Here is a 115,343-nt window from a genome sequence, read left to right as displayed (position 1 = left end):
GTGCCTTGTCGGCCATCAGGTCCACCCAGTTGCGATACATGTCGCCGTTGAGATGCATGCGGCCCAGGCGACCGGCGTCGCCCGTGGAGGCCATCAACATGTCGTCGAGCTTGGCGTCCTCGCCATCGCCCACGCCGATCACGATGGCCTGACCGTTCATCGCAGCCCAGCCGGGCATGCCCAGCATGCCGGTGATGTTCTGCGGAAGCGCTGTCGGCTTGCCGTCGCCGGTGAGCTTGAAGTCGCCACCGAGCATGGCCTGACCCATCGCGACGAGGCCCGCCGGATTGCGCGTGCCGAGCAGTACGCGGCCGGTGAACTTCGGCATCTGCTGACCTGCGGCGGCCGGCGTAAACGAGTCGAGCACTACGCGCAGACCGCGGATGTCGCCGATCGGCGGGATGGCTGCCTGCTGCATCGTCGAGCCGAGCTTGGCGAAGCTGTCGTTCATGCTGGCGAAGGCTGGGCATTCGAACGGCTTGGCGGCGACGGCTTCGGCCTGCGCCGTGAAGAACGTGCGGATCTGTTCCATCGGCAGTGCGAGAGAGACGTCGAACGGACCGTCCGCTTCCTTGCCCAGCCCCGGGACCTCCACCTTGAGACCCGAGAAGGCCTTGGTGATGTCGTCGGCCAGTGCCACGTCGACGCGCTGTTCCTGATGGTGCATGTCCAGTCGCGTGTAGCCGAAGCTGATCGACGGCACACGCGTGGCGATGCGGCTGGCCTCGGTGGTGCAGCTCGGCGGCAGTGCCGGTACCGGCTCGCCAGTCTGCTGCGCCTGGTGCTTCAGGAAGGTCGAGAACAGCGGGTCCTTGCCGGCGGCCACGAGCGGCAGCAGGCGAACGAGATCGAGCTGGCCGGCGTAATCCTTATAGCCCTTGTCCTTGGCGAGGTCGGCAAGGCGACCGTCGTCCTGCAGGTTCTTCTCCGGACGATCCGCACCGAGCGCCTGGCGGATCATCGGCTGCGCGGCGTCGGCCGGCAGCAACGAGACCACGGCCTGCTTGCCCACGGTGGCAATCACCAGCTGCAGACCGGAATCGGACAGGGCCACGTGACGGTAGGCCTGGCCACCGGCGTCTGCGCTGTCGAGCTTCTTGCCGTAGGCAGTTTCGAGGCGGCCGACGAAGGCGTCCCATGCAGCGGGATCGGCCAGCGCCACGCGAGCGACCGGGCTGAGGCCCAGACCGTAAATGGCCGAGCCCGTCTTGATGTCGAGGCCCATGTTCTTCAGCGCGGCCTCGGCCGTCTTGCCGTCGAACTCCGCGGCGAAGGCCTTGAGCAGGCGCGCACCGTCCACGTTGCCCTTGGCTTCGAGATCCTGGGCGAGGGACTTCATCTGCGCGACCTGACCGGGAAGTTCGGTATTGGCCTGCGAGACGATGGCCTCATAGGCGTCGTCGTCGAGTTTGTCGAGGTTCGCCACGACGTAGGGCGTGTCCGCTGGCACGAAAGCCAGAGGGGCGTCCTTGTCCTTGTGGCCGCAGGCCGCCAGCAGCACGCTGGCGAGGCCGAGCGCGATGAGTCGCTTCGTCGGTCGCATTCTGTATCCCATATAGTTGGTCCCTTGGTCCGGCCATTATGCCGGAAGCGTCGGACGGGAAGACGTCCGACGCGCCCCCTCGGCGCAAATTCTTACGCGGGCTATCGGCCCATGACCTCGGCCAGGACCGCCATGCGCACGAAGACGCCGTTGCCGACCTGTTCGAGGATGCGCGACTGGGCGCCGTCGGCGACCTCGGGGGCGATCTCGATGCCGCGATTGATCGGGCCCGGATGCATCACGAGACAGCCCTTGGCGGCGCGGGCGAGGCGGCGGGTGTCGAGACCGAAGCGCTCGAAGTACGCCGCTTCGTCCGGCAGGTCCGTGGCGGCCATGCGCTCCTTCTGCAAGCGAAGCATGATGACGGCGTTCGCGCCCTCGATGGCTTCGTCGAAGTCGTCGTGGTAGCTCACGTTGCTCAGCTCGCCCTCGGACGGGAGCAGCGCTGCCGGGCCGACGATGCGGATGTCGCGTGCGCCCAGCGCGGTAAAGGCATGCACGTCGGAGCGCGCCACGCGCGAGTGGCGCACGTCACCGCAGATGACGATGCGCAGCTTGCGGAAATCCGGATGGTGGTTGCGGATGGTCAACGCATCGAGCAGGCCCTGGGTGGGATGCGCGCGATTGCCGTCGCCGGCATTGACCACCGCGACGCCGCTCATCGCGTGGCGGACCAGCGACTCCGGCGTGCCCGATTCCTTGTGCCGCACCACGATGGTGTCGAGATGCATCGCCTCGAGCGTATGCAGCGTGTCGAACAGTTCCTCGCCTTTGGCGGTGGAGGAAAACCCGATGTCGAAATTGACGACGTCGGCACCGAGGCGGCGCGCGGCGAGTTCGAACGACGTGCGCGTGCGCGTGGACGGCTCGAAGAACAGGTTGAGTACCGTCCGGCCGGCGAGCAGTTCGAGCTTGCGGGTACCGTGCGCGGTCGCTTCGCGCATGCTGTTGGCGCGGTCTAGCAGGCGTTCGATCGTCTCGCGCGGGACATTGTCGAGGGTGGTCAAATGGCGCAGGCGTTGTGACATGACGTCCTCAAGGTGATGGATACGGAAGATCTGCGGCGGCGCGTTTCATGCCTGGACCAGGTACGACTCCAGGATCACCGCGGCGGCCTCGGCGTCGATCGACTTCGCGTCCGAACGCTTGCGCGTGCCCGCGGCGCGCGCGGCGGCGAAGCGCCGTGCGGCTTCCTGCGAGCTCATGCGTTCGTCGGTCAGGGCAACGGGAAGGCCGTAGCGCTCGCCGATGCGCTCGGCGAAGCGGCGCGCGGTGCGCGACATGGGTTGTTCCTTGCCGTCGTTGTCGAGCGGCAGACCCACCACCAGTTCGGCTGGCAGCCATTCGCGCCGCAAGGTGTCGAGCGTTTGCCAATCGGGCTCCCCGTCACGCACGGGTATGGCCGCGAGCGCGCGCGCGGTGCCGGTGAGACGATTGCCGACGGCGACGCCGACGATCTTCGTCCCGACGTCGAAGCCGAACAGGCAGCTCATCGTGCTGGGGTGATCAGGCGTGACCGGCGTAGCCGGCCAATTGGGATGGGTCATGTACGCCGAGCTTGCGCGCGGCGGCGATCCAGCGCTCGTCGAGGGGCGTGTCGAAGACGATACGTTCGTCGGCCGGGATGGTGAGCCAGGCGTTGTCCATCACTTCCTGCTCGAGCTGGCCGGCTTCCCAGCCCGCATAGCCAAGGGTGACGACGGCGCGGCGAGGGCCTTCGCCAGCCGCCATGGCGACGAGGATGTCGCGCGAGGTGGTGACGGACCAGTCCTCGTTGACGCGGTAGCTGGAATCCCAGTTGCCGGGCTCGCGATGCAACACGAAGCCACGCTCCTGCTGCACCGGTCCGCCGATGAGGACCGGATGATCCGCGATCTCGGGATCGTCGCAGGACAGTTTCATCTGGGCCAGCACGTCCCCCAAACGGTATTCGGAAATCTGGTTGATCAGCAGCCCGACCGCGCCGTCTTCGCCATGCTGGCAAAGGAAGGCTACCCCGCGCGCGAAAGGCGGCTCGGCAAGCGAGGGCATCGCTATGAGGAATTGCCCGGCGAAGGTATTGGCGATCGTCATGGCCGCATTGTAGCCGCTACGACCATGAGCCGTGTGCGAAGGTTAAGCTCGAAGCGCTTACCGTGTGGCTCCATTGCAAGGAGCTATTCCCATGAGGAAGCCTATGTTTACAAAGGGTTTTGCCGTTGTTGCGTTGCTGGTTTCAGGAGCCGCGGCCGCCTCGGCGCCCGACGCCTGGAAGGACTACAACCAACGACTGGTGAAGGCCTGCGTCGCGGCCAGCGGCCTCAAGGGAGCGACGCCGGTGGGCGGTCCCATTCAGTACGACGACCGGGTACCGGTCACGGCCCTGGTACTGGCGGGCCGTTATCCACAGACGCACATGAAGAATCGCCCCGGTCGCGAGCTGTGCGTATGGGATCGCAAGGCGGAAAAGGCATACGTCAGCGAGGCGGATCAGTTGTTGCCGAAGTAGCGCGGCGCTCAGTAATTGCGCAGCACGTTACCGGGCAGGAACTGCCATGTCCGGGTGATGTAGAGCTCGTCCACCCGCGTCTTGTCGGCGGGCAGGGCGGGGAACGGGGCCGCCAGCCGCACGATGCGCTGCGCGGCCTCGTCCAGCAGCGGATGTCCCGAACTCTTGATGACGTCGATGCTCTTGATCGAGCCGTCGCGGTTCAGGCCCACCGTGAGGACCAGTTCGCCGTAGAGGCCCTGGCGGCGCGCCTCGTCCGGGTAATTCAGGTTGCCGACGCGTTCGACCCGGCCCACCCAGCCCTTCATGTACGCCGCATACGCGTACTCGCGGGTGTTCGATGAGATGTATTTCTTTTTCGGGCGCTTTGCATACGCCTGCGACTGGTCCCGCACTTCCGCCGCCAGCTTGGCCATTTCGGTCTGGCGCTGGGTGTCCTCGTCGGCTTCGGGCAGGGGCTGCGACTTTCGCTCGACCTGCTGCTTGTCGGTGTTCACGGTGAAGGCGGTCTGTCCCGACGTCGTCAGCAGCGTGTCGGGCTGGGCTTCTCGCGGTGCGGGCGCACGGGCTTCCTTCGGTTCCACGGCGTCGCTGCGCTGCGGCGTCGGCAGCGGGCCGGAGACGCGCTCCGACGGGCGCGCTGCCTTGTCCTGATCGCCACCGCCCGAGTTGTTCGCCTGGGCGAGGAAGTCGGCCTTGTCCGGCGGCTCCTGGTTCGCCACGTCCACCAGGGTCACGTCGAGGGTCGGGACGCTCGGGCGCGGTGGTTCCGCCCGGAAGGTGATGCCGAGGATGACGATGCCATGCAGCAGGAGCGAGAACAGCAGGGTGGCGCCGATCAGGTCGGCGCCGGTGGGACGGGTCGTCATCGGGCCTCGATCGCGTCGAACATCAGCCCCGCGATGTTAATGCCGAACTGGGCGTCGAGTTCACGCACGCCGGTCGGAGATGTGACGTTGATCTCGGTCAGATAGTCGCCGATGACGTCGAGGCCGACGAAACGCAGGCCTCGGCGGACCAGCTCCGGGGCGACCTGGGCGGCGATCCAGCGATCGCGCTCGGAAAGGGCGATGCCTTCTCCGCGTCCGCCTGCCGCCAGATTGCCGCGGAACTCGTCGCCCTGCGGAATGCGGGCGAGCGCATAGGGCACCGGTTCGCCATCGATCAGCAGGATGCGCTTGTCGCCCGCCGTGATTTCGGGGATGTACTTCTGGACCACCGTGAAGTTGCGACCGCCGTTGAGCATCGTCTCCAGCATGGAGTTCAGGTTGGTATCGCCTTTCTTCACCCGGAAGATGCCGCGGCCGCCCATGCCGTCCAACGGCTTGAGGACCACCTCGCCGTGCTCCGCCACGAAGGCTTTCAGCTCGGCTGCGTCGCGCGACACCAGCGTCGGCACGATGCACTGCGGGAAGTCCAGGGAGAACACCTTCTCGTTGCAGTCGCGGAGCGAGCGGGGATCGTTCACCACCTTGCAGCCTGCCCGCTGGGCACGTTCGAGCACCATCGTGTCGTAGATGAACTGCGCATCCACCGGCGGATCCTTGCGGGCCAGCACGATGTCCACCTCGGCCAGCGGTCGCCACTGGGGCTCGCCCAGGGTGAACCAGCCGGCGGGGTCTTCCTTGACGGTCAGGGGCCGCAACCTGGCCCAGGCCTCGCCATTGCGAAGCGCGAGGTCGCCCTGTTCCATGTAGAGCAGGGCGTGCCCACGCCGTGAAGCCTCGAGCAACATGGCGAAGGTGGTGTCCTTGGCGATCTTGATGGCGCGGATCGGATCCATCAGGACGGCGACGGAAAGCGGCATGGGAATATCCCGGGAGCAGGAAAACGCCAAGTCTAGTGAAGAGCGGCGTCCGTTGGCACGGGCCGGCGTCAGGGGACGTCAGGCGCCGTGGGCAACTGCCGATGGTGGGCTTTAAGAAGAATTCATCTTGACGGGACCCCAGCCAACCATTAAACAGCGATCGGGAGGAACGCCGAAAGAGCGGGCCGTCGGGACCGTGGGGTTCCGGACATCGACCTGGCGCACGGAATAGTCGGCAAGAACCGGCTATCCTGCGACAGTATTTGCGGTTTTTTGCGTGGCACCGGGGGCGCAGTGAACGAAAACGGACGTGGTAACGACCTGGCCGGATTGCGGGTCATGGTCATCGACGATTCGAAAACCATCCGACGCACGGCCGAGACCCTGCTGAAGAAGGAAGGCTGCGACGTACTGACCGCCGTCGACGGGTTCGAGGCACTGGCGAAGATCTCCGACCAGAAGCCGAACATCATCTTCGTCGACATCATGATGCCGCGCCTCGACGGCTACCAGACCTGCGCGCTGATCAAGAACAACGCCCAGTTCCGCGGTACGCCGGTGATCATGCTGTCCTCCAAGGACGGTCTGTTCGACAAGGCCCGCGGACGCATCGTCGGGGCCGAGCAATACCTCACCAAACCGTTCACACGCGACGAGCTTCTCGGCGCGATCCATCGCTACGCGACGGCCAGTTGACCGCATTCCACCGTATGACGACGTCCAGGGGGACGTGTGGCAAACATTCTCATCATCGACGACTCGCCCACCGACGTTCGCGTGTTCACCACGCTGCTCGAAAAGGCGGGCTTCTCCGTTTCCAGCGTCGATAACGCCGAAGCGGGACTCGACCGTATTCGCGCGAACAAGCCCGACCTCGTGATCATGGACGTGATCATGCCCGGTATGAACGGCTTCCAGGCCACGCGCACGCTGAGCCGCGATCCTAAGACGGCCGACGTGCCGGTGGTGATGATCACCACCAAGTCGATGGAGACCGATCGCGTCTGGGGCCTGCGACAGGGTGCCAAGGCCTTCATCACCAAGCCGGTGAACGAGAAGGAGCTGCTTTCGACTATCGCCAGCCTCCTGCCGAACACGACGCATTGAGGACGCCATGAGCGAGAACGCGGCACTCACGCCTTTCGAACTGCTCGCCCACTATGAGCGGGCATGCCTTGCGCACTCCGCCGACGCACCCGAGAGCGTGGAGTCGCTGGGTCTGTGGCGCGGCATCGGCTTTCGCGTGGGGCGCCGCGCCTTCGTCAGCGGCATCGAGGAAATCAACGAACTGCTGGCCGTCCCACCGTTGACCCACGTGCCGGGCGCGCAGCCCTGGCTGATGGGCGTGGCGAACGTGCGCGGCAATCTCGTGCCGGCGATCGACCTCGGGCGCTTTCTGTTCGACGAGCGCACGCCCGCATCGGAACGGGCGCGGCTTCTGCTGGTTCGCCAGCACGGCGGTACGGTCGGGCTGCTGGTGGACGAAGTGTTCGGCCAGCGCACGATGGACGAGGGTCAGCGCGACACGGGTAAGCAAGAGAACGACCCGCGCCTGACGCGGTTCGTCAGCGAGAACGTCCAGCTCGGCGAGCAGACGTATGGGCTTTTCAGCATGAGCCGTCTGGTTCGTGCGCCGGACTTCCGGCAGGCGGCGTTGTAACAACGCCTCCATGGGGGAGGGGACGGCCGGAAGGCCGACCCTTTACAGGATGGGCGGTAACGGCTTCGGCCGATGCTGCGATGGGAACGGAGGGGCGGTCCGCGGACCGCTTCGTCATGCCGGTGGCCAGTGAGGCGTCGGCGGCTAGCTTTGCCAGGTTTGGGTGAGGTGGATATGAGCACGACAGCAGGCGGCGCAGGCCGGGAACGTGGCTACACGATCGTCATCGTGTTCCTGCTCCTGGCGATCGGATTGGCGTCGGTCGACTTCTGGTGGCTGAACAACAAGAACGGCGAGGACCGCGAAGCCATCGCGCTCACGACGCAGGTGCAGGTGCTTTCGCAGCAGACCGCGAAGTACGCGCTGGAGGCGTCCGACGGCAACCGCGACTCGTTCCGTGAATTGTCCGCCACACGCAACACGATCGATTCGGCGGTGCAGCGCCTCGTGAACGGCGATGCCAAGACCGGCATGCCTGCCTACGCGGGCGACGGCAACCAGGCCGGACGCTCCATCGGCGCCCTGGCGAACGCCTGGCATCAGCTCGACGCGGACATCGGCAAGATCCTTTCGAACAAGGACCTGGTGCTGTCCTCGGGCGAGCGGGCCGACCTGTTCGCCAAGCAGATGCCGCTGCTGAACGCACGCACGGACGAAGTGATGAACATCGTCCAGCAGAAGAATGCCTCGGTGGAGCAGACCTTCACGCTCGCCCGCTGGATGTTGATGGCTGACCGCATGATCCGTCGCGTGCAGGAAATCCTGCAGGGCGGCGATGGTGCGCAATCCGCCGCCGACGGTCTCTCCCGCGATGCGCAGCTCTACGGCGCCGTGCTCAAGGGCCTGGTCGACGGCAACGCCGAAGGCGGCGTTCGTGCGATCAGCGACGCGAATGCGCGGAAGATTCTCGAAGGCATGCAGAGTTCCTGGGGTGACCTCGTGGACCCTGTGAACCAGTTGGTCGCCGCGTCGCCGAATCTCCAGGACGTGAAGCGCGCAGGCAACCAGGCCTCGCTGGATTCGCAGACCGTGCTGCTGCGCGCGAATGAGTCCGCCGACCAGATCGCCAAGTTGCCGCTGACCCGTCTCTTCCCGAACGTCTGGTGGGGCCTGCTCGGTGCGATCGGCGCCGTGCTGTTCGCGCTGCTGCTGGTCTACAACCTCGTGCGTGACCAGCGCCGCCGTTTCGAGACCACCTCTGAACTCAATCAGCGTAACCAGACCGCGATCATGCGGCTGCTGGACGAGATGGGTACGCTCGCCGAAGGCGATCTCACCATCAAGGCCACGGTGACCGAGGACATCACGGGCGCCATCGCGGACGCCATGAACTCCGCGGTGGACGAGATGCGCAACCTCGTCACCACGATCAACGAGACCGCGGTGCGCGTCTCCGCCGCGGCACAGGAAACCCAGGCCACCGCCATGCACCTCGCCGACGCGGCGGAGCAACAGGCGCAGCAGATCACGTCCGCGACCTCGGCCATCAATCAGATCGCGACCTCGATGGATACGGTGTCGAAGGACTCCGCCGAATCGGCCGACGTGGCCCAGCGCTCGGTGCAGATCGCTTCGCGTGGCGCCGAAGTGGTGCGCGAGACGATTCAGGGCATGGACTCGATCCGCGACCAGATCCAGGAAACCTCCAAGCGCATCAAACGGCTGGGCGAGTCGTCGCAGGAAATCGGCTCGATCGTGGAACTCATCAACGACATTGCCGAGCAGACCAATATCCTCGCCTTGAACGCCGCCATTCAGGCGGCCTCGGCAGGTGAGGCCGGTCGCGGTTTCGCGGTGGTGGCGGACGAAGTGCAGCGCCTCGCGGAACGCTCCGCGAGCGCGACCAAGCGCATTGAAACATTGGTGCAGACGATTCAGTCCGATACCAACGAAGCGGTGAGTTCGATGGAACAGACCACCGCGGAAGTGGTGGCCGGTGCGCGTCTGGCCGAGGACGCCGGCACGGCACTGGGCGACATCGAGCGCGTGTCGAACGACCTGTCGGCACTCATTCAGAACATCTCGGCCGCTGCTCGCCAGCAGTCGGCCGCGGCGACGGACACCTCGGCGACCATGAACGTCATCCAGGAGATCACCTCGCAGACGTCGCTCGGCGCAAGCCAGACGGCCGAGTCGATCGGTAACCTGGCCCAGCTCGCGAACGACTTGCGCCTGTCCGTCGCGAACTTCAAGCTGCCGGGCTAATGCAGTGAGACTTCAAGACCATACCGATTTCACCACGCTGCATTGGGTCAAGGCCGAGCTCGACGACGCCTTGTCCAAGGCACGCCAGGCCCTCGAGTCGTACGTCGAGGACTCGCGCGACGCCTACGTCATGCACACCTGCGCCGCGGACCTGCACCAGGTCCACGGCACGTTGCGTATGGTCGAGCTCTACGGCGCCGCGATGGTCGTCGGCGAAATGGAGCAATTGGTCGCCGCACTGATCGACAACCGCGTCGCCCACCGCGACGATGCCTATGCGGCGCTGATGCGCGGCATGATGCAGATGCCCGACTATCTGGAGCGCCTGCAGAGCGGCCATCGCGACGTGCCGATCGTGCTGCTGCCGTTGCTGAACGACCTGCGTGCCAGCCGCGGCGAGCAGTCGCTGCACGAGTCCGCGCTGTTCACGCCGAATCTCGACGCGATGCTGCCGCCAGGCGCACCGGGTGCCAGCGATCCCGCTACCGCAGAAGCAGGGCGCGGCGAGCTGGCCGAATTGCGCGCGCGTTTCCAGCAGCAGTTGCTGGCGTGGTTTCGCGGGCAGGGCAACGAGCGTCAACTCCTCGGCATGCGTGCCACCCTCGATGGCATCGCTGCGCGTTGCTACACGATCGCCGGCCGTCGCCTGTGGTGGATCGCAGCCGGCGTGCTGGAAGGTCTCGAGCGCGGCGTCCTGCGCGCGCACGAAAAAGACGTGCGCCAGCTCATCGGCCGCGTCGACCGCTCGATCCGCGAACTGCTCGACGGGGGCGAGGAAGCACTGCTGGGCGGAGACGCCGACGAACTGGCGCGCAAGCTCCTGTACTACGTGGCGCAGGCCAAGCCGGGCAGTGACCGGATCGAAGAACTGCGACAGACCTATCGGCTCGACGGCCTCCTGCCGCGCGAAGCCGAGGTGGAACATGCGCGCGGCTCGATGTCGGGCCACAACCGCGCGCTGCTGGACACCGTGTCCGCGGCGATCAAGGACGACCTGCTCCGGGTGAAGGAATCGCTCGATCTTTTCCTGCGCCGTCCTGACGGCGATCCGGCGCAGCTCGGTCAGCAGACCGACGTGCTCGATCGCGTAGGTGACACGCTTGGTATGCTGGCGCTTGGTGTGCCGCGCCGCGTCGTGGGCGAACAGCGCCGGATTCTCGGCGAGATCGCCACGGGTGCGCGCGAGGCCGACGAGGAATCCCTGCTCGACGTGGCCGGTGCGCTGCTTTATGTCGAAGCGTCCCTCGACGATCACATCGAGCGGCTGGGCGCCGAGGGCGACCAGCATCCATCGTCGGGCGACGTCGGCCCGTCGATGCTGCCGCGCAGCGAGGCACGGCACATTCTCTCCACGCTGATGCGTGAGGCCACGACCAACACATCGAGGGTGAAGGACGCGATCGTCGGCTTCGTCGAATCGTCGTGGGATCACGAACAGCTTGCCGGTACCCCCGAGTTGATGGGCGAGATCGGTGGCGCGATGCGCATGCTTGGCGCCGCACGTCCGGCGGAACTTGCCGATGGCATCGGCTTGTTCATCCATCGCGAGTTGCTGGGTGACCGTCGCGTGCCGAACGGTGCGCAGATGGATCGCCTCGCCGACGCGCTGGCCGCGTTGGAGTACTACCTCGAAGCCGCACGCGAACACCGCGGCGGCCTGGAACATATCCTGGACGTCACCCAGCAGAGCCTCGCTCAGCTTGGCTATTGGCCGGTGCCGCAGGATGTCGCCGAGCCCGAGGCGCTCGGCGAGGAAGCCATCGAGACGATCGAGGCCGAGGCGATCGAACACATCGCCGTGCCCGAGAGCAGCGAAGACACAGGCGAGACCGTGTCCAGCTTTGCCGATACGTTCGACTTGCTCGACGAACCGCCCGCGGACGAAGACACGTCGGCCGTCGCGCCCGCCGCGACCACGCCGGACGTGCATGCCGAGCCGCCCGTCGCCGCTGCTGTCGGCGAAGAAGACTGGGTGGAGATCGAGGAAGAAGTCGAACAGGAAGTCGGTGGTCCCGGCATGGCCGAGTTCGCCGGTTTCCAGATCACGGTCGATGGTATCGACGACGAAATTCGCGAAATTTTCCTCGAAGAAACCGAGGAAGAGATCGGCAACCTGCGCGCTGCGTTGGGTCACTGGCTGGCCGAACCCGAACGCGCCGACGCTCTGGTGCCGATCCGCCGTTCGTTCCACACCTTGAAGGGCTCCGGCCGCCTGGTCGGCGCACGCCTGCTGGGCGAGTTCGCCTGGAAGGTGGAAAACATGCTCAACCGCGTGCTCGACGGCACCATCGGTCCGCACGAAGGCGTGCAGGCGCTGGTCCGTCATGCCGTCGATGCGCTTCCGCAGCTCAAGGCGGCCCTCGAAGGCGATGCCACGCCGGCCGCACCGATCGCCGCGATCATGGAAACTGCCGATCGCCTCGCCATGGGCGATGTCGCCTTCGTGGAAGACGTGGCGCGGAACGCCGTGCAGCGCGTGCGCAGCAAGGTCAAGCGTCGCGTCCCGCGCGATACCATCGCCGCCGTGCCGACCGCGGCGTTTGCGTCGTACGGTCAGCCACAAACCGGCACGACGGCATCGACCGATGCCGTCAGCGCGGATCCGTTCGCGACGTTGCCCGACATGGCCGAGATGGCCGAGATGGAGGATATCCCGGCCGAGCCGATCTACAGCGCGCCTTCGCTGCCGCCGGTGGACGCGGTACTGCTGGATATCCTGCGCACCGAAGTCGCGCAGTACCTGCATGTGATCCGTGGTCACCTGGCACGCGCCGAAGAGGGCGAGCTGCCGGTGGACGACGCGCTGCTGCGCGCGGTGCATACGCTGCACGGCGCCATCGGCATGGTGGACATCCCGGTGTTGATCCAGGTGCTTGCGCCCTTGGAAGGCCTGATCAAGCGCGTGCGTGCGACCGGCCTGCCGCTGCGTCCGGAAGGCATCGCGGTGCTGACGGAAGCCGCCGACCTGGTCGATCACGTGATGGACCTGTTCGATGCGCACGAACCGAGCGTGCCGGATGTGGCGACCCTCGCCGCCCGCATCGGTGCGCTGCGCGACGAGCAGCCGGAAGCCACCATTGCGCACGTTCTCTACGAGCCCGATCCGCTCTCGCTGGACGACGAAACACTTGAGGAGCTGGCGGACGAATCGTTCGTCGCTGCCGAGTTGCCGCAGGACGACGAGCCGCTCGAGGCCGTGGCCGAGGAGTCGTCGCTCGTTGTCGAGCCCTCCCGCGACGAAGCGGAAGCCTATCTGCCCGAGCAGACTACGGAAGGCCTCGTGCCGACCCTGGATGAAGGCTTGCTCGCCGACGAGCTGGCCGAGGCGTCCGCCGAGGACGACATTGGCGAGCAGAGCTCAGAAGAGGGCGAGACCGAGGACGACCTGCCGGGTATCGAACTGGCACCGTTGGAACCGGTGAGCGAAAGCGACGCGTTGACCAGCGAAGTGCTGGCGTCGTTCGACACCTTCGAGATCGAGAAGCCGGAAGGCGAGATCAAGCCGATCCAGGCCTACGATGCCGAGGAAGATGCGGCGTGGCGCTCGTTGATGAACGAGCTCGAAGGTGTGACGTCGCGTCCGTCCGACGAGCCGTCGCTGCCGCAGCCCATGTCGCACGACGGCGAGGTGCTGCACGCCGACGACGGCCAGGTCGAGCCGCTGGCCGACACGGCGGCACCGACCTTCGAAATGCCCCGCCTGGCCGACGACTTCCGCCTCGATCTGCCGCAGGACCTTACGCTGGACGCACCGTCCGACGAAACCCGGGACGACGTCGCTCCGGTCTCCGAACCTCATGCTTTCGAGGCGTTGCACGACGAAGCATCGCCCCATGTGCCGTCGGACGATGTAGAGATCGCCGCCGAACCGTCGCACGAAGCGGTGTCGCTCGATGAGCCGACCGCCGAGGAGCCAGTCCTCGACGACGCCGAGGAATCCACACCGGTGTTTGCCGATGCGGAAGCGCCGGTGGTCATCGAGGATCAGTCGCACGAGCCCGTTGCGCCGCCGGTGCACACGCCCGACGACGAGCCGGCCCCCGCGCTGGTCCCGGAGCTGTCGCCGTATGCGGACATCGATCCGGACCTTCTCGAAGTATTCGTGGAGGAAGGGCGCGAGATTCTCGATCACGCCGATGCGGCGCTCGCTTCGTGGCGTGCCGAGCCGGAGCAGGCGGAGCACGTCGCTGCCCTGCAACGCGACCTGCACACGCTCAAGGGCAGTGCACGCATGGCCGGCGTGGCCGCCGTGGGCGATCTCTCGCACGCGATGGAAGCCTTGCTCGACGCCGTGGCCGGTGGTCAGCGTGCGAGCGACCGTCCGGCCATCGAAGCGACGGAGAAGGGTTTCGACCGTCTGCACGGCATGATTCAGAGCGTGGCCCACGCGAAGCCGATCGCGCTTACCGACGCCGACATCGAACCGTTCGCGCGCCTCGCCGGTGCGCCTATCGCGCCCGACACCGTGACTGCCGAGGCCTATCGCGAAGAGCGCGAGGCCGCCGTGGTCGAATTGGCCATGCCTTTCGCGCCGTTGCCGGAAGTGGCGCCGCCACCCGTCCTCGATCGCGATCTGCCGGATCTTTTGCCGGAGTTCGAGGAAGAGGAAATCCAGCGCGCTTCGCAGGAGCAGATCCGCGTTCGCGCCGACATGCTCGACACGCTGGTGAATCACGCGGGCGAGGTGTCGATCTACCGCTCGCGCCTGGAACAGCAGACGGCGAGCTTCCGCTCGGCGCTCACCGAGCACGAACAGACGGTCAGCCGTCTGCGCAGCCAGTTGCGCATGCTGGAAATCGAGACCGAAGCGCAGATCATTGCGCGCTATCACCAGGAACATCGCGACAACGGGGTATCGAACTTCGATCCGTTGGAACTCGATCGCTTCTCGCAGCTGCAGCAGTACTCGCGAGCGCTGGCCGAGTCGGTATCCGATCTCGTGTCGCTGCAGACAATCCTCGACGAGCTGACCCGCCAGTCCGAAGCCCTCCTGCTCCAGCAGCAGAAGGTAAACGCGGAACTGCAGGAAGGCCTGATGCAGACGCGCATGCTGCCGTTCGACGCCATGGTGCCGAACCTGCGTCGCACGCTGCGCCAGGCGGCGTCCGACGTCGGCAAGCGCGCGCAGTTGGTGGTGGAAGGTGCCAACGGCGAAATGGACCGCAACATGCTCGACCGCATCAAGGCGCCGTTCGAGCACATGCTGCGCAACGCGGTGGCGCATGGCATCGAACCGCCCGAGCAGCGCGAAGCCGTGGGCAAGAACCCCGAAGGCACCGTACGCATCCAGGTGGCCCGCGAGGCTACCGAGGTCGTCGTGCGGCTATCCGATGACGGCGGCGGCATGGATCGCGACGCCATTCGCGCCAAGGCCATCGAGCGCGGCCTGCTGCGTCCGGACGCGCGCGTGTCGGACGAGCAGATCTTCCAGCTCACCCAGGTTCCGGGTTTCTCCACGGCCGAGAAGGTCACTCAGGTGGCGGGTCGCGGCGTCGGCATGGACGTCGTGGCGAACGAGATCAAGCAGCTCGGCGGTACGCTGGCGATCGAATCGCAGAAGGGCAGCGGCACGACCTTTGTGATGCGTCTGCCGTTCACCCTCGCGGTGACCCAGGCCCTGATCGTGCGCATCGGCGAGACCAACTTCGCGATTCCGATGACGTCGGTGCACGGCGTGGCTCGCGTCGCGCCGAACGAGCTGGCCCATCGCATGGCGGACGCTTCGCCGAGTTTCGACTACATGGGCGAGGAATACGGCATCCACGACCTGCCGCAGTTGCTCGGCGTGCATGTCGTGTCGTCTCTCGAAGAAGGCGATATCCCGCTGCTGCTCGCCCGTTCGGGCGATCTACGTGCGGCGATCCGCGTCGACGCCGTGCTCGGTTCGCGCGAAATCGTGGTCAAGCCGGTCGGCCCGCAGGTGAGTTCGGTGCCGGGCATCCTCGGCGCCACGATCATGGGCGACGGTTCGGTGCTGATGATTCTCGACCTCGCGCCGCTGGTTCGCCACGGCGTGGCCCGTCGCGCGTTCGAGGCGGACGCCAGCGTGCCGCACGCTCCGCGCGCGCAGGACGAAGTGCGCGTCAAGCCCCTGGTGATGGTGGTGGACGATTCGATCACCATGCGCAAGGTCACCGGCCGCGTGCTGGAACGTCACGAGTTCGAGGTGATGACGGCGAAGGACGGCATCGACGCATTGGAGAAACTCAACGAGCGCGTGCCCGACCTGATGCTGCTGGACATCGAGATGCCGCGCATGGACGGCTACGAGTTGGCCACGCAGATGAAGGCCGACGAGCGTCTGGCAGGCGTGCCGATCATCATGATCACCTCGCGTACCGGCGACAAGCACAGGCAACGTGCCTTCGATATCGGCGTGGATCGCTACATCGGCAAGCCGTACCAGGAGAACGATCTCATCGTGCAGATCAACGACGTGCTCGGAGTCCACCATGGTTGATCGCGAGGCGACGGTCGCGCTGCTGTTCGACGACGCCAGCCTCTCCGCCCACCTGCGCGACGCTCTCGTGACGCAGGGTGCGCGCATCGTCTACGAATCGGACCTGCGCTCGTTCGCGCCCGCCGAACTCGTCGGTTCGTCGGCTGACGTGGTGGTGGTCGATCTCGACGATCCGAGCGACGACGATCTCGATCGTCTTTACGACACCGTCGAGGGCGGCCATCCGCGCCTCGTGTTCAACGATGCCGACGCCAGTCGCAAGCTCGAAGGCTGGGATCGTGCACGCTGGGCGCGTCATCTCGCCGCCAAGCTGGTCGGCGAGATCGCGCTCGATCCGCCGCGTCCCGAAGACGCTCGCGCCATCGAGCCACGCATCGCATCGCTAGCGGGTGTGGCGGCACCCGTGGAGGTTCCGCTCGACGAGCCGCTGAGCGAGGATCTTTCCCTTATCGGCAGCCATGACTACGCCGAAACGCCGTCGTCTGCGAACGACCTCGACGGCGAACTCCACGACGATGCAGGCACGGAGACGGAGACGTTCGAGGCGTTCGCGTTTTCCGCCGACGAGCCCTCATCCACGGACGAAACGGCGTTTGTACTTGACGACGTCCCCGATAGGGCGGGCGAAGCGCTCGATGAACTTGCGTTCTCCACGCCCCAGCTTGATGGCGCGGGCGATGAAGACGACGTGCCGCCCGCCGATCTGGCCGCGGAACTCGAAGCCTTGCTCGCAGAGACGCCCGAAGGCCCGCTCGATACCGATGGCATCGACATGGTGCCGTCGTCGCCGGTGGAGCTGACGGAACTCGCGTCGCTCGATCTGTCCGGTTTCGAATTGGTCGAAGAAGCACCTGCACCGGCACCCGAGCCGGAACCCGGTTTCAATGCCGCCGACTTCAGCCTCGCTTCGCTCGATGATGACGCCGCCACCAACGTCGCGACGCCTTCCATCGAAATCGAGGGACGTGCGACGGAATACGTGCCTCCGCCCGTACCCGAATGGGATCTTGTCGACCATGACACGGTGGTCGTCGAACCGGTGAACAAGCCGGACCCGGGGGCGTTCGGCATCGAGACGATCAGCGCCGCGGAATACCTTGCGCAGGATGTCGTCGACGACGGTACTCACGGGCTCGAAGCGGGTCTCACCTTGGAACTGGTGTCCATGGAAGAGGCCGTCGCACCTCGCACCGATGGCGACTTCGCTCACGAGATGTTCCTGGAAGCGAACGCCCGCGCGGTGCGTCGCGTGATCGCCCTTGGCGGCGCGCGCGCGAGCGAGACGGCGATCGCGAATTTTCTCGCCGCGCTGCCGGAACGTGTTCCTGGCGTGCTGCTGGTGGCGGCACACCATGCCGACGATCCGACGGCCTTCGCGCAGCGCCTCGGGCCGCGTGCGCGCGTCGCTGCCGACCGTACGCATACGGCGCACGGCGAGTGCCTGGTCGTACCGCGCGGTTCGCACGTGCAGATTCGCCGCGACGGCAGCGTGACCGTGCGTGAGGACGGCAGTGCGATGGCCTCGACCGGTCCCTCCATCGACGGCATCCTGAGCACGCTTGCCGGTGGCTTCGGTGCCGATGCCCTGGCGATTGTCTTCGCCGGCCACGGCAGCGACGGCATTGCCGGTGCGCAGGCCGTGTACGACGCTGGCGGTCGCGTGTGGGTTGAAACGGTCGCCGTGGAGCACGAAGCGGGGCACATCGTCACGGGCATCCGCGAAGAGCGCGTGGCCGATTTCGCTGGCGACGCGCACGCCCTGGCGCAGAAACTTGTCGAGGAATTCCCATGAGCGAGCCGTTACCGCGCGAAATCCGCTGCGTCCTGATTCCCAGTGCCGGCGTGCGCCTGCTGCTCCCCAATGCCGCGGTGGCCGAAGTCATCACCTTGGCCGGCGTCGAGCCCGTGGCGGACGCACCGTCGTGGTTGCTCGGTCGCATCGCATGGCGCGGCTGGAGCATTCCACTGGTGAGTTTCGATCACGTGGCCAGCCCCGCCGACGATGCGCCGGTGCAGGCCACGCGCGTGGCCGTGCTCAAGGCCGTGGGCCGGCATCCGGACATGCCTTACCTCGCCGTGCTCATCCACGGCTTCCCGCGCCTCGCGACGCTCAACGCCGAACTCCTGCTGCCCACCCACGACGGCCACGACCTGCCGTTCGGCGTGCGCGCCCGCGTACTGGTCCGCGACGACACGGCGGTCATTCCGGATCTGGAAGCGCTGGAAAACACGTTGGTCGAGATGCTGGCGGTGGCCTGATCGCGTTAGTGAATGCCTCGGTGCCGTTGTAGGAGCCGCCATGGCGGCGAGGGAAAACTTGCCGGTGTAAGCCACTTGCCGGTGTGAGCCACGCCGGTGTGAGCCACTTGCCGGTGGGAGCCAGCCTGCTGGCGATGGGTGCTTGCCTCACCGCTAAACCGCTTCATTGGCTTTTTGCCACCAGGTGGCTCCTACCCTCGCTTCGTAGCCGGTCCCATCTTCTCGTCGCGACTCCTTCGCCATGCGGGCTTGACTCGTAATTGAGAATCATTATCATCAACTCCGCACCCTAACGCGGAGTCACGATCATGTACCTTCGAACGCTCCCTCTGACCGACAACGGCGGCCGCGACAAGGTCGTGGCCTTGCGCCCGGCGCCGACCGTCGCCCGCCGCATCGAAAGCAAGAGCCTGCTCGACGGCTCGCGCGAACTGGTGATCGAGCACCAGGGCAGTGAGTACCACCTGCGCCTGACCCGCAACGACAAGCTCATTCTCACCAAGTAACCGGCTCCCCGACGCCAAGCCACGCGGCTCTCCCCGGACCGCCCAGCCAGGCTTCCCGCCCGTCCACGTCACACGGGAGACGCTTGTGTTCGGCTGGCTTACATGTTTCGGCGTGCCTTCGCGCGCCCGTTCCACCGCCATAACGACGCGCTGGCTGGCACTGGCGCCGTCCGGCCTGTTCGAAGGCCTCGGCCAGCTTGGCGGAGTCCTCTATCTCGCGGCGTCCCATCCGATGGATGGCGATCCCGATGCACCACGTGGCTGCATCGTCGAGGCGGCGGAACTGGCGCCGTTGCTGGCGACGCGTCATGTGGGTCTCACGTGCGCGGTCACGGCGGAAGGTCCGCGCGAATGGATCGATTGCGTGAGCGGAGAGGGCAGGATTGTCGCGCGCATCTATCTTCTTCCCGACACCGATTACCTCGCTTGGGACCGGCTTTTTGCCGACGCCCTGCCAAGCGCTCCGCCGGACCACCGCCGGCCCGAGCGCATGTGGCTTCGCGCGTGCCGTGCCCGCGTCGTCTCCTTCACGCGACGTCAGTGGGCGGGATTGACCGTACTCGGTATAGGCGACGCTCCTATCTCGTCCCTGGGCCTGGGCGTGGCGCGCGACATCGCGGTTTCGGAATCGATCGGCATCGCTGCCTGAGCCTTCGCCCGTGTACTGTCCGCATCGCGGACAGTAGTCGAGTGTCCGGGCAGGCTGTCCGCGGACACACCACCTGTCTGGCGCTCTCCGTTCCATCTCCTTGATCGCAAGCGATTTCCCGGCTTGGCACGGGGCTTGCTGACTGTCCCTGCAAACCGCTCAGGGACTCTCACATGATCCGCGACACTTCCGCTCAGGACCGCCTCGTCGAGGTCCGCCCCAACCGCTATCGCAAGCTGCTGCTCATCGGCGGCGGCGTGGCGGCGGTTGCTCTCCTTGCCCTGGCGGCACCGCGTGTGGCGACGATGCTTTCGTCGGATGGTTCGGTGAGCGCATCGCGGCTGACCTTCGCCACCGTGACGCGCGGGCCGTTCGTTCGCGACATTGCGGCCGAGGGCAAGGTCGTGGCGGCGGTGAGTCCCACCTTGTATGCCGCGTCCGCCGGTGCGGTGGTGCTCAAAGTGCACGCGGGCGACGTGGTACGGAAGGATCAGGTGCTCGCGACCATCACCAGCCCCGAGCTGACGAGCAAGTTGGCGCAGGAGAAATCCGCGGCCGATGCGATGCAGGTGGAATACCTGCGTGCGCAGATCGACGCGAGGAAGAAGCGTTCCGAACTGCAGAAGGCGTACGACAACGCGTCCATCGACCAGACTGCCGCCGAGCGCGATCTGAAGCGCTACCAGACCGCGTTCGACAAGGGCGCCGTGCCGGTGGCGGACGTGGACAAGGCGAAGTCGACGCTCGACAAGGCGCAGGTCACCGCCAAGCACGCGGAGACCGATCTTTCCATGGACAACGACAGCCTCACGTTCGACGTGCAGGCGAAGAAGCTGGCGCACGAACGCCAGGTGCTGCTGGTGCAGGATCTCGAACGCCAGGTCGAGGACCTGAACGTGAAATCGCCGGTCGATGGTCAGGTGGGTCAGCTCTTCATCGCCGAGCGCGCCACAGTGGCGAAGGACGCACAGCTGCTCAGCGTCATCGACCTCTCGGCGCTCGAAGTCGAAATGAAAGTGCCCGAGAGCTTCGCGCGCGACCTCGCCATCGGCATGCCGGGTGAAATCAGCGGCAACGGCAAGCAATGGAACGGCAAGGTCAGCGCCGTGTCGCCCGAAGTGGTGAACGGCGAAGTCGCCGCCCGACTGCGCTTCGATGGCGAGACGCCGAAGCAACTTCGCCAGAGCCAGCGCCTGTCCGTGCGTGTCCTGCTCGACCGGCGCGACAACGTACTTACGGTGCAGCGTGGCTCGTTCGTGGACGAAAGCGCGGGCCGCTACGCCTACGTCGTCAACGACGGCATGGCCGATCGCCGTGACATCCGTGTCGGTGCCAGCAGCATCGACAAGGTCGAAATCCTGGACGGCCTGAAGGAGGGCGACAAGATCGTCGTCTCCGGTGCCGACACCTTCGGCGATGCGAAACACGTTTCCATCAGCCGCTGATCCTACCCGCCGTACTCATCACCGAGGGATATCCCATGCTCAAGATGACCCACCTCGCCAAGGTCTATCGCACCGCCGTCGTCGAGACCTATGCCTTGCGCGACTTCAACATCGACGTAAAGGAAGGCGAGTTCGTCGCGGTGACCGGTCCGTCGGGTTCCGGCAAGACGACGTTCCTGACTATCGCGGGCCTGCTGGAGACCTTCACGGGTGGGCACTACCACCTGGATGGCGTGGAGGTGAGCCAGCTCAACGACAACGAGCGCTCGCGCATCCGCAACGAGAAGATCGGTTTCATCTTCCAGGCGTTCAACCTGATCCCCGACCTCAACGTGTTCGACAACGTGGAAGTGCCGCTGCGCTATCGCGGCATGAAGGCGGCCGAGCGCAAGCAGCGGATCATGGACGCGCTGGAACGCGTGGGCCTGGCCTCGCGCGCCAAGCACTATCCGGCAGAGCTGTCCGGCGGTCAGCAGCAGCGCGTCGCCATCGCCCGCGCGCTCGCCGGCTCACCGCGTCTTCTGCTCGCCGACGAGCCGACCGGCAACCTCGATACGCAGATGGCGCGCGGCGTGATGGAACTGCTCGAGGAGATCCATCGCGAAGGCGCCACCATCGTCATGGTGACCCACGATCCCGAACTGGCCGCGCGAGCGCAACGCAACGTCCACGTGATCGACGGTCAGGTGGTCGATCTCGCCGAAGAGCCGCGCTTCCACGCGCAGACTCAAGCAGCCCATTCCTGATCCCACCGATCCCCAGGGGCCGACCATGTTCAGCTATTACCTTCAACTGGGCCTGCGCAGTCTGCGCCGGAATCCGATGCTCACCGCACTCATGGTGATGGCCATCGGGTTCGGTGTGGCGGCGTCGATGACGACCTACTCGGTGTTTCGCGCCACGTCGCGCGACCCGATCCCGCAGAAGTCCGATGTGCTCTACAACATACAGATCGACAACTGGGGGCCGGAGAACACCAAGGAAGGTGAGCCGCCGCCCGCGCTCAGCTACAAGGACGCGACGGCGTTGCTGCGTGCCAACAAGGCGAAGCGGCAGACCGTGACCTATCCCGTGGGCGTCTCGGTCATTCCGGAGGATCCGTCGCGCATGCCGATGCGGCAGGGCGCCTACGCCACCGGTGCGGATTTCTTCCCGATGTTCGACGTGCCGTTCCTGCAGGGGCAGGGCTGGACCCGCGACGACGACGAGAAGCATGCAGACGTCATCGTGATCAGCAAGTCGCTCAACGACAAGCTGTTCAACGGCGGCCCCAGCGTCGGCAAGCAGGTGAACCTCGATGGCCACCTGTTCCGCATCACGGGCGTGATGCAGGATTGGTCGCCGCAGCCAGTGTTCTTCGATGTACCCAACACGTCGGGATTCAACGAAGGCGCTACGGTGTATGTGCCCCTCACTCGCGCACTGGATTTACGCCTTCCGAACAACGGCAACAACAATTGCGTCAAGGATCCTGGCGAAGGTTGGGACAATTACCTGCGCTCCGAGTGCATATGGTTGTCGTTGTGGGCGGAACTGCCTAGCAAGGCGGACGCCCAGGCCTATCGTGACTTCCTCACGGGCTACGCAGCGGAAATGCAGCGCTCCGGCCGCTTCAGCTGGGCGCCGAATGTACGCGTGCGCGACGTGATGGACTGGCTGTCGGTGCAGAAGGTCGTACCGCGCGAATCGCAGGTGTCGTTGCTGGTATCGCTCGGCTTTCTGGTCATCTGCCTGGTCAATACGATTGGTCTCTTGCTTGCGAAGTTCATGCGTCGCGCCCCGGAGATCGGCGTGCGTCGCGCGCTCGGTGCGTCGCGCCGCGACATCTATGCGCAGTTCCTGATCGAGGCAGGCACCATCGGCATCGCAGGCGGATTGCTCGGGTTGTTGCTCACGGGTCTTGGCGTGCTCAGCGTCGGCCTCGTGTTCCCCGATGAGGTTGCACGCCTCGCGACGTTGGATCCCACCCTGATGCTGCTTACGCTGACGGTGGCGATCGTCGCCTCCGTCGTGGCCGCTTTCTATCCCACGTGGCGTGCCGCTCAGGTGCAGCCCGCGTGGCAGCTCAAGTCGAACTGAGGTAACCGCCATGCAGATCAAACCTATCCTGGCCGCGTTGCGCAGGCACAAGGCCGGTACCATCCTCATCGCCTTGCAGATCGCCTTGACGCTCGCCATCGTCTGCAATGCGCTGTTCATCGTGCACGAGCGCGTCGAACGCGTCAGTCGCCCCACCGGCATGAACGAAGCCAACGTGGTCGCCGTCCAAAACCTCTACGTGGGTGCACCGTCGACGTATCTTCCGCTCATCAAGACCGACCTGCAGGCGATTCGATCGATGCCGGGCGTGGAAGACGCCTACGCCACCAATTCGTTCCCTCTTCGTCGTGGTGGATGGTCCACGAGTGCGCAGAGGACCGCCGACGCTACCAAGGACGGCGTGCAGAGCGCGCTCTACTTCGCCGACGAGCATGCGCTGGCGACGCTGGGCGTGAAGCTGATTGCCGGGCGCAATTTCACGTCAAGTGAAATCTCGTCGATCAATCGCGAACAGCAGCCGGCACCGCCGCAGGTGATCATTACCAAGGCCATGGCCGACGAGCTGTTCCCCGAGGGCAACGCGCTGGGCAAGACCATTTATTACATCAAGGGGCGGCCGTCCACGATCATCGGTATCGTCGAGAAGTTGACTGTGCCCTGGATCAGTACGGATTTCATGGACAACGTCACGATCATGCCGCTGACGTTCGACGGCGGTTATCAGACCTTCGTCATCCGCACCAAGCCGGGTCAGCAGGACGCGGTGTTCAAGTCGGTGGCGGATAAGCTCTACGGTGTGAGCCGCATGCGCGTGCTTCCGGAAAAGAGCGGCGTACGCACCTTTGAAATGGTGCGGCAGAAAGCCTACGAGGCCGACCGGGGCATGGCGGTGCTGATGAGCGTCGTGTGCGGTGTGCTGCTGGCGATCACCGCGGCAGGCATCGTGGGCCTGTCGAGCTTCTGGGTGGGGCAGCGGCGCAGACAGATTGGTGTACGTCGTGCGCTGGGTGCGAGCAAGCGCGACATTCTCAGCTACTTCATGACCGAGAACCTGCTGATTGCCCTGGCGGGCGTGGCGGTGGGCGTGATCCTGGCGCTGGGCATGAACCAGTGGATGCTTACCCAGTTCGAGATGGAGCGTCTTTCCATGACGTACCTCATCGTGGGCGTGGTGATCCTCCTTGGCCTGGGGCAGGCAGCCGTCTTTGCACCTGCGCTACGTGCCTCCCGGGTGCCACCCGTCGAGGCGACACGCAGCGTGTGAGTCGACAGCGGTCACCCCGCCCGGGGTGGCCGCTGTGTTTAGAATGAGGGGAATGCCGGCGGAGGATGCAACCTTTTTGCCGGGGGAGGCATCCATGCCTGCATGCGAAGGGACCAGATGCGCTGCGTATTGATCATTGACGACAACCCCGCGGTTGGCGAGGCGCTGTCGCTTGCCTTGAGCCTGCACGACATCCGACCGCTGGTCGCCCTGACGCCGGACGAGGGGCTTGCCACGCTCGCCCGCGAGCGCGTGGACGTCGTCATCCAGGACATGAATTTCACGGCCGACACCACGTCGGGCGAGGAGGGCGCCGCGCTGTTCAAGCAGATCCGCGCTCGCTATACCGACCTGCCGGTGATCCTGCTTACCGCCTGGACCCATCTCGAGGCGGCCGTGGAACTGGTGAAGGCCGGCGCCGCCGATTACCTTGCCAAGCCCTGGGACGATGCCAAGCTGCTCGCCACGGTGGAAAACCTGCTCGAGCTGTCCGAGTCCACGCGCGAGGTCACGCGCGCCCGGGTGGAGCGCAAGCGTCGTCGGGAAGCGCTGGAAAGTCGGTATGACCTCGACGGCCTGGTCTTCGCCTCCGAGGCGATGGGCCGCACGATCGAGTTGGCCTGCCAAGTGGCGCGGTCCGACGTGCCGGTCCTGATCACTGGCCCCAACGGCGCCGGCAAGGAACGTATCGCCGCCATCGTCCACGCCAATTCCGCCGTACGTCGCGGCCCGTTTGTGGCGGTGAACTGCGGTGCGCTGCCGGGCGAATTGATCGAGGCCGAACTGTTCGGCGCCGAGGCGGGCGCGTATACCGGCGCCAACAAGGCACGCGAGGGCCGTTTCGAAATGGCCGACGGCGGCACGCTGTTTCTGGACGAGATCGGTAATCTGCCGCTGCCGGGTCAGATGAAGCTGCTGCGCGTGCTCGAGACCGGCCAGTTCGAACGCCTGGGTTCGGGCCGCACGCGGCACGCGAAGGTGCGCGTGGTCAGTGCGACCAATGCGGATCTGAAGGCGATGATCGCGGGAGGGACGTTCCGCGAGGATCTCTACTACCGCCTCAACGTCATCGACGTGAATCTGCCGCCGCTGGCGGAGCGCACCGACGACATCCTGCCGCTGGCCGAATTCTTCCTCGACGGTAAGGCCACCTTGAGTGAAGACGCGCGGGAAGCGCTGCTGGCGCATCACTGGCCGGGCAACGTGCGCGAACTGAAGAACGCGATCGCACGCGCCGCGTTGCTGGCCGCGGACGGGCGCATCGAGCCGATGCACCTCAACCTGCCCACGCCGGCACCCAGCGCCACCCGCAATCTCGACGAGCCCAGCCGCGAGTCGGTCGAGGCGGCCCTGGCCTCCGCAGGCGGCGTGATCAGCCGCGCGGCCACCACGCTGGGGCTGTCACGACAGGCGCTGTACCGGCGCATGGAGCGCTACGGGCTGGCGGTCTGATACGTTCGCGCTCATGAAGACGTTCTCGCTCGAAGGGCGGATGACGCTGGTGGTGGCCTCGTCGGCCATCGTGGGTGCGCTGGTGTTCGCGGGCGTGTCGATCTGGCCGTTCCCGCAGATGCTGGCCTGGATGCGCGCGGTGCCCGACAAGGCGGGCCGGCTCCCCGTGGGTGGCGTGGTCGAACCGTTCGACGTCAGCACGGCCCTGCTGATCTGTTTGTTGGTGCTGGTGCCGCTGGCCGCCGCCGTGGCGCATGCCTTGGTCGAGCCGCTGCGGCGGCTGATGCGCGCCCTGGAGAGCGCCGTGGCGAGCTATCGTGACGGCGATTTCAGCATGTCGATCGGCACCGACCGGCGCGACGAGCTGGGCGACCTGATCCGCATGCACAACGCGCTCGGCCAGACCTTGCGCGATCAGCGCCAGCACCTCGCGCAGCGTGAGCTGTTGCTCGATACCGTGGTGCAGAACACGCCGGTGGCGCTCGTGCTGACCGAACCCACGGGCAAGGTCACCTACGCCAACATCGCGGCGCGACACCTGTTCAACGAAGGACGCTCGCTGGCGGGTCTCGATTTCGAGACCGTGCTGAGCCGCATGCCGCAGAGCCTCCGCGATGCGTCGGCCGGCGGCGAGGACGCATTGTTCTCCGTGGAAATGGATGGCAGCGAGGAAACCTTCCATCTTTCGCAGCGCGGGTTCCGGCTGCAGGGCAGGCCGCATCGCCTGCAGTTGTATCGGCGGATGACGCGCGAGCTGTCCCGCCAGGAAGTCCATACGTGGAAGCGTGTGATCCGGGTCATCAGCCACGAACTCAACAATTCGCTGGCGCCGATCTCCTCGCTGTCGCACTCGGGTGCCGAGCTGGCGCGCCGCGGCGACCTCGCGCGGTTGCCCGGCGTGTTCGCCTCGATCGGCGACCGCGCAAAGCATCTGCACAGTTTCATCGCCGGCTATGCGAGCTTCGCCAAGCTGCCTGCACCGCAAGCCCGCGAGGTGCCCTGGGCCGCGTTCCTGGATGCGCTGGCGCTCCATGCGCGCTTTCGCATGGCGGCGCCGCCGCCGGAAAAGCCGGGTTGGTTCGATCCGACCCAGGTGGAGCAGGTGCTCATCAACCTCATCAAGAATGCGCACGAGGCAGGCGGCGAGCCGGACGAGGTGACCCTGGCCGTGCATCAGCTCGGTCGCGACACGCTGATCGAGGTGGCCGACCGGGGGCCCGGGATGAGCGAGACGGTGCTATCGCAGGCCTTGCTGCCGTTCTATTCCACCAAACGTTCCGGTACCGGGCTCGGGCTGGCGCTCGCGCGCGAAATTTCTGAGGCGCACGGCGGTCGTATCGCTTTGGCGAACCGCGACGGCGGCGGCCTGCGCGTGACCTTGATCCTGCCCGCCGGTCCGCCCTGAGCGCTTCGCCTATACTCCCGAGACACATTGGAAAAGGGAGTGAGCATGGCCATGGGAAGTCTCGTCGCGCTGGTCATCGTGGTGGTGGTCGTCATCGTGCTGGCAAAGCTGATCCGCATCGTGCCGCAGGGCTACGAGTGGACCGTTGAAATGTTCGGCAGGTACACCGGCACCCTCACCCCTGGCCTGCATTTCCTGATTCCGTTCGTCTACGCCATCGGCCGCAAGATGAACATGATGGAGCAGGTGCTGGACGTCCCCTCGCAGGACGTCATCACCAAGGACAATGCCGTGGTGCGCGTCGACGGCGTGGTCTTCTACCAGGTGCTGGATGCCGCCAAGGCCGCCTACGAGGTCGCCAACCTCGAAGCCGCGGCGCTCGCCCTGATCATGACCAACATCCGTACCGTGCTGGGCTCGATGGATCTCGACGAAAGCCTCAGTCAGCGCGACGCGATCAACGCGAAGCTGCTCGGCGTGGTCGACGAGGCCACGCACCCCTGGGGCGTCAAGGTCACCCGCATCGAGATCAAGGACATCTCGCCGCCGCGCGATCTCGTGGATGCCATGGCGCGACAGATGAAGGCCGAGCGCGAGAAGCGCGCCAACATCCTCGACGCGGAAGGCTTCCGGCAGGCGGCGATCCTCAAGGCGGACGGCGAGAAGCAGTCCGCGATCCTCGAGGCCGAGGGCAAGAAAGAGGCCGCCTTCCGCGAAGCCGAGGCACGCGAACGCCTGGCCGAAGCCGAGGCCAAGGCGACCACCATGGTCTCCCAGGCCATCGCGGGCGGCGACGTCAACGCGCTGAACTACTTCGTCGCCAACAACTACGTCGAGGCGCTGAAGGAAATGGCGAAATCGCCCAACCAGAAGACCTTGCTGCTGCCGATGGAAACCACCGGCATCCTTGGTTCCCTGGCCGGCATCGCCGAGCTGGCGAAGGACTCTCTGTCGTCGCAGCAGCGTACGACCAGCGATTCCGCTTCACCGCGCACGCCACCCATGCCGCGGTGACGCCATGGAACACGTTGCCGTGCATTACCTCTGGTGGATCGTCGCGCTGGTGCTGATTGGCGGCGAGGTGATCCTCCCCGGTTACTTCATGCTTTGGATCGGCATCGGCGCTGCGGCGACGGGGCTGGTCCTGCTGCTGATGCCCGACCTCGGGCCGCTCGCGCAGGCGATCGTCTTCGGCGTGCTCGCGTTTGTCTCGTGCTTCGTCTACTGGAAATTCGTGCGTCCGCGGCTGGAACGTGTGCCGCCCGGCAATGCACGCCTCAATCGGCGCGGCGAGCAACTGCTCGGTGAGCGCTACGTGCTCTGCGAGGCCATTCGCAACGGGCGCGGCAAGGCGCGCGTCGGCGACGGCATGTGGCTGGTCACCGGGCCCGACCTGCCCGAAGGCGCCAATGTGGAAGTGATCGGCATCGAAGGCACCACCCTGCGCGTGAAGGCGGTGGACGTTGGCTGACGCTGTGCCGCTGACGGTACCGGTGAGCTTCGCCACCACGGCGATCAACACCCGCATCGCCTTTCTGACAGAGCTGGCCCGCCGGCTGCATCAGTACGGCACTACGGCGCCGCGTCTGGAGACGGCCATCGGCCGCTCAGCGCAGCGCCTGGGCCTAGCGGCAGAAGTATGGTCGAGCCCGACCGCGATCATCGTGTCCTTCGCGGACCTGGGGCAGGGCGAGGAGAGCGTGGCCCAGGTCACGCAGGTCATGCGGCTCCCCCCGGGCGACGTCAACCTCGGTCGCCTCTGCGAAGCCGACCGCATTGCCGATGCGGTGATCGACGGGCAGATGGAAATGCGCGAGGGGTTTCACCTCCTGCGCAAGCTCGGCGCTCCGGAAACGCTCCGCGACAAGGTGGGTCTGGTTGCGAGCTACGGGCTCTGCGCCGCTGCCGTCGTGGCCTTGCTGCTGCACAGTGCGTGGCCCGACCTCGTCACCGCCGGCATCATCGGCACGATCATCGGTCTTATCACCGTCGCATCGGGCAGTCGGCCGCGACTGTCGGCGGCGAGCGAAGCCATCAGCGCCATGGTCGCGACGGCCATTGCCATCATTGTCAGCGCTTACATCGTGCCACTGGCGGTGAAGTCGGTGATTCTCGGCAGCCTCATCGTGCTGATGCCCGGCATGGCGCTGACCACCGCGGTGCGCGAGATTTCCAGCCAGCACCTCGTCGCGGGAGTGGCCCGCATGGGCGGCGCGATAGCGACATTGCTGAAGCTGACCTTCGGCACCGTGGCGGCGAGCCAGTTGTGCGAGGCCTTCGGCATCATGCCGCGCGACTACGCGCTCCCGCCGCTGCCGGCATGGACGGACTGGCCGACGCTGCTGCTCGGCGCGTTCTCGTTCGCGATCCTGTTCCGCGCCGCTCGTCGCGACTGGCTGGTGGTGATGGGCGCGGTGATCCTGGGTTACCTCGCCACGACCTGGGGCGGTCGGATTTCCGGCAGCTTGCCGGGCGCGCCGTTCGGTGTATTCGTCGGTGGCCTGCTGCTTGGTTCGCTCAGCAACATCTACGCGCGTTACGCGCAGAAGCCGGGTGCGGTGGTTCGTGAGCCGGGTATCATCCTGCTCGTGCCTGGCTCGGTCAGTTTCCGCAGCGTGTCCTACCTGCTGGATCGCGATGCCTCGCTGGGCATGGATACCGGGCTGCTCGGCATCACGCTCCTCGTGTCGCTGGTTGCCGGGTTGCTGTTCGGCGACCTGCTGGTGGCACCTCGCCGTTCGCTTTGAATCGTGGCAATGATGCGGCGCACCACTGCCAAGCCCGTCACAGAACCGTTTTCCGCCCTCTAGCGGGCCGCATCGCGCGGTGAGATGTTGGATCGATCCAAGGCGACCCACCCCACCGAAAGGACGATGCCAGCATGAACCTCTCCACGTACGGATTTCGTTCGTCCCTGCTCGCCGCGGCGCTCGCGGCTGCGGGTACCGCGTCGCCGGCCTTCGCCGATTCCGCCATCTATGGCGGCGGACCCTTCTACAGCGGCGGCACCGCCGTGATGAACGATCTTCGCGCCTCGGGATTCACCACGGTCATGCTGTGGAGCATCCACGTGGACGCGAACGGCGACCTCAACCTCAACGATCAGAAGTTGATTTCCAACGGTACCTATATCGGTTCCAACACGAACTGGTCGGCGCAGTTGCAGATGCTCAAGCAGGCCCCGACCTCGATCGACCGCATCGAGGTTTCCATCGGTTCGGGCGGCGTCGCGGATTTCGAACACATTCGCGATCTCGTCAACAGCACCGCACCGGGCGGCGGCACCGGCACGGACAGCATCCTCTTTCGGAATTTCGCGGTGTTGAAGCAATTGACTGGCGCCGATGCCGCCAACTTCGACGACGAGAGCGCCTATGACCTGGCTTCCGCCACGGCGTTCGGCCAGATGCTCGCGGGGCAGGGCTATCGCATCACGTTCGTGCCGTACACGAACCAGGCGTTCTGGTCGTCGCTCAAAAGCAACCTCGCGGGCAGCGTCGACCGGATCTATCTGCAGGTCTACGACGGAGGCGCGAGCAACGATCCGAAGCAATGGTCCACCGCGATGGGCATGACCGTGCGCCCCGGATTGTGGTCGTTGCACGGGACGGGGTGCCGGTCGGGCGACAGTCCGTCGTCGGTGAAGACGAAAATGAGCGCGTGGAAGAAGAGCAGCGGTATTCCCGGCGGTTTCATGTGGCTGTATGACGATATCCAGGCGTGTTCGACTCAGGACCGCGAGACGTCGGACTATGCCGCCGCGATCAACAGTGCCGTCGCGACCCTCTCGCCGCGCGCCGACTTTGGCGCAAGCAGCCAGGGGCTCACCAGTCGGTTCACGGGGCAGTCCAAGGCCGGCGATTCGCGCATCGCTTCGCAGCGCTGGACCTTCGGCGACGGCACCCAGGCAACGGGGGAGGCGCCAACGCATACCTATGCGGCGCCCGGCACGTACCCGGTCACACTGACCGTCACGGATGCGCAAGGCGCGACCGATATCCGGACGCGTACGGTGACCGTCGTCCGTTGAACGGACGTTCCATTTTTTGCTGACAATAAAAAACCCCGGTACGGATACCGGGGTTTTCGATGAAACGCTCAGTGATTCAGATGAGCAGGTCTTTTTCTTTCTTTCCGGCTTTCAGTGCATCGTTGAACCAACGCGGACGCTTGCCGCGACCGGACCAGGTATTTTCCGGATTGGCGGGATCGCGAAATTTCGCGGCCACCGTCACGCCAGTGCGCTTGGACTTGGCGCCGCGGGAGGGGAAAACGTCATCGATCGTCATCCGCTCGGCCTTGAGGATGGCCTGAATCTTCTCGCGAACCTTGCCGACGCGCTCCTTGGAAAGTTCGTTCTGACGGGCCTGTGCCTTGGCGATCAGATCGGCAAGCTGGTTTTGGTTGAGGTTCTTGATATCGACGGCCATTGGCGACTCCGGTTGTGGTTCTTTTCAATGCCTATGTATCAGTCAGGCAATCATTGCTTACGGGCGAGGCCGGATTGTGCCTAATCGATTCGGTAATGTCAGCCACCTAATTCGCGTATTTGTCGATTTGTCATCCATTACCGTCGTTCGTAAGGATTAATACTACACGATGCGGCGTAATGGCCTTATGTCGCGCGCAGTGCTCGCTCAAGAAAGTAAGGAAACGTCATATTCAAGGGAATGCACCGATGAAATACCCCAGGGCCATGCTGACTCTAGCTGTCGCATTTTGCGCGACAACGAGTCATGCAACGACATTTCAGGCGAATTTTCCGTCGGGCAGTATCGGCGAGGTGACTCGCCTCGATGCCGACGGGCTTCAATGGCAGCTTGCCTTGCGCGACGACAACGATAACGCCGCGTTGCCCCATAAATTTCGCGCCTGGTGGTATGTGCGTGCGAACGACGTCAGCGTGACGAAGCCAATGACCCTGGCTTTCACGCGCATCGGCTGGAATTACGAGTTCAGGCCGGTCTATTCCTACGACAACAAACGATGGCATTACTTCGAGGATGGCGAGGCCCGCTTCGAACCCGGATGCCGCATTGCGGAGCCGGACACGTGCCGCATGACGATCACGAAGGCATTCGAGCGCCCCGTCGTCTGGATCGCTCGTACCTTTCCGTACACCTATGCCGATCTGCGGGCGTACTTGAGGAAATTCACATTCTCGCCGTATGTGAAACGGGTCGGCATAGGAAAATCGCCCATCCTTGGCAAGACCGTACCCGTCGTCAGAATCGCTTCGCCTCGGCAGGGACAACGCCAGCGCATCGTTATCCATGCGCGTACCCACGCGGCGGAGACAGGGCCCAGCTACGTGGTCGAAGGGCTCATGAACGCATTGACCCGGAACGATGCGCTCGGGCAGCGACTACGGGATCGCTATGTCTTCGACATTGTCCCCATGCACAACATCGACGGTGTGCAACTTGGCAACTACCGCACCAACGGCAGCAGCCTCAATCTGGAAAACCGTTGGTTCATGGATAAGGCGGTGGCGTTTCCCATCAGCCTGCTGCCCGAGGCGCCAGAAGAAAACCAACAGCTCAACCGTGCGGTCTTCGCCCCTGCGGTGAGCGACCAGGAAACGCCGACCGTGCTCGCGCTCAACCTGCATGCATCGAACTCCGCACCGAACACGCAGGCGTTCTTCTTCCCGCACTTTGGCAGCGATCCGGCACGATACTCATCCGAGCAGAGCGCGTTGTGGCGAAAGCAGCTGTCGTTCATCCGGGCCGTCGCTTCCCATTACGACGGCCGCATCGAGCAGCCTCCTGCCGATGGAGGAGCTGGCTTCCTCAACTCAGCTTTCGTCGAATCGTGGTGGTGGCATCACCAGCAGGAACAGGTCAACGCGATCACCCTGGAGACGACCTACGGCCGGGCCGGCTTCGATCACTGGATTACCCAGGACGATCTACGGCGATTGGGAGAGGCCTTGGCCCTGGCCATCGATGGCATGGATCGGCCCCATTCCCGTTCGGTGCGCTCACTCGACGATCCGGCACGGGTGAACGACGTTTTCCGCGAGCCGTTCAAGCCCGAAATCTACGAGAACGAGGCTGAGCACTGACCGACGTGCCTTCGATGATCGAAGGCACCCATGCCAAAGCATCCCCTGGGACTTGGTTGACCGTTCGGGTCAGCCAAGCAGCCCGAGCAGCTCTTCGCGTGTGACGTTGCGTGCTTCGGTTTCGTTGCGCGCGCGGTACTCGAATGTGCCACTTTCCAGGCCACGGGCGCTGACCACGACGCGATGCGGAATGCCGATGAGTTCCATGTCCGCGAACATCGGGCCGGGGCGGAGGCCGCGGTCGTCGAGCACCGTGTCGATGCCTTCCTGTGCCAGCGACTGGTAGAGCGATTCCGCCGCTTCGGTCACGACGGGATCGTTCTTCGGGTTAATGACGCATACCGCCACGCGCCAGGGCGCCATGGCTTCGGGCCAGACGATGCCGGCGTCGTCGTGGCGCTGTTCGATGGCGGCAGCGACGATGCGGCTGACGCCGATGCCGTAGCAGCCCATGTACATCGTGCGCATCTTGCCCTGGTCGTCGAGCACGCCCGCGCCCATGGCCTCGGCGTACTTCTGGCCGAGCTGAAAGATGTGACCGACCTCGATGCCGCGCGCGAAGCGGATCGTGCCGCGCCCGTCGGGCGACGGGTCGCCCTCGACCACCTTGCGGATGTCCGCCACGCGGCTGACCTGCGCGTCGCGACCCCAGTTGGCGCCGGTGTAGTGGGTGCCGTCCTGGTTGCCGCCGCAGACGAAGTCGGCGAGCACGGCCGCGCTGCGGTCGACGATGACGGGGATGTTTGCGGGCAGGCCCACGGGGCCGATGAAGCCCGGGCGCGTTCCCGTAGCGGCGAGGATCTCGTCCTCGCTGGCGAGTTCCGACTCGTCGGGCAGCTCGGGCAGGTGCGAAGCCTTGACCTCGTTCACCTCGTGATCGCCGCGCACGCACAGCGCCACCAGGCCTTCACGGCCGCGGACAAGTATCGTCTTCACGGTGTGTGCGGCGGGGACGCCGAGGAGAGCGGTGACTTCCTCGATGGTCCGCTGCGTGGGCGTTGCCACGCGTGCCAGCTCGGCCGAGGGCGACGGACGCTCGATCGACGGGGCGAGGGCTTCGGCCTTCTCGATGTTCGCCGCGTACGGCGACGCATCGGAATAAGCGATGGCGTCTTCGCCGGAATCGGCGATGACCTGGAACTCATGGCTGGCGCTGCCACCGATGGCGCCGGTATCGGCGTCCACGGCGCGGAATTCCAGGCCCAGGCGAGTGAAGATGCGCGAGTAGGCGTCGTACATCACCTTGTAGGTTTCGCCCAGGGACTCCGGCGTCACGTGGAAGGAGTAGGCGTCCTTCATCAGGAACTCGCGCGCACGCATCACGCCGAAGCGCGGGCGGATCTCGTCGCGGAACTTGGTCTGGATCTGGAAGAAGTTGAGCGGAAGCTGCTTGTAGCTCTTCAGCTCGTTGCGCGCGAAATCGGTAATGACTTCCTCGTGCGTGGGGCCGTAGCAGAACTCCTGCTCCTTACGGTCCTTGATCTTCAGCAACTGGCCGCCGAACTTCTCCCAGCGGCCGGTTTCTTCCCACAGCTCGCGCGGCTGCACGGACGGCATCAGCATTTCGATGGCACCGGCGCGGAGCATCTCCTCGCGGACCGCAGCCTCCACCTTGCGCAAAACACGCAGGCCCAGCGGGGCCCAGGTGTACAGGCCGGAGGCGAGCTTGCGGATCATGCCCGCGCGCAGCATCAGCTTGTGGCTGATGACTTCGGCGTCGGCAGGGACTTCCTTGACGGTGGCGAGGTGGAACTGGCTGAGGCGCATCGGCGAGCGGTCCGGACGGTAAAGGCGCGATTATAGGCCGTTTCGTCCGTACCGCCGCCGTGCGTCGGCGCTCAACTTCCGCAGTACAGGGTCATCTGCGCCTGCGTGGTCTTGATCTGGCTCTGCCGTTCTGCGTCGTCCACCTGCTTCATGCCGCCCTTGCCGTCGTCCATGGTCACGACCTTCTCGTTATTGAGGATCGTGAGATTCTTACGCAGTTGCTCGCACAGCTTCTTCCGGTTCTCGGGCGTGTCGGTGTTCGCCGACGCGCCGTTCGACGGTGCCTTGGCGGCTGCGGCAGTGGATGCCGGAGCCGGTGCCTCGACCGTGCCGGTGGTCTTGATCTTCTCGTAGCGAACGTTGCCCGGCGGCGGGGCGTCGGCGTAATGGGTCACGCCCTGGGCGTCCTTCCACTTGTAGGCCTGGGCGAAGGCGAGCGGACAGGCCGTCACGAGGAGTGCGAGGACGAGGCAACGACGCATGGGCATTCCGCCGGTTGGGTTGGGTGGCGGCAACAAGTACCACCCGGCCGAGGGGCGCGCAAGCGACAGGGGTCGCGGTTCTTCGCCGAGGTGCGGGCGCGGGCCCGACTGACCGCCCGACGGCCACTGGGCTACACTGTCCGCCCATGTCACGGAATGGCCCATGAGCGATCCGATTCAAGTCCGGGGGCCGCGCCATCGCGGTATCTACCTGCTACCGAACCTGTTCACCACGGGCGCCATGTTCGCGGGTTTCTACGCGATCGTCTCCGCGATAGGCGGCCATTACGCTGTCGCGGCCCTGGCGGTATTCGTGGCGGGCATCCTCGACGGCATGGACGGGCGCGTCGCGCGCATGACCAACACCCAGAGCGAGTTCGGCGTGCAGTACGACTCGCTGTCGGACCTGGTGAGCTTCGGCCTCGCTCCTGCGCTGGTCATGTACACCTGGGCGCTTTCCTCGCTGGCCTTGTACGGACCGGTCTGGGGCAAGATCGGCTGGGCCGCCGCCTTCATCTACGCCGTGTGCGCTGCGCTTCGCCTGGCCCGTTTCAACACCCAGGTCGGCGTGGCCGACAAACGTTACTTCCAGGGGCTGGCGAGCCCTGCGGCGGCCGGCCTCTGCATGTCGTTCGTCTGGACCATGGAAAAGTTCGATATCCCGGGCCCGTCGGTAGCGTTCTTCGCGCTTCCGCTGGCCGTGATCGCTGGCCTGCTGATGGTCAGCAACGTGCGCTACTACAGCTTCAAGGCATGGCCGAAGGGCGACCGGGTCCCCTTCATCTGGCTGATCGCGGCGGTGTTGATCGTCGTGCTGCTGCTGGTCGATACCGCCCGCGTGCTGTTCGCGGTGGCGGTGATCTACACGGTTTCCGGCCCCGTCATGACGCTGTGGGGTCGCGCCACCCGGCGCCGCCGCGCACGTCGCCACGCCAAGGCGGCGGACTGACTCGCATGGCTGCCGCCCCCGACCGCCGCCAGCGCCTGCTGGGTGCCATGGGCATCACGCCGTGGCGGCTGCGCGTGGGGGGCGTGGCGCCGGAGCCCGAGGTCGCGCCAGCCAATGACACCGCTCGTGGCGGTTCGGCGGTCTGCGTGGTCGTGCTTCCCGCAGGATGCAGCGAGCGCGAGTTGGATCTCGTGGGTCGTGCGCTGCGTGCCTACGGCGCGGTGACGGGGCGCGCTGCGCGCCTGGAAGTCGGCGAACGCGGCTTGGGTGATGTCCCCGCGGCGCGGGCGTATCTCGTCTTCGGCGAAGCCCAGGCCCGCGCACTCGGCAGGGATTTGCCCGCCGCGGTCATGAGTGCCGCGCAGATCGTGCTGGTGGATACACCTTCCGCGATCCTCGTCGACCCGGCCGCGAAGCGGCGCCTCTGGAATGGCCTCCGCGCGCTGGGGCCCACGCTTCGCGGCGCCTGACACCATGGTTGCCGTCGCCCATCCTTCCACCGAAGTGCGCGCGATGCGTCGCGAAGACCTGGACGCGGTCGTGGCGATCGAGCATGCCTCGTACGAATTCCCCTGGAGTGCGGGCATCTTTCGCGACTGCCTGCAGGCCGGTCACAACTGCTGGGTGATCGTGCACGACGGCGTAGTCGCCGGCTACGGCATCCTTTCCGTGGCGGCAGGCGAGGCCCATGTGCTCAACCTGTGCGTCGGCGATGCCCATCGTGGCCTGGGTTTCGGGCGACGCATGTTGCGCCGCCTGCTCGATCTCGCGCGCTGGTATGGGGCGGAGCGCGTGTTCCTCGAGGTGCGGCCGTCCAATCCGGTCGCCAAAGCCTTGTACGACTCGCTCGGTTTCGCCGAGATCGGCCGCCGGCCGGCGTATTACCCGGCCCGCGGCGGTCGCGAGGACGCCATCGTGATGGCGCTGGACATGCATCCTCGCGACTGAGTCGCCGACGGCTCGCTAGCCCTCGCGCAGCAGCGCCATCGGCGACGTACGCAGCACGCGCCGCGTGCCGTACAGGCCGATGATCATCACCACGAACGCCGCGAGCGCTGCCGCGCCGACGAGCGGCCAGAGCGGTGGTACGAAGCCCTCGATCCGGAACACCGCGTTACCGAGCCAGATGCCCGCGCCGGTCGCGCCGAGTGCGGCGGTGAGTCCGGCGACGAGACCGAGCAAGGCGAACTCGCAGGCCGCCGCCGCGCGAAGCTGGTTGCGCGTGGCGCCCAGCGTGCGCAGAAGAGCGGCCTCCTTGCGTCGCTCCTGCGCGCTGGCGGCGAGCGCGGCGGCGAGCACCAGCGCACCGGCAAGCAGGCTGAAGCCGAGCACCCAGCGCACCGCACCGCCGACACGGTCCACGATGTCGCGAACGCGATCGAGCAGGGCGTCCACGTCGATGAGGCTCAGGTTGCCGAAGTCGCGCGATACCTTCGCCAGCGCGTCGCCGCGACCGCGCGGCAGATAGAAGCTGGTCAGCCAGGTATGCGGCAGTTCGCGGGCATGAGCCGGGTCGAGCATCAGAAAGAAGTTCACCCGGAACGAACTCCAGTCCACCTGACGCACACTGCTCACGCGCGCGTCCAGCGTGCCTTCGCCCACCTCGAAACTCAGGGTGTCGCCCAGCTTCAACTGGTAGCGATCGCGCCACGATGTGTCCACCGACACTTCGGCCTGCGCAGGCTTGGCGCCCGGCCACTGGCCAGCTACCACACGGTTGGACGGAGGCAGGTCCGTGCTCCAGGACAGGCGCAATTGACGGTCCGCATTGTCGCGCGCGTCGTCGTTGGCAAAGGCGATGCTGTCGATGGGCTTGCCGTTGATCGCGGTGAGCTTGCCCACCGCCAGCGGCATCATGTTCGCCTTCGTGGCGCCCAGCGAATCCAACGCATGCGTGAACGCCTCGCGCTGGTCGTCCTGCAGGTTCAGGGCGAACCAGTTCGGCGTGTCCGTGGGCAGTTCGCGACGCCAGCCATCGAGCAACGACGGTGCAATGACCGCGAGCAGGAGTAGCGCACAAAGTCCCAGCGACAAGGCCGTGGCCTGGACCAGCGACAATCCGCGTCGGCGGGCGAGCGCCGCAAGGCCAAGACGCAGGGCCGGATGCGCGCCGGGCGCCACGCGCCGTGCAATGACCAACAGCAGGGCCGAGAGCAGCGCGGCGACCACTGCCACACCGGCCAGGCTCACGGCCAGGATACCGGCGAGCTTCGCCGAGTCGGCCTGCACCCAGACCAGCGCGATGGCGGTGACGAGCGGGACGAGATAGAGCACGTCGAAGCGACGTACGCGCCGTTGCATCGATTCGCGGAACACCGCCACGGGCGGCACCTCCGCCAACCGTACGAGCGGCGGCAGGGCGAAGCCGGCGAGCACGGCCAACCCCATGGCTGCCGCGGCGAACGCGGGGCCCAGCGGCAAGGTGGTCGGAATGTTGTCGAACAACTGCCGCGCGAAGTACCACGCACCCTGCGCGAGCGCGAGAGCGATCGCCATGCCGAGTGCGGCCGCCGGCAAGGCCAGGGCAGCCAGCGTCGTCACCAGCAGCGCAGCGACGCGGCGACGCGGTGTGCCCAGCGCGCGCAAGAGGGCGACCTCGCCAGCCTTGCGCCGCGCGTAGCGCGCCGCGGCGAGAGCGATCGCCACGCCTGCGAGCAGCGCCGAGAGCAGGGCGGTGAGGCGCAGGAATGAACTGGCGCGATCGAACGCCGTACGCATGCGCTCCTGCACCTTCTCCGGCGTGATCCATTCGCCGCCCTGAGGCAGCTTGATCTGTTCCGCTTCGGTGCGCCACGTTGCGACGGCGCCCTGCGGGCCGGAGACGAGCAGGCGATGCCGCGCGCGGCTGCCGACGGAGAGCAGCCCCGCCTCGGTGGCGTCGTCGAGATTCATCACGGCGCGCGGTGCCAGGGCGAACAGCTCACCGCCGTCGGGCTGGCGCAGCAGTTCGCCGGAAACCACGAGATCGCGGCCGCCGATCTGGAGGGTTTGCCCCGTGCGGATGCCCAGCCCCGTCAGGGCGCGGTGATCGAGGTACACCTGTCCACGCGCGGGGCCATGCGCCACGCGCTGGCCGCCCTGTGCGTCGCGTATTTCCAGCGTGCCCCGCAGGGGGTACGCGCCGTCGGTGGCGAGCACGTCGAGCAACTGGCTGCGATCGCCTACGAAGGACACACTGCGGAACGTGGCGCCGCGGGTCGCGGCCAGATGGTCCGCCCTGGCGGACGCGAGCAGGGAATCCGGCAGCGGTGCGGGCGCCGACACGCCGAGGTCGCCGCCGATCAATTCGGCCGCGCTGGCGAGGATGCCGCGCTCGATGCGGGTGGAGAGCGTGGCGACCACGCCCAAGGCGATGACCGCGAGTACCAGCGACGCCGCCAGCGTGCGCAGTTCCACGAGGTGCCATTCGCGGCGCAGCGTGCGCCAGGCCAGCCGCGCGACGTTCACGCCGACACCCCGAGGCGACCTTCATGCAGTTCGGCGGAGCGTGCGCAGCGCGCCGCGAGGCGGGGATCGTGGGTCACCAGGATCAATGTGGTGGCGTGCTGGCGATTCATCTCGAACAGCAGATCGCCGATGTGCTCACCCGTGTGCTGGTCGAGGTTGCCGGTCGGTTCGTCGGCAAAGAGGATGCGCGGTCGGTGTACGAAGGCGCGCGCGAGTGCCACGCGCTGTTGTTCGCCACCGGATAGTTGCGCGGGGTAGTGGCGTCGGCGTGCCCCCAGGCCCACCGCTTCCAGCGCGGCCTGCGCGCGCTCGCGTGCCGTGTCGTCGCCCTCCAACTCCAGCGGGAGCATCACGTTTTCCTCGGCGGTGAGCGCGGCGAGCAGGTGAAAGGACTGAAACACGAAGCCGACCAGGCGTCGGCGGATGGCCGCACGGGCCTCTTCGTCCATGCGTTCGAGCGCCTGCCCGTCGATGCGGATGCTGCCCGCCGTGGGCACGTCGAGGCCGGCGAGCAGGCCGAGCAGTGTGGTCTTGCCGGACCCCGAGGCGCCGACGATGGCGAAGCTTTCTCCCTCGGTCACCGCCAGGTTCACGCCGGAAAGGATATCCAGGCGTCCCTCCGGACCGAAAACCGACTTGCTAACATCCGCCACTTCGAGAAGAACACGGGAAGAATCGCTCATGCGTCGTTGCCTGGTCCTGTTGCTGTTCGTCTGGTGCGCCATCGCCTCCGCGGCGGATACGCCGCGCAAGGTTCTGGTGCTCGGGGACTCGTTGTCGGCGGCGCACAACATTCCGGTGGAGGCCGGGTGGGTGCGTTTGCTGGACGCTCGCACAAGCAAGATGGCGACGCCATGGACGATGGTCAATGCCAGCATCAGCGGCGAGACGTCCTTGAGTGGCCGCAACCGCTTGCCGGCACTCCTGGCCAAGCAGCGGCCGCAGGTCGTGGTGATCGAGCTGGGTGCCAACGACGGCCTGCAAGGCCTGCCGCTGGGCAAGCTCGCGGAGAATCTCGACGCGATGATCGGGGCGGCCACCTCGGCGGGCGCCAAGGTGCTGCTGCTGGGTATCGAGCTGCCGGTGAACTACGGCCCGCAATATCGCGATGGCTTGCGCAAGGTCTACCAGGACGCCGCGAAGAAGCACGGCGTGGCCCTCGTGCCTTTCCTGCTCGATGGCGTGGCGCTCGATCCGGCGCTGATGCAGGATGACGGGCTTCATCCCACGTCGGCCGGCGAGCCGCGGGTCGCGGAGAACGTGTGGAAAGCGCTTAGCCCGATGCTCGATTAGAAGACGCCACGTGCACGTACTCGTACTCAAAATGAACCTTCGTTTTCGGTCTTCACGCTGTTCTCACCGGTCCGACCGTTAACTCTTCACATTTGTGAATCACAGAGGAGTGGAGCGATGAGCACACGCGACGAACAGGCTGGGTTGATCCTTCTCGTCGAAGACAACCGCCAGATCGCCGAGATGGTCGGCGAGTTTCTGGAACGCCGGGGCTACTCGGTGGATTACGCTGCCGATGGCGTCAGCGGCCTGCATCTCGCCGTCTCCAACAGCTACGACGTCATCGTCCTGGACCTCATGCTCCCTGGCATGGATGGCCTCGATGTCTGCCGCAAGCTGCGCAAGGATGGCAAGAAGTCCACGCCGGTCCTGATGCTGACGGCGCGCGACACGCTGGAAGACAAGCTGGTCGGCCTGGAAGCCGGCGCCGACGATTACCTGGTGAAGCCCTTCGAAGTACGAGAACTCGAAGCCCGGTTGCGCGCTTTGATCCGCCGCGACCGCCGTCAGGTTTCCTCCGAGGTTCTCAATGTCGGCGACATGACGCTCGACACGGCCACGCTGCGCCTTACCCGCGGCGGCCAGGAACTCACCGTATCGCCGATCGGGCTGAAGCTCCTCGCGATCCTCATGCGCGAGTCGCCGCGGGTGGTCAGCCGCCGGGACATCGAGCGCGAGATCTGGGGCGACACGCTTCCCGATTCGGACACCCTTCGCTCGCACCTCTACAACCTGCGCCGCGTGATCGACAAGCCGTTCGATCGGCCTCTCCTGCACACGATTCATTCCGCAGGATATCGCCTGGCCGACCTCGATTCCGAAGTCGCCGCGTCGCAGACGGCATGAGGCGGGAGCAGCACCGGATCTAATCGATGGAAGGCAGGGCACCGCAGGGGACTCGCCGACGGCGCGGATCATTCCGTGTACGCGTGGCGATGGTCTTCGCATTGCAGACAGTCGTGATGATCATCGCGTCGCTGATGGCCGCCAACAACGTGGCGCCATTGGGCGCCGCGATCGCCATCATGTTGTGTTCGGGCGGACTCGCCTGGATCGCCGTGTCGCGGGAATGGATTCCCGTGGCAGCGCTCGCGCGTCTGCTGGAGGCGTGGGATCCGGAGCGCCCCGACATCGAAGGCCTGAGCCGTGAAGGCGGCAAGCAGTCGGACAACGACGTATCCACGCTGATCCGCGGACTGAGCGGGCTGGTGACACGTATCGAGGGCTACAGCGAGCGCGAACGCAATTTCACCCGTGACGCCAGCCACGAACTACGCAGTCCGCTTACGGTCATCAAGATGTCTTCGGACATGCTTGCCGACGAGACGGAGATGTCGGAGTTCGGTCACCGCTCGCTGGAACGCATCCGCCGCTCCACGCGCGAACTGGAAGCCTTGGTGGAAGCCTTCCTGATCCTCTCGCGCGAATCGGACCAGGGTCTGGCCGAAGAAGATTTCGTCGTCAATGCGGTACTGCGACAGGAAGTGGAGTATGCGCGTGAATTGATTGCCGGCCGTCCCGTGGAGCTGGTATTCGACGAGCCGGCGAGCTTCGCGCTGCATGCATCGCCGCGTGTGTTCGCCGTGCTCTGCGGCCAGCTGATCCGCCATGCCCTGCAGCAGACCGACCAGGGCAGGATCGTGGTCACGGTGATGCCGGGCAGCGTGAGCGTGATCAATCCGGCGCTGGACACGCCCGAGGCAGGCAGCCGTCGACATGCGTCCGTGGACCGGCATGGCTTCGACCTCGCCATCGCACGTCGTCTGTCGGATCGCTTCCAATGGCCGCTGGAATTGCGGGCACTCCCCGGCGCCAGCCGTATCGCCAGCGTACGTTTCCCGCATCCGCAGCCTATCGAGGCTTGAATCCCTGACTGCGCAGTCCTTGGTGTGATGCGATCACGCCAAGGCGCGGCATCACTCCAGAAGCTTCGCCACACGCGCGGCGTCCAGCGCGCCGCTGACGGCCTTGCGCGAGCCGTCGGCCTTGATGGCGAGGGTGCGCGGGGTTTCGCCGCCCCAGTTGGGATCGATCAAATAGTTGATCCGATCCGGTGTGGCATCCGCATAGGCACGCGACGGCACGGCGTCGAGCTTCGCCGCTTTCAGGCGGGCGGTCAGCGCGGTCGCCTGGTCGATGGTATCCGTCGCGACAAAAACGAGGTCCGTGTCGGGATGCGTGCGTTGGTAGGCGAGCAGGGCGGCAAGGTTCTGTTCGCAGTAAGCACAGTCCAGCGACCACAGCGCGATCACGCGCGTGCCCTGCGTCGGTGGCGCAACCAGTGTCGCTACGTCGGTCGGCCGCAATGGCTGCGGTGTCGCAGCCCAGGCGGGTGATGCGAGCACCGCGAACAGCAGCGCGCAGACGGTGCGACGTGTATTCCCGTCGGCGCCGTATCGCATCACAACGCTTCCGTGGCAACGAGCCGGAAGGTGCCGCCCGGGTTCCACGCCACGAACGCACGGTGTTGCCAGAGGACGAGCTTCGGCCAGCCGGATGCGCCTTCGGTGTGCGCGATGGCGCGAGGCTCGGAGAACGTGACACCGCCATCGGTCGATACGCGCAACATCAGATCGAGACCCTTGACGGACATCTGGTGATAGGCGATCCACACCTGCTTGCCATCGACTGCCAGGTCCGCATGCGACGCACCCGCGCCAGCGATCGTGGTGAGGTGTGCCGGCGCGTGCCCCGGTTGCAGTTGGCCGTACCAGATCACGGCTTTGCCGTCCGCTGCACTGAACCACACCGCATGTCGCACGCCTGTGCCGTCGATCGCGAGAGAGGGCCCATGATGCGGGCATCCCTCGATGTGCCATTGGGTGAAGGTGGCGCGTTGCACCGACGGTGCGCTGCCATCCGTCGGCAGCGAGGCAAATGCATGATCGCGGATGTTGTCGCCGTAGATCGCGCGGAAGAACGCGTCGATGCTGCCATCGGGAGCGCGCGCCAGCGCGACCCGACAGCACTCGCAGCTCTGGTCCACGATCTTGCGCTCGGGTACGAAATGGTCGCCGCGGTCCGAGGACCAGCTGTAGTAGGTGGCAGCGCCGAGATACGGTTTGCCCGAGGCCTTCGCGGCTTCGACGTCGCGCTTGTCGATCCAGGCCACGATCACGTGGCCATTGCCGTCGACCGCAAGCGCGTCGAAGCGATGGGTGATCTCGGTACGGTCCGTATGCACAGTCTTCGGAGCATCGAAATGTTCGCCGCCGTCGAGCGATCGGGAGAAGCGCACAAAGCCGGTCCACGGCAGCTTGCGTGGCTGCGACCAGGTGACATAGAGCTCGCCTTTCGGCCCGAGCGCGATCTTGGGGCGATTCTCGCCTTCCGCGTAGAGCGGCTCGCCCGTGGGATTGACGATGGTGGACAGCGGAAAGCTGCGCCCCATGTCGTCGGACCGGCGCACGCGTACGTGCTCGCCCATCGTGTCCACGACCCAGAGATGTCCTTGTGCATCGAGCGCCGCATCGAAGCCGAGCGGCGCCTCGTGGCCCATCGCCATGCCGGCCATGTCATGGGCGCCCGCAGCGGCGCAAACAAAGAGCAAAACGAGGGCGATGAGTCGGCGCATGATCACTGGTCGGCAGGGCGTTCGCGGACGGGGTGCTTGCTGAGCTTGCGCTGCAGCGTACGGCGGTGCATGCCAAGGCGACGTGCCGTTTCCGAGATATTGCCTTCGCATTCGGTGAGCACACGCTGGATGTGCTCCCATTCGAGCCGGCGCAGGGGCAGTGGCGCGTCCGGAGCGTCGACGAGATCGTCGGGCTCGGCGGGGCCGTCGCCATCGAGCAGCGCACGCACCACCGCATCCGCATCCACCGGCTTGGCGAGGTAGTCGTGTGCACCACGCTTGATCGCTTCCACGGCGGTCGCGATGGAGGCGTAACCCGTAAGCAACAGCACGCGCATGTCCGGCACCAGCGCCTGCAGATCGGGGATGAGCCGTAGGCCGTTTTCGTCGCCCAGCTTCAGATCGAGCACGCAATAGCGCGGTTGATGGCGGCGTGCCAGGGCGCGGGCATCGTCTGCGTTGTCGCTGCTGATGACCTCGAAGCCACGCGAGGTGAGCGCGCGGGCCAGTACACGGGCGAAGGTGGCATCGTCGTCGACGATCAGCAGCGGGCGGCCTGAGGGCGGGGCGAGCTCGTTCATGCGTGGTCTCCAATGACCGTAAGAGGTAGACGCAGGCGCATCTGCGCGCCGTGGCCGGTGTTGCTGGCGGCGAGTTCGCCGTCGAGTCGTTCTGCGGTGGCTTCGGCGAGCGCAAGACCGATGCCCAGGCCCGTCGCCTTCTGCGACAGGCCGAGCGTGCCGAGTTCGTCGAACTCGTCGAAGCCGGGACCTTCGTCGGTGACGACGAGTTCCAGCCACGGTCCCACGATGCCCACGTGCAGGGACACCGCCGCACTGTCATTCAGCGCCGAGGCGTCGGCGGCGTTGTTGAGCAGGTTGATCAACGCGTGGCGCAGGCCCGGTGGCGAGCGCAAGGCGATCCGCCCCGCCCCGGGTTCGATCGCGAGGGTGACGTCGGCCTCGGGACGCAGCAGCTGGAACCGCTCCATGCAGCTGTGAATGAACTGGTCCAGCGTGATCCGTTCGGGCACCTGCGACAGCTGCGCCTGGCCGAACGCCACCATTTCGCGAAGAATTGTACGGCAGCGCTCGACTTGACCGTCGAGCAGGTCGAGATCCTCACCGAGCGCGTTGTCGCCAGCGTGCTCGCGCCGGATCTCCGGCAGCAATGTACGCATCGTCGACAGCGGGGTATTCAGTTCGTGTGCCGCGCCGGCCGCCTGGGTGGCGATGGCGAGGATGCCTTCGTCACGAAGCGCACGCTCGCGCACCCGCTGCACCTCGCTCTGCTGTACGCGAATCGCCTTGGCGAGATTGCTGATGAACACGCCGAGGAGGATCGCCATGATGACGAAGTTGACGCCCATGCCGGCCACGTAGAGATCGAAGTCGCGGCTCTTGTCGCCGAGCGTCGGCAGGGGCAGGTGATAGGGCACCAGCAGGACGTAGGCCACGCCGGTGAGGATCGCGACCAGCGACACGCCCGGGATGGAAAGCGCTGCCGCCGACAGTGCGATAGGCACCAGCAGCAGCGTCACGAACGGATTGGCTGCGCCGCCCGTGAAATAGAGCAGATAGCCGAGGACGAGGGTGTCGGCGGCGATGTGCACGATCGCCTCGCCCTCGCTGACTTTCCACGGCATGCCGAGACGGAAGGACGCCGCTGCAGCGAACACCGCCAACACGCAGACGCCGATCATCAGCGGAAGCAGCGGTACGTCGAGCTTGAGCAGCGTGACGCAGGACAGGATGGCCACGCTCTGGCCGGCGATGGCGCAGAGCCTCAACCAGGCGAGCGTGCGGGCCAGTGCGAAGGGGCCGGAGCGTGCGGAGGGGTTATGCAGGGAATCGCTCACAGCAGGTTTCTCATGACGAAAGGGCCGCTCCGTCGGGAGCGGCCCTCGCCGCATTACAGGTCTTCGTTATGTACCGGGGGAACCGGCGGCACGTTGGCCAGCGCGTGGTTCAACGAGAGCTTCTTCATCAGCGGCAGCATTGCGATCGCGATGGCCGTGCAACCGATGCCGACGAAGCCCAGCTTGTTGAACAGGCTGGTGTAGATCGCCAGCGATTGCAGCGGATCGGTGATGTCCTTGGGAATGGCGGCGTAGTTCGCCACCACGCTGCCCATGTACTGCGACACGCCCGAAGCGACGTAGTAGGCACCCATCATGAAGCCGCCCATGCGCGCCGGCACGTAGCGGGCGATCATGGCGAGGCCGAGGCCGCTGACCAGCACCTCACCCAGTGAGTAGAAGCCGTAGCCCCAGACCATGTACCAAGATGAGATCGCACCGTTCACCGCGGTGGTGGCGCCGAGTCCGTACATGAAGAAGCCGACGGCGACCGCGGCAAAGCCAAGCGCGAACTTGGCGGCGACCGGGAAATCCTTGCCGTGCTTGCCCAGCGAGTTGTAGATGCCCACCAGGATCGGCGAGAGGATCACGATCCAGATCGCGTTGAGCGATTGGAACTGCTCGGGAATCCAGCGGAAGATCTCGTAGCCGAAGATGCCGAACGACAGATCCACGTTGCGCTGCGCGAACAGGTTCAGCGACGTCGACATCTGCTGATAGAAGATGAAGAAGAAGATCGTCTGAATCGTGAGCACCAGCGCCGCGACCAGGCCGGCGCGCTCGCCCGGTTCGCTGGAGCGGATGAGGTGCACGAAGATGCCGAGGATCACCACGCCCGCGGCGTAGACGCAGAGTTCGGCCACGCTCTGGTTTTGCAGGATGTAAGCGGAGACGGCGATGATGGCGAGACTGCCGACGACCACGCCGAGGATATTCTTCGCCTTCGGCGGATGGTTGTCGGGTTCCGAACCGATGTGCGCCAGGGTGCGGCGCATGAAGTAGTAATTGATGAGGCCGAGGATGAGGCCGATCGAGCAAACGCCGAAGGCCGTATGCCAGCCCAGCGCGTCGCCGTAGTGCTCGCCGACGTAGTCGCGAATCCAGGGCGTCAGCAGCATCGAGATCGTCGAGCCGACGTTCACCGCCATGTAGTAGATGGTGAAGGCGCTGTCGATCTTGACGTCGTCGCCTTCGTAGATCTTGCGGACCAGGTTGCCGGCATTGGGCTTGAACAGGCCGTTACCCAGAATGATCACGCCGAGGGCGAGGTACAGCGCATACGTGCTGTTGGTCGGGATCCAGAGCAGGGCGTAGCCGATCATCAGGATCACGGCACCGCTGAGCATGGTGCGACGGGAGCCGAGGAACTTGTCGCCGATCCAGCCGCCGATGGCGGGGGTGGCGTAGATCAGCGCGGAAGCCGCGCCCCAGACGAGGTTGGCGTCGACGTCGGCAAAGCCGAGCTTCTTCACCATGTAGGTGACCATCAGCACCTGCATGCCGTAGAAGCCGAAGCGCTCCCACATTTCGATGAGGAAGACGGTGCTGAAGGACTTGGTCTGTGAAACGGGCGGGTTCTGGATTGCCATGTATTTTCCGGACGGATTGGAACAGTGAGCTAGGGTCGTAAAAAACCGCGCTCCCGTCGCCGTGACGCTGAACGGAGTCACAACCGTTCAAGCGTAATACAAATGCTCGGTTCGATTATGCTGCGGCGCCATAGGGGCGCGGCGATTCGCCACGGTCACCGGTGGCCTAAGCCGGATGCAAGGCCGGCTGTGGCATGATACCGGGCCGTTTCCAGCCCACAGCCGCCTCATGTCGCAGCCCTCGTTCTTTTCCTCCGCCGTAGCCCCCGGCTCGGCCCCGGCCCTGGCGGCCTGACCGCCCATGGCATCGAAGGTACGGCGCGGGCCCCGGCAGATCTACGCGGCCTTCCAATGGTCCATGAAGGGTCTGAGCGCCTGTTTTCGGCACGAGGCATCGTTCCGACTTGAGGTCTTTCTCGCCCTTGTCGTCGTGCCCCTCGGGCTTTGGGTGGGCCACGGACCGATCGAGAAGATCGTCCTCATCACTTTCCCGATGCTGGTGCTCTCCGCCGAGTTGCTCAATTCGGCCATCGAGGCCGTGGTGGACAAGGTCAGTCCCGAATTCCATGAATTGGCGGGCCGCGCCAAGGACATGGGCTCGGCGGCGGTATTCCTGCTGCTGGTGATGGTCGTGGCGAGTTGGGCACTCATTCTTATCCCGCGCTATCTGAGCTGAGGGGCGCCCGGTGGCGAGCCGCCGGTTTTAGGGTAAGTTGTTGCGGCATACCTCAAGGAATTGCCGCCATGAAGACACTCCTCCGCACGTTCGCTCTCGTCCTTCTTGCCGGGTTCCTGTCCGGCTGCGGCTACAACGCCATCCAGCGCGAGGACGAAGCGGTCAAGGCCGCCTGGTCCGAAGTACTCAACCAGTACCAGCGCCGTGCCGACCTGGTGCCCAATCTGGTCAACACCGTGAAGGGCTACGCGCAGCACGAAGAGCGCGTATTGACCGAGGTGACCAACGCGCGTGCCAAGGTCGGCCAGACCCAGATCACGCCCGAACTGCTCAACGATCCCGACGCGCTGGCGAAGTTCCAGGCCGCGCAAGGCCAGCTCAGCAGCGCGCTGTCTCGTCTGATGGTGGTCAGCGAGAACTACCCGCAGCTCAAGGCCGACGGCTCCTTCCGCGACCTGCAGGCGCAGCTCGAAGGCACGGAAAACCGCATCACCGTGGCGCGTAATCGCTACGTGGCCGCCGTGCAGAGCTACAACACCCTGATCCGCTCGTTCCCTAACAACCTGACCGCGAAGGTCATGGGATACAAGGTGAAGCCGAACTTCAGCGTGGAAAACGAGAAGGCGATTTCCACCGCCCCGACCGTCGACTTCGGCTCCACGCCAGCCCCGGCTTCCACGGCCGGCCGCTGATGGGTCGTCTTGCGGCAGCGCTGCTGTTCGCCGTCGTTCTCCTGGTCTCGCCCTTGGCGAGCCGGGCGGACGAGGCGGCGGTGCCCAAGCTCACCCGGCACGTCACCGACCTGACCGGTACGTTGACGACCGAGCAGGTTGCCCAGCTCGATGCGCGCCTCGTCGCGCTCGAAAAAGCGAAGGGCTCTCAGGTCGTGGTGCTGATGGTGCCAACCACCCAGCCCGACGACCTGGAAAGCTATTCGCTGAAGGTGGCCGAAGCGAACAAGGTGGGCAGGGAGGGGCCGGACGACGGCGTCCTCGTGCTGCTGGCAAAGAACGATCGCCGTGTGCGTATTGAGGTCGGTTATGGCCTTGAGGGCGCGCTGCCCGACGCCATCGCGTCGCGGATCATTCGTGAATACATGGCGCCCAAGCTGCGTGCCAATGATTACTACGGCGGTATCGACGAGGCGTTGAATGCCATCACGCAGATCGTGCAGGGCGAAGCCTTGCCTGCGCCGGTCACGCCGGACGAGAGTCACGAGCGTCGCCGTGGCGGTGGCGGCAGCCTGCTGCTGCCGTTGATCTTCGGTTTCATCTTCTTGCGCGGCATCCTCGGCCGCGCGCCGCTGGGATTGCGCATGCCGCTCGGTGGCGCCGTTGCCGGAGGCCTGGGCTGGCTGCTCATGGGCTCGCTCTTCGGCGGCGTGATCGGTCTGATTGCCGGTGCGCTCGTCATGGCCATTCCTCTCGGTGCCGGCCGCTCGATCGGCGGTGGTGGCTGGGGCGGTTTCGGTGGCTGGGGTGGCGGCGGCTTCGGTGGCGGCGGTGGTTTCGGCGGAGGCGGCGGTGGCGGCTTCAGCGGAGGCGGCGGCAGCTTCGGTGGCGGCGGCGCGTCGGGGAACTGGTGATGGACATGCAACGGATCATGGCAAACCTGTTCGGCGCGTGGTTCCAGATGGGACGGCAGTTTCCACCCGCTACGCTCGACGCCATCGCCAGGACGGTCGCGGAAGGCGAGGATGCCCATCGCGGCGAGTTGCGTGTGGCGATCGAGTCGCGCCTGCCCCTGTCTGCCGTGATGGCCGGCATGACGGCCCGCGATCGCGCGGCACTGCTGTTCTCGCATCTGCGCGTGTGGGACACCGAAGAGAACTGCGGCGTACTGCTTTACGTGCTGCTGGCGGAACACCGCATCGAGATCGTCGTGGACCGAGGTATCGGAAGAGCGGTCGCGACGGCCGAGTGGGAAGCCATTACCGCGCACATGCGCGACGCGTTTGCACAGGGACGTTTCCGCGAAGCGGTAGAAACGGGCGTGGCCGAAGCCGGCGCGCTGCTGGCGCGGCATTTCCCCGGCAACGGACAGCCGCGCGAGAACGAACTGCCGGATCGGCCGCTGATTCTCTAGCACCGCGTCGCTCTTGTGTGAGCCGCCATGGCGGCGAGAAGCCAACGAAGCGGTGTAGCCGCGAGGCAAGTTCCCCTCGCCGCCATGGCGGCTCCCACAAGAAGAACAAAAAAAGGGCCGCCCGATGGGCGGCCCTTTCGCGTTGGCGACGCCGAGGCGACGCCGCAGCGTCTTACAGGCTGAAGTCGTACTGGACCATCAGACGCACGTAGCGCGGCGTCTGGTAGTAGGTCGGCACGCGGTAGGTCGTGCCGTAGTACGTCTGATCCGCGCCGTTCTCGCCGATTTCGTTGATCGCGATCGGCTTGTCGTTGTTGAAAGCGTTGATCAGGTCCAGCTGCATCGTCAGGCCCTTGGCGTAGGCCGGGGTGTAGACGACGTTCGGGCTGAGCGTCCAGGTCCACGGCAGGCGCTTGGCCCGGCCACGGCCCGAGATCTTGCCTTCGCAGTAGAAGAACTCGGAGTTGTAGCCCGGGATGCCGCCGACGGTCTCGTCGCCGCCACCGAAGCAGCTGGTCGGACGACCCGATTCGAGCAGGCCGTTCACACCCACCGACCATTCCGGTGTGATCTTGTAACCGCCGTAGATCTTGAAGCTGTGGCGACGGTCGTTCGGCAGGTAGCCGGTGGCGCCGGTCATCAGTTCCGGGTAATCGAACGCACTGGTCGTGCCGGTGTCGTCCTGACCGTTATCGGACTTGACCAGGCCTTCCGTGTTGCCGCGGTTCTTCGACCAGGTGTACGACGCATTGACGTACCACTTGTCCGTGGCCTTCTCGGCCGACAGCGTGACGGATTCGTACGTGCGCTTGGCCTTTTCGCCGAACGCCTTGCCCGGGATGGTGACGTTGCGCAGCACGCCGCTGCCGTCGAGATCGACGTCCACGGAGACCTTGCTGCCCGGGTTGTAGATGAAGCAACCCGGCATGGTGGCCGGCGGCGTGAACTGGTCGCCGTTCGCGTCCATGTCGAGGCCGATCGACTTGCCGTACGCGTAGAACGGACGCCAGTCGCAGGTGTCGTCGATCGCGTTGTTGAGCTTGCGGTAGGTCGCCTTCGCACCGACCACCCAGTCGTTGAGGAAGTCGTTGTCGCTGGTGATGCGGTGCTGGAAGCCGAGGATGTATTCATCCTGCGAGTAAGGCTTGAGATCCTTCGTGGCGACCGAGCGCGGGTCCGGCGTGCTGCCGTTCTCGCCGTTGAGGATCGCCTGGCTGTTCAGCGGTGCGCCGAGGGTCGGCACGCCCGTCACCGGATCGATGCCCGTGTACGAGAAGTTCTGGAACGTGTAGTACGAGGCGGTGGCGGCGCGCAGGGCGACGTTGGCCGCGATCGGCAGCGAGTAGCGGCCGGCCGTACCGAAGATCTTGGTGGTGGAGTCGCCGAACAGATCCCACGAGAAGCCCAGGCGCGGCTGCCAGATGTTGCCCTGGCGGACGAAGTTCTCGGCAGCGCCGTTCTTGTTGTTGAACGAGTCGTTGCGCACGCCGATGTAGGCGAGGAACTTGTCGCTGACCTGCCAGTTGTCCTGCAGGTACCAGGACTTCTGGTCGACTGCCACCGAACCACCGGTACGGTAGTTGTACAGCGAGACATAATCCTGGCCAGCGGCGTTCGTGCGGTAGTAGTACAGCGCGCCACCGGCATAGCTCTGGCCGGCGTCGGACGACCACTTCTCGCGCGAGAAGCCGCCCGCCAGGTCGTGGTCGCCGATCTTCCAGTCGAGGTCGATGCGGTAGGCCGTGCGCTGGTCTTCACCGTTGAAGCGGTCGATGGTGCTGTCGAGGTAGCACGAGCGGACCGGCGCGGTGGCGCCGCTCAGGGTGCTGGAGCGACGGTCGATTACGTACGGGCAACCGGAGTTGGCGCCGTTGATGTCGCCGTTGTACTTGGTCACCGTGCCGTCGGCGCTGACGTAGTCCGAAGAGTTCTTGCTCTTCATCTTGCCCCACTGGGCGGACAGGGTCAGGTCATCGGTCAGGTAGCTGGTGTACTTGAAGACGTTGATGTCGCCACCGGTCTTCACGTGACGGCGGCCCAGGTAATCGTCGGTAAACGGCTTGCCGTCAGCGTCGATCTGGGAGTCGTAGTAACGATTCGTGGTGTGCTTGGTGTTGTTCATCCCCGTCCACTCGAGGATGTTCGAATCGTTGATGTTCCAGTCCATCTTGATCAGATAGAACGGATCGCTGTACGTATTGCGCTGCGCGGCGGCCGACGACGTGGCGCCCGGGTAGTTGGTTTCCGTTTCGCGATGTGACTGGAAAATGCCGTAGAAGAACAGCTTGTCCTTCACCAGCGCGCCACCGAGCCACGCCGAGTAGACGTTGTCGTTGTCGTTGTTCTTCTGGTACGTGCGGTAGAGGTTGCCGTCCTTCGTGTACGTGGTCGGCTGCTGCTCGCGACCCCATGCCGGCGTGTAGACCCAGCTGGCGCCGCCCTTCCACTCGTTGGTGCCGCGCTTGGTGATGACCGAGGTCACGCCGCCGGTCGAGAAGCCGTACTGGGCGCCGTAGCCGCCGGTCTGCACGTCGAGCTGCTGGATGGCCTGGAACGGCACTTCCGAGAACGACAGGTTGTTGTACAGGTTGGTGACGTTGAAGCCGTTGACGTAGTAGCTGTTCTCCGCGACCGACGCGCCGCCGAACGAGGGCAGGTTGCCGAACCGGGAATCACCCTTGGTCGTGCCCGGCGTCAGGGCAGCCACGTCGACGACGTTGCGCGGCACAGGCAGGCTGTTGAGCTGGTCGGCGGTGAAGCTGGTGCGCGATTCGACCGAAGCGACGTCGATCGCGGCGAGGGCGTTGGCGGACACGGTGACCGTGTCGAGTGCCTGCGCGCTGGCGTCCGATGCGGCGGGCGCGGCGAAGTTGACCTGCGCCGACTGACCGGCGACGACGTTGATGTCGCGGCTGGAAACGGTCTGGCCGTTCTGCTGGACGTTGATGCGATAGCTGCCGATCGGCAGCGACGAGGCGCGGTAGCGGCCGTCTTCGCCCACGGTGACGGTGCGCGTGGCGCCCGAACCGAGATTCTGGATCTGGATCGTCTGGGTGGCGGCGGCGCTGCCATAAATGTCGCCGACGGTGCTCTGCGCATACGCGGTGCCCGCGATGAGGCAGGCGCCCAGCGCCGACACGAGGGCGGTGCGCTTCAGCACGCGCGAACGCGTGAGCAGGGTGGTGCTTGTCATGAGGTCAAAGTCTCCCTGGCCCTGCACTGCGGCAAGGCTGAACAGCTTGTAGTAGCGCCGCGAAGGGCGCCCGTTGTGGGGGTAACTGGGTTTGGATGTGGGGACATCCACGTCGCGCCAACCCGAAAGCGTGAAACGACGTAACGGGAACATAACGCGGCAGTCACGTCACTGCAAGAACTTGAGAGTGTCCCCCATCGGTTCTTACGAGCGGTTTTGCTCGTGATAAACCGGGAATTCCATAACTACGGTACGAGGGCGCAGGCGCTGCGGCTCCGTAGGAGCGTGCCTTGTGGCGGTGTCAGAACCGCTGCTGGTAGCCGACGTAGTAGTAGCGATCGACATCGAACGCAGGATCGTACGGGGGGCTTCCGCCGCCTGCACTGGAGACGTTGTAGTAGAGCGGACCACGGCGTCCGAAAACGTTGTTGACGCCAACGCGGAAGTTGCCGTTCCACGGCGCCTGCCAGCGCAACTGGAGATCGTGGAAGGCCACGCCGCCCTTGCGGCTGACGCCCGTGGCACCCGTGAGCGCATTGATTTCGGTGGGCCGGTTGCACTCGACGTCCGCCGACCAGCAGGCGTCTTTCAGGCCCGAAAAATAGCGCGTGGTCCAGGTGGCGCCAAAACGGCGCCACGACCAGTCGAGCGAGAGGTTGGAACGCACGCGGTAAAGCCCCTGCACCCCGTTCATGTAACCCGCGAGGTGGCGGGGCGCTGCGCCCGGGCTGCTCACCTGCGTGTAGTCACTGAGGTAGGTGCTGTCCGAGAGCAGAGTGAATTCGCCGAAGCGCGTCTCGGGAAAGCGGTAGTGCACGCCGAGATCGTAGCCCTCGGTGCGCAGCGAGCCTAGATTGGCGAGGCTCTCGTCGAGCTGAACGATCTCGCCGCTCGCAGCACGCGTGAAGCGGCCGCACCAGGTGGGATCGTTGCGCACATAGCAGAAATTCAGGATATCGCCCGCGACGATCGGCGTGATGACGTCTCGGATGTCCACCTTGTAGTAGTCGAGCGTCACGTCCAGGCCCTCGACATAGCTGGGGCTGTAGACGAGGCCGGCGGTGCGGGTGATCGAGGTCTCGGGTTTCAGCTGAGGGTTCGCGCCGGTGCGGAAGGCGACCGGATTCTGCCCGCCGGTCGCCGACGCGATCTGCGCGCCGGACTGGTCGACCTGGCGATAATTCGCCGGTACCCCGCTGGTGGCGCAGCGTGCGCGGACCGCGGCATCGGTGGCGGCGGCGCCGTAGGCGCTGTCGCACGGATCGACGAAGCTCTCGAAGGTCTCGCTCGATCCGGCGTAGAGATCCGCCACCGTCGGTGCGCGGAAGCCTTCGGCATAGGTCGCCCGCAGCAGCAGATCGTCGAACGGCTTCCAGCGAAGGCTGTACTTGTTGTTGGTGCGTCCGCCGAACGCGGAGTAGTGGGAGTAACGCGTGGATGCATTCACTGCCAGCTCGCGCGCCAGCGGCAGGTCCGCGAGCAGGGGCACGTCGAATTCGAGATAGGCCTCGTTGGCGATGTAGCCACCATCGGTGGGATCGCTGGCGAGTTGGGTCGTGAGCCCGGCGGAGTCCGCGGTGTCGGGTTCATAACGGCCATGCTCGCCACGATGCTCGATGCCGCCAGCCACGCGCAAGGTGCCGGCCGGCAGGTCCAGCAGGCCACCGGTGAGATTCGCGACGACGTCGTTGGTCCGCGTCGTCTGCCGTGCGGTGCTGGTCGAGGCGACGTAGTTCCACACCGCGTCGGGTGTGCCGCCAGGGCCGGCGAGGATGTTCCAGGGCACGCAGCCCGCGGCGCGATCGGCGGCATCGGCACACGCTACGCGGCCGTCGATGACGGTGGTCGGACCGAGTGCCTTGCGCGCGTTCACGAGATCGATGTTGCCGGAGGTGACCCGGCTGGCTCGCGTCTCGGAATACGCGTAGGTGACGTCCCAGTTCCACGCATGATCCAGCCACTGGAAGCTTCCCTCGGCGCCGCCGTCCGCGTGGAAGGTCTTGCTCTTGGCCCAGCTCACGCGCGGCAGTTCGGTGGTGCGCCGGAAGAACGAGGTGGCGTAACCGGGAAAGGGGTTGTACGCGTTGTCGGGATCGATGCTCAGACCATCGCTGCGTCCCGAACTGCTCTGCAACGGATAACCCGCGCTCTGGCTGCGCGTGTCGCGCACGCCATAGCTGGCCATGCCGCGCAGTGTCACGTCGTCGGTGAGGTTGTAGCGTCCGGTGCCGAACAGGTTGCGCAGCTTGCTGCCCGAGCGGAACGTCATGTCCTGGGTGGTGGCGTACTTGTCTGCGTTGTCGTTGACGTCGTACGGATGATAGTTGGCGAGGTCGGCGGTATCGCCCACCATGCCGCCGGGATGATTCACCACGTAGCGATTGGCGTCCCAGGTGCCGCCCGGCGCGTAGCTACCGGCACCGGGCGTGCCGGAGGGTCGCGGGTCCACCACGCCGCCATACGGCCCCATGCCGAAGCCGGCATCGGGATGACGCGGGCCGTACGGACTGCGGGTCAGGGCGCGCTTGTCGTCTCGCAGGGTATCGGCGTCTTCGTAGGTGGCACCGAGGATGAGCGACGCGCGCTCCGTGCTCTTGCCCCACGTGAAACTGCCGTTTTTCTGTGTACCGTCGCCGTGGCCATTCACGCCGTAGAGAACGTCGGCGGAAGCACCTTCGAAGCGATCGGTGGTCAGGATGTTGATCACGCCGCCGATGGCGTCGGAACCGTAGATGGAGGACGCGCCGTCCTTCAGCACCTCGATGCGTTCGACGATGGCGACGGGAATGGTCGAGAGGTCGGTCAGCCCGCCCAGGCTCGTCGTCCAGCGACGGCCGTTGACCAGCACGAGTGTGCGTACCGCGCCGAGCTGGCGCAGGTTGGCATAGCGGCCGCCCGCGTCGGTGCCGGAAGAGAGCGTGTCCTGGGGTGTGATTTCCGCGGTACCGGCGGAAGGCATGCGGGCGACGATGTCGCCGAGGTTGGTCAAGCCGGTGGCGCGGATCGCCTGGCGATCCATCGTGAATACAGGCTGGGCAGTTTCGACGTCGGTGCCGCGAATGCGCGACCCGGTCACGGTCACGTTGACCGGCGCGAGCATCTGCGCCGGGGAGGCGGTCTCTTGTGCATGAACCACACCGGACATGGCGGCCATGAGCGCGGCGGCCAGCGCGATCCGTCGTCGCGCGACGTCGCGGCTGTGCCCGGTACTGACGTGCATCCTCAAGCCTCCCAATCCCCCGCCATGCCCCATCCGGGCCTGACGATCACGCGACCATAACGCCTGCACCCGAGCCGCGCAACCGCCGGAACGCATGGGCTCCGGCGGTTGTGCGAGACGGCGGCGTGGCCTCGTTACGGGGCTGCCGCCGTCGCTGCCTGGCCGCTCCCGATGTTCTTGTCCAGGAAGGCCTGCAGCCGGTTATAGAACTCTTCGATGTTCTCCGGCTTGACGAAGCCGTGCCGTTCGTCCGGCTTGGTCAGTGTCTCGTACGGCTTGTGTGCGGCATCGAGCGCGGCACGCATCGCCTTGAACTGCGCGAACGGGGCGCGCTGGTCATCCTCGCCATGGACGAGGAACACCGGCACGTCGATCTTGTCCGCCAGATGCGTGGGCGAATTGGCGGCGAGGTCGCCCTGATCCTTTCCGATCACCGTGGTGAGGTAGCTGCGGCCGGTCTTGCTGTCCTTGATGTCGCCCTTGTTGTACATCATGTCCAGGTCGTAGATGCCGTCGTAACCCACGGCGCACTTGAACATGCCGGGCGCACGCACCGTGGTCATCATCGCCGCGTAGCCGCCGAAGCTCGCGCCGTAGACGCAGACCCGCTTGGCATCGGCGTAGTTCTGGGCAATGGCCCACTTGACGCCATCGATCAGGTCTTCCTGCACGCGCGTGCCCCACTTGAGGTAGCCCGCCTGCTCGAACGCGCTGCCGCGGCCGCCCGAGCCGCGGTAGTTCACCTGCAGCACGAGGTAGCCGCGGTTGGCGAGGAACTGCGCATCTTCTTCGTAGAACCAGTCGTCCGAGATGCCATGCGGGCCACCATGCGGAATGAGCACCATCGGCAGGTTCGTTTCGCTGCGGCCCTTCGGGAAGGTCAGGATGGCTTCCAGTTCGAGGCCGTCGCTGGCCTTGAAGCGCATCGGCCGACGTTCGGACATCTTGGCCGGATCGATCCAGGGCACCGCGTCGAAGAGCTTGGTGACCTTGTAGGTCTTGGTATCGATAAGCATGTAGCGACCGGGCTCGCGATCGCCCGAGACCTTGAACATGAGCTCCCCGCCGTCTTCGCTGAAGTCCACGAAGCTGACGAAGTTGCCGGGGAATTTCTGCGACAGCGCCATGTGCAGCTTGGAGATCGGCGCCTGCGGATCGATATAGGTGACCTGCGGAATGCCGGTGGTGGAGATCGTGCCGAAGGGGCGCAGGGGCGCGGGCGTCCACAGGCCGGAGGTCGTGACTTCGCTGAAGTCGTCCTTGCGGATCACCCTCAGGTTGCCGCCGTTCTCGTCCTGCTCGACGAACTCGCCGCCCTTGCCGTTCGGGCTGAACTTGGCGTAGATGCGGTCACTGCCGGCCACCGAGGCCACGGGCTCGAAGTTCTGGCGCTCCTCGCTCCCGGCGAGCTTGTTCCAGCCGGAACCTTCGCGATGGAAGACTACCCACTTGAAGTTGTCGTCGGTGCCGAAGGCAAACCGCGTGGTGCCGTCGGGCGCGATCATGAAGCTCATGCCGCCGAGGCCGATGTCGGCCATCTGCTTGCGCGCGCTGGTCTTGGCATCCACGTCGTAGAGCGTGCTGCGGTTCTGGTCGGTCCACGAGGTGGCGCGCATGTAGAAGTGCCCGTTGCTCTGGGGCGGCACACCCTCGATGGTGCCCCAACCTCGGTCGGTCGCGCGCGTGGCCGCCCGCTTGCCGTAGGCCTCGTAGCCGTAGAGATAATCCGGGTTCTTGCCGTCGACGTCGATCGCCATGATCTCGCCGGTGTAGGACGCGGCGCCGATCGAACCGTCCACCTTGCCGCGCGCCACGACGAGGCGCGTCGGGCTCGCCCAGACCATGTTGGCTGGCATCTCGTAGGGCGGCATCCGGATCAGCGACACCGGCTTGGTCATGTCGCCCACACGATAGATCGCGAGGCCATGCGTCTTTCCGTCGGGATCGTGGTACGCCAGCGAGACGTACTGCCCATCGGGCGAGAGGCGCGGGCTGGTCAGCGGCATGCGCCGGGCGAAGTCGGCGACTGGAACAAGGTCGGCGGCCACGGCGGCGGTCGAGGCAAGGCAAAGCACGGCCAACATGGGCCGCACAAGGCGGTACGTCATTGGTAGTCCCCTGGGTCGATGGATCCCTATCGTGCCGTCCCCCCAGGACGGCATCCGAAGGTCGATATAGCCGATCCGCGGCGCGACCACAAGGCGATCTTCGTACGGGGGGAGCGTTACACTTGGCGTCTGCTTTCGATCCGGGCACGCCATGGCCACTCCGTTTGTCGTCCACTTCGACCCCGTCGCCTTCTCGCTCGGGCCCGTCCACGTTCACTGGTACGGTCTGATGTACCTGGGTGGATTCCTTGGCGGCTGGGCGCTGGGCGAATACCGCCGCCGTCAGGGTCGCCTGCCGGTGAGTGCAGACCGCTTCGGCGATCTCATGTTCTACGCGATGATGGGCGTGGTGATCGGCGGTCGCGTGGGTTACATGCTGTTCTACACCGCGATCGACTGGATCTGGACCGACCCGCTGGCGATCTTCCGCGTCTGGGACGGCGGCATGTCCTTCCATGGCGGCTTGCTCGGCGTGCTCGTCGCGGGCCTGTGGTGGTCGCGCCGCAATGGCATCAAGTTCTTCGACACCGTGGATTTCGTGGCGCCGCTGGTTCCCCTGGGGCTTGGCCTCGGGCGGCTGGGCAATTTCATCAACGGCGAGCTCTGGGGCAAGCCCACCGACCTGCCCATCGGCATGATCTTCAAGAACGCACCGGACGCGTTGCCCCGGCATCCCAATCCGCTCTACGAGTTCGCGCTGGAAGGCGTGACGATGTTCGTGGTGCTCTGGCTGTTCTCGATGAAGCCGCGTCCGCGCTACGCGGTGTCGGGCATGTTCGCGCTGCTCTACGGCGTGTTCCGCTTCACCATCGAATTCGTGCGCGTGCCCGATCCGCAGCTCGGCTATCTCGCTTTCGGCTGGGTCACGATGGGGCAGATCCTGTCGCTGCCGTTGATCGCCGTCGGCATCCTGCTGCTGATCCTCTCGCACCGTGCGCCTTATGCACCGGTCGCGTCGCCCGTGGCGGCGGCCGGCTGACGTCGTCGACGCCATGCGGCTCCGTCGCGCGGGCCGCTTGCAACCTTACCCACCCCTGCGGCCATTGGATGCCGCCGCGGGGCATCACCGCCAGGTCTTCTGCCATGCGCCATCCCGAGTTCCAGTACCTTGATCTCATGTCGCGCGTCCTGGAACAGGGCGACAGGCGCATCGACAGGACCGGAGTGGGCACGCTCTCCGTGTTCGGTGCGTTCGCGCGTTTCGACGTGAGCCGCGGCGAGTTTCCCGTGCTCACGACGAAAAAAGTGCACTGGAAGCTGGCGGTCAAGGAGATGCTCTGGTTTCTCAGTGGGCAGACGAATATCCGCCCGCTGCTGAAAGAGGGCGTAAGGATCTGGACGGATTGGCCGCTCGCCAGATTTCGTCGTGAAACCGGGGAAGAGCTCTCGCAGGAGGCGTTCGAGCAGCGCATCCTTGACGACGAACGCTTCGCGGAAACCTGGGGCGATCTCGGTCCGGTCTACGGGAAACAATGGCGTCGCTGGCAAGGCGCCGATGGCGTCGTGCACGACCAGATCCAGGCACTGATCGAGACGCTGCGCAACAATCCGTACAGCCGGCGCATGCTTTTCCACGCCTGGAACGTGGCGGACATTTCCAGCATGGCCCTCCCGCCATGCCACATGGTCTACCAGTTCCACGTCAGCACCGACGGCAAGCTGAGCTTGATGATGTACCAGCGCAGTTGCGATCTGCTGCTGGGCGCGCCGTTCAACTGGGTAGGGGCCGTGGCGTTGATGCTGATGGTGGCACAGCAGGCGCAACTGGAACTCGGCGAATTCGTTTGGGTCGGGGGCGATGTCCACCTCTACCTCAACCACCTCGACCAGGCGCGATTGCAGCTGACCCGCGAGCCACGCGCGTTGCCGACACTGAAACTCGTCGGCAACGCGGCGAGCATCGACGATTACCGCATCGACGATTTCGAACTATCCGGTTACACGCCGCACCCTGCCATCAAGGCGGACGTCGCGGTTTAGGGACGTCAGCCGCATCGGCGGTAGCCGAGCGTGGTGGCAATCATGCCGAGCACGTGTCGCGCGGTCTCGCCGCCGGAGCAATCGCCGGTGTTGACGCCGGCGTTGTGCCCGCCGTAGGGCGCGTAGACGGCCATGGCGGTGACGCGAAAAAGCCCAATGGTCGTCACGCCCGCTGCCGCGCCCAGGTGCATGACGCCGCAGTCGGCGGTGATGAACAGGTCCAGGCCCGCCAGCACAGCCGCCATGCGACGGATGTCCGACGAGTAGTAGCCGGGCCATTTCTCGCGCAGCATGGATTGCCCGTGAGCGGGGATCACCTCGATGATCGACGCGGTGGGATGGGCTTCACACAGCGTCGCCATGAAATCCGCCCACCAGTCCGTCGTGTAGCGCTTGGCACCCGTCGCGTTGCCGAAGATGCCGATGCGCAGGCCGTTCTCTCCTTTGGTGCGCTGGGCGGCGGCAAGCGCGGCGACGACATTGCGTCCCTCGGCGCGCTCCTCCTCGTTCAGATGGACGGCTAAAGGCGGATAGCGGTAGGAGGCGGGCGCGCCGAAGGCCCAGCGCAGCAGATGGATGGGGCGGAGCGCCATGTGCCGACCTGCAAGCTCCCGTGGCGCCGCATGCGTGAGCGCTTTCGTCGGCGTGTCGCTGAACCCGAGCTTGTACCGTCCACGCGATAGCCGTGTCAGCGTCCTGGCGAAACCGGAGCCCACGTTGGGGTCGACGACGAGATCGTACCGGGTGCGCCTGACCCGGGAGAGCATCCGCAGGAAAGCCAGCGGATGCTTGAACCCGCGGCGGGGCAGGCAGAACACCTGCTTCACGTTGAACCACTCCTTGAACACGTCGTGAGCAATGTCGCCTTCGCTCACGATGTCGATCTCCGCTCCCGGATACAGCGTCTGCAGTTCCGTGATGAGAGGTGTCAGCAATAACGTGTTGCCCAGCCGATGGTTCGGGCGACAGACGAGAATGCGGTAGATCCCATGACGAATGGGGACGTGCGGGGTGCTCAAGGTATGCCCCTCGCGTAGCGGGTGAGCCCAGGAAGTGCCTTCTTCAGCGCGCCATCGACCAGCGACGGAAGGACGCCGTTGAGGCGGGCGAACAGGCTTTCGGGAAAGCCGAGGTAGGCTTCGTTCCGCTCGTTCTCGATGGCGCGCACGATGCGCGCCGCGACCCATGACGGTTCGTCCATGTGCATGAGCCTGCGCTCGGCCATGAGGTGTACAGCCGGAGGATTGAACGCCGTGCGGACGGCGCGTGGGGCGACGTAGGTGACGCCGACGCCCGTGCCGTGCAGTTCCCGGCGAAGTGCCTGCGAAAACCCGCGCAATGCAAACTTGCTGGCGGAGTACGCGGCGAAACCCGGATAACCGATGCTTCCAAACGTGGAGCCCACGTTGACGATGCGACCCGAGCCGCGTCCCAGCATCGCCGGAAGCACCTCGCGAGCCATCTGCATCGGTGCTTCGACGTTGACCTGCAGTGCCCGCGTAATGGCGCTCGCGTCGGCTTCGTCGAAGAAACGGAAGTCGAGCACGCCCGCCAGATTGATGAGGATGTCCAGGCCGCCGTAGGCCTGGACCATGCGCCACACGGCGGCTCTGCGCGCGGCTGCATCGGTCAGGTCCGCCTGGATGACAATGGCATCCAGGCGCTGTGTCGCCACGAGATGGTCGAGGCTCGCCACTGACGCATCGGTGCGACCGAGCAACCCCAGTCTTGCGCCTTTTGCGGCGAGTGCTTCGGCGAGTTCGCGGCCGATGCCGCCGGCGGCACCCGTGAGAAGAATGCGTTTGGAGCGGAGATCGAGGCTCATCGTCATTTCTCCGCGCCGATGGTGTCGATCAGCTTCTGCACCTGCGCCCGGCGGCCCTTGTCGGCCAGCTCCCGGTCGGGCCGAGGTGCCGCCGCGAGAGCTTTCTTCAAGTGCTCCATGGCGCCTGCCTTGTCGCCCGTCTTGTAGAGGAAGTCGGCGTAGAAGTAGTTGGGATCGATGCCGTCGGGATCGATCTGCAATGCCTTTTGCAGCAGGGTCCGGGCCTTGTCCTTGTCGCCGAAACCCACCGGCCAGCCGGGTACCTGGTAATAGAGGCTGCCCAGCGTGGTGTAGATGGAGCCGTGCAGGACGTCCGGCTGGATCTTCTCGGCCTCCTGCAACAGGTCGCGTGCATGTTTCGCCATGCCGAGCGCGCCCAGCCCGCCGTGTTCGCCGGCATGCGTCGACAGAATGATGGCTTGCCAGACGCGCGGTTCGGCACGCTGAGGGTACTGCGCGATCAAGGCCGCACCACGCGATTCGAGCGCGTCATACGCGTCGTCCTGCTGTGCCTTGGGCAGGGTGTAAGTGACGCGCGACCAATCCTGGCTGAGGGTCTTGATGGCGGCATCCACATCGTCGGCATGAGAAAGCGAAGGAACGAGCGCCAGACACGCCCAGGCGAATGTGGCCGTCAGCGAACGGAAAAGGGTCATGGGGTGTCTCCTTCGGAAGGGCGGTGGTCCAGCTCGCGGAAGATGTCGCCATACAGCGCGTAGAAGCGGTTCGCGGCGTGAATGAGGACCTGGCGGTCCTCTTCGGTATCCAACCGGTCGACGAGGCTTTCATAGAAACCCACGTGATCGACATCGAGAGCGCCGTGCGACGCCAGATAGCGGAACGCGGACTTCGGCAGTCCGAGCGCCACTTGCAGCGTGGCAGCGGCACGCGTGGCAAGCGCCACGCTGACGCCTTCGAGAACGAAGACCATGCCGAGGAAGGACACCGGATTGCCTCGCGCTATGCCGTCGTGGGCGTAGGCGATCATCAACTCGGTGGAGCGCAGAGGAGGCGCACGGCGGACCGCTTCCGGGTCTTCGCCACATGCCTGCAGGTCGTCGAGGATCCACTCGTCATGGCCGATCTCTTCCTCGATGTATTCGGCCACGGCGGGCAGCATCCAACGAAGGCGTTCGGGCAGGTGGTAGCCCATGCCCATCATGAGCGGGACGGTCTGTCGTACGTGCTGATAGGCCTGACTCAGGAAGGCCGTGTATTCGTTCCGGTTGACGTCGCCGCCGAGCGCGCGCTGGATGATGGGAATGGACAGGAATGCCTGTCGGCTCGCTTCGGTTTCGCGCACAAGACGATCATGAGTGGACATGCGGAGCTTCTCTTTCGTAAAGGGCTTCGAGCGGAGTGGCGTAACGGGTGGCGATGGCTTGCCTGTCCAGCGCGCCGCTGGGTCTGGCGAGTCCGTCGCGGGGACTGAAGGGGGCCGCCGCCGCGCACCAGGAGCGGACGCGGGCGTAGTCGGGAAGCCGCGCATTGGCGGTCTCGATGGCGTCGTCGATCTGGTCGGGAGAGACGCCGGGTGCCGGCACGATCACGGCAACGTTGTAGTCGCGTCCTTCTCCGAACACGGCCGCCTGGAGAACGGCACGGGTCGCGACCAGTTCGCTCTCGACCCACTCCGGAGACACGTTGCGTCCGAACGCCGTGGCGAACGCCGTCTTCTTACGGCCGCTGACGTAAAGAAAGCCGTCGGCATCGAGCCAGCCGGTATCCCCGGTATGCCAAGCGTCGATGGGCGGTCCGTACTGTCCGAGATAGCCGCCGAAGAGCGCGCCGGAGACGATGATCTCGCCGTCGTCCGCAATGCGTACCTTTGCGTGAGGCAGAGGTACGCCGACGCTGCCCGGTCGTTCGCGACCGGGTCGGTTCATGCTTATGACCGACGTGGCTTCCGACAAGCCGTATCCCTCGAATACCGGTATGCCCAGCGCTTTCGTGCGAAGGATCAGCGGTGCGGAACACGGCGCGCCGCCGACGGCGACGAAACGTAGCGTGGGTGGAAGGGGATTGCCGCCCTGGACACATTCGACGAGAAGCTTCAGCAACTGCGGAACGAGAATGGTTGCCGTCGGCGCGAAGCGGTGAAACGCGCCGAGGAACGCTTGCGGTTGCACCGCGCTCGATCCACTGAACCCGCAGCGCCCCATGCCGGGGAGCAGGGCGGTCGCGCCGCGGCTGAGCGGCACGTAGATACCGCCGATGTTTGCAAGCAACGTCGACAACGGTAGTACGGTGAGGCTGCGATCGCCCGCTTGCGCGGACGCCGCGTCCGCCAGGGACTCGGTGACACGATCCATCGCCGCATAGGAGATGCACACACCCTTCGGCTGGCCGGTGGTGCCTGAGGTGTAGGTGATCTTGCCTGTGTCGGACGGTAGCGTCCTGGGGTGTCCTGGCTCCAGGGCGAGAAGATGCAGTTCCGTTCCGGCGACGCTGATCGTCTTGCGGTAGCGTGTGCGCGACAGCACTGCCGGCGGCGTCGGACGATCGCTGATGAGCAGATCCGGTGCCGCGTCCGAGAGCAGATGCTCGATCTGCGCGTCGCTGAAGAACGCGGGCACGGGTATCGAGACCGCGCCGCACGCGGCAATGGTGAGATCCACTACGGCCCACGCCACGCCGTTGTCCATCATGACGGCGACGCGCTCGGCCGCGATTTGGGCACCCAGGTCGCTGATGGCACGGCTGAGATCGCGGTAGGTCAGCGTGGTGTCGTCATCCGCCAGCGCGATCGTTTCGGGCTGGGTGAGCGCATGTCGCGCCATCTGCTTCAAGACGTTTCGCATCACTCCACCCCGCACGTCGAGGCGCGCATGAAGACGCCGGACGCGGCGGTTTCGCGGCTTTCACGTAGCAGCGCGCGAAGCCACGGCTGCGTCGGGCCGACGTGCCGATGCAGCTTTCGGTGGCCGGATTCGATGTTGCCCGCGCAGACGACGGGCTTGGTGCGGTAGTAATCGCCCCAGTGCTGACCGCCGTCGGCGAGGCGGGAGGCACGCGCGGTCGCCAGCTCGATCGGATGAAGCCCTAGCCGCTGGAAGGCGTTGACCAGTGCCCTCGTTGCCGTGAAAAGCACCCAGCGGTAACCGCGCGCGTGCAGGTGCTGCGTCGCCGCGGCGATGACCCAGCGCGCATCGCCCGGATGCTCGAGCGCGAGATGGCCAACTTCGACGAGTTCGTCGCGTTCGATCTGCACGCCCAGGCGATCCGCGATCATCCGCGGTGCCGTGTCGGGCAGGTATTGCTCCGAAAACAGTTCGCCGTCGTGACCGCCGCGAAAGCCGACGACCGCACGATGATTCGCTTGTTCGTGGAAGCTCAGCAGGGTCGGATGAAAGCTCCGCACGTCGGCACCGTAGCGGCGTGCGAACACGTGCTTGACGAAGGTCTCGGCCGAGGGGCGGTCAGGATGCTGCGCATGCAGGACGTTCACCCGTACCGGACTGCGAAGCTCGGCGAGCAGTGGCTCGACCGTGTCCAGTACGCAGGGGTCGGACGGGGAGGGCGACAGGGAGTCGGACATGGGCATCGCTCGCGATGGGGGGATTGACCCTCATGGAGCGAGAACCGTGCCAGCGGCGTATCCCATTGATAACGCGGGATATAACGAAACAATTACGGCAATATCGGGGGCTGCATCCGTTGCAGTGCGCAGGAAATGTCTGCAAGAAATGTCGGATCGATCAGGCCGCAGCCTGTTACGGGCAGGTCGGCGTCGCGCCCGTCCACGGCAGCAGCATCACGATGTGGACGCTTGCATCGACATGACACGACGCGACGTAGCCGACGGCGCCGGGCGTGGTCGCGACGAACCTGACCACGGCCTCGTCCGAACCCAGGACGTAAGGCGGACTGACGCCCTGGAAGTATTGCTTGTCCCAGTAATCCTGCATCCGTTCGTCCGACATGCGTACGACCGCGCGCGAGAAGGCGTCGCGCACAGGGGTGCCCGGCGGAAGGTTCACCGGCGTGAGCTTGGTGCCTTCGGCGTCCACGAAGATGCGCTTGAGATAGACGTTGCGCAGGGTGTCGCGATCGAACGAAAGATGCGGTTCAGCGGGTGCCGTTATGACGGCGATCTGCACCTGCGCCGCCCATGCCTGTTGTCCCGCGGCCAGGAGGCCCAGGAAGCATAGCGCGACGCGTCTGCCGGTTCGCATGGCTCAGAACAGCACCGACACGGACGCCAGCCAGCCCGCGGGCACGATATCGCCGCCGCGCCCGTTGCGGTGTTCGACCTTCAGCACGAGTCCGGGAATGGGCCGGTAATTGATGCCCGCGGTACGGACGGTCGTGGTCGTTTCAGGGATCGAGGTGTGATATCGCTCCACGCGGCCGATGAGGTAAAGCCGTGGGGCGATCGGAATGCCGGCCTCGATGAAGCCTCCGCGCTCGTCGGAAAGCTGGGACGGGCCCGAGCGGTAGATCGCCTCGCCCGTCAGTTCCACATACCGCGTGGTCCAGGTGAAATCGACGCCGGCCAGTTGGTAATCGTGACGCGGCTGCTCCAGCTGGTAGCTGACGAACGACGCGCCCACGTTGATGCTGTCGCCCGCCAAGTGATACAGCACGCGGCCGCCAACCGCGTGGCGAAAGTTGTTTCGAGGGCTGCGGTCGCCGGTGTAGTCGGTAAACGCATCGTCGGCGTCCTGGCCCAGCCCCAGGTTCTGGCTGTCGTCGGCGAACACCCAGTAGTCGAGATCGCGGCCCTGGACGTTGACCGTACCGAACGCCATGGCGCCCGTGGCGTGGCGGGCGAACGCTGCCGAGGTGGATAGCGGACGGGAGACCGTCCAGGTCAAGGGATCGGCGTGTACCAGGTTCCATTCGCCGATCGGCGTCAGGAACTTGCCGAAACGGAACGTGACGGCGGGGCTGGCGTGAAAATCGGCATACAGCCGTTCCACGTCCACTTCGGCGTCGCCGCCATCGTTGCTCGCGCCGGCCACGTTGACCGTGCGCGACATCGCCAGTTCGGTGAAGAGCTGCCAGCGGCTACCGATGTCCTTGGTGACGAAGAGGCTCACGTCGCGAAGGCTCGACTCGCTGCGTGAGCCGTCCAGGTCGAAGTAGTGGACGTCGGCGTATCCGCCGATCCGGAGTCCGAGCGCCGGGAAGTAGAGCCCTTGGCCCAGGGTGTAGGGGGCGGGCTGCCAGGCGTGTTCGTCCACGGGATCCGCCGCGAACGACGGTGACGCGCCGCAAAGGGACGCCAGGAGAGCGATCACGCCCAGACCCAGGGCACGACGTGGGTACCGGCTCATGGGAGATACCTTTCCGGGGACGAAACGCGTGGAGGTGAAGGATGGCATAGGCCGCGCCCGATTCTGCGACACTGATGGCGGCATCCGCAAAGCTGACCTGCCTTGACGACTCGATCGGCTCTATTCCGGCTCCTTTTATGGACCATGCTCGGCACGATGATCGTGGTCGGCGCGCTGTCGTTCTTTCAGTTCCGCAGCGCTCTGCAGTCTGAAATCGCCGGCAACCTCCGCTTCGGCGCCACGGCCATGATGCAGCGCATCGATACCTTTCTCTTTGCCCATGTCGAGAACATGCGCGTGTGGCGGGGACTCGAGGTGATGCAGGACATCCGGGTGAAAGACGTCGACAAGCGGCTGTCGAACTTTCTGGCGAACCTGCGCGCTGGACAGGACACCGTCTACGACGTGCTGCTGTGCACCGATGCCCAGGGGCACGTCGTCGCCGCGAGCGATCCCTCGTACATCGGTAGCGAAGCGCCGCGCCTTTCGGAGTGGCGTACCGTGCCCGGCCAGGGTCTCGATACGATCTCGCTGGCGTTGGCCTCCCGATCCGGTGCCACGAGCGCCATCGTTCTGCGCAGTCCCATCGCCAACGCCTTCGGCGAAGGCACGATTGGCTACCTCTACGCGTTCCTCGACTGGCGCGCCGTGCAGGACCTGCTCGACAATGCGGTCAACCATGGCACGCGCAGCCTCGTGTTGGCAGGGAGCGACGGTCGGGTGCTAGGCGCCTCCGACGATCTGCGCCACCGAACGGAACTGTCCCGGCTGCACCTGGAAGGTTGGCGGCTGCCGCGGGCAGGGTCGGCTTCGTACATCCAGGACGGCGCCGCGCTGGGGCATGGCGACCTGCTCGTCGGTGCCGCGACGTCCAGCGGCTCGCCGCCTTTCGAGGGCCTGGGCTGGCATGTCCTCATGATCGAGCCGACCTCGGTCTCCTTCGGGCCTATCTGGACCCTGCTCTGGGCCATGCTCGGCGTGCTGCTGGTGGTCCTTCTGACGGGGCTGTGGATTTCGTCGCGCGTCGCCGATCGCATCGCGTCCCCCATCGTCGCGTTGACCGCGTTCACGCGGGGCTTTCGCCAGGGGGAGTCTTCGCTTCCGGCCATGCCGTCGCGCGCGACTGCCGAAGTCGACGAACTGCATCGCGCCTATATGGAAATGATCCAGGCACTCGAGCAGTCGCGAGAGCAAATCGTCCGCGCGGGCAAGCTGGCTGTCGTGGGCGAGATGGCAGCGATCATGGCGCACGAGGTGCGCACACCCATGGGCATCCTGCGCAGCGCCGCTCAGTTGCTGCAGAGGCAGGCGGACCTCGACGACAGGCAGCGCGAGCTGATCGGATTCATCTTCAGCGAGACCGAGCGACTGAACCGTCTGGTGACTCTGCTGCTGGAATGCGCCCGGCCTAATCCGCCGGACTTCATGTCGCACGATCTGCTGGAGATCGTCGACAGCGTTATCGGTCTGCTCGAATCGCGTGCCGAGCGCGCGGGTGTCTCCTTGTCGCGGCAGTCCGACGGCGGCGACATCGTGCTCCGCTGCGACAGGGAGCAGATGATGCAGGTTTTCCTGAACCTCATCCTCAACGCCTTGTCCTTCGTGGGCGAGGGTGGGCATATCCGCGTAAGTACGCACAGCGACGAAGATGCATTGTGGGTCAGCGTCGCCGACGACGGCCCCGGCGTGCCGCCTGAACTGCGCCAACGGATCTTCGATCCCTTCTTCAGTCGTCGGGAAGGGGGCGTGGGCCTGGGTCTCACCATCGTGCAGCAGATCGTCCATGCGCATGGCGGCACGCTTTCCGTGGGCGAAAGCGCCTGGGGCGGCGCATCCTTCAACCTGCGTTTCCCCCATCAAGAACCCGAGACATGACAGCGAAACGTATCCTGGTGGTGGACAACGAAGCGAAGATGCGTCGCATCCTGGAACTCTCCCTGAGATCCATGGGGCACGACGTGGAGCAGGCGGGTGACGGCCAGGAGGCACTGGCCATGCTCGACACCGGGTCGTTCGATCTGGTGCTGACGGATCTGCGTATGCCCCGGCTCGATGGCATAGGGCTGCTGCGCGCCCTGCGGGAGGCGGACAACGACATCCCGGTGATCGTGATGACGGCCTACGGCACGATAGAAACCGCCGTGGCCGCGATGAAAATCGGTGCGGCCGATTACATCATCCGTCCGTTCGAGATGGAAACCATCGAAATGGCGGTGAGCCGTGCGCTGACGATGCAGGTCGTGCAGCGGGAGAATCGCTTCCTGAAGGAAGAGATGTCCCGTGGGTGGGGCGACTTCGTGGGCACGAGCAAGCCCATGCAGGACCTCTACGACCTGCTCAAGCAAGTGGCGCCGACGCGCAGTAGTGTCTTCATCGTTGGCGAAACCGGCACCGGCAAGGAACTGGTGGCGCGTGCGCTTCACGTGGCGTCAGGACGCAACGGCCTCTTCGTGCCGATCAATTGCGCAGCAATTCCCGCCGAACTGCTCGAAAGCGAATTGTTCGGTCACGTGAAGGGTGCATTTACGGGCGCCTTGCGCGACCGTGTCGGCAAGTGCGAGTTGGCGAGCGGCGGCACGCTGTTCCTCGACGAGATCACGGAAATGCCGATCGGTCTCCAGGCAAAGTTGCTTCGCGTGTTGCAGGAAGGCGTCATCGAAAAAGTGGGCGGCAACGCCGTCACGCCGGTGGACCTGCGCGTCGTCGCGGCCACCAATCGCGACCCGCAGCAGTCGGTGGATGCGGGCCTGCTGCGGCGCGACCTCTATTTCCGGCTCAACGTGGTTCGCGTCGACGTGCCCTTGCTGCGGGACAGGCAAGGCGATATTCCGCTGCTCGTCGAGTATTTCGTGCACAAGTATTCGGTCGAACTCAGTCGGACGCCGCCGCGGATTTCGCCCGATGCCATGGCGATCCTGGAAGGTTATGCATGGCCGGGGAACGTCCGCGAGCTGGAAAACCTCATCGAGCGCGCCATGGTGCTGTGCCGCGGCGATCTGATTACCGTCGCGCACCTGCCCACGGGGCTTGGCCCGCTGCCCGCCGTTGCCAAGGAATCTGGCGCCGCCCCGAAGCCGGCGTCGCGCGCTCCCGACTCCCTGGCCTTGCGCCCGCATGTGGACGAGCTCGAGCGCCATCTCATCCATGAGGCGCTGCTTCAGGCCGGCGGCAATAAGGCCGCCGCCGCCCGCTTGCTCAAGATCAGCGAGCGTGCGCTCTGGTACAAGATCAAGCGGTACGGATTGACCTGAGCGTCTGCCGAACCGACAGTCCGGCTGCGAGGGCGGCTTGATCCAGATCAAGCATCCGGTGGGGATGAGGGGTAAAGCTGCGTGTGGACGTTTAAGCGGCAGGGCATACACGTCCTATGCCGCGATTCCACACCCCAACGACCATGGACCACCCCATGCATCGCTCCGATCGATACGGATCGCTTTCCCGTTGGACGCACTGGCTGACCGTGGTCGCCATCGTGGCGGCCTATGTGTTCGTGGATCTGAGCGACGACAGCGAGGGTGCATCGGCGACGATGCGATGGCATTACCTGGCAGGACTCGCGGTGCTGGCCCTGCTGATTCCGCGCATGCTTGCGCGGCTCACGGGTGCGGTTCCGCCTATCGTGCCAGCGGCCGGCAAGGTGACGAAGGTGGTTGCCCAGATAACGCATCTGGCGTTGTATGCGTTCCTGCTCGTGCAGCCGGTGCTCGGCATCCTTCAGGTCAACTATGCGGGCGAGCTCGTGACCCTGCCATGGAGCGGTTGGTCGCTTCCGTCGATCGTGGCCCCTGACCCGGCGGCACGGGAAGCCGTTGGCGAGGTACATGAGACGCTAGGGGAACTCTTCTATTGGGTGATCGGCGCCCACATTCTTGCGTCGCTCTGGCATCACTTCATTCGTCGCGACAATACGCTGCGCCGAATGGTCTGATCCGCGTTTCGGCCTACGGCCATCCACGGCCACGACGTCGTCCCCGTGACGGCTGTCGTGACCGTGGATTTTTTTCGCTGACGTCTAGGCGAGCTTACTTGCTGCTAGCCGCGGCTCCGGGCAGCTTCTTCGCCATCTCGAGGTGGTCCTTGAGCGTCGGCAGTGTCTTCGTCGCAAAGGCCTTGAGTTCCGGGTCCTTGCCGCTGGTGGATTCCTTCGTGAACAGCGCGACCGCCTTCTGGTGGTCGGCGACCATCTTTTTGGCGAAGGCCTGGTCGAACGCGTCGCCCGACTTTTTGCCGAGCGCAGCGGCCGCCTTTTCGTCGGCGGGCATCGGCGCGGACGCGACGGTCAGGTTCTTGCCGCTGGCGATGGACTTGAGTTCGTCGTTGGCCTTGGTGTGGTCGGTAACCATCTGCTGGCCGAACTGCTTCACATCCGCCGAGTTGCCCTGCGATGCGCCGAGCTGTCCCAGAGCGACTTCGGCAAGGCCTGCGGCGCTGGCTTGCTTCACGAAGGCGGCGTCGGCCGCTGCATGCCCGCTGGAGGCGGAGGCGGCATCCTGAGCGAAGGCGGCGCCGGGAAGGATGACGGCGGTGGCGAGAGCCGCGGCGAGAAGACGGCGGGGCATGCGGTTCATGGGGTGTGGCTCCGTGGCTTGGGCGCGACGCGCCTGGGAAACCAAGGTGTCGCATCGCCGGCATGAACGGCGCGTGCAACCTGGATCAACAGGAAAAACCATTCCTGTTTTCACATTTGTGTGGCTGGCTTCACTTTGGCGGGCGATGGCGTCCACCGGCACGATGGCAACGTGGAGATCCATCGCATGAGGAGACGCCCATGAGCAAAGACGACGTACCGACCCACAACCCTCGCGAATACGACCAGTCCGCCAAGGATCGAGTGGAGAAGAAGCCTAAATCGCCGGAGTCGCCGCAGCAGGAACACGATAACGAGGATCACGGCTAGACCATTCGCTACCGCATGTTGATCCATCGGCACGGGCGCCTTCCGGAAGGAGGGCGCCCGTCTTCGTCTGGCGGGGTTTCGTGGGAACCTGCGATTTTCCACCGCGCGCGCATGAGGCTACTATCCGCAGCGCAGGGCCACGCTGCCCGATCGTTTCAACTCACCCGCTAAGGAAGTTCCATGGCCGTTCACCTGGTTGCCGCGCTCGACGAAAACTTTGCCATCGGCAAGCAGGGCGGGCTGCCCTGGCATCTCCCCGACGACCTGAAGTACTTCAAGAAACTCACCCTCGATCGCGCCGTTCTGATGGGGCGCAAAACCGCTGAATCGATCGGCAAGCCGTTGCCGGATCGCAAGAACTACGTGCTGACTCGGAAGGGCGAGGCGCCGTTTCCCGGCCAGGTGACCGTTCGCTCGATCCAGGAAGCCCAGGCGAGCTGCGGGCACACTGGACTGATGGTGATCGGCGGCGGCGAGGTCTTCCGCGAAGCGCTTCCGTACGCGCGCACGCTGTACCTCACGTGGGTCTATGCGGCCGTGGATGGCGCCGACGTGTTCTTCCCCGGCATCGACTTCAAGGAATGGACCGAGGTGTCCCGCGTGCACCATGGCGTGGACGCGGAGCATAAGCACGCATTCGACATGGTCGAATACGTCAGGAACGTTTGATGCACGTGGTTGCCGGCGTCCTCGTCGACGGCAACGGCAGGGTACTCATTGCACAGCGTCCGCCGGGCAAGCACCTGGCGGGCCTGTGGGAGTTTCCGGGTGGCAAGCTGGAGTCGGGCGAATCCGCCATGTCGGCGCTGGAGCGGGAGCTCGACGAGGAGCTCGGTATCGCGGTCGATCCGCATACGTTCGAAGCGTTGATCCGCATCCCATGGCGCTACGGCGAACGCGCGATGTTGCTGGAGGCGATGGTCGTACGTGCGTGGACCGGCGAGCCGAAAGCACTGGATGCCGCGGCCATCGCATGGCGCGATCCCGCATCCATCGATCCGACCATGCTGGCGCCCGCCGACCGGCCGATTCTCGCTGCGCTGCGTCTACCGCTGCATTACCTGGTCTCTCCCGCGGGAGCCCCCCCGGATCGGGTAAGCGAGTGGATCGCGGAAGCGCTGGCACGCGGCGAGCGCCTCATGCAGGTACATCTGCCTGGCCATCCCGACGACGTCGTCCGCAGCGTCGTCGCCGGTGCGCTGGCGGAGGTACGCCGACACGGCGCACACGTGCTGCTTTATGGCGATGTCGAAGGCGCGGAAGCGTTGAGCGTGGGCGTGCATCTGGATTCGTCGCAGCTTCGTGGATGGACGGAACGGCCGTTGCCGCTGGGCACGCTGGTAGCGGCGTCCTGCCACGATGCCGACGATCTGGCCCATGCGGTTCGTCTTGGGTGCGATTTCGCCACGTTGTCGCCGGTGTTGGCCGGGAGTGCATCGGGCCACGAGCCACTGGGCTGGCCGCGTTTTGCCCGTCTGGCGGAGGCCGCGTCGTTGCCGGTGTACGCGCTTGGTGGCGTGGGCGCTGACGATCTCGGCGAAGCGCGCATGCACGCGGCGCAAGGCATCGCGGGCATGTCGTGATCTCGCGGTCCCGACGCACGCGTCGGGACCGTCATGCCACGCTTTATTTAGGTTCTTCGCAGAAGTGCGGGGCGCTGTCTGCATACGTCGATTCCTCCGCCGCGTGACGGCATGTGTGCAGCGGCTGGAGCTCCCGTTAGCTCATGCGACGAGGCCAGAGCCTTCGGTGTCCCCCTCGCTGCTCAGACAGGTCCTCCGCGTTCGGAAAGGATGGCCGCTGGCGCGGCCCATGTACCTAGTGGCCTTCGGCCGCTCTCTTGTGCGGAAACTCGCATCGAGGGGGACACCGAAGACTCCCACGATGACTGAGGTCACGTGTTGGGAGAGCCGCAGCGCTGCGCCATCTCACCGTCGTGCTGCGAAGGCAGAAGCATCCGGCGACTCCACGCGAACGATCGCCGAAGCAATCCACAGCGCCAGCCCTAAGAACATCACGCAACCCCACCGTCCGATGCCAGCGCCCGTTCCCCCCGCCCGGACGCCCGGGTCCGCTGCGGCGCAAGCCATATGACATGGAGCCGCGAAGCGGCTCTCCTTCCGCAAGGAACGACATAAGCCTTCGCGGCGAGGGGGACGGGTGCTGGCTTCCCGCAGCGGCACAGGCGCCGATGCGAGGCCAAAAGGCGAGCCAAACCCACGAAGCGGGTCGTCAACAGCAACAGCGAGAAAAACCTTCCCCGGTAATGCGCGATGAACCTTTATTTAGCGTGACTTCAACCGCGCGACGAGCGCGTGGAGTACGGACTGGGTTTCGTCGGCGAAGAAATCGTCGATGAAGCGGGGATCGAGAAGATTCGTGGTGTCACCCCATACCGACACGAGATCGGCACGCGCCATGGCGCGCGTGCGCAGCATGGCGTTCGGCGGAAGTTTCAGCAGATCGTTGAGCCAGAGCACGGCACGCGTCACGACCTGCTCGACGGTGGCCAGTTCGTCCACCAGCCCGATGGCGTGCGCCTGCTCCGCATCGACCATGGCGCCGGCGACGATCAGCCGCTCCGCGCGGTAAGCACCGACGATGCGGCGCATGGCGAACTGGATCGGATCGGGCACCGACATGCCGACCTGCACCTCGTTGAGGCCGATCTTGTAGACGCCGTGCGCCATCACGCGATAGTCGAAGAACAACGAGATCACTGCGCCGCCCGCGGGGCTGTGCCCGGTGATGGCGGCGACTGTCGGCACGCTCGACACGGCGATGGCGCCGCACAGCGCGAAGAACTCGTTCCAGAACGCTTCCACGCCTGCGCGATCGCATTGGAGCAGGGCGGGTACGTCCACGCCCGCGGAGAACATGCCCTGCGCACCCGAGACCACGATGCCGCGCGCGCCGTTGGCGGGCGCTTCGGTGATGGCTTCACGCAGGGCGCGAACGAGGTCGATGGTGAGCGCGTTGACCGGAGGCCGCGCCATGCGGATTTCGTGGATGCCGCCGTCGTGCGGAAGGATGTCGAGCATGGGCGTGGTTCCGATGGAAGAGAGGATCGGTAAGGGCGCCACGCATGGTGCGGCGCCCTCACCGGTTCACGTTACTTGGGAAGATCGGCGTCGACCCAGGTATAGCGCACGGCGTAGTCCAGGATGGCACTGCCATGCGCGGGCACGTCGACCTTGAATTCCAGGCGTTCCGGCGAGACCTTCGTCGGCTTCACGGACGACGAGGTGACCGTCCATGCGCGCCAGCGATTCGGGTGCTCGCGGACGGTGATCGTGCGGGCCGCATCGCCGGCATTCGACAGCACGATGCGGAAGGCTTCGTCGATACGATGTGCGTTGGCATCCGCCGTAAACGCCGTCTGCTCCCGGGTCGCCGTCAGGTCGAAGGCGTTGCCCAGGGACACGTTGGTGTCCTTGTTCTTCGGCGTATCGTCGATGTGGCCTTCGCCCAGCAGCTCGGCATTGCCGTCGCGATCCGTGGTGAGCACGCGCACATAGCCCGCGGGAAGGGCATCGAAGGCCTTGAAGCGCAGGTTTGAGACGATCGGCGTACCGTCGGGCGGCCCACTCATCTGGCGATCAAGGTTGGGCTGCGGTGGGAACCAGCTGCCGCCCGTTTCGTAGACCGCCTCGCGCTCGCAGTCGAGCGTCTGGCGATCGTAGAGCGGGGTTTGCGTCACGCTGCCATCGGGCAGATCGACGGCGGTGGGAAGGGTGTAGGTGCGCAGGTCGCCCAGCGTGGAAGGCAGGGGATTGGACGACGCAGCTTCGACATCCATGGCAGCGACGCCCTTGAACATGCGAGCCCGAGGCGCCTGCGGCGGCGCCTTCGCGCGTCGCGCATCACCGGCGACGAGCTTGAGTGACACGTCCTTCCAGTCGCGCCCGCTGCGGTTGGCGATGCTCGCCGCAGCGTCGAAGGTCATGCGACAGGCGTTGCCCGGCGCAAGCGTGGCGACATAGGCACCGCGCCAGCCAAGGCCGGAGGTGGGGTAGTCGAGTTGCGCGTTCGCGCGGCCCGCGTTGCTGCCGACCACGCGCACCTGCAGCGTCGAACCGCGGGCGAAGTCGGAGGTGTCCGCGGCCTTGAGCGCTGCGTACTGGCGCACCAGTGTGGCCTGACCGCTGGCATCGCGGACGACGAGCGCGTCGCCGCCGCGAACGAGCGTGCCGCTGGCGATGGGTTGCCCGCTCTCGCCGATGACGCTGACGTTGCGACCGATCAGTCCGGCGACGGCGCCGTCAAATCCCTGTCCAAGCAGCAGCCGCTGCGAGGCGACGCGAGCATCCTTGCCGGGAAAGCGCAACGACAAGGCTTCGCTGTCGAGCGCGGCCGGCAGGCCGTCGATGCTGAGATCTTGCGTGCCTCCCTTGAGGTCGAAGGTCCGGCGCTCGTGGACGATGGCGTAGCCGTCGCTGGAAACGGCGTCGCCGCCCGTGGAGAACAGTTGATCGCTGTTGGCGCGGTACAGCGTGAGCGCGGTGCGCTCATCGGCCGCGAAGGCGGGCAGGGCGACGGCGCAGGCGATCGCCAGAGCGAGGGAACGTTGCAGCATGATGCTCTCCATGTAGACCCTCGCGGATCATACCGGGGAGACGTGAACGTTCGCGATCTTCTGCGAGGTTTATCGCCGACGGGTCGGTTCCCACCAATCCATGGTTCGGCTCCCCACGAGCCGGCAGGACGTCTGCCGAAACCCGAGGTGCCGATGCCTGGTGGGAGTCGACTTGTCGGCGATGGGGCGGATCAGGCGCGCGTGGCGTCCGCCACAGCGTCGCGAATCGCTTGCGGCAGCGGCACAGGGCGGCCGCTCTTCGTGTCGATCCAGACCATGGTGATGCTGCCGTCGCAATGGATGCGCGTGGCGTCCTGCGAGTCGACGATGCGGTGGCCGATGGTCATGGAGCTGGTACCCATCCGATTGACGAACAACTCGATCTGGATGTCCGCCGGCCATTCGATCGGCAGGCGGTAGTTGAGTTCGCTGTGTGCCATGACCGGCGCGGCGGATGGGCTGTACCAGTCACCGGGAATGTCCTTCAGCCACTTCAGTCGCGCTTCCTGTAGGAACACGAGGTAGTTGGCATTGTTGACGTGGTTGTATGCGTCGAGATCCTGCCAGCGCACATCCATGGGCGTGATGAAGAGCGGAACAGGTGCGGGCGTGATCGAGGCTTCGGTCGTCATGCGGTCTTTTTCTTTTTCGCGGAAGGCGCCGGCTTGGCGGCGGATTTCGTGGTCGTGGCCTTGCTGGCGCGGCGCGCGGCCGGCTTGGCCGCGGACTTGGCGGCGGGCTTCGCCGCTTTCGTGGCCTTGACGGGTTTCAAGTGCGGCAGCAGGAAGCGGCCCGTGTGCGAGGCGGACGTGGCAGCCACTTTCTCCGGCGTGCCACTGACGAGAATGCGTCCGCCGCCGGCACCGCCTTCCGGACCGAGGTCGATCAGCCAGTCGGCCGTCTTGATGACGTCGAGGTTGTGCTCGATCACCACCACCGTATTGCCGTGGTCGACGAGCTGATGCAGCACGTCGAGCAGTTGCTCGATGTCGTGGAAGTGCAGGCCCGTGGTCGGTTCGTCGAGGATGTAGAGCGTGCTGCCCGTATCGCGCTTGGACAGTTCCTTCGACAGCTTCACGCGCTGCGCCTCGCCACCGGAGAGCGTCGTGGCACTCTGGCCGAGCTTGATGTAGTCGAGTCCCACTGCGCGCAGCGTTTCCAGCTTGCGCGCGATCACCGGCACGTTCTCGAACAGCTTGAACGCGTCCTCCACGGTCATGTCGAGCACGTCGGCGATGGTGTGGCCCTTGTACAGCACTTCCAGCGTTTCGCGGTTGTAGCGCTTGCCGTGGCACACGTCGCACGGAACGTAGACGTCGGGGAGGAAGTGCATCTCCACCTTGATCATGCCGTCGCCTTCGCAGGCTTCGCAGCGTCCGCCGCGCACATTGAAGCTGAAACGACCGGGCGTATAGCCGCGCTGGCGCGCTTCCGGCACCTGCGAGTAAAGCTCGCGCAGCGGCGTGAACAGCCCCGTATACGTCGCGGGATTGGAGCGCGGCGTACGACCGATCGGCGACTGGTCGATGTCGACCACCTTGTCGAACAGCTCGAGGCCTTCGATGGATTCGTACGGTGCCGGCTGCTCGCCTGCACCGTTGAGTTGCATGGCGGCGAGGCGATAGAACGTGTCGTTGATGAGCGTGGACTTGCCCGAGCCGGACACGCCGGTCACGCAGGTGAACACGCCGACAGGAATACTGACGTCCACGTCCTTGAGGTTGTTACCGCTGGCACCCTTCAGTTCGATCCACTGGTCGTCGCGGGCTTCGCGGCGCTTCTCGGGTACCGCGATGCCGCGCTCGCCGCTCAGGTACTTCGCGGTGACCGAGCGGGGCGAGGCGAGTACCTGGTCGAGCGTGCCTTCGGCGACGATGGCACCGCCGTGCACGCCGGCACCGGGGCCGATGTCCAGGATGTGATCGGCGGCGCGGATGGCATCCTCGTCGTGTTCCACCACGATCACCGTATTGCCGAGGTCGCGCAGGCGCGTGAGCGTGCCGAGCAGGCGCTCGTTGTCGCGCTGGTGCAGGCCGATCGACGGCTCGTCGAGCACGTACATCACGCCGACGAGGCCGGCACCGATCTGGCTGGCCAGACGGATGCGTTGCGCTTCGCCGCCGGAGAGGGAGTCCGCCTGGCGATCGAGCGTGAGGTAGTTGAGGCCCACGTCGTTCAAGAACGTGAGGCGCTCGCGGATCTCCTTCACGATCTTCACGGCGATTTCGCCACGCCAGCCCGGGAGCTTCAATTTCTCGAAGAACGCGAGGGCATTGTCGATGGCGAGCGAGGTCAGTTCGGGAATGGCGCGATCGGCGACGAACACATTGCGCGCGGAAGGATTGAGGCGTTGTCCTTCGCAGTCCGGGCACGGGTGGTCGGCGATGTAGCGGGCGAGTTCCTCGCGCACGGCCGCCGATTCGGTGTCACGGTAGCGACGCTCGAGATTCGGAATGATGCCTTCGAACTTGTGCTCGCGCGTGACCTTGCCGCCGCGATCGGTGATGTAGCGGAACGGGATCAGTTCACGGCCGGAACCGTTGAGCACGGCGTTCTGCACCGACTTGGGCAACTGGCGCCACGGCGTTTCCGGATCGAAGCCGTAGTGCTTCGCCAGCGAAAGCACCATCTGGTAGTAGTACGGATTGCGCCGGTCCCAGCCGCGGATGGCGCCGCCGGCCAGGCTGAGTTCGGGATGACCCACGACACGCGCTGGATCGAATACCTGGGTGATGCCCAGGCCGTCGCAGGTCGGGCAGGCGCCGACCGGGGAGTTGAACGAGAACAGGCGCGGTTCCAACTCCGGCAGCGAGTAGTCGCACATCGGGCAGGAGTAGCGCGAGGAGAACAGTTGCTCCTGCGCCTTGGCATCGTCCATGTCCACCAGGATGACGATGCCGTCGCCGAGCCGCAGCGCGGTTTCGAACGACTCGGCGAGACGCTGCTTGATGTCGTCGCGCGGACGGAAGCGATCGATCACCGCCTCGATCGTGTGCTTCTGACGCAGCGTCAGCGGCGGTACGGCATCCAGGTCATAGACCTCGCCATCGACGCGGGCACGGACGAAGCCCTGCGCGCGCAGCTGGTCGAAGACCTGCACGTGCTCGCCCTTGCGCTCGCGGATCACCGGCGCCAGCAGCATCCAGCGCTTGTCGGCGTCCAGTGCCAGCGCCGTGTCCACCATCTGGCTGACCGTCTGCGCCTCCAGCGGGATGCCGTGGGTCGGGCAGCGCGGGGTGCCGACGCGCGCATACAGCAGGCGCAGGTAGTCGTACACCTCGGTGATCGTGCCGACGGTGGAGCGGGGGTTGTGGGATGTCGACTTCTGCTCGATCGAGATGGCCGGCGAGAGGCCTTCGATCGTGTCCACGTCGGGCTTTTCCATCATCGAGAGGAACTGTCGGGCATAGGCCGACAGCGACTCGACGTAGCGACGCTGGCCTTCGGCATAGATGGTGTCGAAGGCCAACGAGGATTTGCCCGAACCGGACAGCCCCGTAATGACAATGAGCTTGTCACGGGGCAGGTCGAGGTCGATGTTCTTGAGATTGTGCGTGCGGGCGCCGCGGATGCGAATGCTGTCCATGTGCCGACGTAGATGGGGGAAGCCGATGACTATACCAAGGGTTTTTGGCCTTCATCCGACGTCGACCTGTGACGGTTCATCACATTTGTTATGAGGGGTAGGAACCGCGGCCCGCGGGCTTACACCGCGCGCCCATGGCGACTACCATGGCCCGGCCCCGGGGAGGGGTCGACAAGCCATTCATCCGAAGAGGAAGACACGCATGCGTAAGTGGACAGGGATCGCTGCCGGCCTGGTGCTGGCGGGTTTTGCGGGCCAGGCGCTGGCAGCGCCGCCCACCGAACAGCAGGTGCGCCAGTTGATGGATGCGGTGGGTATGGGCCGCATGCTCAGTCAGATGAACAGCCAGATGGCGGGCGTGATGCAGAACGCGCTGCCCTGCGTACCGGCGAGCTATTGGCAGGGTTTCGTGGACGCCAATGCCACCAACCAGCTCATCGGCCGCATGGTGCCGGTCTATCAGAAGCATTTCACGGCCGAAGACATCGACGGCCTGCTCAAGTTCTACCGCTCGCCGCTGGGCCAGAAGGTCATCACGCAGATGCCGGCGACCATGGCCGAGGGCATGCAGATCGGCAAGCAGTGGGGCCAGGAGCGTGGCCAGCAGATGATCGCCCAGCTGCAGGGGCAGGGCACCCTGAACCAGCAGGGCCAGTGCCCGGCGACAGGCGCCGCCAAGCCCGCCCCTGCGCCGGCCGCCGCGCCCGCGGCTCCGGCGAAGAAGAAGTAAGCCTGCCCGGGTGCGCACGGGGTCGGCCCCACGCGCACCCCTGGGCTGCCGTACAGGTCATCCTGCGCCGGATCAGGCGCTCGGTGTGGGGTACTGTGCCAGGGGTTGCCGTAACCTATTGAGAGCCAAGGTTTTATGGGGCTGTCCGCGGCTTGCTCGCCGACGCGCAGGTGTGTCTTAACCACCTGATTGACCTTGCCTTTTGGCTCCCGCTATAATTCGCGATTCGCAACACCCGCAAGACCCCAAGAAGAACTACATAATCAGGAAACCACCATGAGCTACGCAGTCATCAAGACCGGTGGCAAGCAGTATCGCGTGATGGCAGGCGAAGTCCTGCGCGTCGAGCTGCTCAACGCCGAAGTCGACTCCACCGTTCAGTTCGACGAAGTTCTGCTCGTCGGCGAAGGCGAGTCGATCACCGTTGGCGCCCCGCTGGTCGCCGGTGCCACCGTCAGCGCGAAGGTTCGCGCCCACGGCCGCGCCGATAAGATCCGCATCGTCAAGTTCCGTCGTCGCAAGCACTACAAGCGCACGCAGGGACATCGTCAGCACTACACCGAAATCGAGATCACGGGCATCAACGCCTGAGTCGCCGGAGGATATAAGTCATGGCACATAAAAAAGGCGTAGGTTCCAGCCGTAACGGCCGCGATTCGAACCCGAAGTACCTCGGTGTGAAGATCTACGGTGGCCAGGCTGTCGAAGCCGGTAACATCATCGTTCGTCAGCGTGGCACCAAGTTCCACGCTGGCGTGGGCGTCGGCCTCGGCCGCGACCACACCCTGTTCGCTCTGGTCGACGGCACCGTGTCGTTCAAGACCCGTGGCGACAAGGGCCGCAAGTTCGTCGACGTCGTCCAGGCGTAAGCCTCGCTCGACGCGATAGCGAAGGCCCCGCCATAGGCGGGGCTTTTTTTTGCGTAAAGCGTTAAAGCGTGAACCGTGAACCGTAAAAGCAGGTATTCACTCTTCACTCTTCACTCTTCACTCTTCACGGTTCACTTTTCACGGTTCACTTTTCACGGTTCACTCCCCTATGAAATTCGTCGACGAAGCGCAAATCAGAGTCTCGGCCGGTGACGGCGGCAACGGCTGCGTCAGCTTCCGTCGAGAGAAGTTCATCCCGTTCGGTGGCCCAGACGGCGGCGACGGCGGCAATGGCGGGTCAGTGTGGCTGGTGGCTGACGAGGGGCTCAACACGCTCGTCGACTTCCGTCACATGCGCGCGTTCAAGGCCCCGCGCGGGCAGGGTGGCATGGGCAGCCAGATGTACGGCAAGGGTGGCGAGGACATCGAAGTCCGCGTGCCGGTCGGTACAGTGGTGACCAATGTGGATACCGATGAAGTCATCGGCGACCTCACGGCTCACGGTCAGCGCCTCAAGGTGGCGCAGGGCGGCCGGGGTGGCCTCGGCAACATCCATTTCAAGAGTTCGGTGAACCGCGCGCCGCGCAAGTCCACGCCGGGTACGCCGGGCGAGGTCCGCGATCTCAAGCTGGAGCTGCGCCTGCTGGCCGACGTGGGTCTGCTGGGCTTTCCCAATGCCGGCAAGAGCACCTTTATCCGTGCGGTGTCGGCGGCGACGCCGCGCGTGGCGGATTACCCGTTCACCACGCTGCATCCGAATCTCGGCGTGGTGCGCATCGGCACCGACCAGAGCTTCGTCATCGCCGACATCCCGGGCATCATCGAGGGGGCGGCCGACGGCGCGGGTCTGGGCATCCAGTTCCTGCGGCACGTGTCACGCACCAGCCTTCTGCTGCACGTGGTCGATATCCGCCCGATCGACGGATCCGATCCGGTCGAGCAGGTCCGCGCCATCGAGCACGAACTGCAGGCTTTCGATACGGAATTGGTCGAGCGGCCCCGCTGGCTGGTCATCAACAAGTCCGACGTCATCGATGACGAAAACGAGCTGAAGCAGGTGGTCGACGACATCGTGGCCCGCCTCGAATGGACCGCTCCCTGGTTCGTTGTTTCCGCGGCCGGCGAGATCGGCACCTGGGACGTCTGCCTCAAGGTTCAGCAGTTCTTCGATGCGGAGCGCGCCGCGCGTCGCGAGCGTACCGAGGCGGCCGACGACGTGCGCATGCGCGGCGAATAAACGGGCGTTGCCCTATTTGTAGAGCCGCCATGGCGGCGAGGGAAGTTTGCCGGTGGAAGCCAGCCTGCTGGCGATGGCAATTTGCCTCGCTGCTACACCGCTTCGTTGGCTTCTCGCGGCCATGGCGGCTCCCACAGGGTGGTGCCTGACGGTATGGACACACAAAAAAGCCGGCTTGCGCCGGCTTTTTTATGAACAGCGATGTCGCGCAGGCGTTACGCCAGGTCGCGGATCTTCGCGTTCAGGCGGCTCTTGTGACGGGCAGCCTTGTTCTTGTGGATCAGGCCGCGGGCAGCGTAACGATCCATCACCGGCACGGCGACGGCGTAGGCGCTGACGGCGCCAGCCTTATCCTTGGCGTCGATCGCCTTGACGACCTTCTTCAGTGCGGAACGCACCATGGAGCGCGCGCTGACGTTGCGCAGACGGCGCTGCTCCGACTGACGCGCACGCTTCTTCGCGGACTTGATGTTGGCCAAGGTAAAGCTCCAGAGTTCGGTTGGTTTTAAAAAAGACGCCCATTTTGATGCCAAAGGCGGGGCGCGTCAATAGCTTAGGCCCACGCCGGCACGGTGGCCAGGGGCGGGTAGGGCGATTGCCCGGGTATCTCCAGGGCATGGACTGTCCTCCGCCCGGGCGCCGCTGTCAAACTAGGGGTTTGCGGCGGCCTTTGGGGCCGTTCGATCGTCTCCAGGAAAGCTTCGACCGGATGAAAGCCCCCAGTCTCCTTCGCGGCATGCTCAGCTTCAGCGGCATGACCATGGTCTCGCGCGTTCTCGGCCTGGTTCGCGACATGGCGATCAACGCCTCCTTCGGCGCCAACGCCGCCACCGACGCCTTCTGGGTGGCGTTCCGCATACCGAATTTCATGCGCAGGCTGTTCGCCGAGGGCTCGTTCTCGACGGCCTTCGTGCCGGTGTTCACCGAGGTGAAGGAGACCCGTCCGCACGCGGATCTCAAGGCGCTGATGTCGCGCACGGCCGGCACCCTCGGCGGCGTGCTGCTCGTCGTGGTGGCGTTGGGTATCGTCTTCGCCCCGCAGGTCACGGCCTTGTTCTCCCCGGGCGCGGTGGAAACGCCGGAGAAGTTCGAGCTCACGGTGGACCTGCTGCGGCTGACCTTTCCGTTCCTGCTGTTCGTGTCGCTGACGGCGCTCAGTGGTGGCGCGCTCAACAGCTTCCATCGCTTCGGCCTGCCGGCGCTGACCCCGGTGATTCTCAACCTGTGCATGATCGCCGGTGCGCTCTGGCTGGCTCCGCGGCTGCACACGCCGATCATGGCGATGGGTTGGGCGATTCTGGTCGCGGGTATCCTGCAACTGGCCTTCCAGCTTCCTGCGTTGCGGCAGTTGGACCTGCTGGCCCTGCCGCGTTGGGGTTGGAGTTCGCCGGACGTGCGCCGGATCATGCGTCTGATGGTGCCTACCCTGTTCGGCTCGTCGGTAGCGCAGATCAACCTCCTTTTCGATACGGTGATCGCCTCGCTGCTGATTGCCGGATCGCAGAGCTGGCTGTCGCAGGCCGATCGCTTTCTCGAACTGCCGCTGGGCGTGTTCGGGGTGGCGTTGGGCACGGTCATTCTTCCCTCGCTGTCGCGCCATCACGTGGCGACCGACAAGGACGCGTTTTCCCGCGCGCTGGACTGGGGCCTGCGCACGACCCTGCTGATTGCCGTGCCGGCGATGTTCGCGCTGATGATTCTTTCCACGCCGCTGGTGGCGACGATCTTCCAACATGGCCGCTTCACCGCGTTCGACACGCATATGGCGTCGCTGTCGATCTCCGCACTGAGCTTTGGCCTGCCGGCTTTTGCGCTTGTGAAGGTCGTGCTGCCGGCCTTCTACGCACGCAAGGACACCCGCACGCCGGTGCGTGCGGGTGTCGCCTCGCTCGTGGCGAACATGGTCTTCAACGTCGCTTTCCTGGCCCTGTTGTTCTTCCTTTGGGCGACCCCGGCGCAGAAGGCCGGGTCGTGGATGCAGGCGCTCAGCGCGATCCCCGGTCTGCACATGGCGCTGGGCATGGCCAGCGCCCTGGCCAGTTACCTCAACCTGGCGCTCCTCTGGCGTTGGCTCGGCAAGGCCGGCGTGTACGCTCGCCAGCCGGGCTGGGCACGGCACCTGATTCGCCTTGCGGTCGCATGCGCCGTGATGGTCGCGGTATTGCTCGGTGGTCTGTGGATCTGGCCGGAGTGGACCGACGTGGAGAAGTGGGTGCGGGTCGGCCGCCTGGCTGTGCTGGTCGCGGCTGGCGGCGGCGCCTATCTCGTGGCGCTGTTCGCACTGGGCTTCCGGCTGCGCGATCTGCGCGCGCATTGAGTCTGCGCAAGGCGCGGCGCCGGGGCTCGCATTGTGCGGCGCAACCGGGCCGCTATACTGGCCCGATGGCTTTTATTCCGCATCGATTCCAGGGCGCCCGGGCATGACGCTGCGACTCCATCGCGACGTCGACGGCCCCTGCCTCGCGCCCGAGGGCAGCGTCCTCGCGATCGGCGCTTTCGACGGCCTGCATCTGGGTCACCAGGCTATCCTCGCGGAGGTCTGCCGACGTGCGGCCGCGCGCGGCGCAACGCCTGCCGTCATCACATTCGAACCGCTGCCGCGCGCGTTCTTCTCCAAGGAACCCGTGCCTCGCCTGTCCGGCGTGCGCGAGAAAGCCGAAGGCATGACGGCGGCCGGCATCCGCGAGCTGCTGTCGTTGCGTTTCGATCGCGCGTTGACCGAAATGGCCGCGGAGACCTTCGTGCGCCAGGTGATCGTCGCGCGCATGGGCGCGCGCGAGGTCTGGGTGGGCGAGGACTTCCGCTTCGGTCACCGCCGCACCGGCGACTTCGCTTTGCTCCAGGCGATGGGCGCCGAGCTGGGTTTCACGGCGCATGCCGTCCCGCCCGTGCTCGTCGACGGTGAACGCGTGTCGTCCACTCGCGTGCGCAGCTTGCTCGCGGCCAGCGATTTCGCGGGTGCTACGCGTCTGCTTGGCCGGCCCTTCGTGATCGACGGTCACGTCGAACGGGGCCAGCAGTTGGGGCGGACCCTTGGTTATCCCACCGCGAATGTCCATCTCAACGAACGGGTGAGCCCGGTGCACGGCATCTTCGCGGTGCGGATCGGCGTCGGCGATGGCCCGTGCAGCTGGCCGGGCGTGGCCAGCCTGGGCTACCGCCCGACGGTCAACGAGGTTCGCGAGCCGTTGCTCGAGGCGCACCTGTTCGATTTCTCCGGCGACCTCTACGGACAGCGCATCGGCGTGGAGTTCGTGCGGAAGCTGCGTGACGAAGAAAAGTTCGCCGGCCTCGACGCCCTGACCGCCCAGATGCGCAAGGACGAGATCGCCGCCCGGCAGGCCCTTGGGATGAACCCCATACTTGTCGATGCATGACGGAATGCGCGTCCCGCGCTTTCGCCCCGAAACCTACGGTTCCCAGCGATGACCCAGGATTACAAGAACACCATCAACCTGCCGCAGACGGACTTCCCGATGCGCGGCGACCTGCCCAAGCGCGAGCCGGGCTGGCTTGCGACCTGGGAGCGGGTGGGCCGCTACGCGCAGATTCAGGAGAAGACGGCCGCACGCGACAAGGTGTTCGTGCTGCACGACGGCCCGCCGTACGCCAACGGCGCCATTCACCTGGGTCACGCGGTGAACAAGGTGCTCAAGGACGTGGTGGTCAAGTCCAAGCTCATGGCGGGCTACCGCGCGCCGTACGTGCCGGGCTGGGATTGCCATGGTCTCCCCATCGAGATCGCCATCGAGAAGAAGTTCGGCAAGGCCGGCGACAAGCTCGACGCCGCGGCGTTCCGGCAGAAGTGCCGCGAATACGCGATGTCGCAGATCGACCTGCAGCGCACCGACTTCAAGCGACTCGGTGTGCTCGGCGACTGGGAGCGGCCGTATCGCACGCTCGACTTCACCTACGAAGCGGACATGATTCGCGCGCTGGCGCGCATCGTCGCCAATGGCCACGTGGTGCGCGGCGCCAAGCCCGTGTACTGGTGCTTCGATTGCGGCTCGGCGCTGGCCGAGGCGGAAATTGAGTACGCGGACAAGACTTCGCCTGCCGTCGACGTTGCCTATCGCGCCGTCGATCCGGTCTCCTTCGGTGCGCTGTTCGGCGTCGCCACGGGCGATGCGGACATCGCCGTGCCCATCTGGACCACCACGCCCTGGACGCTGCCGTCCAGCCAGGCGGTGTCGCTGGGTGGCGAGATCGAATACGCGCTCGTGGAAGGCCCCGTGCACAACGGCAAGCCGCTGCTGCTCGTGATCGCCTCCGCGCTGGCGGAGAAGGCGCTCGCGCGCTACGGCGTCGAGAGCGTGAACGTGCTGGCGCGCGTGCAGGGTGCCGTGCTGGAGAACCAGCCGTTGCGCCATCCGTTCTATGACCGCAAGGTGCCGATCATCCTCGGCGACCACGTGTCCGCCGAGGACGGCACCGGTGCCGTGCATACCGCGCCCGACCACGGCGCGGAAGACTTCGCGGTGGGGCAGAACTACGGCATCGGCACGCTCAACTACGTGGATGGTCGCGGTGTCTACCGCGCCGATCTGCCGTTGGCGGGGGACGTGTCCTTCGCGGGCATCCATATCTGGAAAGCCAACGACCAGATCGTCGACCTGCTGCGCGACCGCGGCGTGCTGCTCGCGTCCGCGAAACTCACGCACAGCTACCCGCACTGCTGGCGGCACAAGACGCCGGTGATCTTCCGCGCCACGCCGCAGTGGTTCATCGGCATGGAGCAGGCCGACCTGCGCCGCACCGCGCTCACCTCGATCAAGTCCGTGCGCTGGGTGCCGGGCTGGGGCGAGGAGCGCATCGCTGGCATGGTCGAGGGACGTCCCGACTGGTGTATCTCGCGTCAGCGCACCTGGGGCGTGCCGATCACCTTGTTCATCGACAAGGACACGCACGAACCGCATCCTGACTCCGTCGCGTTGATGGAAAAGGTGGCGAAGAAGGTTGCGCTCGAAGGCATCGACTGCTGGTTCACGCTGGACCCGCGCGAACTGCTGGGCGACGACGCTGACCGCTACGAGAAGGTCACCGACGTTCTCGACGTCTGGTTCGACTCCGGTGTGAGCCACTTCGCCGTGGTCGGCGCGCGTCCTGAGCTTCAGGCCGGCGATGCCACCGAATACAAGGTGATGTACCTGGAGGGTTCCGACCAGCATCGCGGCTGGTTCCAGTCGTCGTTGCTCACGTCGGCGGCGATCCACGGCCGCGCGCCTTACGACCACGTGCTGACCCACGGTTTCACCGTGGACGCGCAGGGCCGCAAGATGTCGAAGTCGCTCGGCAACGGCATCGAACCGCAGGACATCATGAAGACCCTGGGCGCGGACATCCTGCGTCTGTGGATCTGCTCCACCGACTATCGCAACGAGATGTCGCTCTCGGACGAGATCCTGAAGCGCGTCGCGGACACGTACCGTCGTATCCGCAATACCGCGCGCTTCCTGCTCGGTAACCTGGATGGTTTCGATCCGGACAAGCACCTGTTGGCGACCGGCGCGTGCCTCGATCTCGATCGCTGGGCCGTGCAGCAGGCGGCGGACACGCAGGCGGCGATAGTCGCGGCTTACGAACGCTACGACTTCCCCGAGATTGTCCAGCGCGTGCAGAACTTCTGCACCAACGAACTCGGCGCGCTGTATCTCGACATCACGAAAGACAGGCTCTACACGATGCCGACCGACAGCCACGGTCGACGCAGCGCGCAGAGCGCGATGTACCGCATTCTCGAGGCGATGCTGCGCTGGCTCGCGCCGATCCTGAGCTTTACTGCCGAGGAAGTCTGGGCGCACATGCCGGGCTCGCGCGGTGAGTCGGTGCTGTTCGAGACCTTCTACGACGGGCTCGACGTGCGCCAGGATGGCAACGCCCGCGGTCACTGGTCCACCTTGCTGGCGATCCGCGAAACCGCCTCACGCGTGCTCGAAGGCATGCGCAAGACCGGCCAGATCGGCGCCTCGCTCGATGCCACGCTTACCCTGCATGCCGATACGGCCACGCAGGCCGCGCTTGCGGCCTCGGCGTCGGAACTGCGTTTCTTCTTCATCACGTCCGATGTCACGCTGGCCCCGATGGATGACCGGCCGGCCACGGCCGAGCGCGTGGAACTCGAGGGGGCGGAGGTCTACGTTTCCGCCGCCGTGAGCGAGGCCGTGAAGTGCGTGCGTTGCTGGCATCATCGCCCAGATGTCGGCGTCGACCCGGCGCATCCGGAGATCTGCGGCCGTTGCGTGGAGAACGTGACGGGGCAGGGCGAGGATCGCCGCTGGTTCTGATCCGGCGTTCCTCTGCCGTACCCGTGCCGGCAACGGCGCGGGCCCTTCGTCACTCTTGGCTTTTCGAATGACTGCACGCCCCCAACCCAACGCCCTGTCCTGGCTGTGGCTCGCCGCCGCCATGATCGGGCTCGACCAGCTCACCAAGTGGTGGGCCCTGACGGCCCTGCAGCCGGCGGAGACGCCGCACCCGGTCATTCCGGGCCTGCTCAACTGGACGCTCACCTTCAACACCGGCGCCGCTTTCAGCTTCCTCGCGGACAGCGCCGGCTGGCAGCGCTGGTTCTTCGTGGCGCTGGCCGTCGGCGTCAGCGTCACGCTGGGTGTCTGGTTGTCTCGTACCCCGCGCGGCGACTGGCGCACCGCAGCGCCGTTGGCGTTGATCCTGGGCGGGGCCCTGGGCAACGTCATCGATCGGCTGCACGCCGCCAAGGTCACCGATTTCATTCAGGTATTCATCGGCAGCTACCCGTTCCCGGTGTTCAACGTGGCCGATTCCGCCATCAGCGTGGGCGCCGTGGCGCTGATCGTGTTCAGCCTGTTTGGCGGCCAGAAGTCCGCGACCTGATGGGCTCCCACAGACAGGGTTTCCCATACACACAGGCTCTGATAGGCGGGTCGTGCGATAATCGCCCTGTTCCGCGCCCCTAGGCGCCCAGCCCGCTATCACGGCCCCCTGCGGCCCCCGAGGTTCCCTTGGACATCCTCCTCGCCAATCCCCGTGGTTTCTGTGCCGGTGTCGATCGCGCCATCGCCATCGTCGAGCGTGCCCTGGAGTCGTACGGTGCGCCCATCTACGTGCGCCATGAAGTCGTCCACAACCGCTACGTCGTCGAGCGCCTGCGCGCCGATGGCGCGGTGTTCGTGGAAGAACTGGACGACGTACCCGATGGCGCCACTGTGATCTTCAGTGCCCACGGCGTGCCCAAGGCGGTGCGTGAGGAAGCCGATCGCCGCCGCCTCAACGTGTTCGATGCCACCTGTCCGCTGGTCACCAAGGTGCACATGGAAGTCGCGCGCCTGGGTCGGGCGGGCCACGACGTGGTGCTGATCGGCCACGCCGGGCACCCCGAGGTGGAAGGCACGATGGGGCAGTGGAACCCCGCGAACAGCGGACACATCTATCTCGTGGAATCGGTGGAAGACGTGGCCGCCTTGCGCCCGTCGCAGCCGGATCGCCTCGCCTTCGTCACCCAGACCACGCTCTCGGTGGACGACACCATCGCCATCATCGGCGCGCTGCGCGCCAAGTTCGTCAACATCGAAGGTCCGCGCAAGGACGACATCTGCTACGCCACGCAGAATCGTCAGGATGCGGTACGCCGCCTGGCCGACGCCGTAGATCTGGTGCTCGTGGTGGGCTCGGTGAACAGTTCCAACTCGAACCGGCTCAAGGAGCTGGCCGAGAAGCAGGGGGTGACCTCCTACCTGATCGACGGCGCCGAACACATCGAGCGCAGCTGGCTGGATGGCGCCTCGCGCATTGGTGTCACGGCGGGCGCCTCCGCCCCGGAGAAACTGGTGCAGGAAGTGATCGCGCGCCTGCAATCCTGGGGCGCTGGCAGCGTGCGGGAACTGGACGGCGAGGCAGAAAACATCACCTTCGCCCTGCCCAAGGAGCTCCGTCTCGCAAGCTGAGGCTTGCGCCACGACGCCGGGTTCCCTAGAATCCCGCTTCTCGCCGGAATAGCTCAGTTGGTAGAGCGCGTCATTCGTAATGATGAGGTCGTAGGTTCGATTCCTATTTCCGGCACCACAGATTGCTTCCCGGATTGCCGCTGGCGCGGTCCCGGAAGACATAAAGAAACCCGCTCTCGCGGGTTTTTTTATGTCTGTCGTTCACGTCATGGCGCACGATCGGCCACGTTGTCGTTGAACTGCTCGAAGAACCGACCGTAGCTACGGTTCGCTTCGGCGGCGGCTCCGTGCGGGGAAGGGATGTGCCAAGCCCAGGCCGGCTACGATCCCGTGGAAAAGCAGGCGCCCGAAAATTCCACAGTTGCGAGGAGCGATCGAGGTCGTCGACGATACGCGGCATGAACATGCCAACGTCTCCCGAGTTTCTCACCGCGCGCCTGCGCTTGGACCGCCTGCTGCCTGCGGATGCTACAGCGCTGTACGACTACCGCAGCGACGCGAACGTCGCGCGGTATCAGGGCTGGTGGCCTACCGATCTCGCGCAGGCGGAAGCGTTCATCGCGACGCAGTCCGCGCAGGACTTCGGCTCACCGGAAAGCTGGTGCCAACTGGCGATCCGTGATCGCGACTCATCCGAACTGCTCGGGGATCTCGGTATCCATTTCCCGGGCACGACCGACGACGCCATCGAGTTTGGCGTCACGTTGCGTCCCGACCGGCAGGGCAGGGGTTATGCGCGCGAGGCGCTGGGCAAGGCGATCGATCTGGCGTTCCGCGAATGGGGCTATCGCCGTGCGGTGGGCTCGGTCGACCCACGCAATGCAGCCAGCATGACCTTGCTGCGGTCGCTGGGCTTTCGCCAGGAAGCACATCACGTCGCCAGCTATCGCTTTCGCGGCGAATGGGTAGATGACGTGATCTTCGCGATGCTTGCGACGGAGTGGCGGGGCACCTGACGCCCGCCACGAAGAAACTACGCCATTGCCAATCGAGCCAGCGCCGCTGCGCTGGGCGGCGGCAAATGGGCGAGCGGGGCGTCGGGTAAGAACCGCCAGTCGCTCAGGCGACGGGGCAGGCGAGCCTCCGGATAGAACGTGCGGAGGTCGCGAATCGCTTCCTCCGGCGTTTCATAGCGACCGACTTCGATGTCGTCGCGAAGGGCGCGCCAGCGATGACCGTGGCGCACGATGCGGAAAGGGGTGTCAGCGGGAGTGAAAACATACTGCGCGAGCACGGGGACGAACTCCTGTCTTAGCCCGCTCATTCTCACCGCGACACCGTGACCGCTGCGTTATACCGACGCGACGCCAATGTGTCGGTGCGGGTCGTGGCGTCGCATCGGAAATCTTCCATTCAGTCTGGCGCTTTCGCCGGCACGAATGGAGAGACCGGATCGCTGGCGGGGAAGGTCTCTTCCAGTGCCTGATCCTGGTTCTCGTCGGCGTGCTGCTTGCGTTCCTTCTTCTCGACATCCGTTTCCGGATGCTTGGGCTTTCCATGATCGGGATGGTTGACGTCCTGGCGGTCGTGGGTCATGGCGGCGTTCCTCTGTGATGACGCCACCATGGAGCGGCAGGGGCCGTGAACGTCCCGTGCCCGGCGCGTGGCCCCCTGCATGACGGCACGGGCTGACCATTCATCGGGCAATTCCCGCCGCTTGTCCGCGGACGCTGGATAGCCTCACGGCGACGGACTACGTTACGCCTGCCGGATCCGGCCCAGTTGGGGGACATCGTGAAGCAACGCATTCTGTCGCGGGCCAGCCGCGCATCGTCGGGTTTTACCCTGATCGAACTCATGATCGTGGTCGCGATCATCGCCATCCTGGCGGCCATCGCCGTGCCCATCTATCGGGACTACCTGATCCGCGGTTATCTCACGGAGGCGCAGGCGGGCTTGTCGTCCGTCCGCACCATGCAGGAGCAGTACTACCAGGACAACCGTTCGTATCAGAAGCCGAACGGCGATTGCGGCGCGTCCATGCCCGCGTCGACGAAATTCAGCTACACCTGCTCGCCCGCCAACAACGGGCAGACGTGGTCGGCGCAAGCGAGTGGCATTGCTGGCACGGCCGTCGCCGGGTTCACGTATTACATCGACCAGACCAATATACGGAAGACGACCGGCACGCCCCCCAAATGGACGGCCAGCACCACCTGCTGGACCATCCGCAGGGACGGAAGCTGCTCGTGATGCGGCGCGCGGCCCGGGGCTTTTCCCTGATCGAGCTGATGGTGACCATTGCGGTGGTCGCCATTCTGCTCGCCATCGCCACGCCGAATTTTCGCGACTGGATGAACAACTCGCGGATTCGCTCGGCGAGCGAGTCGATTCAGAATGGGTTGCGCGTGGCGCGCAACGAAGCCGCCCAGCGCGGTACCTGGGTGCGTTTCCAATTGTCTTCCGCCAGCGTGGCGTCGTGGCAAGTCTGCCAGATCACTTCGGGAACGGGAGCCTGCAGCGATTCTGATGCCACTGCTATCGAAAACCGCGGTGGTACCGAGGCCCTGGTCAAGCTCACAGGCAGCACCACCGCCGCCTCCCAGACGACGACCACGACGACGTTGACGGGCGGTATCCCAGGCGGCATCACCTTCGATCCGCTGGCCCGGCCGTTCGCTACGGGCACCACGCCGCTGAAGCGCATTGACGTGGCCGGCGCCAACGACGCGGGGCGTCGCCTGGTCATTCTGATCTCGGCCGGCGGCATGGTCCGCATGTGCGACCCGGACGCGACGCTCGCGGCCACGAATGCGCAGTCGTGCAAGAGCAACTAGGAATCGCCATGAATCGTCCTCGTCACGCCGACACCCGTGGCTTCGTGCTGCTCGATGCCCTGATCGCAGTGCTCATCTTTTCGTTCGGTATTCTGGGCATCGTGGCGCTGCAGGCCAGCGCGACCAAGCTCGGCGGTGATGCCAAATACCGTACCGATGCGGCGCTGCTTGCGGATCGTCTCATTGCCGACATGTGGGGCGCGGTGCCCTCGACGCTCGCGACCGATTACGTGACTGGCGGTACGGCCTATGTGGCGTGGCGCGACAACCTCGTCGATTGCGCCAAAGCAAAGGTGCTGACCAATTGCCTTCCAGGCGTGGCGGCCAACCCGCCCACCGTCACCGTGGGCACGAACAATCTCGTGACGATCACCGTCAAGTGGCAGGCTCCGCAGGAAACGAGCCCGCATCAATACATCACCATCTCCCAGATCCAGCAATAGGCGCGTGCACATGACACCTTCTCGTATGCACTCGCGTCTGCTTTCGGCTACGCGCGGATTCTCGCTGATCGAGCTGATGGTCGGCATCGTCATTTCGATCATCTGCACACTCGGCATGATGGCCGCTTTCTCGGCCTATGAATCGCAGAAGCGCACCACCACGAACGGCAGCGATGCGCAGCAGAACGGCAGCTTCTCCACCTTCATGCTCGAGCGCGAGATCCGCACGGCGGGTTCGGCGCTCGTCCAGGGGCGCAACTACGGCATCTGGGGCTGCGCAATCGATGCCTGGTCGGGCGGTACGAAGCGCCTGCCGCTGACGGCAGCCCTCGCCGCGCCTTTCGACAACTGGCCGCTGACCACGCGCGCCGTACCCGTGCTGGTCGCTGCCGGTACGGGCGACAAGGCGGACGTCATCGGCATCGTGCGCGGCAATCCGATCGCGCGCACGTTCCGTACCAACATGGTCTCCGCATCGGGCACGACAGTCACGGTCGACAACACGATGGCGATCTTCCCGGGCGAATACCTGCTGATGTCCGACAAGTCGGGCAAGTGCACGTTCGGCCTCGTCAGCACGGTCAACGGCACGTCGATCGGCCTGGATACGGCGGGTAGTGCTTCGGACGGATTCTCGGCGCCCGCGCATTACACGGCCTCCTTGTCCGCTTACATCTTCGACATGGGCGTGAACCCTGCCGTCACACTGTTCAGTGTGAATCAGACCAACAATTCGCTGGTGGGCTACGACCTGCTCCAGCGTGGCGCCGCATCAGGCGCGAGCATCGCGCCATACCCGCTGGCCGACAACGTTGTGCAGCTGAAGACGCTGTACGGCCTGGCGGCCACGCCCAGCGACGTCACGGTGGATTCATGGGTGAAGCCCACCGGCACGACCTGGGGCATCGCCGCCCTGACGCCGACCCCCGACACGCAGGACGCGAACAACGCGCGCTCGCGCATTCGTGCCATCCGCATCGCCGTGGTGGTGCGTAGCCGGCAGCAGGAACGTGCGGCGCCTGCCAGTGCGGCGTCGTCGGACGTGGCGTACATCGGCTACACCGGGTCCACGACGTTGACGCTGTTCGGCGATCTCGACGCGACCTTGCAGTACTCGGTGACGACGGATCCCACGTATCGCTACAAGGTGTACGACCTGGTCATCCCCGTCCGCAACAACCTGATCACCAAGTTCTTCTAAAGGACCGGCCCATGTCCAAGTCCATGTCTTCCTACAGCCGCCTCGGCGCCGCATCGCGTCAGAAGGGCATGATCGCCACGTTGATCGCGCTGGTGGTGTTGGTTGCCACCTTGCTCGCAGCCATGGCGCTCATGCGTTCCGTCGACACCGCCAATTCCATCGCGGGCAGCATGACCTTCCGGCAGGGCGCCATGCAGGAGGCGGAGCGCGCGTACCAGGACATCCGCACCAAGCTCGAGTCGTCGTTTGCGCCGCCAGTGAGTAACTCGGACAATCCGAGCATGGGGTACTACGCGTCGTTGCAGGCGCATACGTCGACCACACGCCCGGACATCCCCGACATCCTGCTCAACAAGACGCAGGGCGCTGTCGTGAAGATGGATCAGAGTGACACGAAGAACGACGTTTACTACGTCGTGGAGCGCCTCTGTCCCACATCCAATACGCCAGCGACCATCAACACGTGCATCGTGCCGGGTACGGCGATCAGTGGCGGCACCAGTTCGAATCTCACGACCGATCCCGGCATCCCGTTCAATACGACCGGCTCGGCCGCCGCGTTTCGCCTGACGGTGCGCGTGGACGGCCAGCGAAACGCGGTCGCCTACGTCCAAACGATCCTCCGCTGACCATGACCCTGGCCTCTCTCGGGATACGCGCATGAACTCTTTCCGCAAGGTCGCTCAACGGTTGCTTGCCCTCGTTGGCCTGTTGGCGCTCGGATTTCCGGCTTCCGTCGGCCTGGCAGCCGATACCAAACTGTCGAACCTGCCGTTGTACAGTGCGTCCAACGTACCGGCCAATCTGATGCTCGCGCTCTCGGTCGAATTCCCGACCGGCACGGTGGCGGCGTATACCGACAACGCCGGTGTGGCGCTGGTGACCGGAAGTACGTCGTACAGCTGCGGTGGCAAGGTCACCGATTCCAATGCGTCATTTGGCGTGTGCTACTTCCCCGCCATGAACTACCTGGGCTACTTCGATCCCTTGAAGTGCTACCAGTACTCGTCGTCGGACGGCTATTTCAAGCCGAGCAAGACGCTGACGTCGTCGGACAATAGCTGCGGCGGCGACTGGAGCGGCAATGCGCTGAACTGGGCGACCATGACGGCGCTGGACGAGTTCCGCAAGACGCTCACCGGCGGCAACCGCGCGGTCGACACGGCGACGGCCACGGTACTGGTCCGGTCCAATCTCAACAACCAGAGTAACGAAGGCAACTTCCCCAACAAGCGTCTGGGTGCCAACAACAACGTCAATCTGAAGGACGTCGCTGGCGATGACGTCAAGAACTGGTCGGTGGCGTATTTCCGTTCGTACGGCCTGGGCACGACGTTCAGGGTGTCAAACAACCCGGCCTTCTCCTCGACCGGCAAGACCAACGGCGTCAACAACGTCGTATTGACGTATAACGCGCAGGTCTCGGTGTGCGAAAAGAATACCGCGGAAGACAATTGCACGGCCTACGGCAGTAACTACAAGCCGGAAGGCCTCATCCAGCAGAACTACCAGCGCATCCGCGTCGGTGCGGCGGCCTACGCCAATACCTCGGGCGCTCCCAATCCCAATGGCCTGGTTCGTGCGTTGCTGCGCGATAACGGCCCTACGACCTACAACGGCAACGGTGCCCGCCAGCCCAACGCATACGCGGAGTGGAGCGCGACGGACGGTACGCTCTACAGCAATCCGGCGGCCAACGATTCCAACCTCGCGACCGGACCGGACGGCACCGCGTTCTCGCAAAGCGGCGTCATCAATTACCTCAACAAGTTCGGTACGAACGGTTACGAAACCTACGACACGATCAGCGAGCTTTACTGGTCGGCGCTTGCGTATTTCATGCGCGCGCCACTCGACCCCGCTTACAGCAGTTCGCTCAACGCCACTAACAGCCTCGACAAGGCCTTCCCCGCCTTCAAGGGGACCAAGGCGGACTCGTCCGACTCGAACGACCCCATGCAGTACAAGTGCGCAGCGAACGCGATCCTCGTGATCGGCGACTCGCATACGCACTGCGATCGCCGCGTGCCGAGTTCGACAGGCCCGTCCGGCACCAACGGTTACTGCGCCATGCAGGCCACCGAAACGGTGGTCAAGGGCGTGGACGCCGGAAAGTACACCACGAACATGGGCAACCTGCCGCTGATCGAAGCCGACGGCAACAACGGCACGGCGTCGGCCTCGTTTTCCGCGGCCAAGCTGGGTGGCAACGCCGCAGGCACCAGCTTCGTCAACAGTGGGCAGCTCTCGACCTACTTCATCGCTGGTCTCGCTTACTTTGCGCACACCAATGACATCCGCTCGGACCTGACGGGCAAGCAGACCGTCGATACCTACGTGGTGGACGTGATGGAGCCGGGTGTGTTCTCGGGCGCGAATGGCCAGGAAATCTACAACACGGGCAACGGTAGTGCAGGCCCCAACCAGTACTGGCTCGCGGCCAAGTACGGCGGTTTCGCCGATACCAAGGGCGATGGCAAGCCGTCGTCGTTCCTCACCTGGCACACGAATACGTCGACCGTGGCGAAGAAGGATCTGCGTCCGGACAATTACTTCGTCGGTAACCGTCCCGACCTGATCGTGGCCGGCTTGGCGAGTATCTTCTCGAACGTCAGCACCACGGCGTCGCTGAGCGCGTCGGGCCCCAGCGTATCGCCCACGCGCGTGCTCTCCGACGTGACGGCGAATGCGGCACCTTACAACTCGCCGGTCGCAGGCTTTCCGATCTACACGGTGACCTATTTCCCCGGCACCTGGAGTGGCGAGGTCACCGGTTTCGTGGCTTCCGCCGCCGTTGGCGCTGACGTGCAAGCCGCCACGGGCAGCAATACGTGGAGCGCCCAGACGCGCCTCGATGCGCTAGGTGCTTATGCCGACAGCACCAACTCCACGCTTGGCTGGCGGGACATCCGCCGTGTGTTTACACGTGTCGGGAGCGCAGGCAAGCCGTTCCGCTGGGCGAGTCTCAACGCGACGCAGCAGAGCAATCTTTCCAGCGACTCGACGCTGCTCGATTTCCTGCGCGGCGACCGGTCGAAGGAAGGCACGAGCTTCCACATCCGCACGCACCTGCTTGGCGACATCGTGAACTCGCAGGCCACGCTGGTGCAGGGCGCACTGTCCACGTCGTATACCGACGGCAACAATCCCGGCTACAGCGCGTTTGTTACCGCACAGTCGAGTCGCATGCCAGTGGTTTACGTCGGTGCCAACGACGGCATGGTCCATGCGTTTGAAGCCGACTTCTCGTCGGGTGGCACCAACTCGCTGGGTGGCGGCGGTGCAGAACTGTGGGCCTACGTGCCGAACCTCGTCTTCGCCGGACCGAACAACACGCCTGCCGTTGACGGTCTCGCCGCGCTGGCCAACCTGAAGGGCGCGACCACGAACGGTTATGACCACCACTTCTACGTCGATCAGACGCCGCAAGCGGCTGACGTCGATTTCGACTGGACGGTCAACACGGCGGGTACTGCCGGCACCAAACCGACGACCAACAATTGGCATACGGTGCTTGTCGGCGGCCTCGGCAAGGGCGGCAAGGGCTTCTATGGCCTCGATATCACTACGGTACCTAACGCGCCGACGACCACGAAGGACACCACCATCGAGTCGACCATTGCGACTGCCAAGTCGCTCTGGGAATTCACCGATTCGACGATGGGTTACACCTATGCACGTCCGTTGATCGCGAAGACACGCAAGTATGGGTGGGTGGTCATCGCGACCTCCGGTTACAACAACGCCGATGGCAAGGGTTATCTCTACGTCATCAACGTCAAGACCGGCACCTTGCTCGAAAAGATCGCGACCACCACGGGGTCGACCACGAGCCCGATCGGACTCTCGCGTCCGTCCGCATACATCAAGGACGTGACGGACAACACCGTCGAGCAGGTCTATGTGGGTGATCTGCAGGGCAATGTGTGGCGCTTCGATCTCTCCGGCACCGGTGCGTATCCGAGCCCTGTCATCCTCGCCAAGCTGACCGATCCGAGCGGCGGTGCGCAGCCGATCACCACGGCGCCCCGCATCGAACTGAACTACGACTCGACCGGCACCGGCACGCGTCGCTGGGTGTTCGTCGGTACCGGCAAGTTCCTCGACAGCAGCGACCTCACCGATACCCAGACGCAGACGATGTACGCACTGCGCGACGGGACCGGCGTATCGCCCAACCCAATCAGCACGCCAATCACCCGCGCCAACCTGCGTCAGAACAACCTGGTCGACAACCTCAACATCCAGGATGCCGATTACGGTTGGTACTACGACCTGACGGGAACCGCGCCGGGTACTGGCGGCGCCACGGAGCGTATCGTGGTCGATCCCGACGCAGTGGCCGGCATCTTCTCGATCAACTGGGGTACGTTGATCCCGACCGCCGACCCCTGCGCATTGAGTGGTGCCGTCTACTCGGCCGCGTACGATTCGGGACAGAGCAACCTGCTCTCGTCGACCGGTCAGTCCGTGAAGTTCCTGACCGCCAATACGGCGATCACGAACCTGCAGATGGTTCAGCTACCGAACAACGGCAAGTTTGTGCTGCTGTACGGCCAGACGGGCCAGTCGCCGCAGACGGCGAACATGGTGCAGCCGGGTAATTCGGCGCTGCTCCAGCGCACCAACTGGCGGGAAATCCTCGACTGATCGGGGCAGGGCGGGGCATTGACCGAGGCGGTACGGCTCGTTATCATGCCCCGCTCGATGGGCGGTTAGCTCAGCGGTAGAGCACTGCCTTCACACGGCAGGTGTCACAAGTTCGATCCTTGTACCGCCCACCATCGAATTTAAAAGCCCGGCCCCAGTGCCGGGCTTTTTATTGGTGCGCTCAGCGAACGGCGGCCGGCTCGGAGCTTTGCCGTTGTGCGGGGCGCTACGCCCCTCAGCCATGACCGCCGCTTAGAATGGGTGGAACGTACGCCCGGACACCGCCATGCACGACGCCCTCGCCGATCTCCACCTGCTGACGCTCACGCCCTGGAAGATCATTGGTCTTCTCGGCACCTTGCTCTTCACCGCGCGCTGGTTCGTCCAGTTCTATGCGACGAAGAAGAACAAGAAGGTCACCGTGCCCATGTCATTCTGGTATCTGTCGGTCAGCGGCAGCGTGCTGACCCTGGCCTATTTCATCTGGGGCAAGAACGATTCCGTGGGCATCATCCAGACGGCGTTCCCGATGCTGGTGTCGTTCTACAACGTGTTCGCGCACCTGAAACACCGGGACAAGCAGGAAACCGTGCGACCGGGCGGCGCCGAAGACTGATCTCGCGCTCGTTGTAGGAAGTCTACGAAGCGAAGGTGGGAGCCACCCTGGTGGCGATAAGCCAACGAAGCGGTGTAGCGGCAAGGCATGCCCCGATCGCCAGCAGGCTGGCTCCCACCGGAAAGTAGTAGTCCCACCTGCAAGCTTTCCGTCGCCGCCATGGTGGCTCCTGCACGGGCCGTCTCAATCCGGATCGTAGTCGAGATACGGCGCAAGCCAGCGCTCGGCCTCTGTGCGATCCCAGCCCTTGCGCTTCGCATAGTCCTCGACCTGCTCGCGGCTTACGCGGCCGACGACGAAGTACTGGCTGTCGGGATGCGCGAAGTACCAGCCCGACACCGCAGCGGTGGGATACATGGCGAAGCTGTCCGTGAGCTGCACGGTGGTGTGTTCGGTTGCCCGGAGCAGATCGAACAGCGTGCGCTTTTCCGAATGTTCGGGGCAGGCGGGGTAACCCGGCGCAGGCCGTATGCCGCGGTACGACTCGGCGATCAATGCCTCGTTATCCAGCGTCTCGTCGGGCTGGTAGCCCCAGAATTCCTTGCGCACACGCTCGTGTAGACGTTCCGCAAAGGCCTCGGCGAGTCGGTCGGCTAGTGCCTTGAGCAGGATCGACGCGTAGTCGTCGTGGTTCGCCTCGAAGCGGGCCACGTGTTCGTCGATGCCGATGCCGGCCGTCACCGCGAAACCGCCGATCCAATCGGCAACCCCACTGTCCTTCGGTGCAATGAAATCGGCAAGGCAGAAGTCCGGCCGGTCGGCTGGCTTGTCCACCTGCTGGCGCAGGTGGTGCAGCACGGCCATAGGCTTGCGCTGCCCCGGTTCGGCGTAGACCTCGATATCGTCCCCCGATTGCGCCGCCGGCCAGAAGCCGATCACGCCCTTGGCGGTCAACCACTTCTCCGCCACGATGCGATCGAGCATCGCCTGCGCGTCGTTGAACAGTTCCGTGGCCTGCGTGCCTACGACTTCGTCGGAGAGGATTGCGGGGTACTTGCCCGCCAGTTCCCACGCGTTGAAGAACGGCGACCAGTCGATGTAGCGGCGCAGTTCCGCCAGGTCGTAATCGTCGAACACGGTCAGCCCGGGCGAGCGTGGTGCGGGCGGGGCATACGCTTGCCAATCGCAGGTGTAGCGCTGTGCACGCGCCTTCGCCAGCGGCACCAGTTGCTTGCCCGTGCCGCGGCTCTTGTGCCGTTCGCGCACCTCCGCGTATTCCGCGCGCACCTTCGCCATGAACTCGTCGACGAGATCCTTGCTGACCAGCGATTGCGCGACGCCGACGGCTCGCGAGGCGTCCTTCACCCATACCGTGGGCGAGGCGTAGTGCGGCTCGATGCGCAGCGCGGTGTGCGCGCGCGACGTCGTCGCACCGCCGATCATCAGCGGCACGTGGAAATCCTGGCGCTGCATCTCACGCGCCACCTGGCTCATTTCTTCCAGCGATGGGGTGATGAGGCCGGAGAGACCGATGATGTCGGCGTTCTCGGCACGCGCCGTATCGAGGATCTTCTGCGTCGGCACCATCACGCCGAGATCGATCACCTCGAAGTTGTTGCACTGGAGCACCACGCCCACGATGTTCTTGCCGATGTCGTGGACATCGCCCTTTACCGTGGCGAGCACGATTTTGCCGTTGTTCTTGCCGGCATCGCCTGAAATGCGCTTTTCCTCTTCGATGTAGGGAATGAGGTGCGCCACGGCCTTCTTCATCACGCGTGCGGACTTCACGACCTGCGGCAGGAACATCTTGCCCGCTCCGAACAGGTCGCCCACCACGTTCATGCCTGCCATGAGCGGGCCTTCGATGACATCGAGCGGACGTCGCGCTGCGGCGCGTGCTTCCTCGGTGTCTTCCACCACGAACTGGTCGATGCCATGCACCAGCGCATGGCTGAGCCGTTCGGCTACGGGTTTTTCACGCCACGCGGCGGCTTCCACCGCGACCTCGCCCTTCCCGCCCTTGTAGCGCTCGGCGATCTCCAGCAGCCGCTCGGTGCCATCGGGGCGACGGTTCAGCACGACGTCTTCCACGCGCTCGCGCAGGTCTTCCGGCAGGTCGTCGTAGATCGCCAGGGCGCCGGCATTGACGATGCCCATGTCCATGCCCGCCGCAATCGCGTGGTAGAGGAACACCGAATGAATGGCCTCGCGCACGACGTTGTTGCCGCGGAACGAGAACGACACGTTGGATACACCACCGGACACGTGCGACGAAGGGAATCGCTTCTTCAGTTCGCGCGTGGCCTCGATGAAGTCCACCGCGTAGTTGTTGTGTTCCTCGATGCCGGTGGCGATGGCGAAGATGTTGGGGTCGAAGATGATGTCTTCGGGCGGGAAGTCCAGCTCGTTCACCAGCAGCTCGTAGGCGCGCGAACAGATCTCGATCTTGCGCTCCTTCGTGTCCGCCTGGCCGGCTTCGTCGAAGGCCATCACGACGACGGCGGCGCCGTACTGGCGCACGCGACGCGCGTGTTCGAGAAACGCAGCCTCGCCTTCCTTCATCGAGATGGAATTGACGATGCCCTTGCCCTGCATGCAACGCAGGCCGGCTTCGATCACGCTCCATTTCGAGGAGTCGACCATGATCGGCACGCGTGCGATGTCGGGCTCGGACGAGATGAGGTTGACGAACCGCGTCATCGCCGACTCGGAATCGATCAGGCCCTCGTCCATGTTGATGTCGATGATCTGCGCGCCGTTCTCCACCTGCTGGCGCGCCACTTCCACCGCTTCCTCGTAACGGCCTTCCTTGATCAGCTTGCGGAACTGCGCCGACCCCGTGACGTTGGTCCGTTCGCCGACGTTGATGAAATTCAGGTCCGGCGTGAGGACCAGCGGTTCGAGACCGGAGAGACGCGTATATCGAATGCTCATGCGGCTTGCGCGGCGTCCTTGGCGATACGGGGCGGGTAGGGCGCCACGGCGGCGGCGATGGCTGCGATGTGTGCGGGCGTGGTGCCGCAGCAACCGCCCACGATGTTGATGAGACCATCCGCGGCGAAGCTGCGGATGGTCTCGGCCATGCTCTCGGGGGTCTCGTCGTACTCGCCGAAGGCATTCGGCAGCCCGGCGTTGGGGTGCGTGCTGATGGCACTGCCGGCGATGCGCGCAAGCATCTGCACATGCGGACGCAGGTCTTCGGCACCGAGTGCGCAATTGAGACCGACCGACAACGGCTGGATGTGCTCCACCGAATAGAAGAACGCTTCCGCCGTCTGCCCCGACAGCGTGCGTCCGGAACGGTCGGTGATGGTGCCTGAGATCATCACGGGTACGCGCGCGCCAAGCTGATGGAACAGCTCGCTCAAGGCAAACAAGGCTGCCTTCGCGTTCAAGGTGTCGAAGATCGTCTCCACCATGATCGTGTCCGCACCGCCTTCAATCAGCGCGCGGGCGGATTCCATGTAGTTTTCCTTCAGCTCATCGAACGACACGTTGCGGAAGCCGGGGTCGTTCACGTCGGGAGAGATCGACGCGGTACGGCTCGTGGGCCCGAGCACGCCGATCACGAAGCGCGGCTTCTCAGGCGTGCGCGCCGTCATGGCATCGCAGGCCTCGCGAGCGATGCGCGCACCTTCGCGGTTGAGTTCCGGTACCAGGTGTTCGAGGTGGTAATCGGCCTGGCTCACGCGCGTCGCGTTGAACGTGTTCGTCTCGATGAAGTCCGCACCGGCTTCCAGGTAGGCGTCATGCACGCCGCGGATGATGTCCGGTTGGGTCAGTAGCAGCAGGTCGTTGTTGCCCTTGAGGTCGCACTCGCCGGGGTGGTCGTGAGCGTGCTCGTGCAGCCCGTCGCGCCCCTGCGCGAAGCGCTCGCCGCGGTAGCCGGACTCGTCCAGCCGATGGCCCTGCAGCATGGTGCCCATGCCACCGTCGAGAATCATGATGCGTTCCGCCAGCCCTTTCTGGATGAGGGCGACGCGTTCGGGATGCAGCCACGGTAGTTGGCTCATGGGTCGTGCTCCCTCAGGGCTTGCGTGCAAGAAGGCTGATGACTTCGAAGTGAGGCGCGCGGCGCTCGCGACTCAGGCGTTCGCAACTGACCACCTCGAACCCGGCCTGCCGCGCCATGGCCGTCAAGCCGTCGCAGGTAAAACCGAGGTTGCGGTGATCGAACGGCTCCACGACGGCGCGGTGATCGTGTTCGCCCAGGGTAGACACGAGCAGGCGACCGCCCGGCTTCAGGACCTTGCTCACCTCGTCGAACACGGCCTGCGGCCGATCGGAGTAGGTGAGGGCGTGCAACAGCAGCACCAGGTCGAACTGGCGCCCACCGAGATCCAGCGCATGCATGTCGCCCGTGCGCACATCCACATTGGCGAAGCTGGACAGTCGCTGGCGCGCGGCCTCGACGACACGCTCCGAGCTGTCCACGCAGACGATCGAATGCGCGTGCGGCGCCAGCAGCTCCGCGGTCACGCCGTCGCCCGAGGCGATGTCCAGCACGTCGCCAGTGGCAAGTAACTGCAGAAGCGAGCGCGCGAGCGTTTCCCAGGTGCGTCCCGGCGAATAGTGGCGTTCCATGTCGCCAGCGACGGTATCGGCCCAACCCTCGGCGCGAGCGCGCTGGGCGAGCACCGCAGGCAGGCGTTCGGCATCCTCGCGGAGCAGGGCGTCGCTCAAGGTGTCGCGCAAGGAGGCGACCAGGGCCGCCAGGGTAGGATCGGCCTCGGCGTTGGCCCGATAATAGGCCGACACGCCTGCGCGGCGATCGCGCACGAGCGCGGCTTCCTTGAGTTTCGCAAGGTGCGTGGACACGCGCGGCTGGGCCAGGTGCAGTACCGCCGCCAGTTCGGCCACGGTGAGTTCCTCGCGGTCCAGCAGGGCGAGGAGGCGGACGCGGGTGGGATCGGCAAGGAGCCGGAGGGCCGTGGATGCGGTCGACAGATCCATCCAACATCCTTATATCGCGATACAGAGATACGTAGGATGCGGCCGGCATGGCCGGGCGTCAAGGGCGCATGTTGCAGTGCAGGGCGGCAAGCGCTCGAACGACCGTTAGAATGGCGGGCTCGTCTCCACCCCAAGACTGCCGCCTACAGGTCGGCGTGAGGAACACCCCATGGATTTCCGCTTTACCGACGACCAGTTGTCGATCCAGTCCATCGCCCGCGATTTCGCGCAGAAGCGCATTGCACCCGTGGCCGCCGAGTTCGACGCCAAGGGCGAATTCCCGCTGGAAAACATCCAGGAGATGGGCCAGTTGGGCCTGATGGGCATCGAGGTGCCGGAGGCCTACGGCGGCGCCGGGATGGACCCGGTGGCCTACGTGCTGGCGATGATCGAGGTCGCCGCGGCCGATGCCGCCACGTCCACCATCATGTCGGTGAACAATTCGCTGTTCTGCAACGGCATCCTGAAGAACGGCACCGAAGAACAGAAGCAGAAGTACGTGCGTGCCATCGCCTCCGGCGAAGCGATCGGCGCCTACGCGCTGACCGAGCCGCAGTCGGGCTCCGATGCCTCCAACATGCACACCCGCGCGGTGAAGAACGCGGATGGCGACTGGGTCATCAACGGCAAGAAGAGCTGGATCACCTCGGGCCCCGTGGCCCGCTACATCGTGCTGTTTGCGGTCACCACGCCGGGGATCGGCGCGCGCGGGGTGTCGGCCTTCCTCATCGACACAAAGCGCGAAGGTTTCCTCGCCGGCAAGACCGAACCCAAGCTCGGCATTCGCGCCTCGGCCACCTGTGAGATCGAGTTCCACGACTACGTATGCCCGCAGGAAGACATGCTCGGCGAGGAAGGCAAGGGTTTTGCCATCGCCATGGGCGTGCTCGACGCAGGCCGCATCGGCATCGCCTCGCAGGCCGTCGGTATCGCACGCGCCGCCTATGAAGCCACCCTGCAGTGGTCGCGCGATCGCAAGGCGTTCGGCCATCCGATCGGCACCTTCCAGATGACTCAGGCGAAGATCGCGGACATGAAGTGCAAGCTCGACGCGGCCCTGCTGCTCACGCTGCGCGCTGCGTGGACGAAGGGTCAGGTGGAGAAGACGGGTGGGCGCTTCGGCACCGAGGCCTCGATGGCGAAGCTGGTGGCGTCCGAAGCGGCCATGTGGATCACCCACCAGGCCGTGCAGATCCACGGCGGCATGGGCTACTCCAAGGAAATGCCGCTGGAACGCTATTTCCGCGATGCGAAGATCACCGAGATCTACGAGGGCACCAGCGAAATCCAGCGCCTCGTCATCGCCCGTTCGGAAACCGGCCTGCGCTGAGTAAGCCACCGCGATCGCATCGGCACCTGCCGATGCGATCGCTCGCACGGATATGCCGCGCGCCGCCGTGCCGACAGGGCACCTCGTCGAATGCGCTAAGCTCTCCAGGCCATCTCTCCTGGGGACTCTCATGATCGACCACACCGGCGTCATCGTCAGCGACTTCGAACGCAGCAAGCAGTTCTACCAGGCGGCGCTCGCGGCGATCGGATACGAACTCCTCGTGATCCTCCCCGCCTCGGTAACGGGTCGCACGAATGTCGCCGGCTTCGGCGAGCACGGCAAACCCGATTTCTGGATCACCGAGGGCCAGCCCAACCAGCCGCCCGTCCACGTCGCCTTCCGCGTGGAAACGCAGAAGCTCGTACGCGAGTTCCACGAGGCGGCACTCGCCGCCGGTGGACGCGACAACGGTCCGCCCGGCCCGCGCTCCCACTATCACGCCGGCTACTACGGCGCGTTCGTCCTCGATCCGGACGGCCACAACATCGAAGCCGTCCACCATGCTTCGTTGGACGTGGCGGCATCGATCGCATCGGCATAAGGCTCGGACGGCAAACCTGTGGGAGCCGCTACAGCGGCGAGAAGCCAACGAAGCGGCATAGCCGAAAGGCGCATCCCCAACCCCAAAAAAAACCCGGCTTGCGCCGGGTTTTCTTCGTTACGGTCGTTCAGTACCCCGTCGAGGGTCCGAATCGAAGGCTCTCACATCGCCCACGTTCGGTGCATGCGGGCCGACGTTGGTCGACGGATTGCCGCCACCCTGCGGGCCATGGCCGCCACCGTCCGGACCGTGATCATCGCCATCCGGGCCGTGGTGCGGCAGCTTGTGCGACACCTCGTCCAGCTTGTCGCCCAGCATGCGGCGAACGCTGACGTAGAACACCGGAATCAACAGCAGGCCGAGGAACGTTGCGAACAGCATGCCGCCGATCACGCCGGTACCGATCGCATGACGGGAGTTGGCACCCGCGCCGGTAGAGATCGCCAGCGGGAACACGCCGAGGATGAAGGCCAGCGACGTCATCAAGATGGGGCGCAGTCGCAGGCGAGCGGCTTCGATGACGCTTTCGCGCAGCGTCTTGCCACCCTGCTGCTGCTCCACCGCAAACTCCACGATCAGGATCGCGTTCTTCGCCGCAAGGCCGATGACCGTGATCATGCCGATCTTGAAGTAGATGTCGTTCGGCAGCCCGCGCAGCATCGAGAACACGATGGTGCCCAGGATGCCCAGCGGCACCACCAGCAGCACGGACACCGGGATCGACCAGCTCTCGTACAAGGCGGCAAGGCAGAGGAACACGATCACCACCGACAGCGCGAGCAGCAGCGTCGACGAGTTGCCCGAGAGGATTTCCTGGTACGACTGGCCCGTCCAGTCATAGCCGAAACCCTTCGGCAGCTTGTCGTTGACGATGCCCTCCACGATGTTCATGGCCTGGCCGGTGGAGTAACCCGGCGCCTGGTTGCCCACGATTTCCACCGCCGAGTAGCCGTTGTAGCGGTTGAGCGTCGGTGCGGCCAGCGACCACTTCGAGCTGACGACGCTGGAAAGCGGAATCATCGCGCTGTCCACGGCCGTCGAAGCGCTGGCGACGGTCGACGAGGTGCTGCTGGTGCTGCTGTTCGTCGATGCCGTGCTGAGCGTGCTCGGGGTGAAGATGTGCTGGAAGGCATCGGTGCCCATGCGATAGGGCGCGTCGGCCTGCAGCATCACGCGCTTCACGCGACCGCCGTAGGAGAAGTCATTGACATAGACCGGTGCCAGCGTGAGCTGGATCGCGGTGTAGATGTCGCTGACCGACAGGCCCATCGTCTGCGCCTGCGTGCGATCGACGTGCAACTGCAGCAGCGGCGCGTCTTCGAGCGTGTTCGGGCGAACACCGACCAGCGCCTTGTTCTGTGCGGCGGCGCCGAGCAGGATGTTGCGGGCCTGGGTCAGCTCATCGCGCGACTGGCCGGCGCGTGCCTGCAGGTACATGTCGATACCGCCGAACTGCGAGAGACCGCGAATCGTCGGCAGGTTGACGACGAAGATCGTGGCATCGCGCACGGCCTGCATCTTGCCGTTCGCCTGCTGGATGAACTCGGTGGCGGTCATGTCGCGGTCGCCCCAGTCCTTGAGGCGGATGAAGCTCATGCCGACGTTTTCGCCCTGGCCCACGAAGCTGAAGCCGGAGATCTGGAAGACGCCGTCGACGGCGGGGTCCTTCAGCAGGATCGCGCGCTGCTGCTCCATCACCTTCTCGGTACGGGCGATGCTGGAACCGGGCGGCAACTGCACGATGGCGAGCGCGTAGCCCTGGTCCTCGTCCGGCACGAAGCTGGTCGGCAGGCGAGTGAACAGGAAGCCGCAAAGCACCGCGATCAGCACGAACACCACCATCCAGACCGGGGCACGACGCACCGCACCGCCGATGTGGCCGGAGTAGGTGTGCTGAACCCAGTCGAAGACCTGGTTGAACTTGCGATAGACGATGTTCTTCTTTTCGTCGTGGGTGTGCTTGAGGATCGTGGCGCACAATGCCGGCGTGAACGACAGTGCGAGGAACGCCGAGAAACCCATCGACACCGCGATCGTCAGCGCGAACTGCTTGTAGATGATACCCGAGGCGCCCGGCTGCAGTGCGGACGGCACGAACACTGCCGCCAGCACCACCGTGATCGCCACGACGGCGCCAGTGATCTGGCCCATCGCCTTGCGCGTGGCTTCCTTCGGCGACAGTCCTTCCTCGGACATGATGCGTTCGACGTTCTCGATCACGACGATCGCGTCGTCGACCACGATGCCGATAGCGAGCACCATGCCGAACAGGGTGAGCTGGTTGATCGTGAAACCGAGCGGCGACAGACCCAGGAAGGTACCCAGCAACGCCACCGGGATGACCAGGGTCGGGATGATCGTCGCGCGGAAGTTCTGCAGGAACAGCAGCATCACGAGGAACACGAGGATGATCGCCTCGACGAGGGTATGCACCACTTCCTCGATCGAGATCGTCACGAACTTGGTCGTGTCGTACGGTGCGAACCAGGTCACGCCATCGGGAAAGCCGCGGGCGAGATCGGCCATCTTGGCGCGCACAGCGTTTGCCACGTCCAGCGCGTTCGCGCCGGGCAGCAGCTGCACACCGAAGGAGCCGGTGGCCGTGCCGTTCCACTGTGCGTTGAAGCCGTAGGTCTGCGGGCCGAGTTCCACCCGCGCGACGTCCTTCAGGCGCACCACGGTGCCGTCGTTGTTGGCGCGCAGGATGATGTCGGAGAACTCTTCCGGCGTAGTGAAGCGGCCTTCGGCCGATACCGTCGCACTGAAGCCCTGGCCGTTGACCGCGGGATCCGTACCGATGGAGCCTGCGGCGAACTGCACGTTCTGCGTGCTGAGCGCATTGCGCAGATCGGTGGCCGAGAGGCCGTAGCCGCGCAGCTTGTCCGGGTTCAGCCAGATGCGCATGCCGTACTCGGAACCGAGCTGACGCGTGTTGCCCACGCCCGGGATACGTGCGATCTGGTCGAGCACCTGCGACGACACGATATCGGTCAGGCGGTTACCGTCGATCGCCGGATTGGACGAGGTGAGCGCAATGAACATCAGGAAGTCGGGGTTGGACTTGGCCACCACGACGCCCTGCTGGGTCACCTCGGAGGGCAGACGGGGCGTCGCGAGCGACACCTTGTTCTGCACCTGGACCTGGGCAATGTCAGGATCGGTACCGGTCTCGAACGTCAGCGTCACGGTGGCCGTGCCGCTGGAGCTCGACGCGGAGCTGAAGTAGAGCAGGTGATCGATACCGGTCAGCTGCTGCTCGATGACCTGCGTCACGGTCTTCTCGGTGGTATCCGCGCTCGCACCCGGGTAGGTCGCCGTGACGACGACCTGCGGCGGGGCGATGTTCGGATACGACTCGATACCCATGTTGAGCAGGGAGATCGTGCCGCACAGGCTGATCAGGATCGCCACGACCCACGCGAAGATGGGGCGGTCGATGAAGAAACTCGGCATGACGAAACTCCCTTACTGCTGACCGGCGGGGGCAGCCGCACCGGGGGCACTCGCGGCCGAAGCCGGAGCGGCCTGGGCGGGCGATGCCTTCACCGGCGCGTTTTCCCTCGCCTTGGGCAGACCCTGGACGATGATCTGGTCACCCGGCTTCAAGCCGCCGGTAACCACCCAGTTGGAACCGCTGATGCGCTCGGCCTTGATCGGGCGACGCACGGCGGCCGAGGGCACGGTCGTGTCCTTGCCCGTCTGCGGGTCCTTGGCGTGGCCTTCGCCGACGACCATCACGTAGGCGTCGTTGGCGTCGCGCAGCACCGCGGCCTGAGGAATCAGGAACACGTTGTGCAAGTCGCCGAGGGTGGCCTTGACCGTCACGAACTGGCCCGGGAGCAGGCGCAGGTCCGGATTGGCGAGCTGCGCGCGCAGGTTCACCGTGCCGGTCTGCGGATTGACCGTGGCCGACGAGAAGTCGAGCACGCCCTGTTCGCCGAAGTCCGAGCCATCCGGCAACTGGATGCGCACGGTGGCCTTGTCGGTGGGCGACAGCGTGGCGGCACCGTTGGCCGCGGCACGGCGCATGGCATCCAGGTCGGAGACCGACACGCTGAAGTTCACATAGACCTTGTCGATCTGGTCCACCTGGGTCAGGAGCGTGGTCTCGTTCTGGCCGACCAGCGCGCCCTCGGTGACCTGCTGCTGGCCGGCGCGGCCGTCGATCGGCGAGACCACGTCGGTGAAGCCCAGGTTGATCCGGGCCGACTGCACGTTGGCTTCGGCCTGCTTCACGGCGGCTTCGGCCGTGCGCTGGTTGGCCTCGGCGGTATCGAGATCCTGCCGCGAGACGTAGTTCTTGCCGATGAGGCCGCGGTTGCGATCGGCCTGTGCCTTGGCGTTCACGGCCGTGGCGCGGGCGGAGGCGAGGTTGGCCAACTGGGCGTCCAGTTCTGCCTTGAGGGGCTGCGGATCGATCTGGAAGAGCTTCTGGCCCGCCTTCACGTCCGTGCCTTCCTCATACAGACGATGCAGCAGGATGCCGGGTACGCGCGCACGCACGTCGGCGGTGCGGAACGCGGACACGCGACCGACCTGATCCTGGACCAGCGGGGCATCCTGCGGCTGGGCGGTGATCGTGCCGACTTCCGGCGGGGGCGGCTGCTGGGGAGCTTCCTGCTTGTGGCAGGCGGCAAGCGCTGCGGCGAGGCCGAGGGCCAGCAGGGACGAGCGCAGGGGCAGGGGATTCATGAGAACTCCGTTCCTTTTCCAGGTTTCTTGTTCGTTCGCGCCGGTTCATCCGGCAAGATGTCGTACGCATGCATAAATACTGTTACCGCGTGCCTCGCCCAGCCGTCCTGTGCCTTCTGGCCTCTTGCGCGCATGCCAAAGAGGCGACGGTCCCCCTCCAGTCCATGCAGCATGGACAGGAACAGTTCCGCAGCGACGTCCGGGTCTTCCCTGCGCATCCTGCCGTGCTCCATGGCTTCCGCCATACAACGCGACAACCGGGCCGCGACCGTGTCGATCGCGATCCGGAAGAAGGCCTTTGCCGCCGCCGGAAAGCGCGGGGCTTCCGCGATCAGCATGCGGCCCAGGGCCACGTTCTCGTGGTCCATCACGTAGGTCTGGTGCGCCCGGGCCAGGGCATGCAGCGTCGAGGGCAGGTCGCGGCTCTCCGGGGTCAAACTGGCGTGGAGAGGCAAGACGAGTTGTTCGACGGCGGCGTGGAACAGGGTGTCCTTATTGTCGAAGTGCGCATACACGGTTTGCTTGGACACGCCTGCCTCGCGTGCCACCGCTCCCATGCTGACGCGGTAACCGTCACGCAGGAACAACGCACATGCCGCCTGGAGCACCCGCTGCTGATGGTCTGATACGGGGCGGGTATCCAGGGTCGCCATGGGATTTCCCTGCTGGACTATACCGTCCAGTTTAGAATCTCCCCCGGACCAGCGTCAACGGTGCTCAAATACATTCGCGTGCGAATTGTTGCGATGCATCCATCGCGACGACTCGCGCACGGCGCGCCGCGCGATCGAAACGCACCGGCGCGGATGCGGCGACGCAGTGAAAATTCCCGTACCGTATCCACGCCTCGGTGTGGCTACATGACATCGCAGGGAGCTATGCTTTCGCGGATTTCCGACTCCCCACATCGATATCCGCCCATGAATGCGATTCGCTCTGCCGAAAACGGCTCTTTCCAGGCCGTCGTCTTCGATGAACTGAAAAAGCTGGATTACCCCGCGGAGCGCCTCAATGAGGCGCACTTTTTTATCGAGGCCTTCTTCGAGCGGATCGCCCCCGCCGACCATGCCCTGCATGCGCCGGACCGCTGGGCCGCGCTGATCGCCGACCTGCTGGCCTTCGCTCGCGAGCGGGTGCCGGGCAAGGCGAAGGTCCGCGTCTACAACCCCGGTGTTTCCGGGTCGCGTGCCGTGGTTGAAGTGGTCACGGACGACATGCCCTTCCTCGTCGATACCGTTTCCATGGTCGCCGCCGCTCATGCGGACATCCACGCCACCATCCATCCGGTGGTGCCAGTGGTTCGTTCTGCGGCGGGCGTGCTCGAGTCCATGGGCTCCGGTTCGGCGACCGAATCGATCATGCGTTTCGAGATCGACCGCCTCGACGACACCGAACTGGACACGCTCAAAGCCAACGTGGAAGCCGCCTTGGCGGACGTTCGCGAAGCCGTCACCGACTGGCGCGCCATGCGCGACAAGATGCTCGACGTGGCGGGGGACCTCGCCAAGCGCTCGCTGCCGTATACCGCGGAGGAAGTGCGCGAAGCCAGCGAGTTCTTGCGCTGGGTCGCCGACGACCATTTCACCTTCATGGGTTACCGCGAATACGAAGTGGCGGCCGATGCGGGCGATCAGGTCCTGAAAACCGTTGAAGGCTCCGGCCTGGGCATCCTGCGTACGGCGGAGCGTTCTCTGGCACCGCGCTCGCTGCGCACGCTGGTGGCTAGCGAACTGCCGCGCTCGGGTTCCACCGACGCCATCATCCTGACCAAGACCAATGCCCGTTCGCCGATGCACCGCGCG

Annotated in this window: 99 protein-coding genes, 2 tRNA genes and 1 pseudogene (2 of these 102 only partly in view); 61 read left to right on the top strand and 41 right to left on the bottom strand. The window is 65.3% G+C overall.

Translation table 11 applies throughout. The features are described 5' to 3' along the window. From BT115_RS06600 to BT115_RS06585, 4 genes are all read right to left on the bottom strand, one after another. Positions 1-1,543: the 5' portion of a hypothetical protein gene (locus tag BT115_RS06600; protein ID WP_072321673.1), read on the bottom strand. Its footprint begins 212 nt before the window's first position; 1,543 of the gene's 1,755 nt are visible here — the first part of the coding sequence; it begins with the start codon at positions 1,541-1,543; its stop codon lies beyond the left edge, outside the window. A gap of 101 nt (positions 1,544-1,644) precedes the next feature. Continuing rightward, on the bottom strand, positions 1,645-2,571 hold the full coding sequence (locus BT115_RS06595; protein ID WP_072321672.1) for an aspartate carbamoyltransferase catalytic subunit: 927 nt from the start codon (positions 2,569-2,571) through the stop codon (positions 1,645-1,647). Positions 2,572-2,616: 45 nt separating this feature from the next. Continuing rightward, complete coding sequence (gene ruvX, locus BT115_RS06590; protein ID WP_072321671.1) at positions 2,617-3,036, bottom strand: Holliday junction resolvase RuvX; 420 nt, start codon at positions 3,034-3,036, stop codon at positions 2,617-2,619. 13 nt (positions 3,037-3,049) lie between these two features. Continuing rightward, entirely contained in the window at positions 3,050-3,616 is a 567-nt protein-coding gene (locus tag BT115_RS06585; RefSeq protein WP_072321670.1) for a YqgE/AlgH family protein, read from the bottom strand. Between the two features lie 91 nt (positions 3,617-3,707). On the opposite strand from BT115_RS06585, the gene BT115_RS06580 reads away from it, so the two are divergent. Then, the gene (locus tag BT115_RS06580; RefSeq protein ID WP_218184720.1) at positions 3,708-4,031 is read left to right on the top strand and encodes a hypothetical protein; all 324 of its coding nucleotides are present in this window, start codon (positions 3,708-3,710) and stop codon (positions 4,029-4,031) included. An 8-nt stretch (positions 4,032-4,039) separates the two neighbouring features. Here BT115_RS06580 and BT115_RS06575 read toward each other — a convergent pair whose 3' ends face one another. After that, positions 4,040-4,900, bottom strand: coding sequence for an energy transducer TonB (locus tag BT115_RS06575; protein ID WP_072321668.1), 861 nt, complete (start codon positions 4,898-4,900; stop codon positions 4,040-4,042). Next, positions 4,897-5,838 carry a glutathione synthase gene (gshB, locus tag BT115_RS06570; RefSeq protein WP_072321667.1) on the bottom strand — a complete coding sequence of 314 codons (942 nt, stop codon included), beginning with the start codon at positions 5,836-5,838 and terminating at the stop codon, positions 4,897-4,899. The genes BT115_RS06575 and gshB overlap by 4 nt, the downstream gene beginning before the upstream one ends. Before the next feature lie 294 nt (positions 5,839-6,132). On the opposite strand from gshB, the gene pilG reads away from it, so the two are divergent. From pilG to BT115_RS06475, 19 genes are all read left to right on the top strand, one after another. Beyond that, entirely contained in the window at positions 6,133-6,534 is a 402-nt protein-coding gene (gene pilG / locus BT115_RS06565; protein ID WP_304441863.1) for a twitching motility response regulator PilG, read from the top strand. Between the two features lie 36 nt (positions 6,535-6,570). After that, positions 6,571-6,945, top strand: a complete 375-nt coding sequence (locus BT115_RS06560) for a response regulator (protein ID WP_072321666.1) — start codon at positions 6,571-6,573, stop codon at positions 6,943-6,945. Positions 6,946-6,952: 7 nt separating this feature from the next. Further along, positions 6,953-7,498: a chemotaxis protein CheW gene (locus BT115_RS06555; RefSeq protein ID WP_072321665.1), complete on the top strand. Its 546-nt coding sequence runs from the start codon at positions 6,953-6,955 to the stop codon at positions 7,496-7,498. Between the two features lie 174 nt (positions 7,499-7,672). Further along, entirely contained in the window at positions 7,673-9,703 is a 2,031-nt protein-coding gene (locus BT115_RS06550; protein ID WP_072321664.1) for a methyl-accepting chemotaxis protein, read from the top strand. Between the two features lie 4 nt (positions 9,704-9,707). Then, a complete protein-coding gene (locus BT115_RS06545; RefSeq protein WP_072321663.1) occupies positions 9,708-16,163 on the top strand; it encodes an Hpt domain-containing protein in 6,456 nt (2,151 codons plus the stop codon). Continuing rightward, positions 16,156-17,955 carry a chemotaxis protein CheB gene (locus BT115_RS06540; protein ID WP_072321662.1) on the top strand — a complete coding sequence of 600 codons (1,800 nt, stop codon included), beginning with the start codon at positions 16,156-16,158 and terminating at the stop codon, positions 17,953-17,955. The genes BT115_RS06545 and BT115_RS06540 overlap by 8 nt, the downstream gene beginning before the upstream one ends. Next, entirely contained in the window at positions 17,952-18,422 is a 471-nt protein-coding gene (locus BT115_RS06535; protein ID WP_072321661.1) for a chemotaxis protein CheW, read from the top strand. Before BT115_RS06540 ends, BT115_RS06535 begins: the two co-directional genes overlap by 4 nt. Positions 18,423-18,730: 308 nt before the next feature. Continuing rightward, entirely contained in the window at positions 18,731-18,928 is a 198-nt protein-coding gene (locus tag BT115_RS06530) for a hemin uptake protein HemP (RefSeq protein WP_083527335.1), read from the top strand. Between the two features lie 85 nt (positions 18,929-19,013). Next, entirely contained in the window at positions 19,014-19,577 is a 564-nt protein-coding gene (locus tag BT115_RS06525; RefSeq protein WP_072321660.1) for a hypothetical protein, read from the top strand. A gap of 173 nt (positions 19,578-19,750) precedes the next feature. After that, positions 19,751-21,022 (top strand): efflux RND transporter periplasmic adaptor subunit, encoded by a 1,272-nt coding sequence (locus BT115_RS06520; protein WP_072321659.1) that lies wholly within the window; start codon positions 19,751-19,753, stop codon positions 21,020-21,022. A gap of 35 nt (positions 21,023-21,057) precedes the next feature. Continuing rightward, positions 21,058-21,768, top strand: a complete 711-nt coding sequence (locus BT115_RS06515; protein ID WP_072321658.1) for an ABC transporter ATP-binding protein — start codon at positions 21,058-21,060, stop codon at positions 21,766-21,768. Positions 21,769-21,793: 25 nt separating this feature from the next. Further along, complete coding sequence (locus tag BT115_RS06510) at positions 21,794-23,101, top strand: ABC transporter permease (RefSeq protein WP_072321657.1); 1,308 nt, start codon at positions 21,794-21,796, stop codon at positions 23,099-23,101. Positions 23,102-23,111: 10 nt separating this feature from the next. Continuing rightward, positions 23,112-24,326, top strand: a complete 1,215-nt coding sequence (locus tag BT115_RS06505; RefSeq protein ID WP_072321656.1) for an ABC transporter permease — start codon at positions 23,112-23,114, stop codon at positions 24,324-24,326. Positions 24,327-24,443: 117 nt separating this feature from the next. After that, positions 24,444-25,778, top strand: coding sequence for a sigma-54-dependent transcriptional regulator (locus BT115_RS06500; protein ID WP_072321655.1), 1,335 nt, complete (start codon positions 24,444-24,446; stop codon positions 25,776-25,778). Between the two features lie 13 nt (positions 25,779-25,791). Beyond that, the gene (locus BT115_RS06495) at positions 25,792-27,183 is read left to right on the top strand and encodes a sensor histidine kinase (protein WP_072321654.1); all 1,392 of its coding nucleotides are present in this window, start codon (positions 25,792-25,794) and stop codon (positions 27,181-27,183) included. Positions 27,184-27,234: 51 nt separating this feature from the next. After that, entirely contained in the window at positions 27,235-28,197 is a 963-nt protein-coding gene (locus BT115_RS06490; protein WP_072322288.1) for an SPFH domain-containing protein, read from the top strand. Between the two features lie 4 nt (positions 28,198-28,201). Continuing rightward, positions 28,202-28,654 (top strand): NfeD family protein, encoded by a 453-nt coding sequence (locus tag BT115_RS06485; protein ID WP_072321653.1) that lies wholly within the window; start codon positions 28,202-28,204, stop codon positions 28,652-28,654. Further along, positions 28,647-29,930, top strand: coding sequence for a threonine/serine ThrE exporter family protein (locus tag BT115_RS06480; protein WP_072321652.1), 1,284 nt, complete (start codon positions 28,647-28,649; stop codon positions 29,928-29,930). Before BT115_RS06485 ends, BT115_RS06480 begins: the two co-directional genes overlap by 8 nt. Positions 29,931-30,064: 134 nt before the next feature. Beyond that, complete coding sequence (locus tag BT115_RS06475; protein ID WP_072321651.1) at positions 30,065-31,213, top strand: PKD domain-containing protein; 1,149 nt, start codon at positions 30,065-30,067, stop codon at positions 31,211-31,213. A gap of 76 nt (positions 31,214-31,289) precedes the next feature. Here BT115_RS06475 and BT115_RS06470 read toward each other — a convergent pair whose 3' ends face one another. Further along, complete coding sequence (locus BT115_RS06470; RefSeq protein ID WP_072321650.1) at positions 31,290-31,613, bottom strand: H-NS histone family protein; 324 nt, start codon at positions 31,611-31,613, stop codon at positions 31,290-31,292. 119 nt (positions 31,614-31,732) lie between these two features. Here BT115_RS06470 and BT115_RS06465 point away from each other — a divergent pair, with 119 nt between their 5' ends. Continuing rightward, positions 31,733-33,250: a M14-type cytosolic carboxypeptidase gene (locus BT115_RS06465; RefSeq protein ID WP_143144473.1), complete on the top strand. Its 1,518-nt coding sequence runs from the start codon at positions 31,733-31,735 to the stop codon at positions 33,248-33,250. 69 nt (positions 33,251-33,319) lie between these two features. Here BT115_RS06465 and BT115_RS06460 read toward each other — a convergent pair whose 3' ends face one another. Continuing rightward, positions 33,320-35,017: a proline--tRNA ligase gene (locus BT115_RS06460; protein ID WP_072321648.1), complete on the bottom strand. Its 1,698-nt coding sequence runs from the start codon at positions 35,015-35,017 to the stop codon at positions 33,320-33,322. Positions 35,018-35,088: 71 nt separating this feature from the next. Then, positions 35,089-35,499 (bottom strand): DUF4124 domain-containing protein, encoded by a 411-nt coding sequence (locus BT115_RS06455; protein ID WP_072321647.1) that lies wholly within the window; start codon positions 35,497-35,499, stop codon positions 35,089-35,091. 163 nt (positions 35,500-35,662) lie between these two features. Here BT115_RS06455 and pssA point away from each other — a divergent pair, with 163 nt between their 5' ends. Genes pssA through rimI form a run of 3 tightly spaced genes read left to right on the top strand, consistent with a single transcriptional unit; the run spans position 35,663 to position 37,396 of the window. Further along, the gene (gene pssA, locus BT115_RS06450; RefSeq protein WP_072321646.1) at positions 35,663-36,448 is read left to right on the top strand and encodes a CDP-diacylglycerol--serine O-phosphatidyltransferase; all 786 of its coding nucleotides are present in this window, start codon (positions 35,663-35,665) and stop codon (positions 36,446-36,448) included. Between the two features lie 5 nt (positions 36,449-36,453). Beyond that, on the top strand, positions 36,454-36,918 hold the full coding sequence (locus BT115_RS06445) for a hypothetical protein (protein ID WP_072321645.1): 465 nt from the start codon (positions 36,454-36,456) through the stop codon (positions 36,916-36,918). Positions 36,919-36,922: 4 nt separating this feature from the next. Further along, positions 36,923-37,396 (top strand): ribosomal protein S18-alanine N-acetyltransferase, encoded by a 474-nt coding sequence (gene rimI / locus BT115_RS06440; protein ID WP_072322287.1) that lies wholly within the window; start codon positions 36,923-36,925, stop codon positions 37,394-37,396. Positions 37,397-37,411: 15 nt separating this feature from the next. Here rimI and BT115_RS06435 read toward each other — a convergent pair whose 3' ends face one another. After that, positions 37,412-39,895, bottom strand: coding sequence for an ABC transporter permease (locus BT115_RS06435; RefSeq protein WP_072321644.1), 2,484 nt, complete (start codon positions 39,893-39,895; stop codon positions 37,412-37,414). After that, positions 39,892-40,578, bottom strand: coding sequence for an ABC transporter ATP-binding protein (locus BT115_RS06430; protein ID WP_072321643.1), 687 nt, complete (start codon positions 40,576-40,578; stop codon positions 39,892-39,894). The genes BT115_RS06435 and BT115_RS06430 overlap by 4 nt, the downstream gene beginning before the upstream one ends. On the opposite strand from BT115_RS06430, the gene BT115_RS06425 reads away from it, so the two are divergent. The 3 genes from BT115_RS06425 to BT115_RS06415 all read left to right on the top strand — a co-directional run bounded on the left by BT115_RS06425 (position 40,577) and on the right by BT115_RS06415 (position 43,053). After that, positions 40,577-41,188 (top strand): arylesterase, encoded by a 612-nt coding sequence (locus BT115_RS06425; protein ID WP_072321642.1) that lies wholly within the window; start codon positions 40,577-40,579, stop codon positions 41,186-41,188. The genes BT115_RS06430 and BT115_RS06425 overlap by 2 nt on opposite strands. A 117-nt stretch (positions 41,189-41,305) precedes the next feature. Continuing rightward, positions 41,306-42,034, top strand: a complete 729-nt coding sequence (locus BT115_RS06420; RefSeq protein WP_029213612.1) for a response regulator transcription factor — start codon at positions 41,306-41,308, stop codon at positions 42,032-42,034. Between the two features lie 89 nt (positions 42,035-42,123). Then, positions 42,124-43,053, top strand: a complete 930-nt coding sequence (locus BT115_RS06415) for a sensor histidine kinase (protein WP_255369390.1) — start codon at positions 42,124-42,126, stop codon at positions 43,051-43,053. A 51-nt stretch (positions 43,054-43,104) separates the two neighbouring features. Here BT115_RS06415 and BT115_RS06410 read toward each other — a convergent pair whose 3' ends face one another. Genes BT115_RS06410 through BT115_RS06390 form a run of 5 tightly spaced genes read right to left on the bottom strand, consistent with a single transcriptional unit; the run spans position 43,105 to position 48,209 of the window. Beyond that, positions 43,105-43,590: a hypothetical protein gene (locus BT115_RS06410; RefSeq protein ID WP_072321640.1), complete on the bottom strand. Its 486-nt coding sequence runs from the start codon at positions 43,588-43,590 to the stop codon at positions 43,105-43,107. Beyond that, on the bottom strand, positions 43,590-44,762 hold the full coding sequence (locus BT115_RS06405) for a hypothetical protein (RefSeq protein ID WP_072322286.1): 1,173 nt from the start codon (positions 44,760-44,762) through the stop codon (positions 43,590-43,592). Before BT115_RS06405 ends, BT115_RS06410 begins: the two co-directional genes overlap by 1 nt. Positions 44,763-44,764: 2 nt before the next feature. Then, a complete protein-coding gene (locus tag BT115_RS06400) occupies positions 44,765-45,343 on the bottom strand; it encodes a response regulator transcription factor (RefSeq protein ID WP_072321639.1) in 579 nt (192 codons plus the stop codon). After that, positions 45,340-46,620 carry an ATP-binding protein gene (locus BT115_RS06395; RefSeq protein ID WP_255369361.1) on the bottom strand — a complete coding sequence of 427 codons (1,281 nt, stop codon included), beginning with the start codon at positions 46,618-46,620 and terminating at the stop codon, positions 45,340-45,342. The genes BT115_RS06400 and BT115_RS06395 overlap by 4 nt, the downstream gene beginning before the upstream one ends. Positions 46,621-46,673: 53 nt before the next feature. Then, the gene (locus BT115_RS06390; protein ID WP_072321638.1) at positions 46,674-48,209 is read right to left on the bottom strand and encodes a peptide MFS transporter; all 1,536 of its coding nucleotides are present in this window, start codon (positions 48,207-48,209) and stop codon (positions 46,674-46,676) included. A gap of 301 nt (positions 48,210-48,510) precedes the next feature. On the opposite strand from BT115_RS06390, the gene BT115_RS06385 reads away from it, so the two are divergent. The 4 genes from BT115_RS06385 (at position 48,511) to BT115_RS06370 (ending at position 50,970) form a co-directional block, all read left to right on the top strand. Continuing rightward, a complete protein-coding gene (locus BT115_RS06385; protein WP_072321637.1) occupies positions 48,511-48,885 on the top strand; it encodes a diacylglycerol kinase in 375 nt (124 codons plus the stop codon). 68 nt (positions 48,886-48,953) lie between these two features. Beyond that, on the top strand, positions 48,954-49,577 hold the full coding sequence (locus BT115_RS06380; RefSeq protein ID WP_072321636.1) for a LemA family protein: 624 nt from the start codon (positions 48,954-48,956) through the stop codon (positions 49,575-49,577). Continuing rightward, positions 49,577-50,470: a TPM domain-containing protein gene (locus tag BT115_RS06375; RefSeq protein ID WP_072321635.1), complete on the top strand. Its 894-nt coding sequence runs from the start codon at positions 49,577-49,579 to the stop codon at positions 50,468-50,470. The genes BT115_RS06380 and BT115_RS06375 overlap by 1 nt, the downstream gene beginning before the upstream one ends. A gap of 17 nt (positions 50,471-50,487) precedes the next feature. Next, on the top strand, positions 50,488-50,970 hold the full coding sequence (locus BT115_RS06370; protein ID WP_255369360.1) for a TPM domain-containing protein: 483 nt from the start codon (positions 50,488-50,490) through the stop codon (positions 50,968-50,970). A gap of 172 nt (positions 50,971-51,142) precedes the next feature. Here the strand turns inward: BT115_RS06370 and BT115_RS06365 are convergent, their stop codons facing one another. The 3 genes from BT115_RS06365 to BT115_RS06355 form a co-directional block, all read right to left on the bottom strand. Further along, positions 51,143-54,163 (bottom strand): TonB-dependent receptor, encoded by a 3,021-nt coding sequence (locus BT115_RS06365; protein ID WP_072321633.1) that lies wholly within the window; start codon positions 54,161-54,163, stop codon positions 51,143-51,145. A gap of 301 nt (positions 54,164-54,464) precedes the next feature. Next, positions 54,465-57,383, bottom strand: a complete 2,919-nt coding sequence (locus BT115_RS19045) for a TonB-dependent receptor plug domain-containing protein (RefSeq protein ID WP_072321632.1) — start codon at positions 57,381-57,383, stop codon at positions 54,465-54,467. A 134-nt stretch (positions 57,384-57,517) separates the two neighbouring features. Continuing rightward, positions 57,518-59,491: an alpha/beta hydrolase family protein gene (locus BT115_RS06355; protein WP_255369359.1), complete on the bottom strand. Its 1,974-nt coding sequence runs from the start codon at positions 59,489-59,491 to the stop codon at positions 57,518-57,520. Between the two features lie 151 nt (positions 59,492-59,642). Between BT115_RS06355 and lgt the strand changes: the two genes are divergently transcribed. Both lgt and thyA read left to right on the top strand, forming a co-directional pair. Then, complete coding sequence (gene lgt, locus BT115_RS06350; RefSeq protein WP_072321631.1) at positions 59,643-60,470, top strand: prolipoprotein diacylglyceryl transferase; 828 nt, start codon at positions 59,643-59,645, stop codon at positions 60,468-60,470. Positions 60,471-60,574: 104 nt separating this feature from the next. After that, on the top strand, positions 60,575-61,471 hold the full coding sequence (gene thyA, locus BT115_RS06345) for a thymidylate synthase (protein WP_072321630.1): 897 nt from the start codon (positions 60,575-60,577) through the stop codon (positions 61,469-61,471). Positions 61,472-61,476: 5 nt separating this feature from the next. On the opposite strand, the gene BT115_RS06340 is transcribed toward thyA, so the two are convergent. The 8 genes from BT115_RS06340 to BT115_RS06305 form a co-directional block, all read right to left on the bottom strand. Next, entirely contained in the window at positions 61,477-62,346 is an 870-nt protein-coding gene (locus BT115_RS06340) for a glycosyltransferase family 9 protein (RefSeq protein ID WP_143144471.1), read from the bottom strand. Between the two features lie 140 nt (positions 62,347-62,486). Continuing rightward, positions 62,487-63,296 (bottom strand): SDR family oxidoreductase, encoded by an 810-nt coding sequence (locus tag BT115_RS06335; RefSeq protein ID WP_072321628.1) that lies wholly within the window; start codon positions 63,294-63,296, stop codon positions 62,487-62,489. A 2-nt stretch (positions 63,297-63,298) separates the two neighbouring features. Then, a complete protein-coding gene (locus BT115_RS06330; protein ID WP_072321627.1) occupies positions 63,299-63,952 on the bottom strand; it encodes a tetratricopeptide repeat protein in 654 nt (217 codons plus the stop codon). After that, positions 63,949-64,620 (bottom strand): TenA family transcriptional regulator, encoded by a 672-nt coding sequence (locus tag BT115_RS06325; RefSeq protein WP_072321626.1) that lies wholly within the window; start codon positions 64,618-64,620, stop codon positions 63,949-63,951. Before BT115_RS06325 ends, BT115_RS06330 begins: the two co-directional genes overlap by 4 nt. Further along, positions 64,607-66,097: an AMP-binding protein gene (locus BT115_RS06320; protein WP_072321625.1), complete on the bottom strand. Its 1,491-nt coding sequence runs from the start codon at positions 66,095-66,097 to the stop codon at positions 64,607-64,609. Before BT115_RS06320 ends, BT115_RS06325 begins: the two co-directional genes overlap by 14 nt. Continuing rightward, positions 66,097-66,834, bottom strand: a complete 738-nt coding sequence (locus BT115_RS06315; protein ID WP_177257385.1) for a thermostable hemolysin — start codon at positions 66,832-66,834, stop codon at positions 66,097-66,099. Before BT115_RS06315 ends, BT115_RS06320 begins: the two co-directional genes overlap by 1 nt. A gap of 175 nt (positions 66,835-67,009) precedes the next feature. Then, positions 67,010-67,471, bottom strand: coding sequence for a hypothetical protein (locus tag BT115_RS06310; RefSeq protein WP_083527331.1), 462 nt, complete (start codon positions 67,469-67,471; stop codon positions 67,010-67,012). 3 nt (positions 67,472-67,474) lie between these two features. Next, the gene (locus BT115_RS06305; RefSeq protein WP_072321623.1) at positions 67,475-68,575 is read right to left on the bottom strand and encodes a hypothetical protein; all 1,101 of its coding nucleotides are present in this window, start codon (positions 68,573-68,575) and stop codon (positions 67,475-67,477) included. A 144-nt stretch (positions 68,576-68,719) separates the two neighbouring features. Between BT115_RS06305 and BT115_RS06300 the strand changes: the two genes are divergently transcribed. From BT115_RS06300 to BT115_RS06290, 3 genes are all read left to right on the top strand, one after another. Next, positions 68,720-70,450, top strand: coding sequence for a sensor histidine kinase (locus BT115_RS06300; RefSeq protein ID WP_072321622.1), 1,731 nt, complete (start codon positions 68,720-68,722; stop codon positions 70,448-70,450). Then, the gene (locus BT115_RS06295) at positions 70,447-71,826 is read left to right on the top strand and encodes a sigma-54-dependent transcriptional regulator (RefSeq protein ID WP_072321621.1); all 1,380 of its coding nucleotides are present in this window, start codon (positions 70,447-70,449) and stop codon (positions 71,824-71,826) included. Before BT115_RS06300 ends, BT115_RS06295 begins: the two co-directional genes overlap by 4 nt. Before the next feature lie 155 nt (positions 71,827-71,981). Then, positions 71,982-72,503, top strand: coding sequence for a cytochrome b (locus BT115_RS06290; protein WP_083527330.1), 522 nt, complete (start codon positions 71,982-71,984; stop codon positions 72,501-72,503). Between the two features lie 94 nt (positions 72,504-72,597). Here the strand turns inward: BT115_RS06290 and BT115_RS06285 are convergent, their stop codons facing one another. Next, entirely contained in the window at positions 72,598-73,143 is a 546-nt protein-coding gene (locus BT115_RS06285; RefSeq protein ID WP_177257384.1) for a DUF4142 domain-containing protein, read from the bottom strand. A 200-nt stretch (positions 73,144-73,343) separates the two neighbouring features. Here BT115_RS06285 and BT115_RS18875 point away from each other — a divergent pair, with 200 nt between their 5' ends. From BT115_RS18875 to BT115_RS06275, 3 genes are all read left to right on the top strand, one after another. Beyond that, positions 73,344-73,472, top strand: coding sequence for a hypothetical protein (locus BT115_RS18875; RefSeq protein WP_255369358.1), 129 nt, complete (start codon positions 73,344-73,346; stop codon positions 73,470-73,472). Positions 73,473-73,652: 180 nt separating this feature from the next. Beyond that, on the top strand, positions 73,653-74,141 hold the full coding sequence (locus BT115_RS06280; RefSeq protein ID WP_072321619.1) for a dihydrofolate reductase: 489 nt from the start codon (positions 73,653-73,655) through the stop codon (positions 74,139-74,141). Next, positions 74,141-75,055: a Nudix family hydrolase gene (locus BT115_RS06275; RefSeq protein WP_072321618.1), complete on the top strand. Its 915-nt coding sequence runs from the start codon at positions 74,141-74,143 to the stop codon at positions 75,053-75,055. Before BT115_RS06280 ends, BT115_RS06275 begins: the two co-directional genes overlap by 1 nt. A gap of 702 nt (positions 75,056-75,757) precedes the next feature. On the opposite strand, the gene BT115_RS06270 is transcribed toward BT115_RS06275, so the two are convergent. The 4 genes from BT115_RS06270 to uvrA form a co-directional block, all read right to left on the bottom strand. Further along, a complete protein-coding gene (locus BT115_RS06270) occupies positions 75,758-76,513 on the bottom strand; it encodes an enoyl-CoA hydratase/isomerase family protein (RefSeq protein WP_072321617.1) in 756 nt (251 codons plus the stop codon). A gap of 71 nt (positions 76,514-76,584) precedes the next feature. After that, positions 76,585-78,048: a DUF4139 domain-containing protein gene (locus BT115_RS06265; RefSeq protein WP_072321616.1), complete on the bottom strand. Its 1,464-nt coding sequence runs from the start codon at positions 78,046-78,048 to the stop codon at positions 76,585-76,587. A gap of 191 nt (positions 78,049-78,239) precedes the next feature. After that, positions 78,240-78,680, bottom strand: coding sequence for an acyl-CoA thioesterase (locus BT115_RS06260; protein ID WP_072321615.1), 441 nt, complete (start codon positions 78,678-78,680; stop codon positions 78,240-78,242). Next, positions 78,677-81,634, bottom strand: a complete 2,958-nt coding sequence (uvrA, locus tag BT115_RS06255) for an excinuclease ABC subunit UvrA (protein WP_072321614.1) — start codon at positions 81,632-81,634, stop codon at positions 78,677-78,679. Before uvrA ends, BT115_RS06260 begins: the two co-directional genes overlap by 4 nt. A gap of 202 nt (positions 81,635-81,836) precedes the next feature. Between uvrA and BT115_RS06250 the strand changes: the two genes are divergently transcribed. The 4 genes from BT115_RS06250 to cgtA all read left to right on the top strand — a co-directional run bounded on the left by BT115_RS06250 (position 81,837) and on the right by cgtA (position 84,470). After that, the gene (locus BT115_RS06250) at positions 81,837-82,364 is read left to right on the top strand and encodes a DUF2059 domain-containing protein (RefSeq protein ID WP_072321613.1); all 528 of its coding nucleotides are present in this window, start codon (positions 81,837-81,839) and stop codon (positions 82,362-82,364) included. 276 nt (positions 82,365-82,640) lie between these two features. After that, positions 82,641-82,955 (top strand): 50S ribosomal protein L21, encoded by a 315-nt coding sequence (gene rplU, locus BT115_RS06245; protein ID WP_072321612.1) that lies wholly within the window; start codon positions 82,641-82,643, stop codon positions 82,953-82,955. A gap of 20 nt (positions 82,956-82,975) precedes the next feature. After that, complete coding sequence (gene rpmA / locus BT115_RS06240; protein ID WP_072321611.1) at positions 82,976-83,233, top strand: 50S ribosomal protein L27; 258 nt, start codon at positions 82,976-82,978, stop codon at positions 83,231-83,233. 169 nt (positions 83,234-83,402) lie between these two features. Beyond that, on the top strand, positions 83,403-84,470 hold the full coding sequence (cgtA, locus tag BT115_RS06235; protein ID WP_072321610.1) for an Obg family GTPase CgtA: 1,068 nt from the start codon (positions 83,403-83,405) through the stop codon (positions 84,468-84,470). A gap of 215 nt (positions 84,471-84,685) precedes the next feature. Here cgtA and rpsT read toward each other — a convergent pair whose 3' ends face one another. Then, positions 84,686-84,949: a 30S ribosomal protein S20 gene (rpsT, locus tag BT115_RS06230; protein ID WP_072321609.1), complete on the bottom strand. Its 264-nt coding sequence runs from the start codon at positions 84,947-84,949 to the stop codon at positions 84,686-84,688. A gap of 230 nt (positions 84,950-85,179) precedes the next feature. Here rpsT and murJ point away from each other — a divergent pair, with 230 nt between their 5' ends. From murJ to BT115_RS06195, 7 genes are all read left to right on the top strand, one after another. Beyond that, positions 85,180-86,787 carry a murein biosynthesis integral membrane protein MurJ gene (murJ, locus tag BT115_RS06225; RefSeq protein WP_072321608.1) on the top strand — a complete coding sequence of 536 codons (1,608 nt, stop codon included), beginning with the start codon at positions 85,180-85,182 and terminating at the stop codon, positions 86,785-86,787. 103 nt (positions 86,788-86,890) lie between these two features. Next, complete coding sequence (locus BT115_RS06220; protein ID WP_072321607.1) at positions 86,891-87,847, top strand: bifunctional riboflavin kinase/FAD synthetase; 957 nt, start codon at positions 86,891-86,893, stop codon at positions 87,845-87,847. Positions 87,848-87,895: 48 nt separating this feature from the next. Next, a complete protein-coding gene (gene ileS, locus BT115_RS06215; protein ID WP_072321606.1) occupies positions 87,896-90,754 on the top strand; it encodes an isoleucine--tRNA ligase in 2,859 nt (952 codons plus the stop codon). A 67-nt stretch (positions 90,755-90,821) separates the two neighbouring features. After that, the gene (lspA, locus tag BT115_RS06210; RefSeq protein ID WP_072321605.1) at positions 90,822-91,322 is read left to right on the top strand and encodes a signal peptidase II; all 501 of its coding nucleotides are present in this window, start codon (positions 90,822-90,824) and stop codon (positions 91,320-91,322) included. Positions 91,323-91,450: 128 nt separating this feature from the next. Then, positions 91,451-92,392 carry a 4-hydroxy-3-methylbut-2-enyl diphosphate reductase gene (gene ispH / locus BT115_RS06205; protein ID WP_072321604.1) on the top strand — a complete coding sequence of 314 codons (942 nt, stop codon included), beginning with the start codon at positions 91,451-91,453 and terminating at the stop codon, positions 92,390-92,392. Positions 92,393-92,434: 42 nt separating this feature from the next. After that, a tRNA-Thr gene (locus BT115_RS06200) sits at positions 92,435-92,510 on the top strand. Positions 92,511-92,790: 280 nt separating this feature from the next. Beyond that, positions 92,791-93,348: a GNAT family N-acetyltransferase gene (locus BT115_RS06195; protein ID WP_072321603.1), complete on the top strand. Its 558-nt coding sequence runs from the start codon at positions 92,791-92,793 to the stop codon at positions 93,346-93,348. A gap of 17 nt (positions 93,349-93,365) precedes the next feature. Here the strand turns inward: BT115_RS06195 and BT115_RS06190 are convergent, their stop codons facing one another. Beyond that, the gene (locus BT115_RS06190) at positions 93,366-93,656 is read right to left on the bottom strand and encodes a hypothetical protein (RefSeq protein WP_250338360.1); all 291 of its coding nucleotides are present in this window, start codon (positions 93,654-93,656) and stop codon (positions 93,366-93,368) included. Positions 93,657-93,745: 89 nt separating this feature from the next. Continuing rightward, entirely contained in the window at positions 93,746-93,928 is a 183-nt protein-coding gene (locus BT115_RS06185) for a hypothetical protein (RefSeq protein ID WP_072321601.1), read from the bottom strand. Positions 93,929-94,126: 198 nt separating this feature from the next. Here BT115_RS06185 and BT115_RS06180 point away from each other — a divergent pair, with 198 nt between their 5' ends. From BT115_RS06180 to BT115_RS06145, 8 genes are all read left to right on the top strand, one after another. Next, a complete protein-coding gene (locus tag BT115_RS06180; protein WP_343124040.1) occupies positions 94,127-94,585 on the top strand; it encodes a type IV pilin protein in 459 nt (152 codons plus the stop codon). Next, the gene (locus tag BT115_RS06175) at positions 94,531-95,169 is read left to right on the top strand and encodes a GspH/FimT family pseudopilin (RefSeq protein WP_083527328.1); all 639 of its coding nucleotides are present in this window, start codon (positions 94,531-94,533) and stop codon (positions 95,167-95,169) included. Before BT115_RS06180 ends, BT115_RS06175 begins: the two co-directional genes overlap by 55 nt. Before the next feature lie 8 nt (positions 95,170-95,177). Next, on the top strand, positions 95,178-95,612 hold the full coding sequence (locus tag BT115_RS06170) for a type IV pilus modification PilV family protein (protein WP_072321600.1): 435 nt from the start codon (positions 95,178-95,180) through the stop codon (positions 95,610-95,612). A gap of 10 nt (positions 95,613-95,622) precedes the next feature. After that, positions 95,623-96,813, top strand: coding sequence for a PilW family protein (locus BT115_RS06165; RefSeq protein ID WP_083527327.1), 1,191 nt, complete (start codon positions 95,623-95,625; stop codon positions 96,811-96,813). An 11-nt stretch (positions 96,814-96,824) separates the two neighbouring features. Further along, the gene (locus tag BT115_RS06160; RefSeq protein WP_072321598.1) at positions 96,825-97,442 is read left to right on the top strand and encodes a pilus assembly PilX family protein; all 618 of its coding nucleotides are present in this window, start codon (positions 96,825-96,827) and stop codon (positions 97,440-97,442) included. Positions 97,443-97,473: 31 nt separating this feature from the next. Then, on the top strand, positions 97,474-101,463 hold the full coding sequence (locus BT115_RS06155) for a pilus assembly protein (protein ID WP_072321597.1): 3,990 nt from the start codon (positions 97,474-97,476) through the stop codon (positions 101,461-101,463). Positions 101,464-101,522: 59 nt separating this feature from the next. Further along, positions 101,523-101,597, top strand: a tRNA-Val gene (locus tag BT115_RS06150). A 152-nt stretch (positions 101,598-101,749) separates the two neighbouring features. After that, on the top strand, positions 101,750-102,079 hold the full coding sequence (locus tag BT115_RS06145) for a lipid-A-disaccharide synthase N-terminal domain-containing protein (protein ID WP_072321596.1): 330 nt from the start codon (positions 101,750-101,752) through the stop codon (positions 102,077-102,079). A 183-nt stretch (positions 102,080-102,262) separates the two neighbouring features. On the opposite strand, the gene metH is transcribed toward BT115_RS06145, so the two are convergent. Genes metH through BT115_RS06130 form a run of 3 tightly spaced genes read right to left on the bottom strand, consistent with a single transcriptional unit; the run spans position 102,263 to position 106,975 of the window. After that, a complete protein-coding gene (gene metH / locus BT115_RS06140) occupies positions 102,263-104,956 on the bottom strand; it encodes a methionine synthase (protein ID WP_072321595.1) in 2,694 nt (897 codons plus the stop codon). Continuing rightward, entirely contained in the window at positions 104,953-106,035 is a 1,083-nt protein-coding gene (locus BT115_RS06135) for a homocysteine S-methyltransferase family protein (protein WP_072321594.1), read from the bottom strand. Before BT115_RS06135 ends, metH begins: the two co-directional genes overlap by 4 nt. A gap of 13 nt (positions 106,036-106,048) precedes the next feature. Then, a complete protein-coding gene (locus BT115_RS06130; RefSeq protein ID WP_072321593.1) occupies positions 106,049-106,975 on the bottom strand; it encodes an ArsR/SmtB family transcription factor in 927 nt (308 codons plus the stop codon). 169 nt (positions 106,976-107,144) lie between these two features. Here BT115_RS06130 and BT115_RS06125 point away from each other — a divergent pair, with 169 nt between their 5' ends. Both BT115_RS06125 and BT115_RS06120 read left to right on the top strand, forming a co-directional pair. Then, positions 107,145-108,305: an acyl-CoA dehydrogenase family protein gene (locus BT115_RS06125; protein WP_072321592.1), complete on the top strand. Its 1,161-nt coding sequence runs from the start codon at positions 107,145-107,147 to the stop codon at positions 108,303-108,305. 130 nt (positions 108,306-108,435) lie between these two features. After that, on the top strand, positions 108,436-108,849 hold the full coding sequence (locus BT115_RS06120; protein ID WP_072321591.1) for a VOC family protein: 414 nt from the start codon (positions 108,436-108,438) through the stop codon (positions 108,847-108,849). Positions 108,850-109,143: 294 nt separating this feature from the next. Here the strand turns inward: BT115_RS06120 and BT115_RS06115 are convergent. The 3 genes and pseudogenes from BT115_RS06115 to BT115_RS06105 form a co-directional block, all read right to left on the bottom strand. Beyond that, positions 109,144-112,302, bottom strand: a pseudogene (locus tag BT115_RS06115) (multidrug efflux RND transporter permease subunit); the annotation flags it as partial. A gap of 12 nt (positions 112,303-112,314) precedes the next feature. Beyond that, a complete protein-coding gene (locus tag BT115_RS06110; protein ID WP_072321590.1) occupies positions 112,315-113,541 on the bottom strand; it encodes an efflux RND transporter periplasmic adaptor subunit in 1,227 nt (408 codons plus the stop codon). After that, positions 113,538-114,194, bottom strand: a complete 657-nt coding sequence (locus tag BT115_RS06105) for a TetR/AcrR family transcriptional regulator (RefSeq protein WP_072321589.1) — start codon at positions 114,192-114,194, stop codon at positions 113,538-113,540. The genes BT115_RS06110 and BT115_RS06105 overlap by 4 nt, the downstream gene beginning before the upstream one ends. A 267-nt stretch (positions 114,195-114,461) precedes the next feature. Between BT115_RS06105 and BT115_RS06100 the strand changes: the two genes are divergently transcribed. Next, positions 114,462-115,343: the beginning of an NAD-glutamate dehydrogenase gene (locus BT115_RS06100; RefSeq protein ID WP_072321588.1), read on the top strand. Its footprint extends 4,038 nt past the window's final position; the window shows 882 of its 4,920 coding nt (coding positions 1-882); its start codon is at positions 114,462-114,464; the stop codon falls past the right edge of the window.

It is taken from the genome of Luteibacter sp. UNCMF366Tsu5.1, from assembly GCF_900119235.1.
In the GTDB taxonomy this organism is placed as follows: Bacteria; Pseudomonadota; Gammaproteobacteria; order Xanthomonadales; family Rhodanobacteraceae; genus Luteibacter; species Luteibacter flocculans.
Note: the sequence above shows the minus strand (reverse complement) of the source record. Positions and strands in the feature narration are given on the sequence as shown.

Excerpts from the sequence above, each read along its gene's own strand:
- BT115_RS06595 (WP_072321672.1), bottom strand. The coding sequence starts at position 2,571 with ATGTCACAACGCCTGCGCCATTTGACCACCCTCGACAATGTCCCGCGC.
- ruvX (WP_072321671.1), bottom strand. The coding sequence starts at position 3,036 with ATGAGCTGCCTGTTCGGCTTCGACGTCGGGACGAAGATCGTCGGCGTC.
- BT115_RS06585 (WP_072321670.1), bottom strand. The coding sequence starts at position 3,616 with ATGACGATCGCCAATACCTTCGCCGGGCAATTCCTCATAGCGATGCCC.
- BT115_RS06580 (WP_218184720.1), top strand. The coding sequence starts at position 3,708 with ATGAGGAAGCCTATGTTTACAAAGGGTTTTGCCGTTGTTGCGTTGCTG.
- BT115_RS06575 (WP_072321668.1), bottom strand. The coding sequence starts at position 4,900 with ATGACGACCCGTCCCACCGGCGCCGACCTGATCGGCGCCACCCTGCTG.
- gshB (WP_072321667.1), bottom strand. The coding sequence starts at position 5,838 with ATGCCGCTTTCCGTCGCCGTCCTGATGGATCCGATCCGCGCCATCAAG.
- BT115_RS06555 (WP_072321665.1), top strand. The coding sequence starts at position 6,953 with ATGAGCGAGAACGCGGCACTCACGCCTTTCGAACTGCTCGCCCACTAT.
- BT115_RS06550 (WP_072321664.1), top strand. The coding sequence starts at position 7,673 with ATGAGCACGACAGCAGGCGGCGCAGGCCGGGAACGTGGCTACACGATC.
- BT115_RS06540 (WP_072321662.1), top strand. The coding sequence starts at position 16,156 with ATGGTTGATCGCGAGGCGACGGTCGCGCTGCTGTTCGACGACGCCAGC.
- BT115_RS06535 (WP_072321661.1), top strand. The coding sequence starts at position 17,952 with ATGAGCGAGCCGTTACCGCGCGAAATCCGCTGCGTCCTGATTCCCAGT.
- BT115_RS06530 (WP_083527335.1), top strand. The coding sequence starts at position 18,731 with ATGTACCTTCGAACGCTCCCTCTGACCGACAACGGCGGCCGCGACAAG.
- BT115_RS06520 (WP_072321659.1), top strand. The coding sequence starts at position 19,751 with ATGATCCGCGACACTTCCGCTCAGGACCGCCTCGTCGAGGTCCGCCCC.
- BT115_RS06515 (WP_072321658.1), top strand. The coding sequence starts at position 21,058 with ATGCTCAAGATGACCCACCTCGCCAAGGTCTATCGCACCGCCGTCGTC.
- BT115_RS06510 (WP_072321657.1), top strand. The coding sequence starts at position 21,794 with ATGTTCAGCTATTACCTTCAACTGGGCCTGCGCAGTCTGCGCCGGAAT.
- BT115_RS06505 (WP_072321656.1), top strand. The coding sequence starts at position 23,112 with ATGCAGATCAAACCTATCCTGGCCGCGTTGCGCAGGCACAAGGCCGGT.
- BT115_RS06500 (WP_072321655.1), top strand. The coding sequence starts at position 24,444 with ATGCGCTGCGTATTGATCATTGACGACAACCCCGCGGTTGGCGAGGCG.
- BT115_RS06495 (WP_072321654.1), top strand. The coding sequence starts at position 25,792 with ATGAAGACGTTCTCGCTCGAAGGGCGGATGACGCTGGTGGTGGCCTCG.
- BT115_RS06490 (WP_072322288.1), top strand. The coding sequence starts at position 27,235 with ATGGGAAGTCTCGTCGCGCTGGTCATCGTGGTGGTGGTCGTCATCGTG.
- BT115_RS06485 (WP_072321653.1), top strand. The coding sequence starts at position 28,202 with ATGGAACACGTTGCCGTGCATTACCTCTGGTGGATCGTCGCGCTGGTG.
- BT115_RS06475 (WP_072321651.1), top strand. The coding sequence starts at position 30,065 with ATGAACCTCTCCACGTACGGATTTCGTTCGTCCCTGCTCGCCGCGGCG.
- BT115_RS06470 (WP_072321650.1), bottom strand. The coding sequence starts at position 31,613 with ATGGCCGTCGATATCAAGAACCTCAACCAAAACCAGCTTGCCGATCTG.
- BT115_RS06460 (WP_072321648.1), bottom strand. The coding sequence starts at position 35,017 with ATGCGCCTCAGCCAGTTCCACCTCGCCACCGTCAAGGAAGTCCCTGCC.
- BT115_RS06455 (WP_072321647.1), bottom strand. The coding sequence starts at position 35,499 with ATGCGTCGTTGCCTCGTCCTCGCACTCCTCGTGACGGCCTGTCCGCTC.
- pssA (WP_072321646.1), top strand. The coding sequence starts at position 35,663 with ATGAGCGATCCGATTCAAGTCCGGGGGCCGCGCCATCGCGGTATCTAC.
- BT115_RS06445 (WP_072321645.1), top strand. The coding sequence starts at position 36,454 with ATGGCTGCCGCCCCCGACCGCCGCCAGCGCCTGCTGGGTGCCATGGGC.
- rimI (WP_072322287.1), top strand. The coding sequence starts at position 36,923 with ATGGTTGCCGTCGCCCATCCTTCCACCGAAGTGCGCGCGATGCGTCGC.
- BT115_RS06425 (WP_072321642.1), top strand. The coding sequence starts at position 40,577 with ATGCGTCGTTGCCTGGTCCTGTTGCTGTTCGTCTGGTGCGCCATCGCC.
- BT115_RS06430 (WP_072321643.1), bottom strand. The coding sequence starts at position 40,578 with ATGAGCGATTCTTCCCGTGTTCTTCTCGAAGTGGCGGATGTTAGCAAG.
- BT115_RS06420 (WP_029213612.1), top strand. The coding sequence starts at position 41,306 with ATGAGCACACGCGACGAACAGGCTGGGTTGATCCTTCTCGTCGAAGAC.
- BT115_RS06415 (WP_255369390.1), top strand. The coding sequence starts at position 42,124 with ATGGTCTTCGCATTGCAGACAGTCGTGATGATCATCGCGTCGCTGATG.
- BT115_RS06410 (WP_072321640.1), bottom strand. The coding sequence starts at position 43,590 with ATGCGATACGGCGCCGACGGGAATACACGTCGCACCGTCTGCGCGCTG.
- BT115_RS06405 (WP_072322286.1), bottom strand. The coding sequence starts at position 44,762 with ATGCGCCGACTCATCGCCCTCGTTTTGCTCTTTGTTTGCGCCGCTGCG.
- BT115_RS06400 (WP_072321639.1), bottom strand. The coding sequence starts at position 45,343 with ATGAACGAGCTCGCCCCGCCCTCAGGCCGCCCGCTGCTGATCGTCGAC.
- BT115_RS06390 (WP_072321638.1), bottom strand. The coding sequence starts at position 48,209 with ATGGCAATCCAGAACCCGCCCGTTTCACAGACCAAGTCCTTCAGCACC.
- BT115_RS06385 (WP_072321637.1), top strand. The coding sequence starts at position 48,511 with ATGGCATCGAAGGTACGGCGCGGGCCCCGGCAGATCTACGCGGCCTTC.
- BT115_RS06380 (WP_072321636.1), top strand. The coding sequence starts at position 48,954 with ATGAAGACACTCCTCCGCACGTTCGCTCTCGTCCTTCTTGCCGGGTTC.
- BT115_RS06375 (WP_072321635.1), top strand. The coding sequence starts at position 49,577 with ATGGGTCGTCTTGCGGCAGCGCTGCTGTTCGCCGTCGTTCTCCTGGTC.
- BT115_RS06370 (WP_255369360.1), top strand. The coding sequence starts at position 50,488 with ATGGCAAACCTGTTCGGCGCGTGGTTCCAGATGGGACGGCAGTTTCCA.
- BT115_RS06365 (WP_072321633.1), bottom strand. The coding sequence starts at position 54,163 with ATGACAAGCACCACCCTGCTCACGCGTTCGCGCGTGCTGAAGCGCACC.
- BT115_RS19045 (WP_072321632.1), bottom strand. The coding sequence starts at position 57,383 with ATGCACGTCAGTACCGGGCACAGCCGCGACGTCGCGCGACGACGGATC.
- BT115_RS06355 (WP_255369359.1), bottom strand. The coding sequence starts at position 59,491 with ATGACGTACCGCCTTGTGCGGCCCATGTTGGCCGTGCTTTGCCTTGCC.
- lgt (WP_072321631.1), top strand. The coding sequence starts at position 59,643 with ATGGCCACTCCGTTTGTCGTCCACTTCGACCCCGTCGCCTTCTCGCTC.
- thyA (WP_072321630.1), top strand. The coding sequence starts at position 60,575 with ATGCGCCATCCCGAGTTCCAGTACCTTGATCTCATGTCGCGCGTCCTG.
- BT115_RS06335 (WP_072321628.1), bottom strand. The coding sequence starts at position 63,296 with ATGAGCCTCGATCTCCGCTCCAAACGCATTCTTCTCACGGGTGCCGCC.
- BT115_RS06330 (WP_072321627.1), bottom strand. The coding sequence starts at position 63,952 with ATGACCCTTTTCCGTTCGCTGACGGCCACATTCGCCTGGGCGTGTCTG.
- BT115_RS06325 (WP_072321626.1), bottom strand. The coding sequence starts at position 64,620 with ATGTCCACTCATGATCGTCTTGTGCGCGAAACCGAAGCGAGCCGACAG.
- BT115_RS06320 (WP_072321625.1), bottom strand. The coding sequence starts at position 66,097 with ATGCGAAACGTCTTGAAGCAGATGGCGCGACATGCGCTCACCCAGCCC.
- BT115_RS06315 (WP_177257385.1), bottom strand. The coding sequence starts at position 66,834 with ATGTCCGACTCCCTGTCGCCCTCCCCGTCCGACCCCTGCGTACTGGAC.
- BT115_RS06310 (WP_083527331.1), bottom strand. The coding sequence starts at position 67,471 with ATGCGAACCGGCAGACGCGTCGCGCTATGCTTCCTGGGCCTCCTGGCC.
- BT115_RS06305 (WP_072321623.1), bottom strand. The coding sequence starts at position 68,575 with ATGAGCCGGTACCCACGTCGTGCCCTGGGTCTGGGCGTGATCGCTCTC.
- BT115_RS06300 (WP_072321622.1), top strand. The coding sequence starts at position 68,720 with ATGCTCGGCACGATGATCGTGGTCGGCGCGCTGTCGTTCTTTCAGTTC.
- BT115_RS06295 (WP_072321621.1), top strand. The coding sequence starts at position 70,447 with ATGACAGCGAAACGTATCCTGGTGGTGGACAACGAAGCGAAGATGCGT.
- BT115_RS06290 (WP_083527330.1), top strand. The coding sequence starts at position 71,982 with ATGCATCGCTCCGATCGATACGGATCGCTTTCCCGTTGGACGCACTGG.
- BT115_RS06285 (WP_177257384.1), bottom strand. The coding sequence starts at position 73,143 with ATGAACCGCATGCCCCGCCGTCTTCTCGCCGCGGCTCTCGCCACCGCC.
- BT115_RS18875 (WP_255369358.1), top strand. The coding sequence starts at position 73,344 with ATGAGCAAAGACGACGTACCGACCCACAACCCTCGCGAATACGACCAG.
- BT115_RS06280 (WP_072321619.1), top strand. The coding sequence starts at position 73,653 with ATGGCCGTTCACCTGGTTGCCGCGCTCGACGAAAACTTTGCCATCGGC.
- BT115_RS06275 (WP_072321618.1), top strand. The coding sequence starts at position 74,141 with ATGCACGTGGTTGCCGGCGTCCTCGTCGACGGCAACGGCAGGGTACTC.
- BT115_RS06270 (WP_072321617.1), bottom strand. The coding sequence starts at position 76,513 with ATGCTCGACATCCTTCCGCACGACGGCGGCATCCACGAAATCCGCATG.
- BT115_RS06265 (WP_072321616.1), bottom strand. The coding sequence starts at position 78,048 with ATGCTGCAACGTTCCCTCGCTCTGGCGATCGCCTGCGCCGTCGCCCTG.
- BT115_RS06260 (WP_072321615.1), bottom strand. The coding sequence starts at position 78,680 with ATGACGACCGAAGCCTCGATCACGCCCGCACCTGTTCCGCTCTTCATC.
- uvrA (WP_072321614.1), bottom strand. The coding sequence starts at position 81,634 with ATGGACAGCATTCGCATCCGCGGCGCCCGCACGCACAATCTCAAGAAC.
- BT115_RS06250 (WP_072321613.1), top strand. The coding sequence starts at position 81,837 with ATGCGTAAGTGGACAGGGATCGCTGCCGGCCTGGTGCTGGCGGGTTTT.
- rplU (WP_072321612.1), top strand. The coding sequence starts at position 82,641 with ATGAGCTACGCAGTCATCAAGACCGGTGGCAAGCAGTATCGCGTGATG.
- rpmA (WP_072321611.1), top strand. The coding sequence starts at position 82,976 with ATGGCACATAAAAAAGGCGTAGGTTCCAGCCGTAACGGCCGCGATTCG.
- cgtA (WP_072321610.1), top strand. The coding sequence starts at position 83,403 with ATGAAATTCGTCGACGAAGCGCAAATCAGAGTCTCGGCCGGTGACGGC.
- murJ (WP_072321608.1), top strand. The coding sequence starts at position 85,180 with ATGAAAGCCCCCAGTCTCCTTCGCGGCATGCTCAGCTTCAGCGGCATG.
- BT115_RS06220 (WP_072321607.1), top strand. The coding sequence starts at position 86,891 with ATGACGCTGCGACTCCATCGCGACGTCGACGGCCCCTGCCTCGCGCCC.
- ileS (WP_072321606.1), top strand. The coding sequence starts at position 87,896 with ATGACCCAGGATTACAAGAACACCATCAACCTGCCGCAGACGGACTTC.
- lspA (WP_072321605.1), top strand. The coding sequence starts at position 90,822 with ATGACTGCACGCCCCCAACCCAACGCCCTGTCCTGGCTGTGGCTCGCC.
- BT115_RS06195 (WP_072321603.1), top strand. The coding sequence starts at position 92,791 with ATGAACATGCCAACGTCTCCCGAGTTTCTCACCGCGCGCCTGCGCTTG.
- BT115_RS06190 (WP_250338360.1), bottom strand. The coding sequence starts at position 93,656 with ATGAGCGGGCTAAGACAGGAGTTCGTCCCCGTGCTCGCGCAGTATGTT.
- BT115_RS06185 (WP_072321601.1), bottom strand. The coding sequence starts at position 93,928 with ATGACCCACGACCGCCAGGACGTCAACCATCCCGATCATGGAAAGCCC.
- BT115_RS06175 (WP_083527328.1), top strand. The coding sequence starts at position 94,531 with ATGGACGGCCAGCACCACCTGCTGGACCATCCGCAGGGACGGAAGCTG.
- BT115_RS06170 (WP_072321600.1), top strand. The coding sequence starts at position 95,178 with ATGAATCGTCCTCGTCACGCCGACACCCGTGGCTTCGTGCTGCTCGAT.
- BT115_RS06165 (WP_083527327.1), top strand. The coding sequence starts at position 95,623 with ATGACACCTTCTCGTATGCACTCGCGTCTGCTTTCGGCTACGCGCGGA.
- BT115_RS06160 (WP_072321598.1), top strand. The coding sequence starts at position 96,825 with ATGTCCAAGTCCATGTCTTCCTACAGCCGCCTCGGCGCCGCATCGCGT.
- BT115_RS06155 (WP_072321597.1), top strand. The coding sequence starts at position 97,474 with ATGAACTCTTTCCGCAAGGTCGCTCAACGGTTGCTTGCCCTCGTTGGC.
- BT115_RS06145 (WP_072321596.1), top strand. The coding sequence starts at position 101,750 with ATGCACGACGCCCTCGCCGATCTCCACCTGCTGACGCTCACGCCCTGG.
- metH (WP_072321595.1), bottom strand. The coding sequence starts at position 104,956 with ATGAGCATTCGATATACGCGTCTCTCCGGTCTCGAACCGCTGGTCCTC.
- BT115_RS06135 (WP_072321594.1), bottom strand. The coding sequence starts at position 106,035 with ATGAGCCAACTACCGTGGCTGCATCCCGAACGCGTCGCCCTCATCCAG.
- BT115_RS06130 (WP_072321593.1), bottom strand. The coding sequence starts at position 106,975 with ATGGATCTGTCGACCGCATCCACGGCCCTCCGGCTCCTTGCCGATCCC.
- BT115_RS06125 (WP_072321592.1), top strand. The coding sequence starts at position 107,145 with ATGGATTTCCGCTTTACCGACGACCAGTTGTCGATCCAGTCCATCGCC.
- BT115_RS06120 (WP_072321591.1), top strand. The coding sequence starts at position 108,436 with ATGATCGACCACACCGGCGTCATCGTCAGCGACTTCGAACGCAGCAAG.
- BT115_RS06110 (WP_072321590.1), bottom strand. The coding sequence starts at position 113,541 with ATGAATCCCCTGCCCCTGCGCTCGTCCCTGCTGGCCCTCGGCCTCGCC.
- BT115_RS06105 (WP_072321589.1), bottom strand. The coding sequence starts at position 114,194 with ATGGCGACCCTGGATACCCGCCCCGTATCAGACCATCAGCAGCGGGTG.